Origin of the sequence: Streptomyces sp. NPDC059861 (genome assembly GCF_042731435.1) — a bacterium.
GTDB lineage: Bacteria > Actinomycetota > Actinomycetes > Streptomycetales > Streptomycetaceae > Streptomyces.
In genome coordinates this window covers 1-115,343 of record NZ_JBHWJQ010000026.1, presented here as the reverse complement: position 1 = coordinate 115,343, position 115,343 = coordinate 1, and the positions used below count along the sequence as shown (strand labels likewise).

The following is a 115,343-nucleotide window of genomic DNA, read 5'->3' as shown; positions in this document are numbered from 1 at the left end:
TGAACAACCCGGTCAGGGCGTCGAACATCATGTACACCTTCCACTTCTACGCCGACTCGCACCGCGACGAGTACCTGGCCACCCTCTCCCGTGCCGCTGACGCGCTCCCGGTCTTCGTCACGGAGTTCGGCACCCAGAACTACGCCGGTGAGGGCAACAACGACTTCACCATGTCGCAGCGTTACCTCGACCTGATGGCGAACAAGAAGATCAGCTGGACGAACTGGAACTTCTCCGACGATCACCGCACCGGAGCCGTCTTCAAGACCGGTACCTGCGACAACCCCGGCTCCTGGGTCGGCACCGCGCCTCTGAAGCCCGCCGGCGTATGGATTCGTGAGCGCATCAGGACTCCCGACACCTTCCCGGTCGGCTGACTCCTGACTCCTGACTCCGACTCCCGCTCGGGCGTCGCCCTTCCGAGGACAGGGTGACGCCCGAGCACCTGATGGCGGGCGACGCGGCACACGGCGACGCCTGTGGCACCGATGGCGCCCTGGGACTCCGGTCAGGCCTCTCCCCCCGCCGCCATGCGAAGCCTGATGGTGCGTGCCTCGGGGCGCAGCACGAACTCGGGCGCCACGTCCGGGCCGCAGGCACGTGAGCCGAGCCCGTGCTGGGCCGCGTCGATGATCAGGTGGGTCGTCGCGGAGTCGGGGAGCTCGAAGGGATGCCCCGCGCGGGCGATCTGCTGCGGGGTGTGGCGGCTGAGGGTGAATCCGGGGCGGCGGCCGTGCACGTCGGGGATGGTCACCACCCGCAGCACCTCGGCGGCCGCACTCGTCAGCGTCAGCGACCGTAGCTGGGAGCGGTGCCCGGTCTCCTGGGGACGTGCGTAGTCCACCGAGAGGTCACCGACGGTGGAGGAGAACCGGCCGGTGCGGGCCGCGTGCAGGCTGTCCGGGTAGGACTCCAGGGGGCCCAGACCGAACCACTCCGCGCCGTCCACGGGAGTCGCGCCATCGGGCAGTTGGAAGCCGAGTCCGATCCGGGGCCACACCGTCCGCCAGCCGCTCGAAGGCTCGATCTCCACGCGCAGTTCCAGTTCGCCGTCTTCCAGCGACCAGACGGACTCGACCGTCACCGACAGGGCGGAGTTCGCCGCGGAGACCCTGTCGACGGTACGCAGGGCGCCCGCGGCCTGTTCCACCGAAACGCGCCGGGTGATCAGCCGGTCGAGACCGTCGCGACGCCACAGGTCGGCGTCGGACACCTCGGCCATGCCGGCGTCGCTGTTCTCGACTCCCTCGGAGGGACTCGCGTCGTTGTCGGTCGGCGCGCGGAACAACTGCAGTCGCGGCCCGGTCACGGCACGGCCGGCCAGACGGACCAGCGATCCGCCGGTGAAGTCGGCGATGCCGAGTGTCAGTGTTCCGTCGCCCGGCCGCCAGTCGCTCCGCGGCCGGACCGAGGGCACAACAGAACGTGCTGAGCAGTCCTGTTGGGCGGTCGCGATCACATGCCCTTCCGGTGCCCAGTCACCTGCCTCCGCCAGCACCGCGTCGACCGTGAGCCAGGTCTCGGCGTGCGGGGCCGCCACGATCCGGGGCAGCCGCACCACTGCTGACTCGCCCGCCGTGACGGCGGGCACGTCCAGGTCCCCGGAGTCCACGAGTGTTCCGTCGTGCTCGACGCGCCAGCGGAAGCGCAGGTCGGAGGTGTCGGCCGAGTGCCGCAGGTTCGTGATCGAGAGTTCGTCGGTGTCGAAGCCGAAACGGACCGGCTGCACGACGGCCTTGAACTCGTGCAGGCTGGGCGTCGGGTCGTCGCTGCTCAACAGCATCCCGTCCATGACGAAGTTGCCGTCGTGCACGGCCTCTCCGAAGTCGCCGCCGTAGGCGTAGTACGGCGTGCCGTCGGGGGTCGTGGCCAGGATGCCGTGGTCGCGCCACTCCCAGACGAACCCGCCGTGCAGCCGTGGGTGCGCGTGAACCAGCGCTTCGTACTGGTCGAGCGCTCCCGGGCCGTTGCCCATCGCGTGGGCGTACTCGCACAGCAGGAACGGCTTGGAGCGCTGCCGGGCGCTCTGTGCGGGGGTGCAGTTGAAGAGCACGGAGCGTGCGCCGTCGGTGCCGATCCGCTCGGTCTCCGGTACCGAGGCGTACATGCGTGAGTAGATGTCGGTGTACTCGCCGGTGTAGTCACCCTCGTAGTGCACGGGGCGTTCCGCGTCGCGGGCGTGGACCCAGGCCGACATGGCGGCGAGGTTGCTGCCGGTTCCCGCTTCGTTGCCCAGCGACCAGATGACGATGCTGGGATGGTTCTTGTCGCGTTCGACGGTGCGCTGGATGCGGTCGAGGTATGCCGCGCGCCACGCGGGGTCGTCGCTCGGATTGCCGACCCAGTCGACCTTGTCGAAGCCGTGCGTCTCCAGATCGCATTCGAGGACGACCCAGAATCCGAGTTCGTCGGCGAGGTCCAGCAACCGCGGATGCGGGGGGTAGTGACTGGTGCGGATCGCGTTGACGTTGAACCGCTTCATGCGCGCGAGGTCCTCGCGGGCGTGTTCCTCGTCGAAGACACGGCCGCGCTCGGGATGGGTCTCGTGGCGGTTGACTCCGTGGAACACGACGCGGCGGCCGTTCACCAGGAAGCGATCGCCGCGGATCTCGACCGTACGGAATCCCACCCGCAGGGCGATCCTCTCCGCGGCCGTCGACACGGTGACGTCGTACAGACGCGGCCGCTCGGCCGACCAGGGCTGCACCTCGGCGACGTCCACAGGGGCGACGTCGTCCGCCGTCGCCCAGACCCGCTCGATGCCGAGTTCGGGGATGCGCAGGGTGACGGGGAACGCCGTCGCGTCGGCGGTGACCTCGGGGACGACGCGTCCGCGGCCGTCGTCGAAACCGGTCCGCAGCCAGACGTCCTCGATGCCTCCGGCCGGCCGGGCGAGCAGGGTGACGTCGCGGAAGATGCCCGGCAGCCACCACTGGTCCTGGTCCTCGACGTAACTCGCCGCCGACCACTGGTGCACCCGCACGGCGACGACGTTGTCGCCCGTGCGTACCGCGGACGTGATGTCGAACTCGTGAGCCAGCCGGCTGCCACTGGCACTGCCGATCTCGATCCCGTTGACCCACACCTTGAAGAGTGACTCGACACCGTCGAACCGCAGCACGATGCGCTCGGAGTCCGACCAGTCGGCGGGGATGTCGAAGTGACGGCGGTAGTCGCCGGTGGGGTTCTCGTCCGGGACGTGGGGCGGGTCGATCGGGAACGGGAACTGGATGTTCGTGTAGATCGGCCGGCCGTAGGCCCCGTCGCCCTGGAGCACCCAGTGCGAGGGCACCGCGATGCTGTCCCAGCCGTGGTCGTCGAAGTCCTCGGTCGCGAAGTCCTCCGCCACCGAGGCCACGGGCGAGTGACGAAAGCGCCAAGGCCCGTTCAGGGAACGTGAGGGTGCGTCGGAGTGCAGCCACGAGCGGGCCGGGCGCAGCGCACCACGCGCGGGAGTGGTGTCCGAAACGTACGCGGAAAGCTCGGATGACAAGGAGTCACAACTTTCGTGGTGGCGAGGGGGGGAAGGTCGTTCTGCCGTGGGGAGTGGCTACCGGAGCACGACGGTTCGGATCTCCCAGGGACCGAGGACGAGGTCGAGCCCGTCCCGCATGGACGTCCGGGACAGCGGCCGGCCGAGCAGGTCGACCGTGGTGGCCTCGGTGAACGCGCCGGTCACGCGGACGGTCGACGTGGTGTCGCTCATCGCGGCCATCCGGACCTCGGTGCCGGTCCCGCGCTCGTCGTCGGTGACACGGCGGATGCTGGAGACGAGGACGTCGCTGCCGTCCACCCGCACGCCACTCGCGTCGGGGGGCAACTGACCCGCGGCAGGTGCGGTCCCACGGGTGACCAGCACGTCGTTGCGGAACTCCTCGGCGAGGGCGACCGCGTTGCCACCCTGCCAGCCGCTTGCCGACGGCACGACGGCGAAGCGGTTCTCGATCCGCATGCCGAGATCCTGCGCGCCCGGTGCGAGGATCTCGCTCGCCGCGGGCTCGTCGCGGAGAGGGTGGATGTTGACGCTGATCGATCCGATCGCGCGCAGCATTGTGATGGCGAGTGCGGAGCCCTCGTCGACGAGTTCGTACTCACTGGAGTGGTCGAGCAGGACGTTGGCGGCTCCGGCCGACACGAACGAACTCGCGGGGAAGGTGGGGAGCGGGTACTCGCCCCAGCCGCCCTCGGCGGTGAGCCCGCGCTCGGTGACGGCGAACTGCCCGGCGGAGGCGGACGTGTCGACGGGCTCGGGCAGCGGCACATGGAAGCGCAGCCGGTGGTCGGCGCACTGGTTCAGGAAGGACGTGGTGATCCGGGCGAACGGCTCACCCGCGCGTACCTCCACCAGCATCTCCACCGGCGTCGGCACGGTCCGGTCGCTGCGCAGGTCACGGTCGGAGGAGAGCGCCACGGGCCAGTCGTAGACCCGGGTGACGCGCAGCCGGGAACGCAGCGGGCCGCTCTCCAGGAGTTCGACGGTGACATGCGCCGGCTCCGACACGAGCACGTCCCGTGCCGGGGGAGCGTAGTTGTAGCTGTCGCCGCGGTCACCGCCGTCGACGAGCCGGCCGACTCCCCTCAGGGCGGCGCCGTCGGCCCCGGTCACGTCCAGGGTCCCGTCGGCGGCGACCGCGACCTCGACCAGGCCGTTCGACAGCGTGCCGGCCGTCGCTGTGGCGGGCATGAGAGGCACGGCCGGGGCGGCGGGCCGGTCGGTCGCCTCGACCCGGAAACTCGTCAGCCCGCAGGCGGGGACCTGCACGGGCACCAGGGCGGTGGCGCGGGCCTCCACCAGCGTCCGTACCTGCCATTCACCCGGGTGCGCGGCGGCCGCGGCGGCGACCTCGCGGCGCAGGATCAGCAGATCGAAGGGTCCACTGGACGGCACCTCGGCGAGGTGGAAGACCAGTGCGCCCGCGGTCAGTTCGTAGCGGTCGATCAGCAGGCCGAACAGCTCACGGCGGTGGATGCGACGCAGCACCCGCTCCAGTTGCGACGCGTCCATGCGCTCGTCGCTGAGCACGGTCGGGGCCTGGGAGATCAACTGCACGGGTTGCTCGGAGCCGTCGGAGGCGGTCGCGACCAGCGTGGTCCCCTCCGGCGGGGCGACGACATCCACCTCGACCAGCGCGGTGCGCGCCGAGGGCAGCGGGTTGGCCACCAGGTGGCTGTCGCTCGGTACGAGGGCGGCGGGCTCGGCGAGCGCCGCGTCCCGTACGGCTCGTGCCGCCTGCGCGGCTTCGGCGAGCCGGGCCTCGACCTGGTCGCAGGTCTCGTCGGTGCCCGAGCCGACCACCGAGTCGTGTGCCGTCGATTCGATGATCTTGTGCCATGCCAGCGAGAGGAACGGCGAGTCGTCGCGCCGGGACCACAGGGCGTTGACCCGCTCGGCGTGGTCGACGGTGCGCTCGGCGACGGCCATCCGCTGCTTGAGCCCGAGCCGCACGGACAGCACGCCGGGAAGGATGTTGCCGCGCACATGGCTGCGCAGTTCACCGGTGACGACGGCGGTCACCTCGTCCCGCACGTGCCCCCGGATGTACTCGTCGAGCGTCGCGATGGTGATGGCGCGCTCCTCGCCGGACGCCTGCCGCAGCCAGGCCGCCAGGCGTGGGTCGGGCGCGTTGTGGTCGGTGCCGGCCATGGCCAGCACCGGATCGCCACCCCAGCGCTCGGCCGTCATCTCGGCGTACTCGCCGAGCGCGCGGCCGATCTGGTCCGGGACCAGCAGGACGTCGAGGCCGTTGTCGTAGCCGTCGAAGAGGAACTCGGTCCGCACCACGGAGCCGTCGGGGGCGCGCCAGCGGAAGGCATGGCCGTCGACGGAGCCGGGCACACCGCGCCACAGCGCGGCGTGCTCGATCCCGGCGCGCGCAAGGATCTGCGGCATCTGCGCGACGTGGCCGAACATGTCGGGCAGATAGCCGATGGGCATCGCACCGCCGAGGGCCTCCGCGGCCGCCCAGCCCATCTGGAGGTTGCGCACGATGGTCTCACCGGAGCAGAGGAACTCGTCGAGCAGGATCAGCCACGGTCCGATGGCGAGTCTGCCCTCGCGGACCAGGGCCACGACGCGATCCCGGTTCTCCGGTCGCATCTCCAGATAATCCTCGACCGCGGCCATCTGGCCGTCGACGGTGAACCGGAAGTCCGGGTTCGCCTCGGCCGTCTCCAGCACGGTGTCGAGGGCGGCGACGAGCCGGTGCCGGAACACCTGGAAGGGCTCGTACCACTCACGGTCCCAGTGGAAATGGGGCACGAAGACGGCGGAGTTCTGCATGGCGAGGGCGACCTTCTGTGCTGGCGGGGGAGGGTGAACGTGGAGCGCGGGCGGGACTACTTGAGGGATCCGGCGGCCAGCCCGGTGCGCCAGAACCGCTGGAGGAGGATGAACACGATGATCACGGGCACGATCGACACCAGCGAGCCGGTGATCACCGACTGCTGCAGGAGCGGGGCGCGGGCGGTCTGACCGTTCCACTGGTAGAGGCCGAGCGTGATCGGGAAGAGTGACTCCTTCTGGAGCATCACCATCGGCAGGAAGAAGTTGTTCCAGATGGCGACGAACTGGAACAGGAAGATGGTCACCAGCGCCGGCGTCATCAGCTTGAACGCCACCGAGAAGAACGTACGGAACTCTCCCGCGCCGTCGAGGCGCGCCGACTCGATGAGTTCCTGAGGGACGGCGGCGTTGGCGAAGATACGCGCGAGGTAGACACCGAACGGGCTGACGACGCTGGGCAGGAACACCGCGAGGTAGGTGTTGACGAGCCCGGTCGCCGAGAACAGCAGGAACAGCGGGAGGGCGAGCGCCGTGGTGGGCACCAGCACACCGCCGAGGATGACCGAGAACAGGAACTCGCGGCCCCGGAACCGGAACTTGGCGAGCGCGTAGCCGCACAGCGCGGAGATCAGGGTGCCGACGGCGGCGCCCAGCACCGCGTAGATGACGGTGTTCAGGGCCCACCGCCCGAAGATGCCGTCGCTGCGGGTGAACAGGACCCGCAGATTCTCGAACAGGTTGAAGTCCGAGAACGCCAGCCCGTTGGTGGAGGCGAGGTCACCCTGTGGCTTCGTCGCCGCGACGATCAGGAAGTAGACCGGCAGCAGGAAGTAGATGGCCAGCAGGAACATCAGAGCCATGACGGCCGTGCGGCTGACGCGGCTTTCGCGGATCGCGGGTTGGTTGCTCACAGGCCCGCCTTCTTCGAAGTCAGTCGCATGAAACCGAAGCTCAGGACGAAGGTGATGACGGCGATGACCACCGAGATCGCCGCGGCCTGCTGGTAGTTGTTCCCGGACGCCACCGCGTAGGCGAGCATGTTGGGTGTGAACGTGCTGGAGATGTTGGAGGAGATCTGGCGCAGCACGGCCGGCTCGGCGTAGAGCTGAAGGGTACCGATGATCGAGAACACGGTGGTCAGGACGATCGACGGGGCGATGATCGGAACCTTGACCCGCCAGGCGATCGTCCAGTTGCTCGCGCCGTCGATCTTGGCGGCCTCGTAGAGCTCCTGCGGTATCGACTGCAGCGCCGCGTACATGATCAGCATGTTGTAGCCGGTCCACAGCCACGTGGACACGTTCGCCGCCGACCACAACACGGCACCGGGACCGAGGAAATCGGGCTCGAGACCGATGCCCTTCAACAGGTCGACAACGGGGCTGAGCTGCGGCGAGTAGAGATACGACCACATGATCGCGGCGATGACTCCGGGCACGGCGTACGGCATGAACGCCGTGATCCGGAAGAAGGACTTGAGCCGCAGCAGCGGGGTGTCCAGGAGCAGCGCCATGACCAGCGCGACGAACAGCATGACCGGCACCTGTACGACGCCGAACAGTCCGATGCGCCCGATGCTGGCCCAGAACTCGCTGTTCTGGAAGACCTCCGCGTACTGCTCGAAACCACCGAAGGTCGTGTACGACGTGCCGTACTGGCCTCCGGTACGGCGCACGACGCGGACGCTCTGCCAGAGCGCGTAGCCCACCGGCACCAGGTAGAACAGCACGAACGGGAGGAAGAAGGGGATCAGGAACGCGGCGACGGTGCCCGCCCGGGGGCCGCCGCCGTTGAGACGACGGCGACGGCCCTTGGACGACGCCACCGCGCTGGTCGCGCGGGTTGCGATGTCGGTCATGCTGCGGTCACTTGCCCGCCGTGGCCGGGATCGCCTGGTCCTGCATCGACTTCAGTGCCGCCTCCTGGGCGACAGCGAGCGCGTCGGTGAGCTTGCCGTCACCGGCCGCCGCCTTGGCCATGGCGTCCTGAAGCGCCAGGTTCACCGTCTTCTGTGTGGGCCCCCAGGTGAAGCTGGTGTCGACCTGCTGGGACGACTCGGCGAAGACGTCGAATATCTTCTGGTTGTTGTAGTACGGCACGCCCTTGGACAGCGCCGGAAGCTCCAACCCCGCGGTGGCCGCCGGGTAGAGGCCGCCGAGCTCGTTCTCCAGTGCGAGCGCCTCCGGGTCGGTGTTGAGCCACGTGTTGAACTTGACCGACTCGTACAGGTGCTTGCTGTCCTTCATGAACGCGACGGTCGATCCGCCCCAGTTGCCGGACGTGGCGTTCGCGCCCCAGGTCGGCATCGGGACGATCGTCCACTTGCCGGCCTGCTTGGGCAGGTTGTCGCGGAACATGCTGTAGCCCCAGGCGGCGCCGATGTAGCTGGCGATCTGGTCCTTCTGGTACGCGGCGTACATCTGGGTGGAGCCGTGGGCGAGGTCGGTGCGGACCGCGTCGTCGGAGATCAGGTCCTGCCAGTAGTTCGCGACCTGCTCGCTCTGCTCCGACTCGACCGTGACGTGCCACTTGTCGTCGGCGTAGGCGTACATGTTGGCGTTGTTCTGCCAGAGCAGGCCGTTGAACCACTCGGCGTTGTTCGGGTCGAAGTAGGTGATGGTGAGGTCGGAGTCGGCCTTGTGCAGCTTCTCGGCGGCCGTGGCGTACTCGTCCCAGGTCTTGGGGATCGCGACGTCGTACTTCTCGAAGATGTCGCTGCGCACGAACAGGGCCATCGGGCCGGTGTCCTGCGGGAGGGCGAACACGCCGGTGTCGCCGAAGCTGGACTGCGACCACGTCCAGGGAACGAACTTGGACTTGGCCGCGGTGGCGTCCGCGCAGGCCGACGCGTCGACGAACGCGTCCTGGGTGCGCAGGTTGGGGAGCTGGTCGTAGCCGACCTGTGCGAGGTCAGGTGCCTTGCCCGCCTTGAGCGCGTTGCCGATGGCGCCGTACTGGTCGTTGGAGATGTTCTTCGTCTCGACCTGGATGTTCGGGTTCTTCTTGTTCCACAGGTCGACAACCTTGTCCATGCCCGGAACGGTGTTCCAGTACTGGAGCGTGACCTTGCCCTTCGCGGGCTCGCAGGAGCCCGCGGACGCGTTGTCGGACGAGGGGGATGAGGAACACCCGGCGAGTACGGTGATGCCTGCTGCTGCTGCCGCGGCGACGACGGCGAGGCGGGTGTGTGTGACTGTCCTGCTCATATCTTCCGTTCCAGAGAGCGACTAGCGGCGAGTGCTAGGCGGGTCGACGTTGACACCTGAGGCGGGATGCCTTCTGGTTGGAATCAGGTTCCGTGAGCGGTAACGTGATCGCTCACGGGAGCGGTAACGGCGGGATGACGGGGGAGTTGTTGCGAAGTGATTGGGAGTGTGCGCTTCGGTGCGGCCGGGTGTCAAGGAATCGGCGCACAGGCAACGACAACTAGGCGGAGGTGAGTGATGGCGGCGTCGGGGACGGGCCCTCGCAGGGTGACGATCGACGATGTGGCCCGGTCCGCGGGGGTGTCCCGGCAGACCGTGTCACGGGCGCTCAACGACAAGGACGAGATCGGGGACTCCACCAAGCAGCGCGTCCTCGACGCGGCCCTGGAGCTGGGGTACCGGCCCAGCCGGTTCGCCAGGGGGCTCGTCCGGCAGGACACGATCAGTGTCGGGCTCGTGATCCCCGATCTGCTCAACCCGTTCTTCACGGAGGTCGCCGCCGCCGCGCTGGACGCGGCGCGGGCGCGTGGCTGGCATGTCGTCGTGTACGACACGGGGGACCGCATCGAGGAGGAGCGGGGCACGCTCGAGGTGATCGCCTCGCAGGTGGACGCCGTCGTGGGATACCTGAGCCAGACCGAGGCCGAGATCGACAAGCTGACTCGAGGGCTGCCCGTGGTGCTCATCGACCGCGAGCACGACGCCGAGCGGTTCAGCGCGATCCGGATCGACGGTCAGGAAGGCGTGCACGCGGCGATCAGGTACCTGGTCGAGTCGGGCCACCGGCGCATCGGCATGCTCGATCACGCGGGCCGTTCCGAGCCGAGCATCCGCCACGAGTGGTTCGCGGGCGCCATGGCCGCCTGTGGACTGGACGCCGGGTCGGTGAGCCGCGCGGACCAGAGCGTCGAGGGCGGGGAGCACGCGCTGAAGGAGCTCCTCGCCACCCATCCCGACGTGACCGCCGTGTTCACGTTCAACGACATCATCGCCATAGGAGCGCTGCGCGCCGCACGCCGGCTCGGGCGTACGGTGCCCCAGGACCTCGCCGTGATCGGCTTCGACGGCCTCCAACTCGGAGAACTGGTCGAGCCGCCCCTGTCCACCGTGGCCCTGGACACACGGCAGCTGGGCGCGCTCGCGGTCGAACAGACGGCCCGCCTGCTGACCAGGAGCGGCCCGCTGAGCGGGGACGAACTGGTGGTGAGGGCGGAGCTGCGGCGGCGTGAGTCGGCGTGAGTCGGCGTCCTGCCCGGCTGACCGCCCGTCAAGTCGGTCCCGCGTCCCGCCAAGTCCCTCCGGCACGGCGCCTGTCGGCCGCAGGTCCGGAGGGCTCGGCACCCGTGCGGACGATCGGCGGGCCGCGGCGGCCGTGGGGGAGTGGTGGCGCATAGGGTGATCGCATGTCTGCCTCATTGAGCCCTGCGAGAACCCGCGCCGCACTCCGTGCCTCGGCGCGCATATCGGCGGAGCTGCTGCTGGTCCTCGTGGGGACCGCGGTGGTGCTCTGGCTTCTCGGCCGGATGTGGCCGATCGTCTGGCCCCTTGTGATCGGCTTGCTCCTCACCACGCTGACCTGGCCCGTCGCCCGGTTCCTGCGTCGTCACGGCTGGCCGCCGGCCCTGGCCGCGTCGGTGGTGACCGTGCTGTTCCTCGCGGTCGCCGCCGGTGCCGTGGCGCTCATCGCCGTCCCGGTCGCCTCGCAGTCCGGCGAGCTGACCGACGGAGTGGTCGAGGGCATCCAGCGCGTACGGGAGTGGGCCGCGGGCCCGCCGCTGAACATCGGCGACGATCAGATCACCACCGCCCTGGACAGCGCGACCGACCGTCTCCAGAGCAGTGTCGGCAGCATGGTCACCACCCTCGCCACCGGTGTGGGCACCGTCGTCAACGGGGTGGTGACGGCCGTTCTCGCCCTCTTCCTGATGTTCTTCTTCCTCAAGGACGGGCCGCGCTTCCTGCCCTGGCTCGCCCGCCAGCTGCCCGGGCGCCTCGCGGACGACGTCCCGGCCGTCGCCGAGCGCGGCTGGGACACCCTCGGGGCCTTCGTCCGCTCCCAGGCGGCGGTCGGTCTGCTGGACGCCGTCCTCATCGGCATCGGACTCTGGGTCCTGGACGTGCCGCTGGTCCTCCCGCTGGCCGTGCTCACCTTCGTGTGCGCGTTCGTGCCGATCATCGGCGCCCTCTTCGCGGGTTTCGTCGCGGTGCTCATCGCCCTGGTGTCGAACGGGCTGACGGACGCCCTGATGGTGCTGGCCATCATCGTCGTCGTCCAGCAGTTGGAGGGCAACGTCTTCCAGCCCATGATCCAGAGCCGGGGGCTCGGTCTGCACGCGGCGGTCGTCCTGCTCGCGGTGACCCTGGGCGGCAGCCTGGCGGGCATCGTGGGCAGTCTGCTCGCCGTCCCGGCGGCCGCGCTGATCGCGGTGGTCTGGAACTACGTACGCGAGCAGCTCTCCGAGCCGCCGCGCGACCCGGTGGGTGTCCCGGGCCCCGGACACGGCACCGACCCGGAACCCGCGGCCGCACCGCTCGCCACCTGACGAGCTTCGCCCCGCTCGGAAGGACGAGGGCCCTGCCGTTCCCGGCAGGGCCCTCGTGCGTGCTGAGGCGTACTGTCCGCGGTTCCCCGGACGACGCCACTGGTTCAGTGGCCCCGGCATCCGCGGTGACGATTCCGCGTCAGCGCCCGGGACCTGTCGTCACCGCCTTGGCTGTGGTGTGAGCCGACTGGTCAGCAGGTGGGAGTCCAGCAGCGCGAGGTCGCCCGTGCGGGCGGCCTTCGCGTAGGCCGTGAGCATGCGTTTGGTCAGGACGAGTGCCTCGGGGGAGCGCCGGGCGAGGGGTTTCGTCCAGGCGGTGACGACGTCGTCCAGCTGCTCGACCGGTGCCACCTTGTGGAGCAACCCGAGCTGATGGGCGGTGGCGGCGTCGAACGCGTCGCAGGTGAGCATGAGTTCGCGGATCCTCGCGGCGCCGGCCTCCCAGATCAGGCGGCCCATGGCACCGCCCCAGGCGGGTGCGAGTCCGACACCGACCTCGGGCATGCGGAACTGGGCGGTGTCCGATCCGGCGCGGAGATCGCAGTGCGCGGCGAGTGCGAGGCCGGCGCCGATGACCTTGCCGTGGAGCCGGGCGATGGTGACGGCGTGGGTGTTCTCCAGGGCCTGACACAGACGGTGGGCCTTGTCCGCGATGCGGCGCAGTGCCCCCGCGGTCGGGTCCGTGGCCAACGCCTCCTGGAATTCCCGGCGGTCGGCTCCCAGGCAGAAGTCCTCGCCGGAGGAGGAGAGCACCAGGACGCGTATGTCCGGCCGTTCATGGAGGCTGTCGAGGACATCGGTGAGTTCGTCCAGGACGGCGGCGCCGAGAGTGTCGTCCTGGAGGGAGGGGTTGAGCCGGACGTGGAGGACGGGGCCGGTCTGCGTGACGCCGAGGTGCGCGTGCGCGGACAGGGGTGCGGCGAGGGCGGGGGCGATCGAGGTGTTCATGCGAGGGCGACATCCAAGTTCAGCAGGCGCCTGAACGCCACCCGGGGGGCACGGGCGGGCCGGCGCACCAGGGTGAGCCGGGGCAGGCGGGTGACGGTCCGGCGTAGCAGGGTCTGGGCCTCGAGCCTGGCCAGCGGCGCTCCGAGGCAGTAGTGGATGCCTGCGCTGAAGGCGAGATGGGCGGGCTTGCGGTGGGGGTCGAACAGTTCGGGACGGGCGAAGCGGGCGGGGTCGCGTTGGGCGGCTCCCACCATGAGGTGGACCATCTCGCCCGCGCGGACCTCGACGCCCTCCAGGAGGCAGTCCGAGGCGGCGATCCGGCTGATCACGTGGGTGGGAGGGTCGTAGCGCAGCGCCTCCTCCACGAACGCCGGCACGAGGTCGGGCTGTTCGGTGAGCAGGCGCCCGCGATCGGGGTGTTCGACGAGGAGCAGCGTCATCGTCGACAGGAGGGTCGAGGTCGTCTCCAGGGCCGCCAGCAGGACGAACAGGGTGAGGAAGTAGACCGCTTCATCGGCCTTGTCCTGGTCCGGCTCCATGGCGTCCCATGTGCGTATCCATCGGGACACGGGGTCCTCGCCCGGATGTGCGCGCCGCTCGCGCACCAGGTCGAGGAAGTAGGCGCGCAGTTCCGCCATGGCGATGTCGGAGCGGGCCAACTGGCTGGCCGAGGGAAGCAGCTCCTGGGTGAACACCTGGTCGTGGGTCAGTTCGCGAAGCCGGGGCCAGTCCGCGCTCGGCAGCGCGAGCCAGTCGCCGACGGTGGCGACGGGAAGCTCTTCGCACACCAGGGCGGCGAAGTCCGCCTCCCCTTCGTGCAGGCGCTCCCGCACGTTGTCGAGGAGGCGGTCGACGACCTGGTTCACCCGGTGGCCGATGCGCTCGATGGTGTGGCGGTCGAAGTTGCCCGCCGACCGGCGCACACGAGTGTGCTCAGGGGGGTTGAGCGCGGGCAGGGTGCGGCTGATCTCCCGGGAGGAGGAGGCGCTCCAGCGGGTGCGCTCGCCCTGCTGTTCCCTCCAGCTCGTGTCCGGTTCGAGCCAGGTGCCGCTGCGCAGCACCTGGTCGCACGTGCCGAAAGTGGTGACGAGGAAACCGCCCCATGGGGCGGGGCTGACTCCACCCCGCGCTTGGAGCTCTTCGTAGATCGGGAAGGGATCGGCCTGTCCTTCAGCCGTGCGGAGGCGGGAGAACAGGGAGACGGTGGCCCGACGGTCGGCCGAGCTAGCCGTGGCAGTCCCCACGATGACGGCTCCTTTCTGAGGATCAGCCGCCATACGTACCCGTGAGGTGTTTGATGCATCCAATAACACTGTGGCTTCTTATGGTTACCTACATCACTCGCCCCTCACCCATGCCCGGAAGCGGCTGAACAGCCCACCTTTGTGCTGCGTCGCTTCCTGGGCCGAGCGAAGAGGGGCCGTCTGGGGCGCGGCCGTGGACGGCTGTGCCGGCTGGCCGGGCCGCGCGGCCGTGGTCGCGGAGACGGCCGCCGACGGGACGGCGCGGGGCGTGAACCGGATGGGAACGGCCGTCAGGGAGCGGCTCCACGGCGCAGGCACCCAGACGAGTTCCTTGAAGGGGACGCGCACCTCGATGTCGGGGAGCCGGTTGAGCAGGGACTCGACCGCCGTGGCCGCGATCATGAACGCCGGGTCCTTGGCCGGGCAGGCGTGGGGGCCGGCACCGAAGGCCAGGTGGGCCTTGGCGCTCAGCTGCTCGCGGTGCTCGGTCAGCTTCGGGTCGGTGTTGGCCGCCGCGAACGAGATCAGCACCGGGTCGTTGGCCCGCAGCGTCCTGCCGCCCAGCTCGATGTCCTGGGTGGGGTAGTGCGCCGCGTAGTTGGCGATCGGCGCGTAGTTCCACAGCGTCTTCACGACCGCGTCCTCGATCGGCAGACCGGCCGGCCACGCGTCGCTGAGGTACAGGGCGCTGCTGGTGCCGATCGCGGCGGCCAGGGGCGCCGTTCCACCGGAGAGCAGCGTCACGAGCTGGTGCAGCACCTCCTCGTCGGTCAGCCGGGCGGAGTGCACCATCAGGCGGGTGGTGAGGTCCTCACCCGGCTGGCGGCGCTTGAGGGCGATCAGTTCGGCGAGCGCGCCGCCGAGTACCTCGTCGGCGCCCGGGGTGCCCTGGAAGATGCCGGTGATTCCGGTGATGACACGGTCGCCGAGCTCGGGCGGGCAGCCGAACAGTTCGCCGAAGACCAGAAGCGGCAGCGGCTGGGCGTAGGAGGTCATCAGCTCGGCCTCACCGACGGGGTCGGAGCTGAACCGGCTGATCAGGTAGTCGGCCGACTGCTGGACCAGGCGGACGAGCCGGACCTGGTCGACCGTGGCGAGGCTGTCCGTGACCGCCTGCCGCAGCCGAGCGTGTGCCGCGCCGTCACTGAACAGCGCGTTGGGGCGGTAACCCATCATGGGCAGCGCCGGGCTGTCGGCGGGGACGCGCCCTTCGTTCAGCGCGTTCCAGCGGCGGGAGTCCCGCACGAACACGGCCGGGTTCTGCAGGATGTACAGGCTCGCGTCGTAACTCGTCACGAGCTCGACCTGGACACCCGGCGCGATGTCGACGGGGGCGCTGTGCCCCAGCGAGCGCAGCTTGGCGTACTGGCGCTCGGGGTCGGAGCCGAATTCGGGTCCGTACAGCGGGGTGTTGCCGTGCGCGGGGCAGCCGGCCGGTATGCCGGTCGGGTCGGACTGCTGGTGCATGCCGTGGCTCCTAGCCAAGTATGGACATGAGGTGCTTCACGAGGGTGATGAGGGACTGCGCCGCGGAGTCCTGGCTCCGCACGTCGCAGTGGATGATCGGGGTCTCATCGGAGAGGTTGAGTGCCTCGCGTACCTCGTCGAGCGGGTAGTCGGGGGTTCCGTCGAAGCGGTTGACGCCGATGGCGTAGCCCAGGCCGAACTGCTCGACCAGGTCCAGGATGGGGAAGCTCTCGTGCAGTCGCTCGGGGTCCACCAGCACCAGTGCGCCCAGTGCGCCCCGGGACAGGCCCTCCCACATCTCCTTGAAGCGTTCCTGTCCCGGCGTACCGAAGAGATAGAGGACGAGGGTGTCGCTGAGGGTCAGACGCCCGAAGTCCATGGCCACGGTCGTGGTGGTCTTGTCCGGGGTGCCCGACAGGTCGTCGAAGCCCTCGCTGGCCTCGGTGATCTCCTCCTCGGTCTGGAGGGGTTCGATCTCGGAGATGCTTCCGATGAAAGTGGTCTTCCCGACCCCGAAGTGGCCCATGACGAGGATCTTCACGGAACGGGAGACGGCTGGATCCAGATACACGGCTTACGCTCCGAATCGTGTCTTCAGGCCGTCGAGTACGGCGGTGAGCAGTTCGCGGTCGACACGTTCGGCTCGTGGCGCCGGATTCCTCACGAAGATCAGGCCGTCCTCCGCCATCTGCGCCAGCAGGATGCGCACGATGCCCAGGGGCAGCCGGGTGTAGCCGGACACCTCGGCCACGGACAGGAAGCCGTCGGCGATCAGGTCCATGACCGTGCGGGCTTCCGGGGACAGGGTGCGAGCGGCGGCCGAGGCCCCTTCCTGGGCGGTGACGAGCGTGGTGTGCTCGTACTCGTGCTCCGCGGGCAGGGCACGTCCCTTCGCGATGACGAACAGCGGCACTAACGCCGACGTCAGCTCCAGCTCGCCGTCCGGTTCGTCATGCATCGCCGGCCCTCCCTCCCTGCGACACCTGCCGCGCCACGAGCGCAGGTATCACGTCGCTGAGACGCGTGGTGAACTCCTCGATGTCACAGTCGTGTTCGGCGGCGGCCGCCAGGAACGCGCCGGCGCCGGCCGCGATCAGGAAGATCCAGCCGTGCCGGAACTCGATGACCGTCTGCCGCCACTCGTCGTCCCGCAGGCCGCCAGCGAACGGAGCCGTGGCACGGCTGTAGGCGTGGATCCCCGTCATGGCCGCGGAGATCGTGTCCGCCAGGTCCCTGCCGATCCCCGTGCTCGCGCCGCGGGGCAGACCGTCCGCCCCGAGGAGCAGGGCGTGACGGGCGCCGCGTACGGAGGCGATCACCTCGTCCAGTTCGGCCAGGACGAATCCCGAACCGCTCGCCTCCTCCTGCCGCGCGGCGCCACCACCCGCGGCCCTGGCCGCGTCCGCGGCACTCACCCGCGGCGGGGAGGTGAGGTTGTTGCCGAGCCGGGCGACCAGGCGGTTCATGCGGAAGGAGATCTGCTGCATGTCGACATCGGGCTCGGCGGCGGCGGCCAGGTAGGCCCCCTGGCCGGCCCCGATCAGGAACACCCAGCCGTGCGAGAACTCGACGATCGTCTGATTCCACTGCCGGTCCTGCGAGGGTCCGGCGAAGTGGGCGGTCGCCCGGCTGAGCGACTGCATCCCGGCCATGGCCGCGGAGATGGTCCGCACGTCCTTCTGGTTCAGGCCGTCCGTCGACCCGCGTGGAAGTCCGTCCGCGGACAGCACCACGGCGTGCCGCGCCCGGGGTACGTTGTCCACGATGTCCTGGACCATCCACGACATGTCTGTAGTTGTCATGCGTCTTCGGACCCTTCAGGCGTCGGGGCTTCGAGGTCACGGCCCGACAGTGTGCCGCGCTGAAATGCCCCCAACCCGCCGCCGGAAGGGCGCGATGCCCTCCTGGGCGTCTGCTCACCGCCGGAGGTGTTCCCGTCGGGAACACTGGCGATGGGCGACTTACGCGCTCCACGCTTCGGCAGGCCGTGCATCGTACGCGCGGACTGCTCGCGGCTCTCGCCGCGTCGGATGCTGCTCACCTGCGCCTCGGTGGCCGGCGGGGTGGTCTCCTCCATGGTCCACAACTCCTCGGGCAGCAGGACGACGGCCCGGACGCCGCCGTAACGGGAGACTCCGGTGACGTCGACCTTGAAGCCGTACTGACGAGCGATCAGACCTATGACGGGGAAGCCGAACTTCGGCTGGGTGCCCAGTTGGGACAGCCGGGGAACGGCGTCGCCGGCCAGCAGCGCGGTCGCCTTCTGCCGGTCCTCGTCGCTCATGCTGACGCCGGCGTCGTCGATGACGATGCAGAGGTTCTTCTGCACGCGCTGGAACGTCACCTCGATCGGCGCGTCCGCCTGCGAGAAGCTGGCAGCGTTGTCGAGCAGTTCGGCGACGGCCAGGGCGACCGGAGCGACGGCGGACGACTTCAGAGCGATGCCGCTCGGCTGCATGATCTCGACCCGGTGGAAGTTCCGGATCTGGCTCTGGGCGCTGCGGACGACGTCGTAGACGCTGGCGGGCTGGTTGCGCCGGCCGAGAGGCGCACCGCACATGACCGCGATGCCCTGAGCCTTACGGGCCATCTGCGCGTTGGCGTGAGTGACCTCCATCAGGTCGGAGAGGACGGTGTGCCCGCCGTACTTGCGCTGGATCTCGTCCAGCAGCACGGTCTGCTCGACCGCGAGGCTCTGCAGGAAGCGGGCGGCGCCCTTGAGGACCGCCTTGGTGCTCTCCTCCGCGGCCTGCTCGGCCTCCCGGATCACACCGTCCTGCTCGCTCCGGACCTTCGCCAGTTCGTGCTGCACGCGGGTGAGTTCGGCCTCGGTGTAGTTCAGCCGCTGCCCCAGGGAGGCTTCGGACTCCCTCTTCCTCACCCCCAGGGCTTTGTTGCGAAGTACGAGAGCCACGACTGCGGCAATGGCTGTCACCGCTATCGCAACCAGGCACCAAAGAAGCACGTCTTGAGTCATGGAAACCTTTCTCGGCGCATGGCATGCAGGCGTCGACGGACCTCGCAAAGGCCCGCAACCCGTCACACAAGGACCGCGTTGCTGCTGGTGCGAAGAGCACCTCAGGTCCGGCACTCGAACAAAGTGGATCAAGGTCGCAGACGGCGGAATGCTATCACCGTCAACTCGGCGCGCCGTCCGCACGTATGGCGTCTCCACAGGATCAACAAGGGTGCCCGCAGGGGTGGTTGAGGGAAGGCGCGTCATGTCGCCTCTGCGACATGACGCCAAGACGACAGTCCGATGACCTCGACACGACCACTCGGGGGCACGAATCATTCCTGTTCGGCATTGGCCGATCCGCTTGTTCATGTTCCCCTCATCGAGGAGCTTCCTTGCCTGGCTCACCCCTGCACGGCCGAAGGGTGCTGGCGCTCGGTGTCGCCCTGGCGCTGCTGCCTTCGCTCGGCGCGGTCACGGCTTCCGCCGCTCCGACCGGTACCCCCGCGGCGGGTGCCGTGCTCCCGGCGGGCCTGGCGGCCCACAAGGACACGGGCGTTCCCCGGACCATCACGTTGATCAACGGCGACAAGGTGACCGTGACGGGCGCCGGCAGGACCGCGGTCACGTCACTGGAGGACTCACTGGGCCGCCCGGTGGCGGCGTACACCGTCACGCACGACGGCGAGACCTTCGTGTACCCGCAGGAAGTGCTGCCGTACGTCTCGGCGGGGATCCTCGACGAGGACCTCTTCAACATCACGCGGCTGCTCGCCGACGGATACGACGACGAGCACAGCGACCACGTGCCGCTGATCGTCCGCTACGCCGACGCGGCCCACGCGCGCGGCGCCGCGCCGCTGCCCGAGGGCGCCGAGCGCGTCCGGACGCTCACCAGCGTGCAGGGTGCCGCGGTCGCGGAGAAGCATGACGAGGCCGGCAAGTTCTGGGCCTCGCTCACCGAGGACGTGAACAACTCCGCCCTCCTGCGCAGCAGCACGCTCGACGGTGCCGTGACCGCCGGGCGTGCCGCCGCGCCGCTGCTCGCCGGCGGCATCCAGCGCATCTGGCTGGATGGCAAGGTCAAGGCCGATCTGGCCGAATCGGTCGCGCAGATCGGCGCGCCCGAGGCATGGAAGAGCGGAAGCACCGGCCAGGGCGTGAACGTCGCGGTGCTGGACACCGGCGTCGACGCCGGTCACCCGGACCTGGACGGTCAGGTCGCCGCCGCCACCAGCTTCATCCCCGACGACGACTCGGCCGTCGACCACCACGGGCACGGCACCCACGTCGCGTCGACCATCGCCGGCACCGGCGCCGCGTCCGGAGGCAAGGAGAAGGGCGTCGCCCCCGGCGTCCGGCTGCACGTCGGCAAGGTCCTCGACGACAACGGTTCGGGCCAGGCCTCCTGGATCGTGGCCGGCATGGAGTGGGCCGCACGGGACCAGCACGCCGAGATCGTCAGCATGAGCCTGGGCGGCGACGCGACGGACGGCACCGATCCCCTGAGCGAAGCGGTCAACACCCTCAGCGCCGAGACCGGCACACTGTTCACGATCGCCGCGGGCAACAGCGGCCCGCGTGGCTCGGTCAGTTCACCCGCCGTCGCGGACGCGGCGCTGGCCGTCGGCGCCGTCGACTCGGCCGACCGGCTCGCGTCGTTCTCCAGCCGCGGCCCCCGCGCCGGCGACGGCGCGCTGAAGCCCGAGATCACGGGCCCCGGCGTCGACGTGCTGGCCGCCCGGTCGCAGCACGCGCCGGGTGAGGGCGCCTACACCACCATGAGCGGTACGTCCATGGCGGCCCCGCACGTCGCGGGTGCCGCCGCCCTGGCCGCGGCAGCGCACCCGGACTGGACGGGGCAGCAGATCAAGGACGCTCTGATCAGCACCTCCAAGGCCACGCCCGACCACTCGGCCTTCGACGCGGGCAACGGCCGGGTGGACGCCGCGGCGGCCGCCAAGGCCACCGTGCGCGCCACCGGAGTGGTCAACGCCCTTCAGGAGTGGCCGCCGACGCCGGGGGCACGCGTGGACCGCGAGGTGACGTACACCAACGACGGCGACACCGCGGTCACCTTCGACCTCTCGGTCGAGGCCGCCGACGCCCCCGCCGGCCTGTTCACGCTGTCGGCTCCGACGGTGACGGTGCCCGCGTACGGCACAGCCACGGTCACCGTCTCCGCGCACCCGGACCGCGCCGAGGAGGGCATGCTCTACGACGCCCGCATCGAGGCTTCCGAAGGCGGCTCGGCCGAGCTCGGCACGGCTTTCGGCTACGTGACCATGTTCGAGCTGCACGACCTCACCATCAAGGCCGAGGACCGCTCCGGAAAGCCCGTCACCGGCGAGTACTACGTCATGCTCCAGCAGGGCAAGCGACCCGGGATCACCCTGGGCGGATCCGTTGCCGGTTCCACCACCGTGACCCTGTACTCCGGGCCCTGGTCGGTCGTCGCGGCGATCCCGGTCGAGGGTGCCCACGGTGCCCACTCGCGCGGCCTCGCCATGGTCGCCGACCCGGAGTTCCGGCTCGACGGGGACGCGACGCTCACGTTCGACGCCTCCAGGACTCGCCAGGTCACCGCGGTCACCCCGAAGGAGTCCGTCACCACCGACATGCGGGTGGACTACGTGCGCACGCTCGACGCCTCGGGCACCCACGGTCTGTCCTTCTATCCCTCGTCCACGTACGACAGCTTCTGGACCCTGCCCACCGGTGCGAAGGTCACCGAGGGCGACTTCACCGTCAGGACCCGCTGGCGCAACGAGCAGCCCCCGGTGAAGCTCGCCTCCGTACGGGAGTCCGTCGACGACATCCTCGTCCGCCGCGGCACCACCCCGCTGCGCAAGGGCACGAGCCGTCTCGACGCGGTCTACGCGGGAGCAGGCGCGGCAGCCGACTACAAGGGGCTGCGGGTCCGCGGCAAGGCCGCCGTCGTGGTCCGCAGCGACACGGTGCCCGCGAGCGAGCAGGCGGCCGCGGCGGCGGACGCCGGGGCCGAGCTGCTCATCGTCGCCAACGACGGCGACGGACGGCTGGACCCGCGTACCGAGGTCACCCCGCCGCTGACCGTCGTCACGGTCGGCAAGGACCAGGGTGACCGTCTGATCCGCCTCGCCTCCGCCCGCGGCGGCACCCCCCTGAAGGTGTTCTCCAACCCCACCACCGACTACCTGTACGACCTGGCGAACGCCTGGGACGGAGCGGTGCCGGCGAACACGGTCTACCGGCCCGGCAGCAAGGACCTGGCCCGGATCGACGTCGCGTTCCAGAACTACCGGCAGGCCGACGCGCGCGAGTACCGCTACGACGTCTGGCCCGACGACACCACCGCCCGCTTGGGCACCGAACTCCCGCGCCCGGCGAGGGGAGTTCGCACCGACTGGGTATCCACCGGCTCCGGCGTCCGGTGGGCGCAGGCCGCCACCGTGATCGGAGAGGTCAGGATCCTGGCCCCGCCGCGCGGGTACAAGGGGGGTACCGCCACGAAGGACCAGTGGTTCGCACCCGTCAGCCGACCGCGGCTCAGCGACGCCTTCCCCGGTGCCTTCGCCTTCCGGCAGGACGACTGGGTGGCCGTCGACGTCCCCGCGTGGGGCGACGGCGGCGCCGGCCGTCAGGGATACCCCGTCACGCCGGACGCACAGGCCGAGGCATCGCTCTACCAGGGCGACACACTGCTCGCCACCATGACCGGGTCGTTCGTGATCGCCACCGGGCTCAAACCGGAACGGCAGACGTACCGGTACGTGCTGGAGACCGCCCGTGGCAACTGGGCCAACCCCTACAGCACCAGGACCAGGACGGAGTGGGACTTCACCTCCGTCGCCGGAGCCCGGTACGAGGGTCTGGCCCTGCCGCTGATCCAGCTCGACCACGCGGTCGCCACGGACGGCGACGGCAGGGCGCGGCGCGACGCGAGCCTGACCGTCACCGCGACGCACCCGACGTCGTCCGACCCGGATCAGGTGCTGCCGCCCACGTCGGCGATCGGCAAGGTCGCGGTGGAGCTCTCCTACGACGACGGCAGGACCTGGCACAAGGCCGACGTGACCCGCTCCGGTGACGGCTGGCGTACCACCCTCGACGCGCCGAGGAAGGCCTCCTACGTCACCGTCCGCGCCACGGCAGCCGACGACCGGGGCAACGCCGTGCACCAGACCGTCACGAGGGCCTTCGGCCTGAGGTGACCCACCGTCCGTGTCAGACGGGCCCGGGACGCGTTGCCGTCCCGGGCCCGTCACACATGCGCTGTGCGTGTCATGCGGTGACCGGAAGGCGGTCACGCATCCGTCAGTGGCGGACCACCCCAGGAGCGATGTCCTCGGTGAACCCCTCGTCACCGGAGGCCGCGAACTTGTCGGCCTTGGCGACGGTGGTGCCGCAGAACGCGGCCTCCAGCGTGCCGCCGAGGATGGTGTTCACCGTTCCGTTGTTGGAGGTGTTCGCCATGGACGTCATGCTGCGCTTGCCGTCCGCGGTGGTGAAGGCGTACGTGTAGTAGCCCTGGACGGTGCCCGTGTGGCCGTACACCGTGACGCCGCAGGAGAGCTTGCGGCCGCGCAGTCCGAGCCCGTACGACTGGGTGCCGTCCGCGTTGACCGGAACCATGCTCATCATCTCCTGCAACTGCGCCTGGGGCAGGAGCTCGCCGGAGACGAGGGAGGAGAAGAAGCGGTTCAGGTCGGCCGAGTTGGAGATGACAGCGCCGGCCGACTGCCCCCATGACACGGTCTGCTCGGTGGAGTCGACCAGCGGCAGCGTGGTGTCGTCCTGGCGCAGGTATCCGCGTGCGTAGGAACCGGAGAGGGTGGTCTTCGGGTGCACGTAGGAGGTGTTCTTCAGCCGCAGCGGCCCGAAGATGCGCTCCTGGTAGTGGGTGGCCATCGGCACGCCGGTGACGTGCTCGACGAGCTGGCCCAGCACCACGAAGTTGGTGTTGGAGTAGCTGTAGGCGGCCCCCGGCTCGTTGTTCACCTTGTGGGCCGTCGACAGGTCGATCAGCTCCTGGTAGGTGAACACCTTGTTCCGCACGGACTCGAAGCCCGGAAGGGTGTAGTAGAACATGTCGTTGGTGTAGTCCCACAGCCCACTGCGGTGACTGAGCAGGTGCCGCACGGTGATGCGGTCGTCCGGCAGTGCCTTCGGGAGGTAGCTGTTCGCCGAGGCGTCGAGGTCGACACGCCCCTCGTCGACCAGTTGCATGAGCACCACCGTGGTGAAGCTCTTGCTGACGCTGCCGACCCGGAACCGGCGGTCGGCGTCCATCGCCGTGCGGGCGGCGGTGTCCGCCTGCCCCGACGAGATGCGGTAGCTGGAGTTGCCCGTGTCGATGCGGGTGAGGGCGCCGGGCGCCCCCGCTGAGATCGCCTGCTTCTGCACCTTCAGGACCGAGGTGACGGAAGGGTTGGGAAGGGTGCCGGTGGCTGCGCCGGCCGGGGAGGCGGCCAGTGCGGCCAAGGCGGTGGAACCTGCGAGCACGACGCTCACGTACTTGATGCGCATCCGAGTCTTTCTCTACGAGGTCAGGTCGGCGCCGCCCGGTCCGGGGAGGTCACCGACGACCGTCACTGCCGGCTCCCAGGGCGACGCTGGATGCATCGTAATACTGTGACAAAGTGTTGTGTGCGGGGGGCACCACGAGGTGAGTGATCCACCAGCCGGGTGCTGGGCGCGTTGGTGCGATGCCCAACTCCGGCGGAGAAAGCAGCCCGGCGCGGTCCGGAGGAGTCACACACCGTTTACCACTGTTGAACCACACTGTGAGAGGGGCGGCCCTCATGCTGGCGATGCTCGGGTTGGACGCGGAGGCCCATGCTCTGTACCGGATCCTGCTGATGGATCCCCCTTCGAGCGCGTCCGCGCTGGGTGATCGACTGGGGTGGCCGGAGGAGCGGTTCGCCGGGGTCTTGACCGGTTGCGCGAGCTGGCCCTGGTAAGGCCTTCCTGGTAGGAGCCCGGACCGGCTCAGAGCAGTCACTCCCGAAGTCGGCCTGGAGCTGTTGCTGAGGCGTCAGCAGGCGGAGCCGGCGGCGCATCAACAGCGTGTCGAGGCTTCCCGCGCCGCCGCCGCAGAGCTCATGGCGGAGTTCGCGGATACGCGCTTTCGAGGCGGCGAGACGACTCGACGAACACCTCGTCGACCGGGGCGTCAGGTGCCGTACGGTCCATCTGCACAGCGCGCGCAACTGCCCCCGCACACAGCATCTCAAGGAACGTGTCCAGACCAGTCTGGCTCCGTTCCAGGCGTGTGAAAGGCCTTTCCCGCCGGCCTCAACGGGCCCTGGACCGATCGGGCCCGGCTGAGGCACCGTGGCTCGGAGCAGGGGCTATGTGCCGAACACCGGGAGATCGGCAGGCTCCTGCGGGCCGCTGGAACGGCTCCCGGCAACCGTGTTCAGATGCGACTGCGAGTCGCGCTCGGCCGGCAACGGTCCCGAGACGGTGAAGTAGCGCCGGCCGGCGACGAGCAGCTCCTCCGCGGGGAACTTCGTGATCACCTCGCACCCGTCCGCGGTGACCACCAGTTCCTCCTCGATCCGGGCCGCGCCCCAGCCGTCCTTCGACGGCCAGTACGTCTCCAGCGCGAACACCATGCCCTCCTCGATCACCTCGGGGTGCTCCAGGGAGACCAGCCTGGAGAACACCGGCTTCTCCCAGATCGACAGCCCGACGCCATGGCCGTACTGAAGCGCGAAGGCCGCTTCCTCGTCGGCGAAGCCGAACTCCTGCGCCGTGGGCCAGACCGAGACGATGTCGGCCGTCGTGGCTCCGGGGCGGACGAGGCTGATCGCTTCGTCCATGTACTCACGGCACCGCGTGTAGGCATCGCGCTGGGCCGAGGAAGCACTGCCGACGGCGAACGTGCGGTAGTAGCAGGTGCGATAGCCGTTGTAGCTGTGCAGGATGTCGAAGAACGCGGGGTCTCCGGGCCGCACGATGCGGTCGGAGAAGACGTGGGGGTGCGGTGCGCACCGCTCACCGGAGATGGCGTTGACACCTTCGACGAACTCCGAGCCGAGGTCGTAGAGGGTCTTGGCGACCACACCCACGCACTCGTTCTCGCGCACTCCCGGCCGGAGGAACTCGTAGAGGTTCTCGTAGGCGGCGTCGACCATCGAGCAGGCGTGGGTCAGCAGGTGGATCTCGTCACGTGTCTTGACGCGTCGGGCCTCCAGGAACACCTGCTGGCCGTCGACCACGGTGATGCCCGCGTTCTGAAGGGCCATCAGGACCGGGAGCTCGATGACGTCGACGCCGAGCGGCTCGTCCTGGAGTCCGTAGAGCTCCAGCTCCCGCTTGATCTTCCGGGCGACGGAGTCGGCCATCCCGACCAGAGGGTTGATGGCACCGCGCAAGGTCGAGATGCCGGCGCGGGCGCCGCTCGGGTTGCGGGCATCGGCTCCATGGTGGGCGCCGTGCGGATCGCCGTCCGAGTGGGCCTTCGAGTAGTCCAGCCAGGGGTTGTACAGCTGGTGGTGCCGGGCGGCCGAACCGAAGTCCCAGACGATCGGCTCACCGCCCCTGACCAGCAGGGAGAATCGGATCAGCTTGTCGATTCCCCAGGTGCCGATGTGGGTCGAGGTCATGTAACGGATGTTGGAGAAGTCGAAGGCCAGGACGGCGCCGACCTCGGACTGCTCCAACGACTTGCGGAGGCGGGCCAGCCGCTCCTCGCGGAGCCTGTTCATGTCGACGCGGGTCTCCCAGTCGACCGCGTTCGGCCCGAATGTCGGAAGCGCCATCACAACTCCTTGCCAGAGGGGGACTGCTGCGGGTGGTGGAGCAGCTCGCACGCCGCCTGCACTTGGCGGGACGCGCGAGTGTTTACGTGTCACTTACATGTGGGGGTCACAGCTCTGCGGGGCGTGACTCGGCCCATGAGGCCTGCTTCACGAACGTCACCTGGACGGGACTGCCGGTCCGCGCTGTGCCGGCGCCCGCGACCGAGAGGTCCTGGCACACGCGGAGCCGGCACGGCCGACTGTCCACGTAGCCGATGTAGGACCCAGGTGCGGGGCGCGCGAATTCGGAGGAGATCAAAAGCCGGCCCCGGTCGCCGACGACCGCCGGAAGGGCGAGTGCGGATCCCAGCAGCTCACCGGCCGACTCCACATCGCCCTCGGAGATCAGCCGGCGGATGCGGGTCGACGAGATCGGCTCACCGGCCGAGCCCCTCGTGACCAGCGGGACGATCCGCGTGCTCAGCTCGGGACACCGATCGAACGTACCTGTCGTCCCGGCGCCCCGGGCGCCGAATCGAAAGCCCTGGCCGACACTGACGGCTCGCGCACCGAGCTGTTCGACGACGACACCTTCGACGAACTCCTCGGCCGACACCCGGGACCAGGCCTGGTCGAACGGGACGATCGCCACCCGACGGATCCCCAGGGAGCCGAGCTTGCGGAGTTTCTGGCGGCGATCGCCCAGGAGGCCCGGCGCGTGGCACGGGTCGAGTACCTGCCTCGGGTGAGGGTCGAAGGTGAGTACCGTGTCGCACCCGTCGAGGACCTGACGGTGGCCGAGGTGAACGCCGTCGAACGTCCCGATCGCCACCTTGGCCGACGAGGAGGCGCCACCGGTGCGGCTGCCACCACCCGCGCCCCGCCTTCCGTGGGGCACCTCAAGGCTGAGGACCTCCATCACTCACCTCCTTCACCCTCGGAGCAGGATCGGTGCAGGCCAGTGTGAGCCTCGTACCGTTAGCCAGGGGGAAAGAGCCTCCCCGGCGCGGGCACCACCCGACCGAGGCGCACCGCCCTCTCGTCGGCCCGCACTCACAGCAGGATGCGGAGCGGGTGTTCCAGCACGTCCACGTACGCCTTCATCCACTCGGCAGCGGTGGCCCCGTCCACCGACCGGTGGTCGACGGCGAGGGTCAGACGCAGGACGGACGCGACGGTGACCGCGCCCTCCTCGACGACCGCCTCCTGGCGCACCGCGCCGACGGCCAGGATCGCGGCCTGGGGCGGGTTGATGATCGCCGCGAAGTCCTCGGTGCCGTACATGCCGAGGTTGGTGATCGAGATCGTGCCACCCTCCAGTTCGTCCTGGCGGAGCCGGCGTTCCTTCGCGCGGTCGATCAGGTCCTTCGTCGCCGCCGCGACGCCGCTCATCGACAGGGAGTCCACGCCCCGGATCACCGGGGTGAGCAGCCCCCCGTCGGTGGCGACGGCCACGGCGATGTCGACGTCCGAGAAGTGCCGGACAGAGGTGTTGTTCCACTGCACGTTCATCGCGGGAACGCTGACGTGGGCGGACGCGATCGCCTTGACGAGCAGGTCGTTGATCGACACGCGCACGCCTTGGCCGGCGTTGATCTGTTGCCGCAGTGCGAGCAACGCGTCGACGCGTGCGCCGGCGCGAAGGTAGAAATGCGGCGTGTTCTGCTTGCTCTCCGTGAGCCGGCGGGCGATGGCCCCCCGCATCCGTGTGTTGGGCACGTCCACGAAGCGTGGAGCCACCACGGGAGACCGGGTGCTCTGGATCTCCGCCGGGGCGTCTGCCGACGACGTTTCCTCGGGCTGGGCCGGCCCGGCGAGGACCGCCTCGATGTCAGCCCGCCGTATTCGGCCGCGCGGGCCGGTCCCCACCACCGCGTTCAGGTCGACGCCGGATTCACGCGCGAGACGTCGCGCCAGCGGGCTGGCGAAGAGGCGCTCGCCGCCCCCGTCCCGTGCCGCGTCGGTGGGCGCCGGAGCGACAGCCGCGCCTGCCCGCGTCGCCGGTGCGTCCTGCGCCTGCGCCGGGGTGGTGGAGGCCGTCACCGGCGCCTGTCCGGTACCCAGCGAAGCCACCAGGGCGTCCACCTCGGACGACGACTCGCCCGGCTTCCCCCAGGCGGCGATGGGTTCGCCCACCGCCACGGTCGAGCCCGCGTCCGCCAACAGGCGCAGAAGCACACCGTCGCTCTCGGCCTCCACCTCGACGACGGCCTTCTCGGTCTCCACGGTGACGATCGGATCGCCCACCGCATACGGGGTGTTCACGCCGACGTTCCAGGAAAGAAGCACGGCCTCGGTGGTGTTGGCCGCCACCTCGGGCATCCGCAGCAGCTCAGCCATTGTTCTGCCCCCGCGAGAACTCGCGCAGCCTGGCGACGACTTCCTCAGTGGAGGCGAACGCGGCGCGCTCCAGGACCTTGCTGATGCTCGGCGACGCCTCGCCGCCCGTGACCCGCTCGATCGGGGCGTCGAGCCAGTCGAAGAGCCGGCGCTGGATCTCGTCCGCGAGCCAGCCGCCGTAAGAGGTGCCGACGGCGCCCTGCTCGGCGATGAGCACCTGGTTGGTCTTTCTGACCGACCGGGCGATGGTGTCCCAGTCCAGGCTGGCGCGGTCCAGCCAGCGCAGATCGATGACCTCGGCGTCGACTCCGGTCTCCGCCACGGCGGCCAGCACGGCCGGAGTCATGGCGAGATAGCTCAGCACCGTCAGGGCCGCGCCCTCGCGGCGGACGGCGGCCTTGCCGACGGGCAGGTGGTGATCGTAGCCGTCGGGCAGGCCGGGGCCGGTCGAGTTGTACAGGTCGACGTGTTCGAGCACCACGACCGGGTCGTCACAGGCCAAGGCCGTGTTCATCAGGCCGACGTAGTCGAACGGCGTCGACGGGGCGACGATGCGCCAGCCGGGCGCCGTCGCGAAGATGCCGGCCGGGTCCATCGAGTGTTGTGATCCGTAGCCGGTACCCATGGCGATCTTGCTGCGCAGGACGAACGGCACCGTGCCCGTGCCGCCGAACATGTGGCGGGCCTTGCCGATCTGGTTGAACAACTGGTCTGCCGCGACCCACATGAAGTCGGCGTACATGAACTCGACGACCGGGCGGAACCGGCCGTCCAGCGCCATTCCGCCGCCGAGGCCCGCAAACGCGTTCTCCGAGATGGGAGTCCCGATCACGCGGTCGGGATACGCCTCACTCAGCCCGCGAGTGGCGCCGTTGGTACCGCCGTTGAGCTTGTGCACGTCCTCACCCATCACCACGACGCGAGGATCGGTTTCGAGGCGGCGGCCCAGAACGCCGGCGACGGCCCCGACGAACTTGACGTCGGTCAGGTCGTCGGCGAAGTCCTCGGTGTCGGTGAAGTCGATCCCGGCCAGCTCCGACAGGTCACCACGGATGCCTTCGTCGACGAATGCCGGATCCGGCCACTCCGAGGGCACGATGCGTCGCTCACCCGCCTTGCCGCCCGGCCGCGGTTCGAGGAGGACGTCGCCGAGTTGCGTCATCAGGCCTTTTGCCCGTTCGATCGTCTCCGCCACGGCCTTCTTGGTGAGGATTCTGCGTCGCACCAGGTGCCGCACCACGGTGTCGATCGGGTCGCGGGCGCGCCACTGCGCTTCCTCCTCCTTGGTGCGATACCGGAACGCCGAGCCCGGGAAGGGACCGTTCTGGTGGAAGTAGCGGTACACGTCCGCCTCGATCATCGTCGGACCGTGCCCGCCGCGCATGTGCTCCAGGGCCTTCTGCGTCACGAGGTGCACGGCCAGCGGATCCATGCCGTCGACCTTCCAGCTCCGGATGCCGAAGCCCGGCCCGCGGCCGGACAGCCGGGGCTCGGCGGTGACTTCGGATACGTGGGTGGAGACGGCGTACAGGTTGTTCTCGACGAAGAAGCACACGGGCAGCGACCACGCCGCCGCGAGATTGAGGCTCTCCAGAGTGGATCCGATGTTGATCGCGCCGTCGCCGAAGAACGTGAAGGTCACCGCGTCGGTGCCGGCCTTCTTGTGCGCCCACGCGGATCCGGCCGCGAGCGGCACCCCGCCGCCGACGATCGCGTTGGTCCCGATGGCGCCGGCCTCGTGCCACTGAAGGTGCATGCTGCCGCCGCGGCCGTGACTGAATCCCTGGTCCAGCCCGCAGATCTCGCGCAGCGTGCGCAGGAGCACGGCCCGGACGTCGTCGGGGAACGGCTTCGTCGGGTCGATGCCCTTCGGATGCAGATGGGCGAGCACCTTGGCCAGGAACTGGTGATGGCCACGGTGCGACCCGTTCACGGTGTCGTGCGAGGTCAGGGAGAAGCACGCGCCGACCGCGCCGCCCTCCTGACCGATGCTGGAATGCGCGGGTCCGTGGATCAGCCCGTCGGCGGCAAGTTCGAGGACGTACTCCTCGAAGGTCCGGATCAGCACGAGTTGGCTGAACATCCCCGTCAACAGGTCCGCGGGCGCGGCGTCCCAGTCGTCCCGGGTGGCGACGAACTCCGACCACGCGGCCTTTGCTTCGAGTGTGTGTTCCACGGGCATCGGGAGCCCCCTTCAGTCGATCGAAGTGCCACGACCCTGCCACAGGATTGGATCCAATAACAAGGTATCGCTCGACTTCTGGCTCTGATGACGTCACTATGGGTTCACTTTGGATCCAAAGGAGGTAGATCATGACTCTCCCCGGCCTCAGGCGCCTCGACCACATCGGATTTACGGTGCCGGACCTGGAGCAGGCGCACGACTGGCTCGTGGACGTCCTGGGCTGCGAGTACCTGTACTCGCTCGGCCCCTTCAGCTCGGCGGAGGACTGGATGTCCGAGCACCTGAACGTGGACGCGCGGACCGTGCTGCGTCAACTGCGCTTCTACCGGTGCGGGGAGCAGGCCGTGTTCGAGGTCTTCGCGTACGAGGCGGACCCGCAGCGCGCGGTCGTCCCGCGCAACAGCGACGTCGGCGGCCACCATGTCGCGCTGTACGTCGAGGACCTGGACGACGCCGTGTCGTTCCTGCGGGCGAGGGGTGTACCCGTGCTGGGGGAGCCGACCGTCAGTGCGGGACCGTCCCGGGGTCAGCGGTGGGTCTACTTCCTCTCACCATGGGGAATGCAGTTTGAGCTGGTGTCCTATCCTGACGGCAAGGCCTACGACCGCGACCCGTCGGAGTTTCAGAGGTGACTGCTCTTGAGTCCTGCGCACGCTCGTGATCCGCGCGGGGCGGACAGTGTCAGGAGTCAGCACATCGCCGGCATCCTCCGCGACGAGATCCTCGCCGGGGATCTGACGCCGGGCACGTGGTTGCGTCAGGACGAACTCGCGGCTCGCCTCGGCACCAGCCGGATTCCGGTGCGCGAGGCGCTGCGGATCCTGGAGTCCGAGGGCCTCACCGAGTCGTTCCCCAATCGGGGAGCGCGGGTTCCGGTGCTGAGCGTCGAGGACGTGAACACGTACTACCGGATGCGCGAGCGGCTGGAGCCGCTGACCCTGACCGAGAGCCTTTCCCACCTCGCCGACGACCACCTGGCCCGTCTGGAGCGCATCCAGGACGAGATCGAGAGCCAGAGCGACGTCAATCGGTTCCTGGTTCTGGACCGTGACTTCCACATGACCAGCTATTCGGGTTGCCCCAGTGGTCATCTGCTCGCCATGACCGAGCGGCTCTGGAACTCCACCCAGCACTACCGCCGCGCGTTCATGGTTCTCGCCGACCCCGACCGGGCGGCGATCGTCAACGCCGAACACCGGCTGCTCCTCGACGCCGTGCGACGGCGCGACCCGGAGGACTGCGAGCGGTATCTCGCGGGGCACATCCGCCGCACCAGGGTCGAACTCACCGCGCACCCGGAGCTCTTCATCGACGGCGACGGGCCGCGAAATGGATCCAACTAGGCGCTAGCTGCGGCTCTTGTCATGCAAGAGCACTGGTGCACAGTCGATCCGGTGCTTACGATGGATCCAATTCCCCCTGATTGGTGTTCACGTCACTAGGAGAGCTCCGTGCCCATCGCCACCGTCAACCCCGCAACCGGTGAGCTCGTCGAAGAGTTCGCCGCACTCACCAAGGAACAGCTCGACGAGCGACTGGCGCGAGCGGAGGCCGCGGCCATGACGCTCCGGGCCACCGACTTCGGCACGCGCGCGCGGTGGATGCGGGCGACCGCCGACCTGGTCGAGGCCGAGGCGGCCCATACTGCACGCAGGCTCACGACCGAGATGGGAAAGCCGATCGCGCAGGCCCGCGCAGAGGTCCTCAAGTGCGCGCAGGCGATGCGGTTCTACGCGGAGAACGCCGAAAGCCTGCTCGCCGATCAGCCGCTCGCCGACCCGAGCACCGTCAAGGCCTCGCTTGCCTACACCTCCTACCAGCCTCTCGGTGTCGTTCTGGCCGTCATGCCGTGGAACTACCCGATGTGGCAGGTGATCCGCTTCGCCGCCCCCGCCCTGATGGCGGGCAACGTCGGCCTGCTGAAGCACGCGTCGAACGTGCCGCAGACCGCGATGTACCTCGACACGCTCTTCGAACGAGCGGGCTTCCCCGCCGGGTCGTTCCAGTCCCTGCTCATCGGGGCGGCCGACGTCGAGGAGGTTCTCCGCGACCGGCGCGTCGCCGCAGTGACGCTGACGGGCTCCGAGCCCGCCGGCCGGTCGGTGGCGGCTGTCGCGGGCTCCGAGGTGAAGAAGTTCGTGCTGGAGCTGGGCGGGTCCGACCCCTTCATCGTGTTGCCCTCCGCCGATGTCCGCGCGGCGGCCCGGACCGCCGTGACCGCTCGCACGGTCAACAACGGCCAGTCCTGCATCGCTGCCAAGCGGTTCATCGTCCACACCGAGGTGTACGAGGAGTTCGTCGAGGCCTTCGTCGCGGGTACGAAGGCGCTGACCGTCGGTGACCCGCTCGACGACAAGACCGAGATCGGTCCGATCGCCACGGAGTCCGGTCGGCGCGAGCTCGTCGATCTGGTCGACGACGCCGTCGCCAAGGGAGCCGTTCTGCGGTGCGGCGGGTCGGCGGTCGGTACCGAGGGGTGGTTCTTCGAGCCGGCGGTGCTGGAGGAGGTCACGACCTCGATGCGGGTGTTCCGCGAGGAGGCCTTCGGGCCGCTGGCCGTGGTGTACCGGGTCGACGACATCGAGCAGGCCGTCGCACTCGCCAACGACACGACCTTCGGCCTCAGCTCGTCGGTGTGGACCACCGACCCCGACGAGGAGCGGCTTCTGATCGCCCGCCTCGAAGCGGGTGCCGTGTTCGTCAACGGCATGAGCATCTCCTACCCCGAACTGCCCTTCGGCGGCGTCAAGGACTCCGGCGTCGGCCGCGAACTCGCGGCGGAAGGCATCCGGGAGTTCTGCAACCTCAAGACGGTCTGGAAGAGCTGACGGCAACGGTCGCTCTCGTAGCGGAGCGGTCGCGACGCCCCGGGGCGCCGTCCGATCGCAACCCGACCCTCAGGGGATCGGCTCGTTCGAGATCCCTTGCGTTCGAGATCCCCATCCGTCGAACGACCTCAGGAGATCCCTGTGACCGAAGCACCTCCCTCGGCCGTGCCATCGGCTGTGGCGTCCCCGGAGGCGACCTTCCCCCGGTGGTACCGCTCCATCCCGCGCGAGCACCGGCCCGCGTTCTGGGCCGGGTCCGCCGGATGGGGCCTGGACGCCTTCGACTTCATGACCCTGCCGCTGGCCCTCGGGTCCATCGCCGCGGCGTTCGCGCTGACCTCCACCGAGTCGGGCCTGATCGTGACCGTCACCGTGCTGGCCTCGGCGGTGGGCGGGGCACTGGCGGGTCTGCTCGCGGACCGGGTGGGGCGGGTGCGGGTCCTGATGATCACCATCGCGACCTTCGCGGTCTTCACCGCGCTGTCCGGCCTGTCCCAGAACTACGGTCAGATGCTGCTGTTCAAGGGGCTCCAGGGCCTCGGGTTCGGCGGCGAGTACGCGGCCGGCGCGGTCCTGATCGCCGAGATAGCCCCCGCCCGGCACCGCGGCCGGATCATGGGGTTCGTCGCCAGCTCCTACGCAGTCGGCTGGGCCCTGGCCGTCGTCGCCTACTCCGTCATCTTCAGCCACGCGGGCCCCGACGCCTGGCGCTACCTGTTCGTCCTCGGCATCCTCCCCGCTTTCGCGCTGCTCTTCATCCGGCGCAACGTCAAGGACTCGGACGCCTCGAAGGAGAATCGCCGCCGGGCCAAGGAGGAGAGCGCCGCGTCGATGTGGAGCGGACTCCTCGCACTGTTCCGCCGTGACCTGCGGCGCACCACGCTGCTGACCCTGCTGGTCGGGATCGGGGCGCAAGGCGGGTACTTCGCCATCTTCACCTGGCTGCCGTCCTACCTGCACAAGGAGCGCGGTCTGACGATCGTCGGCACCAGCGGCTACCTCTCGGTCATCATCGTCGGCTGCTTCCTCGGCTACGCCAGTGGTGGGTTCCTGCACGACTGGATCGGCCGCCGGAAGACGTACATCCTCTTCGCGGTCGCTGGTGTGGTGTGTGTGATCGCCTACACCTGGATACCCGAGGGGGCCAACAGCCTGCTGCTGGTGCTGGGCGTGCCGCTGGGGATGGCGGCGTGCGGACTGCTGGCCGGTTCGGGCGTGTTCTTCAGCGAGTTGTTTCCCAGTCGGGTGCGCGGCGTCGGCGTGGGCGTCGCCCACAACTTCGGCCGGGGAGTCGCCGCGTTCTTCCCCGCCCTCGTCGGGGCGCTCTCCTCGGTCTTCGGACTGAAGGCGGCCATGGGTATCGGGGCCCTGGGGTACATCCTGGTGATCGTCGGCGTGCTGGCGCTCCCGGAAACCCGGGGCCGGCAGCTCACGTAGGTCCGGGACCGGGACGAAGGAACAGGCCGACCGGGCCGGCGGCTTGGGTCACGGGGGCGGAAGGCGGCGGGTCGGCGCCATAGGGGTACGGGCGCCGACCCGGCTCGAACGCGCTCACCATGAGGCCGATCCCGTGCATCGACGGGATCGGCTGTGAACGCTGAGGGAGCGTCACACGGCGAGTCGCTCGTGTGACGCTCCATCGGTGTGCGGTCAGTCGGTGACCTCAGGGGCTATGTTCTTGTTGAAGCGGAGCAGGTTGTGAGGGTCCCAGGCGGCCTTGACCGAGCGCAGGCGCCGATGCTTGGCCGCGCCGCCGTGCAAGCCGCGCCGCCACTCTTCGCCCAGGTCGTCGGTGAGGTTGGCGTAGCCGTTCGTCAGTGCGTGCGGCCGCATCGCCTCGGTGAGGTCGGTCGCCCACTCGTCGTACCGCGCGTCGGACTCGGGTGCGTCCCACTTGCAGATGGCCTCCCACAGCCAGGCGGCTCCGGCCCGGGAGAAGGCCATGGCGTCCTCGTCGACATCCTCGGAGATCGCGCCACCCATGAACGAGAGGTTGATCGAGTAGATGTCGCCGGGGTCCGCCTGCACGGTGGCGACATGTTCCAGCAGTACCTCGACGGCGTCGCCGGACAGGGTCGACAGGTACCCACCCCGGAGGTTCATGCGCATGCCGTAGGGGGCGACGGCGTCGAGCATGCTGTTCGCCTGGACCCACGTGGTCTTCGTGACCAGGTTGGCCAGCGGCCGGCCGAGCGCGGCAAGCGGCTCGACGACCTCATGGGCGGTGGCGGTCTCCCCGGTGTGGACCACGACGAGAATCAGCGCAGGCTTCCCGTGCACCTCCTCGGGCAACATCGGCAGGGGCGGAGCAGGAGCGATCGCGACCAGCAGGCCCAGCTCCCGCGGGGCTGCGGCCAGGTGTGCCGAGAGCTTGCCGAGGACGGCGGCGGCCTGGTCGTACGGGAAGATCAGCTGTCCTGCGACGACCTCGGGGCCGACCGGGTGCGCGCGGTACTCGAACGAGGTGACGACCCCGAAGTTGCCGCCTCCGCCGCGCAGTGCCCAGAACAGCTCCGGGTTCTCGGTCACGTCGGCGCGGACCTTGCGGCCGTCCACAGTGACCATGTCGCAGGCCAGCAGATTGTCGACGGTGGCGCCGTAGCGGCGCATCAGGTAGCCGATGCCGCCGCCCAGGGTGAGCCCGGAGACACCGGTGGAGCTGACCGTCCCGGCGGGTACGGCGAGGCCGTGCTGCTGTGCTGCGGCGTCCATCTCGCCGAGCTTGACGCCCGGTTGGGCCCGTACCACCCGGGTGTCCGGGTCGACGGTGACCGCTCGCATCGCCGAGAGATCGATGACCAGTGCCCCACCGGGCATCGCATAGCCGTCCGAGCCGTGGCCACCGCCGCGCACGGCCACCGGGACGGTCCGTGCGGAGGCGTAGCGCAGGACGGCGGCGACGTCCTCCTCGTCGGCGCACTGGGCGATGAGCGCGGGCCCCTCGTCGGCGGCACGGCCTTGATACAGCTCACGTGCCGCGTCGTACTGGTCGTCGCCGGGCCGCAGCACCGCGCCGCGGAACGACGTCGGGAAGTCGGAGTGGGTACGGTGCTCTGTCGACACGCTCATGGGGGGCTCCTGTTCGAAGGATGTACCAGCTGATGGGTAGTCATGGCCGACGGCCGCCGCCTTCGCCGAGGCGTGTGTCAGAGGACCCGGAGGATGTCCTCGACGCGGTCCTTGGCGTCGCCGAAGAGCATCGCGGAGTTCTCGCGGTAGAAGAGCGGGTTCTGGACGCCCGCATAACCGGATGCCATGGAGCGTTTGAAGACGACGACGTTCTCGGCGTCCCAGACCTGCAGGACGGGCATGCCGGCGATGGGTGAGTCCGGGTCCTCGGTGGCGGCGGGGTTGACCGTGTCGTTGGCGCCGATGACGAGGACGACCGCGGTGCGGTCGAAGTCGTCGTTGATCTCGTCCATCTCCAGCACGATGTCGTAGGGGACCTTGGCCTCGGCGAGCAGGACGTTCATGTGGCCCGGCAGCCGGCCCGCGACCGGGTGTATGCCGAAGCGCACGTCGACGTTTCGGCCCCGGAGCTTGCGCGTCAGCTCGGCGACGCCGTACTGGGCCTGGGCCACGGCCATGCCGTAGCCCGGGGTGATGATCACCGAGTCGGCCGTGCTGAGGAGTTCGGCGACGCCCTCGGCGGTGATCTCGCGGTGCTCGCCGTAGTCCTTGTCGCCGGCCGGGCCCGCCTCGATGCCGAATCCGCCGGCGATCACGGAGAGGAAGGACCGGTTCATCGCCTTGCACATGACGGCGGACAGGTAGGCACCCGACGAACCGACCAGGGCACCGGTGATGATCAGCAGGTCGTTCTCCAGCAGGAAGCCCGACGCCGCGGCTGCCCAGCCGGAGTACGAGTTCAGCATCGAGACCACTACCGGCATGTCACCGCCGCCGATCGAGGCGACCAGGTGCCACCCCAGGGCCAGCGCGACGATCGTGACCGCGGCCAGCAGCCACAGCGCCGGGTCGATCACGAACCAGGTGGTCAGTACCGCGAACGCGGCCAGGGCACCGAGGTTGAGGTGGTTCTTGCCGGGCAGCACGAGCGGGGACGACTTGATCCGTGCCGAGAGCTTGAGGAACGCCACGACCGAGCCGGTGAAGGTGACCGCGCCGATGAAGACGCCGATGAAGACCTCGGCGGAATGGATCCCGAGCAGCTGCTGAGCCTCCAGCAGTTCGGCCTCGGCGCTGACCGGGCCGTTCAGGGTGGCCTCGACGTGCAGATAGCCGTTCCAGCCGACCAGTACCGCGGCCAGACCCACGAAGGAGTGCAGCAGGGCGATCAGTTCGGGCATCGCGGTCATCTCCACCACGCGCGCCCGCCACAACCCGAGCGCGGCACCGACCGCCATGGCGCCGATCATCAACGCCAGACCGGCTCCGGAGATGTCGCGGTGGATCGCCAGCGCGATCGTCGCGGCCAGGGCCACCGCCATGCCACCGACACCGAAGGCCTTGCCGGCCTTGGCGGTCTCGTGCCGGGACAGCCCGGCCAGCGCCAGGATGAAGAGAAGGGCCGCGACGATGTAGGCGGCCGCCGCGGTTGACTCGACGGACAGCAGATCAGACATGACGCCCCCTCAGCTTCTCGAGAACATGGAGAGCATCCGGCGGGTCACGGCGAAGCCACCGACGATGTTGACCGAGGCCAGCAGGATCGCGATCGCCGACAGCGCCGTGACCACCTCGCCGTTCGGGGTGTCACCGTGCCCGATCTGCAGCAGGGCGCCGACCACGATGATCCCCGAGATCGCGTTGGTGACGCTCATCAGGGGCGTGTGCAGGGCGTGATGCACCTGCCCGATCACGTAGTAGCCGATCACGATCGCCAGCGCGAACACCGTCAGGTGTCCCAGGAGCGCCGAGGGTGACAGGGCCGCGCACAGGAACAGCACCGCCGCGCCGCACCCGACCCCCGTGAACCGCCGTCGGGTCGACATCGGCAGCTGGGTCTGCGGGGCCTTCGGCCTCGCCTCGGAGGGTGCGGGACCAGCCGGTGGTGCGGCCGCGGAGACCTGCACCGGCGGCGGGGGCCAGGTGAGTTCGCCGTCGCGCACCACGGTCATCGACCGCTGCACCACGTCGTCGAAGTCCAGTGCCAGCCGGCCGTCCTTGTCGGGGGTCATCAGCTTGATGAGGTTGACCAGGTTGGTGCCGTACAACTGGGACGCCTGCGCAGGCAACCGACCGGGGAGGTCGGTGTGGCCGAGGATCGTCACACCGCCCGCCGTGACCACGGCCTGGTCCCTGACGACGCCCTCGACGTTGCCGCCGGTCGCGGCGGCCATGTCCACGATGACACTGCCCGCGCGCATCGACGCCACCATCTCCGCGGTGATCAGCGTGGGCGCCGGCCGCCCCGGGATCTGCGCGGTCGTGATCACGATGTCCATCTCCGCGATCCGCTCGCTGTACAGCTGCGCCGCGCGGGTGTTGTAGTCCTGCGACATCTCCTTGGCGTAGCCCGTCGCCGACACCTGCACCTCGCCGGTGTCGGCGGCCTCGACCGAGAGGTACTCGCCCCCCAGCGATCTGACCTGGTCGGCAACCTCCGGCCGCGGATCGGTCGCGTACACGATGGCACCGAGGCTTCCGGCCGCTCCGATCGCGGCCAGGCCCGCCACCCCGGCGCCGCAGACCAGCACCTTGGCCGGCGGCACCTTGCCCGCGGCAGTCACCTGACCGGTGAAGAACCGGCCGAAGGCGTGAGCGGCCTCCACCACCGCCCGGTAGCCGGCGATGTTCGCCATGGACGACAACACGTCCAACGACTGTGCCCGAGAGATACGCGGCACCGCATCCAGTGCCAGCACTGTGATGGGCCGCTTCGCCAGTTCCTCCACCAGCGCGGGGTCCGACGCCGGACTCATGATGCCCATGACCGTCGCACCCGGCTTCAACTCGTCCAGCCGCGCCGGGTCGAGGGCGTTCACACCCAGCACGATGTCCGCCGCGAGCGGGTCGCCGACTCTCGCGCCCGCCTCGGCATAGGCCCCGTCCGGGAAGCTCGACAACACACCAGCACCCGGCTCCACCACGACGTCGTAGCCCAGTTTCACCAGCTGGACCACCGTGGCGGGAGTCGCGGCGACGCGCGTCTCGCCACTGCGGGTTTCGCTCACGATTCCGATCAGCATGCGCAACACTCCAGGTCGATGTTCCAGAGCACTCGTTGGACGCCCACGCAGGCAAAACCACAAGCGCCGTCCAAGGCGACTACGGGCATTGGACGGCGCTTGCCTGGGGGGCCTTGCGATCAGGCGACGGGCTTCGTCATCCCGCCGTCGACGCGCAGCACCTGACCGGTGACGTAGGAGGCGTCGTCCGACGCCAGGAACGCCGCCGCGGCACCGATCTCGGCGGGGTCGGCCCAGCGGGCGAGGCGAATCCCGAGCCCCTGAGCCATGCCGGCCCGGACCTCCTCGGGGCTCTTGCCCTGCTGCTTGCCCATGGCCTCGGTCTTGGTCAGCCAGCCCTCGGTCTTCGTCATCCCCGGGGAGATCGCGTTGACCCGGATGTTGTCGGCAGCCGCCTCGGTCGCCAGGTAGCTCGTGAGCGCGACGACGCCCGCGTTCACGATGCCCGTGGCACCGGCCTGGGGAATGAGCAGGTGGGCGGTCGCGCCGACGACGTTGACGATGCTGCCGGTGCCGGTCCGGCTCAGGTACGGGAGAGCGGCCTGTGCGACGCGGATGTACCCGATCAGCTTGGTGTCGAAGGCGGACGCGATGTTCTTCTCGTCGACCTTGTCCAGGGGGGACGGCGTGAGCTGCGGTCCCGCGTTGTTCACGACGATGTCGAGGGCGCCGTGCCAGGCGTGCACCTCTGCCAGCGCGCTGTTGACGGAGTCCGCGTCGGTGACGTCGGCGACGACGGGGAGCACGTCCTCCGCGCCGGATCCGGCGGTGAGACGGCCGGCGGCAGCCTTGACCGCCGCCTCGTCCCGGGCCGCGATCGCCACCTTGGCACCACGCCCCAGCAGCGCCTGTGCGATGGCGAAGCCCAGGCCTCGACTACCACCGGTCACGAAAGCCGTACGGCCCTCCAAGTTCCAACCTGCAGCCATGTTCGGCTCCTCCAGTCAGTGGTCCGATCCTTACTGCGGAGAGTCGAACCGAAGCGCCCACGGCACGGCAAGCGCGGTTAACGGAAGGTTCACACGCCCGCCGCCGGGCCATCTCGCACCTTTCCGGCGGCTAACGGTGCGTGTCGCACAGTGTCCCGTGCTCAGCCCGCTCCGAGGGTGAAGGAGGGATGGGTGATGGAGGTCCGGGACCTCGAGGAGACTACCGCTGTCCCGTGGAGCGCGGCGCTGCGCGGTGCCGTCCGGGGCAGGTCACTGCTTCAGACGACCGTGGCCGCCTCGGCAGTCGGGTCGGTGCTGTTCATGGTCAACCTCTACTCGCAGGTCCAGCAGGGCCCGATCACATGGGCGCTCACCTCGCGGATCGCCCTGACCTTCTTCGTGCCGTGGCTCAACGCGACCCTGGGCCTCGCCATCGGCCTGCGGAAATCCGGCAGTCCGGCGCGTCGCCGCACCGAGCCCGCGGACACCGCCGCTCCCTAGGAATCCGCCCGACCCCAGAGCCAGGCAGGACCCGTCGAAAGGAACTCTCATGTCGCTGGTGCCGCTCGTCACGTCCGCGCAGTTCTCACCGGACGACCAGCCCGCTCTCACACAGGCCGTCCAGGCCTACGGCGAAGTGCTCAACACCTGGGCCGGCATCGGGAACAGCCCCGGACTGCTCGCCACCTACCTGCCCTTCCTCAGGCGGCTCAACGGCCCAGGGGCGCTGGAGGTGCGGGTGAAGGACCTGGTCGCCGTACGCGTGGCCGTGCTCAACCACTGCCGCTACACGGCGAGTCACCGCTGCACGTCCGCGCTGGCCGGCGGGGTGGAGGTCGACGAACTCGCAGCCGTGGCCGACGGGGAGCTCGAAGGCTTCAGCGAGCGGGAGCGGCTGGCTCTGCGGTTGGCGGAGGAGATGACGGTCGCCCTCCCGAAGGTCCCCGTGGGGGAGGGCCTCACGGGCGTCTCGACGAGCCTCCGTGACGAGGTGCAGCGGATGTTCAGCCCAGCGGCGCTGGTGGAGCTCGTCATGTGCATCAGCATGTGGAACGCCTTGTCGCGCTTCCACCGTGTCATGGACTTCGAGCTGGACATGCCGAAGCCGCCGGCTCCGGTGGAAGCCCGGCTCTGAGAGCGCGGGGGCCTGCCGCGAGGCGTTCCTGACACCCTCGCCAACGGCATGTCTTCGCGATTAACACCGCACTAACATCTCATGGCTAATCTCAAAGGAATCAGCAGCCGAGCGAGTTCCCGCTTCTGGGCACAACGCGCTCAGTCGAGTGCGGCGCTGAATTCCCGGCTCCCAACGCCTTGAGAGTAAGTCACGAACGGGTCCGCGGCAAATTACCGACGACGACCTGTCGACCGGAATTTGACTGACGGAGTCGAAAAGAAAATTCCCTGCATGAAAGTGCTTGGGTCAAGTGGAGAAGGTGGCATTTGATGCGAACTGGCGACCAGTACTTGGAGTCTCTCAGGGACGGGCGTGTTCTCTGGGTCGGAGGTGACCGGGTCGACGACGTCACGACACACCCGAAGACCAGGGCGCAGGCGAAGCGCATGGCCAAGTTCTACGACCTGCATCACGACGCCGAGCTGCAGGACGTCATGACCTTCGTCGACGACGACGGAGTGCGCCGGTCGATGATGTGGTTCAAGCACACCGACGCCGATGGACTGCGGCGCAAGCGCATCTACCTCGAAACCGTGGTCCGGGAGCTCGACGGCGGATCGACGGGGCGGACCCCGTGCGCGAACAACTACGGCCTGATCACCTACGAGGAGGACCCGCAGCCGTGGAGTGACCAGTCCGTGGGCACCGACGGGCGTGACCTGACCGTGGGCATCCGCGAGTTCCTGGACCTCGCGAAGGAGGGCGACCTCAACTGCGCCTTCGCCTTCATCGACCCTCAGCTCGACCGGTCCAAGGAGTCCTCGGCCAAGAACTCTCCCGCCCTGCGCATCGTGGAGACGCGCGAGGACGGGATCGTCGTCGCCGGCGTGAAGGCGGTGAGCACCGGCACGCCGTTCGCCGACTACATCCACCTCGGCGTCTTCTACCGCCCGGGAATTCAGAGCGAGCAGGTCATCTACGGCGCCGTCCCGGCCAATGCGCCGGGCGTCACGATGGTTTCCCGCGAGGCGACGGTGCGGGACGACTTCGAGAACCACCCCGTGGCTTCGGCCGGTGACGAGCTCGAATGCACCGTCATCTTCGACAACGTGTTCATTCCGTGGAACCGCGTCTTCCACATCGGCAACCCCGAGCACGCTTCGCTGTACCCGCAGCGCATCTTCGACTGGGTGCACTACGAGGCGCTCATCCGGATCATGGTGCGGGCCGAGCTCATGGTCGGGCTCGCGATGCTGATGACCGAGCACATCGGCACGTACCAGCTTCCGCCGGTCCAGGCGCGCCTGGCACGCCTCGTCGAGTTCTACCAGACGATGCGAGCCCACGTGATCGCCTCCGAGACGGAGGGCTTCATCTCGCCGGCGGGGCTCTACAAGCCGAACGTGCTGCTCTTCGACTTCGGCCGGTCGTACTACCTGGAGCGGTACGCGGAGATGAGGAACGAGGTGATCGACCTCGCCGGCCGTGCCTCGCTCCTGTTCCCGACCGAGGAGCAGTGGACCAACCCCGAGCTGCGCGAGTGGCTCGAACCGCTGCAGTCGGGCGCCGTCGGCGAGCCCTACGACCGCATGCGCATCTCACGTGTCATCCGCGACCTCTTCCTCTCGGACTACGGCGACCGGGTGAGCACCTTCGAGCAGTTCAACGGAACCCCGATGCTCACCACCCGGATGCTCACGATGAAGCGGTCGGAGCTGTCGCCCTCCGGGCGGCTCACCGACCTCGCGCGGAAGGTCTGTGGCATCGAGGCGCCCGTCGCCCCCGAGGTGACGGCCTACACGGAGCAGGCCGAGTACGCCCGGCGTCTCGACGGCGCACGGGCCGAGGGCTCGCTGGTCCGCTGAGCCGACCACGCCGCGTGGAGGGGTGGGGGGGGGGGGCGGGGCGCGGCCCCACCCCCCCCCCCCCCCGCCGCCCCCCCGCCCCCGGGGCCGGGGCCAGCGGGCCCCCCGGCCCCCCCCCCCCCGGGGGGGGGGGTGGTTGGGGGCCGGTGCCCCCCCCCCACCACCCGCCCTGCGCGAATCCCCCGGGCAGAGTCCCGATGACCATCAGCAGCAACCAGGGTGAGGGATGCCCCCATGGGCACCTTCGCGTGTGTACGGAGAGGTCGACATGGCTTACTACATCTCGCGGGCGTCGGAGCGGAAGTTCTCCGGCGTCGAAGGCGTCCCGGGTCTTCAGCAGGCACTCCTGGTCGGGCACGAGCACGGCGCGTCCCACCTTGAGGTGAGCTTGTACGAGCTGGCTCCCGGAGCGACGACGGGCTGGACCCGCTGCCCGTTCGAGGAGTCGTGGTTCGTCACGGGCGGATCGGGCGAGGCCGCCTATGCCGGACTGCGCTACGAACTCGGTTCCGGGGACTACGGTGTGGCGCCTGTCGGTGTCGCCCACTCGCTGTCCGCCGGCGACGAGGGACTGACGTGGATCGGGGTGCGCGCCCCGAAGCCGCCCACGTTCGACGGCGCCCGAAGCCGCATCGCCGCCAAGGCCTCACCGGGCGAGAACCTGGGCCGCCCGTCCGAGACGGACCCCCGGCATCGCTACGTCGGCCACTTCGACGACTCCGACATGGCCCCCTACGCGCAGCTGTCGATGCCCGGCTACCACGGCCCCAACATCAAGAACATCAGCCTGAGGATGATGGTCGACCAGCTCCTGGGAGCCCAGCACCACACTGTGTTCGTGTGCGAGATCGCGCCGAAGTCCGGCCCGGGCCGGGCGGCCAAGGTCCACTACCACCCGTTCGAGGAGATCTACTACTTCACTTCTGGCGGGATGCGAGGGACCCTGGACGGCAAGGACGAGGTCATCGAGACAGGTGACCTGGTGTGGGTGGGTACCGACGGCACGCATGGCTTCGTCAACGAACGCGCTGAACCGGCGCGTTGGGTCGAGGTGCAGTCGCCGATCCCGCCCACCTCCGACGCGTTCTTCTTCCCTGACGACTGGCGTAAGCTCCCGGAGGAGCACTGAGGATCGCGGAGGCGCGACGTTCGATGGGCGACTCCACTCCTGGTCGGCCGAGCGACTCCAAGGCGCCAGGTCGACGGCATCGCGCGATCATCCGGCGGAAGCTGGCGATTCCGGAGCCGGCGAAGGACATCGTCGAGCGCGACAGGCTCAGCCGGCGGTTGAGGTCTCTGCTCGACCGTCACACCGTGGTGAACGTCTTCGCGACAGCCGGGGCCGGCAAGACCACGGCGGTGGCACTGGCTGTCCGTGACCTCGACAGGCCCGTCGCCTGGCTGTCGCTCGACGGTACCGAGCAGGCGGCGGGCCGCCTGCTCGTCTACCTCGAAGCGGCCGTCGAGGGCGCCGTGCCGAGCGCCGCCGATGTGGCGTCCGATGCCCTGAGCAGCAGTCTCCACATCGGTGAGGCAGCCGGACTGCTGGCCGAGAGCCTCCAGGGAAGCCGGCTCATCCTCGTGTGCGACAACGTGGAACGCGTCGTGCCGGACGAGACCTGCATCGCGGTCCTGTCGTCGTTCGCTCGCTACCTGCCGTCCGGCGTGAACCTCGTACTGATCTCGCGCGTCGACGTGCGCCTCGACCCGGGCTCGACGAGCGAGCGTGACCGCGTGGGTGAGCTGGTGGAGAGCGACCTCTCCTTCGACGCCCAGGAAGCCGCCGCGGCACTGCGCAACGTCGGTCGCGTCGACGTGCACCCGGCGCAGGCGGTGGCGGCGACGGGGGGCTGGGTCACCGGGGTCCTCTTCGAGGGCTGGCGTCATGCCCAGTCCCGCCAGATGGATCCCGACCTGCTGCGGTCCTATGTCGCGGCGAACGTCTTCAACTCACTCACCCAGACCGAGAGAACGTTCCTCCTCCATACGAGTCTGCTGGCCGAGGTCTCGGCCGAGGGCGCCCGGGCGCTGGGCCAGGAGAACGCGGCCCAGGTCATGGCCGGCCTCCGTGCCCGGCATCTCCCGGTGACCTGGGCGTCCGACGGTTCCCGTATGACGCCGCACCCGGTGTTCCGCGACTTTCTCGTCGAGGCCCTGGGGCGGGAGGACGCAAGGACGCTCGACGAGGTGCGCCGCAGGCACGCCGACGTCCTGATCGCCGGCGGCGCGCACGAGGAGGCGGTCGACGAGTTGCTCCGGCTCGGGGACCTGGAGGCGGCCGGGAGACTGGCTGCCGTAGCCCTCCCCAGCCTGGTGGCGCGGATGGACTTCGCGCCGGCGGCACGGTGGCTCGACGCGCTGGGGGCGTCGGTACGCACGCCCACCCCGGAGATCGGCTCCGTCATCCTGCGCGTCGCCTTCGCACTCGAACAGTGTGATCGCGGTGTGGAACTCGTCGATCGCCATGGATACGACTGGCTTCCGGAGCCGGAGTCCCCCGACTTCGAGGAGGCACACGTCCTGGCCTGCTGGTGCTTGTGGCACCGGGGGCGGATCGAGGAGGCGCGGTCCCTGGCGGACCGGCTGCCACCGGGCCGGAACGGGCGCATCGCGCACACGCTGATCGCGCTGGCCACCGGCGAGGAACCACCACCCTTTCCGGAGTACTCGTCCACGCCGTCCGGCCCGCTCGACGGACTGCTGATGCGGCTGGCCTTCCTGCGCGGCCGCCTCGAAGGACTCGACGACCCGGGGTCGTTCGATCCCTGGCGCACGATACTCGGCGGCCCGTGGGTCGTCGCCGCGCTGCGCGTCACCGGGCGGCTCGACGCCGCGATGTCGATGTTCGAGCCTCGCCGTGGCTCCTCGCAGCCGGTGTGGTTGCACGCCGTCGACGCCGTCGATCTCATGCTCGACCTCGGCCGCGGAGACGAAGCCTGCGCGTCCATCGCGCGGGGGCGAGAGCTCATCGCGGCCACCGGCTCCAAGGTGTACAAGAACCTCAGTCTTCTCGGCGAAGCAAAGCTGTGGCTGCGCCTCGGGGGTGACACCCGGCGTGCCGACCGCGTGCTGGCGGAGTCGGCCGCCTGCGGAGCATCGGAGTACAGCCTCACACGCGAGATGTGGCAGATGTGGTCCGGTCTGTCGATGCTCCTGCAGAACCGGGACACCGAGGGGCACGAGCACCTCGCGGAATGCCTCCGGAGCATGCAGAAGGGAGACCGCCATCTCGATCTCTCGACGGCTGCCGTGTACCTCGCGGAGGCGCAGTGGCGCCTCGGACTCGAGAACGAGTCCGACGCCACGGCCGACCTCGCGATGGTCTCCGCCTCGACGCACGGCACCCAGCATCTGCTGCTGACGGCACTGGCGGACGTGCCGCAGGTCGCGGCCAGAGCCGCGGACACCAGGTCGAGCCGTATGTCGTCCTGGCACGAGATCCTCGCCGCCCTCTCGGGCCAGCATCCGATACGCGTGAACGTGAGTACGCCCCGGCTGGTGCTGGAGGAGTTCGGCGAGCCGGTCCTCACGGTCGACGGACACGTGACCCAGCCCCGGCTGACGAAGAGCCTCGAACTCCTCAGCTACCTGCTCTGGGCACCCGATCGCAGGGCCACCCGCGAGGAACTGCTCGGGGCGCTCTTCGGGGGCCGCAACGACGCCGCCGGCCGCAGCTATCTGAGGCAGGCGCTCTACCGGCTTCGCGAGGCTCTGCCCGAGGGCCTGGGCCCCGCGCAGGACGGCGATGTCTTCCACCTGGTCGGCCCCACCCTCGCCATGGGGTCGGCACAGCGGGCGGTCGACCTCGTGGCCCAGGCCGGCAGACAGGACGGAGAGATCCGCCTCCAGACGCTGTCGCGTGCGCTCAGCAGCGCCGAGCGGGGCCCCTACCTGGCGACGATCTCAGGTGAGTGGGTCGCCGAGCGTCGTGAGGTGCTGGGTGAGACCTTCCTGTCGGCTCGCGTCGACACAGCCAAGCTCGCCTATCGCATGAACCGCTACCGCGAGGCCAAGGGACTGATCGACCGCGTGCTGCGCGAGGATCCGTATCGCGAGCAGGCCTGGCAGCTCGCCATCAGACTGGCGCACGCCAGCGGCAGCGACGACGGCGTGCTGGCGCTCTACCAGCGGTACGTCGCGCGCATGCGCGATCTCGGAGTGCCGCCGTCGGACGAGGTCCGCCGGCTCGTCATGCAGCTGCGCCGGTAACGCCGCCGATTTCGCATCGGTAAACGCGTCGTCCGCCACACTCGAGCCACCTGATCGCAGGAAAGGCTCAGCCATCTCGTTACAGGCAACGGAGGGCATCATGGGTGCATCTACCGCGCAGGACATGCGCGCCACATATCGCGGAGCAATGGCGCGATTCACGACCGGCGTCACGATCGTCACCACCAGGACTCCGAACGGGCCGGCAGGAATGACCGCCAGTGCCGTCGCGTCCGTTTCGCTGGATCCGCTCATGCTGCTGGTGTGTGTCGGCAACACCCTCGCGACGAGGGACGCGATTTCCGACTCCGGAGTCTTCGCGGTCAGCGTCCTCTCCCAAGGACAGGAACGCCACGCGCTGCGGTTCGCGAGCCGGTGCGACGACAAGTTCGCCGGTGTCGGGCTGCGAACCGACCACGACCTCCCCGTCGTCGACGGCGCGGTCGCTCACTTCGCCTGTAACGTGCAGGAGGAGTTCGCCGGGGGCGACCACACCATATTCGTCGGCCAGGTCGTCAGCTGCGGCTACTCCGTCGACTCCAACCCCCTGGTGTACTTCGGTGGGAAGTTCGGCAGTCTCTGCGATCTCAATTCCCACGCGCAGCTGGCCTTCGACTGGCAGCTCGCCGCCTCGATGTAGCGAACCTCGCCACGGCGCCCGGGCCTGTCCCGCGCATCACCTCGTGCCGGAGGCCCGGCCCTCGCCGTCAACACCCCTTGCGCATGGCGCGCACCTCATCCCCAGGAGATGAACGTGGACGTATCCGTGCTGGGTCTCGGTCAGATGGGATCCGCAATCGCCGAACGACTCATCGGCGCGGGCCACAAGGTCAGCGTCTGGAACCGGTCGAAGGGGAAGGCCGACGGCCTGCTGGAGAGGGGCGCGTTCGAACTGGACGAGCCCTCCGAGGCCTGGGTCCGGTCGGACGTCTGTATCACGATGGTCGCGGACTCCCACGCCTTGGCCGACATCGCGCTCGCACCCCACGGCGGGCTCGTGCACGCCGCGGCCGCCAGGGGAAAGACGCTCATCGACATGAGCACCGTCTCGGCGGAGGTCTCCGCTCAGGTGGCCGCCGCGGCCGCGGCCGGCGGTGTGGACTACCTACGCGCTCCGGTGAGCGGAAACCCGGGTGTCGTGCGTGCCGGGAACCTCACGGTCATCGCCTCGGGCGAGGAGCACGTCTTCACGTCCGTCGACGCTCTCCTTCGCGACATCGGCCCTCACCTGTTCCACGTCGGCGAGGGGGAGGCCGCCCGTGTCATCAAGCTGGCTCTCAACCTCATGGTCGCCGGGACGGCCGAGCTGCTGGCCGAGTGCGTCGCGTTGGCCGAGGCCCACGACGTACGACGGGACCGGCTTCTGGAGGTCGTCGGAGCCTCGGCGGTCGCGTCGCCGTTGGTGAAGTACAAGATCGGGCCCCTCCTGGCGGACGACTACACGTCGACGTTCAGCTCGCGGCTCATGCGCAAGGACCTGGACCTCGCTCTCGACGCGGCGGCAGCCGGCGGCGTCCCGCTGCCGGTCACCGGCGTCGTGCAGCAACTGCTCCAGGCGTGCGTCTCGACCGGTCTGGGCGAGCTGGACTTCATGGCCCTGCTCGTCCGGCTGCAGCGGGAGGCCGGTCAGACTCCCTCTGCCTGACGGGCCCGGCCGCCGGTCGGCTCCGCGAGGGCGCCTATTTCTTGCGCGCGGTGAGCAGAGCGAAGGAGAGGAATTCCCCGCCGTCCGCGAGGAGCATGTCGATGACGGGCTGGTTCACGCGTCGGCCGTCCGGCCGGTGCTCGGCTCCCGCCCGGGCCCACAGCAGCCAGTCACGCCAGGCGTCCTGCTGCAGCCGCGCTGAGGTGACGTCCACCAACTCGGTGATCTGCCACTGGAAGCGCCACCACTCCGCCGTGTGCCAGGCGATCGCCTCCCAGCCGACCACCTTCTTGATGTGCGGCGGTATCGCTCCGAGCTCGCGGACCTCGCGTGTCATGGCGGGTGTGGCCATACCCAGTTGTCCGCCGGGACGGAGAAATCGCACCAGGTGGGGCAGATAGCTGTCCGCCGTACCGAAGTACTCGAACGCGTCCACGCTGACGACGGCGTCGAAGCTGTCCTCCTCGAACGGCAGGGCGTGCGCCTCCGCCCGCACGGCCTGCACGAGGTCGCCGACACCCGCCTCGGCGAAGACGGCTGCCGCGTCCTCGGGCGCGATCCACCAGTCCGCCGCGACGACCTCGGCGCCGTACTCGCGGGCCAGGAACACCGATGTGGCGCCCTTGCCGGAGCCGAGGTCGAGAACCCGCATGCCGGGGCGCAGGTCGAGGTCTCGGGCGAGGTCCTCCAGCAGCCACAACGGGTTCGGCCCCATGTCGAGGTCGAGCAGCCAGGCGGGGTCATAGCGGGAGGAGCGCGGATAGCGGTCCGGACGTACGAGGTTGCTCAGGGCGGTCACGAGCACGTACCCAAGTCGAACCGCCCGCCTCGGCACAACTGGATATCGCCTCACTCCGGCGACGCGAGCGACCGGGTCGTAACTAGCCGTGTTTGTACAACCTCATGCAGTCATCATCGCTGTGCGGGGCCGTCCGATTTGCCCCGTGGGCGCGCTGGGGTGAACCTGCTTGCACGGACGGAAGGCACAACGGTGACACAGCAGACAACGCCCACGCGCGAAGCATGGCCGCGGCTCCTGGTGGCCGACTGGGCCGACACGCGAGACACCTTGCACATGTGGACCCAGATCGTCGGCAAGGTGCGTCTGGCGCACGCACCGCTGATCAATCACTGGTGGCAGGTCACGCTGTACGTGAGTCCACGCGGGCTGACCACGTCCGCCATCCCGTACGGGTCCGGAGCCTTCGACATCGAGTTCGACTTCATCGACCACCAACTGTGCATCCGCAGCAGCGAGGGCGCCGTCCGTAACGTGGCGCTGGCGCCCAAGTCGGTGGCCCAGTTCCACAGCGAGACGATGCGCGCCCTGGACGAACTGGGAATCCAGGTGCCGATCCAGGCCCGGCCGAACGAAGTGGAGCCGGCGATCCCGTTCGCCGAGGATCACCACCACTCCTCCTACGACGCCGGCGCGGCCCATCTCTTCTGGCGCCAACTGCTGCAGGCGCAGCGCGTCATGGGCGCCTTCCGCTCGCGGTTCGGTGGCAAGGTCAGTCCGGTGCACTACTTCTGGGGAGCCATGGACCTGGCCTGCACGAGGTTCTCCGGCCGCAGCGCCCCGCAACACCCGGGGGGCGCACCCAACTGCGGTGACTGGGTCATGGTGGAGGGCTACTCCCGCGAGCTGAGCAGTTGCGGCTTCTGGCCCGGCGGCGGGGAGGAGGGCGCCTTCTACGCCTATGCCTACCCGGAGCCCGACGGCTTCGCCGACCACCCGGTCACCCCGGCTGACGCCTTCTACAGCAGCGAGAACGGCCAGTTCCTGCTGCCGTACGAGGACGTGCGCTCCGCCGGCGACCCGGATGAAGCGCTCCTCGGATTCCTGCAGACCACTTACGAGGCGGCGGCGGAACGCGGACGGTGGGACCGCGCCATGCTCGAATGCGACCCGGACCGCTGGCAGGACTTCCAATGACCCCCTGGCTCCTGGGGCGCGGTGCGATGAGATGGCTCACAGAAAAAGTGGGGCCTCCGAGTGCAACTGTCTGTGTTCATGCCATTTATTCGTAGGATGTGGCGCCTGTTCCGTCAGGGGCGTGACAAGCGCCCCGGGGCCTTGATCGTGCGGGTCGTACGATCTCGTGGGCGTCGCGCCGCGTGACCACTCCGTCGGCGCGACCCCGATCCACTTTGCCACCGTCCGACCAGGGGTTCCCTCGTGAAGTTTCGCTGTGTCCTCGCGACCGCCGTCGCCGCTGCCGTGACCGCCCCGGTCGTCGTCCTGTCGGCCGCGCCCGCCTTCGCCGACGAGAAGCCGGCCGCGCGGACGCAGAAGGCGAAGCCGACGATCGAGGAGCTCAAGCAGGCCGTCGCCGTCGCGCAGAACGAGTACGACGCCGCCGTCATCGCGGTGAACGACGCGATCAAGGTCCTCACCGAGGACATGGAGGCGGACACCTACCCGGCGAAGGCCGCGATGATCGAGGCCAAGCAGGCCGCCGAAGCCGCCGCTCAGGTCAAGGCCGACGCCGACCAGGCCGTCGTGGACGCCCAGGCCGAGCTGGACGCCGCCACCACCGACGAGGACAGGGCCGCGGCGCAGACGGCGCTGGACGAGGCCACGAAGGCCGCCCAGGAGGCCGCCGAGGCCAAGACGGCCGCCGACACCGAGGCCACCGAGGCGCAGACCGCCTATGACGATGCCCGTGTCGCCCAGGGCCGGAAGATCTACCTCCTCCAGAAGACGAGGGACGAGGCCAGGACCAAGCTGGACGACGCGAGGAAGGCGCTGGCCGACGCCGAGGCCGAGGAGGGCGAGGAGCCGGGCGGCGAGTGCGTCGCCGAGCCCAAGCTCACCGCCGTCGTCAGCGGGCTGCCGAACAAGGTCGTCGGCGGCACCACGGCGACCTTCACCCTGCGCGTCACCAACGGCACCGGAAAGACGACGGACGAGGTGTACCCGTACGCCGCCGTCCACGCCTTCGACGCCAAGGGCATCAAGCCGCTCGACTACTACCTCGACCTGGAGTGGTCCACCGCCGCGAACCCCACGTGGCGCGACGCCGACCTGCTGCAGGGGCTGTCCGTCGGCTCCCTGAAGGCCAGGTCCTCGGTCGACGTGAAGCTGCGGCTGAAGGTCGACGCCGACGTTCCGGCCGGCCAGGGCGCCGCCTTCGTTTCCGCCGACTACGTCAACGAGGACGAGTCCTGCGGCGGTTTCCCGGGCCTGGACCAGTACGAGTTCCAGATCCTGGCCAAGGGCAGCGACCCGGGCAAGGTCGAGGACGCCGAGGGCAAGCCCGGTGACACCAGCGACACCACCGAGCAGGGCGGCACCTCCACCACCCCGGTGAACAACGGTTCCGGCGGCAACGGCCCGCTCGCCGAGACGGGTTCGAGTGACGCGCTGCCGCAGGTCGCCCTCGCGGCCGGCGCGGCGCTCGTGCTCGGCGCCGGCACGGTGGTCGTCGCCCGCCGCCGAAAGGCGGGCACAAACGCCTGACCGGCAGACCGTACGAGACCGGGCCCGCACCTCTGAGAAGGGGAGCGGGCCCGGACTCGTCTCCCGGTGGTCGCGGTGCGGTGGCGCGGCTTGACGGCAGGACGGGCCTCACCGGTCCCGCCACGGACCAGCTCGCCCGCGGGCCCGAGGGCCGAAGCCCCGGGCCCGCGGGCACCCCCGGCTACCGGTACCGGATGTGCAGGTGGTTGTCGTGGTTCGGGTAGCTCGTGGTCAGGCCTTCCGAGATGAGCTGCGGGTCGTTGAAGAAGATCAGCTCGACATGACCGGGGGCCTTCGCCCTGATCTCCTGGACCAGCCGGCGGGTGGCGGCGCGGTCGTAGGTCGACGACTGCCAGGTGATGCGTCCGGCGGTGCACTGTGCCGAGTCGGTGCGGATCGGCCACACGTCGATGTCCATCCCGACCTCGTGGCTGGCGTGGCCGGGTATGTCCCCGCCGTGCTCGAACCCCGCGTCGCCGACCGGCAGTCGGCCGTTGCCAGTGCCGGCGAACGTGGCGGCCGCGGCTTCGAGCTGGCCGACGGCCCCCGCGGTCGCCCAGTGGGCGCCGGCGTTGCCGTCCGGGCTCTGTGCGCACATCGAGCCCGCGCCGAAGTCGATGTTCTCGTAGTGCCAGAGCAGGTTCTTCCACGTGGTCGGTCCGACCACGCCGTCCACGCCGATTCCCGCGTGGGACTGGAAGGTGCGGACCGCGGTCTGAGTGGCGGGCCCGAAAGCTCCGTCCGCCGCGAGCCCGGCACCCCGCTTGGCGTTGAGCAGCGACTGGACCGCCCGCACCGCGGGCCCGTTGTCGCCCTGCCGTACGGTGACGGCGAGCGCGCCCCAGGTGGCGGGCCCGACGACGCCGTCCGCGGTCAGGCCCTTGGACTGCTGGAAGCCGACGACGGCGCTGCGCGTGCCGGAGCCGAAGACGCCGTCCGCGGTGACCGTTCGGCCGTGCGCGGTCAGCAGATGCTGGAGCGCGACGACGTCGGTGCCCCGGCTGCCGTTGCTCGTCAGCGGGAACGCGGCCTGGGGGAAGGCCTGCGCGGGGATGCCCGCTCCGAGGAGCAGACCTGCCACCGCGGCGAACAGCGCGATGATGCGTGCGAGTTGTCTCATGACCCCTGGGTCACCTTCCTGACTGGAGTGCGCCCCAGGTGCCGGGGCCGACGATGCCGTCGACGCCCAGTCCGCGCGAGGACTGGTAGTCGCGTACGGCCTGTGCGGTGCCCGAGCCGAAGATGCCGTCGATGCCCACCGTCCTGCCGAGCGCCGCGGTCAGGGCACGCTGCAGACGGGAGACGGCCTCGCCCGTCGAGCCGTTCTGGACGGTCGGGGTGGATCCGCGGGACAGCAGCGCGGTCCAGGTCCTCGGGCCGACCGCGCCGTCCGCCGTGAGTCCCTTGCTGGACTGGAAGTTCCGGGCGGCGGTGGTGGTGGCGGGGCCGAAGATCCCGTCCGGGGTGCCCGGGTCGTGTCCGGCGGCCTTCAGCAGGCACTGGGCCGCCTTGACCAGGTTGCCGGTCGAGCCGCTCTGCACGGTGGTGTACGCGGTGAAGTCGAGGTTCGCTCCGGTGCAGCACGGCTGTGGCGGGGTGCCGCTGCCCACGTCGAGGTAGTCGCGGTCGATGTTGATCGAGTAGCCGCCGTAGGACTCGGTGACCTCGCCCGCGTACTGGTGGATGCGCTGGTGGCCCGACCAGTGGGTGGACGGCACGTAGGAACCGGTGTTGGTGTCGGCGGCGCCGTTCCACCACGCGTAGAAGATGTGGTCGACCCGCGTGTAGGCGCCGTTGTTGTACTCGCTCGCCGCGTCCCTGATGCCGGAGGCGGCACTGGAGTAGAAGCCGGACAGGTAGCCGCTGCTGTGCAGCCGCTCGGTCCAGCCGGACAGGTACGACAGCACGGCCGCCTTGCAGGACGCCGTCGAGGTGTACGCCTCGATGTCGCTGTAGAGGGCGCTGCCCGCCGGGATGCCGAGGCCGGACGCGGCGGAGACGGCGCCCGCGGCCGCGGTGACGCCCTGGGACCTGGCCGTGGCCGGGTCGGAGGACATCTTCAGCGAGTAGCTGGTGCACGGCGCCTGACGGCCGACGTCGATGGGGATCAGGCGCCATCCGTTGCCGGTCTGGTTGGTCACCCAGCTCGCGGTCAGATTCGGCTGGGCGCAGCCGCGGAAGGAACCGCTGATGTAGACGCCGACCGCGCTGTACGGCGAGCTGGACTGCCAGGCGTTCATGGCGGCCTGCGACGGCGCGGTGCAGGCGTCGAAGCCCTTGCCCAGGTAGGAGCCCGGTTGTGGGCCGGCCGCGGCCAGGGGAGCGGCTGCGGACCGTTTCCCTGCGCGCGGCAGCTCGGTGCGCTCGGCGCCCGCGGTGAGCTCGGCCGAGGCGAGGGCCCCGCGCACCAGACTCTCGGTCCCGGGGGTGTGCGCGGCGGTGACGAGGACCCCGGCGTCCTCCACCGCGACCTGGATGGTCCCGTTGCTGGAGGTGGCGGTCGGGGCGGTGGCCTTGCCCCGTGGCGTCCGCGCGGTCGCCGCCGTCGACCGGTCGGCGGAGCGGGCGGTGATGGGCTCGACGACGATGCCCGCCGTACGGCCGACGACTCGGGCGGGGCAGTCGTTCTGCTCGGCGGGCTCGCCCACGTAGACGGCGGGTCTGTCGAAGCGGAGGCAGGCTCGCGGGTTCTCGGCCAGATCGACCACCTGCCAGTCGGCGGGCACCTCGATGCGGTAGCCGTGGTAGGTGACGGTCTGCCGGGTCTCGGGCGGGGAATCCGCGAGGGCGGGACCGGGGACCGAGAACGCTCCGATACCGGCGAGCAGCGCCAGCACGGCCGTTCCGGCGCGGACGCGCCAGAAGTTGCGGGACGACATCAGGGCACTCCAACTCGGTGCGGGGGAGAGTGAGGGAGTACGGCACGGCGGCTCCGCGCCGCGCCGGGACGAGTGGAGTGCGTCCCGGCACGGCGGCCGGCTCCGTGCCGGGTGGGGCGGTGCGTGTGGGATGCGCCGGTCAGATGCCGCAACTGGGCGCGGACCAGGAGCGGCTGGTACGTCCGTCCAGGTGGGTGTGGTCGTTGTGGCCGGGGTAGCCGGGGCCGAAGATGCCGCCGAAGCCGTGGTAGCGGCCGCGCTGCGCGAGCTGGCAGAACGACGGGTTGCCGACCACGTCGGCCGCGTCGCCGTACAGGTGCCGGCTGTTCGAGGCGCCGCCCACCGCGTTGTTGCAGGCGTGCGAGCGGAAGCCGCTGGTCACCACGATCGGGACGTCACCCATCGCGCGCCGCATGGCCTCCAGCTTCCACATCGTGCGCAGGCCGTTGGACTTGGCCGTCGCCGCGCTGACCGCTCCGCCGGACCAGTCGGAGTTGCACTTGTTCAACTCGGCGTAGGTGAAGTGGATCGGCGTGCAGTCCGGGTCCTGGAGCGCGTAGATCTTGCTGAAGGTCTGGGAACCCGCGACCCCGTCCGCCCCCAGCCCGTACGCCTGCTGGAACTTGATGACCGCGGCCTTGGTGCGAGGCCCGAAGTTGCCGTCGACGGAGAGGATCTCGCCGAAGTCGACATGTCCGGCGACCCGGATCTGCAACTGGGTGACGTCGGCGCCCGTCATGCCCTCCGACAGGGTGCGGTTCCAGGTGTAGCACTCGTCGGCCTGGGCCGGGCCGGCCGTGGCCAGCATGCCACCCATGGTTGCGGCCATGACCATGACAACCGAGAGAAGTAGTCGGACCGTACGTCTCAGCATCGTGTCTCCGTCCTGAGTCCTGATGAGCCACAGGGAACTGAGCCGAGTTTGGCGCCGGAGCCCTGGCATGTCCACACTGCCACCATCTGCCACAGGACCAGACCTCCGGCACAACTCGAAGGTGGGCGAGGGTGGTTGTGTCATCCGGTAAGAGGCAGGTGTCCGTCGGGCGAAGCTAGCGTTGCACCACGAGAGCGGCAGTGGCGATCAGCGCGGAGCTCAGGACGGTCACACCGCTCAGCCGTCGTGCGAGCCGGTCGTCCCAGTGCTCCCCGTCGCCGGAGACCCTGCGCAGAGCCGGGGTGAGAGCCCGGCCCGCGCCGAAGCCGAGTCCGGCGGCCAGGGCGGGTGCGTAGGAGCCCCCCGACAGCAGCACCGCGACCGCGATCGCGTACGGCGCGCTCGCCGAGACGTAGGTACGCACGCCCGTACCGAGCTCGAAGCCGAACTGCAGGGCCCCGCGCGCCAGATGGCGGCGCAGTACGTCCTGCGGTACCTGCCGGGCGTTCTGCGGCAGCCGTAGCGGCAGCTTGCCTGCGTCGCGCAGTGCGGCAAGCAGGGCGGCGGCCACGATCAGCCCTTGCCGCCAGCCGGCCGGAAGCGGCGTGAACAGCCCGGACAGGAGCCACAGCACAGCGGCCGTCAGCGTTCCGCCGACGAGCAGGCCGAGGGTGAACACGCCGAGGACCACTGCCTGGCGGTACGTCGCTCGCCAACCTGGCGAGGCCAGCGCGAACGCGCTGTTACGCGTTCAAACGGAGCCGGAGAGCGAGTAGCCGGCCAACCCGCCGGTGATCGCCCAGGTCAGCACCGGCGCTTGGAGGACTGCGGCGACGGCCGCGGCCCCCAGGACGGCGACCGGCACGGCGGGCTCGGTGAGCCACACCCGTACGGCCCGGATGCCGTACGGGCGGGTGGCGCGAGCCCCGGACCCCCTCATCTAGACCGTCCCGGTCAGTGTGCGCCAGGTGTTCTGGCCGACCACACCGTCGGCGGTCAGGCCATGCAGGGACTGGAACGCGACGACCGCCTGCCGCGTGAGCGTGCCGAAGTTGCCGTCGACGTTCAGCGCGTGGCCGTGCTTGTTGAGCTGCCGCTGGGCGCCGCGGACGGCGTCGTTGACGTCTCCCTGGCGCACGGTGGAGACCAGGAGGGGCCAGGTGGCCGGGCCGACGCTGCCCGTGGGGCTCAGCCCGTTCGCCCTCTGGAACTCCTCGACGCGCGCTTCGGTGTCCGGCCCGAACAGGCCGTCCACACCGGTCGGGTGGCCCTGGAAGGTGAGCAGGTGCTGGACGGTGTGGACGTCGGGCCCGGTGGCCCCGCGGCCCGTGGTGGGCCAGTTGACGGAGCCGGGGCAGCCGCAGTCGGTGGTCCAGCGGCAGATGGACTTCACCCAGCCGGAGCCGGTGTTGCGGTACCCGTCGTGGCAGCGCCGCTCGATACCGCAGCCGCAGTTGCCGCAGGCCGCGCTGTACGCCCACAGCCAGCCGTCGTAGGTCCCGGCGTAGCACTGGTTGGGCCGCAGTGTCCAGGTCACGCCGTCCGACCGGTGGAAGCCGGTGTTCGTCCCCGACGTCACGCAGGCGTCGGCGTAGACGGTGCTGGGCCCGCAGCCCGGGGAGCAGTTGTGGTCCGCGGCGTAGCTCGGGCACGCGCCCGTCCAGATGTCGTAGCCGTCGGCATAGGCCTGCCGGGCGGCGGAGAACACCCCCAGCGCGGCGAAGCCCACGGCGGTCGCCGCCTGCAGGACCGTGCGTCTGCGCGGTGCGAAGGACGGCACGTCCGCGCGCCAGGATCGGGTGAGGCCGCCGCTCCCGGACCGGCGCAGCGTGGGTACGTCGTCCAGTGACGTCATGGCAGGCTCCTCGGCGTCGCGGGGTGGAGGTCGTCGAGCAGCCGCAGCAGCGCGGTGGCCGAACCGAGCGGCTCCGAACGCGTGATGCGGCCCGCCGCGTCCACGGCCACCGCATAGGGGGTGGCGGGGATGTCGTACGCCGTGAACAGCTCCGGGCGCTCGCTCAGGACCGGTACGGCGCTTTCGGCGTCCTGCGGTGCGGGGCCCGCGTAGAGCCCGAGCACCTGTGGGGCGGCGTCGCCCTGGCGGACGGTCCAGGCGCGGGCCTCGGCGAGCACCTGGCCGCAGGTGCCGCAGTCGGCGTCCAGGAACAACAGCAGCGAGGCGCGGTCCGTCGGCAGCAGGCCGTCGAGACCGGGGGTGGTCAGCCCCGGCGCCGATGCGCCGGATGCGAGCCCCACACGCCCGGGAAGGTGCGGCTGTGCGCGCGACAGCTGGTGCACCTGTCTGACCAGTCCCGAGACGACCAGCGCGAGCAGCGCGATCGCCGCCCACGAGACGATCACCGCGCTGGTGGTGAAGTCCATCGCGTCGACACTCCTTCGGCGGTTCGGTGCACGCTCGCCTCGGTCGGCGCGTGAACGGTGGTCGGGGCCGGCCGATGCGCGGCGGCCGCGGTCGGCAGGTGAACGGTGGCGGTGGCCCGTCGGTGGACGGTGGCCGTGGCCGGTCGGTCGGCGGAGGTCTCGGCGGGCTCGTGCATGGCGGCCGGCAGGGACCACAGCAGTACGGTGCCGGCGAGAGCGGCGAGCAGGAGCGTGAGCAGCTCAGCCGCTGACAGCCGTACCGGTCCTGCCCCGGCGAGCACCGCACCGGCCAGTGCGAGGGCGGCGAGGGCCGCGGCCCGCCGGGTCACCCAGCGGCTCAGGGGAACGTCCCGGCGCGAACAACCGCAGGGACCCCCGCGGCCGAGGCCGAGAACGTGCCGCGTGTAACCGGCGTAGAGCACGAAGAGACCGGTCGCCACGGCGAGTACGGCTTGCAGCCCCCGCACATGGCCCGCCACCAGCGCGGCAGCACCGGCCGCCCCCAAGGCGCCTTCGGCGAACGGCAGGACGACGGCCGCGAAGCGCCGAAGTCGCGGCCCCAGCACCCCGTGCACCCGCAGCGCCTCGCCCAGGGCGGCAGGGCGGCCGGCGTGGGAGCCCGCACCCGTGAGTAGGGTCAGCGTCACGATCAAGGCGGTCAGCCCGCCGCAGAATCCGATCATCGCCGGATCACCCGGTGCGCCGCAGCGCGAGACGCCCGACGAGCTCGGGCACCCGCTCGACGGAGGTCGACGCCAACGGCACGAGTGTGGCCCAGAGTTCGGCGGAGGCGAGCACGAAGAACGGGCTGCCGTCGGAGAGTGTGTCGCGGAACAGCTCACCGGAGGCGACCGCCACCCCCTTCCAGGGGGGAAGCTGTGCGGTGTGCTCCTTCGTCCGCCGGGACAGCTCCAGCAACCCGAGGCCGGGCACTTCCTTGATCACTGTCGCGGGCCGCGCGAAGGCACTTCCTGCCGACGGATCGGGCTGGAGGGTCAGTCCGTGCTCGCTCTCGGCGATGCGTACCGACCTGAGCAGTCCGAGCACTTCGGCCGTGCCGAGGCCGTAGAGCCGGGTCACGAGCGAATGCCGCTCCCCACGCCACACGATGAGCGACGGGCGCTCCACGAGCCCTGAGCGCGCTTCGCGCTCGACCGACTGGTGGATGTGCAACGTGCCCTTCTGGAAAGTGATTTCGGACTCAGGTGCGCCGATGCCGAGGGAGTCGGCGACGTCGGATCCCAGAGTGGCGGGCCCTGCGGTGAACTCGACCAGCCGTCCACCGGCCACCATCTCGACGGCGGAGGTGCACGGCGCCTGGAGGTCGAGTTCGCCCTCCATGCGATAGGTCGCGCCGTCGAGGGCGCGGTGAGTGACGAACGGTGCGACCATGTTCATCCTCCTGGGGGTGCGGGTCTGAGCGACGCCGCGACCGCAGAGGAACCTAGGCAAGACACATGAACCTGTCAATCAGCTGGGCGGGATGTACGAGGTCGGACAAGTAGGTTCTCGGGGCAACAGGACAGGGAGCAGCCGTACGACAAGGAGCGTCCATGGGTACCGCCGTCCACGTCCCGCAGACCCGGGACATGATCGGGGACGAACTCTCCGGAGACGAGGCGTTCGCCGCCCTGCGCCACTACGGGGGACTGCGGCTGTTGACCGACTCCTTCGCACGGTTCCGTTACGCGGACGGCTTCACCAACGCCCGGGCCCTCGCCTTCCAGGTGGTGCTCGGGCTGGTCCCGTGCACCGTGGCGCTGGTCGGGCTGGCCACCTCGGTGCACACGGAGGGCCTGGGCCGGATCATCGAGCTCACGCTCGGCCGGATCGTGCCGGGCGCCAGCGCGGCGATCGTCGAGGACGCCTTCGAAGGGACGCGGCGCACCGCGCACGGCGACGTCTGGAGCACGCTCGCCCTGTGGCTCGGCCTGGGCTTCGCGCTGCTGAACCTCGCCTCGGCCATGGGCCAGATCGAGCGCGGCGCCAACCGCATCTACGGCATCGAGCGTGACCGTCCCTTCCCGCGCAAGTACGGGCGGGGGATCGTGCTGGCACTCGCCGCCGGTCTGCCGCTCGTGCTGGGGTTCGTCGTACTCGTGGCGGGCGAGGCCGTGGGTGACGCGGTGGCGGACTCCGCCGGCTGGGAGGACGGCGGGCCGCAGTGGTGGGGCGTGCTCGACATCCCTGTGGGGCTCGCGCTGGCCTGGGTGGCCTCCGCCGTGATCTTCCGTTGGTCGCCCCGCCGCGTCCAGCCCGGCTACACCTGGCTCGCCTTCGGCTCGGCCGTGCACCTCCTGCTGTGGGTGTGCGCCACCTGGCTGCTCGCGCTCTACGTCGAGGAGAGCGGTGCCTTCGGCGCCGTGTACGGGCCGCTCACCGCCTTCATCGCCCTGCTGCTGTGGGCCAACCTCACCGCGGTCGCGCTCTTCCTCGGCATCGCGTTCGCCGCCCAACTGGAGGCGGCCCGCGCCGGCATCGAGTCAGCGGTCCGGCCGGATCCCGGACCGGGTGCGTGAGGCGCGCGAGCGCGGATGCCGGGGTCGCGTGTGAGGTGGGGCGGCACCGGGGGGAGGCGGACGCGAGCGGATGTCGGCGGGTGTCCGGGTCCTTGATCAGATGGCGTCCGCGGCTACGCCGGCGCCGAGCGGGGGCGGCGTCAGAGATCGGCACGCGGAGCGCAGAAGTCTTCGAGGTCGCGAAGGTATGTCAGGCCCGGGCGACCAGAGAGCTGCGTCTCGCCGGTGACGGTGAACCCCGCACGGGCCAGCACGGCTCGGGACGCCGCGTTGTCGAGCGTGGTGGCGGCCCGCAGGGTGGTCAATCCATACCTGCCGGCAGCAAGGCCGCATACCTCCCGCACAGCCGCCGTGGCGATCCCCCGACCCGCGGCCCGCTCTGCGATGCGATACCCGAGTTCGTGGCTGCCGTCCGACACGTCCACCAGGTTGACCCGCCCCAGCACCTCGCCCGCGGCGCCTGTCAGCACGTGGAAGTAGCAGACCCCGGCCTCCTGCTCGGCCAGCAGGTCGAGGTGCCGCTTGTCGAACCGGGCGAAGTACTCCTCACCTCGGTCAGGGATGGACGCAGCGAAATAGGCCCGATTCTCTCGTTCGAAGGCGAGGAGTCCGGGGGCGTGATCCGGACGGAGCAGCTGTAGCTGAGGCATAGGGCGGACGATATGGGGCTTGCCCTTCGTCCCACCACATGGTCACAGCCGGAGACAGCCTCTGGCGGCTTCAGCATCCGACACCGACGAGGGTTCCGCCGCCCGACGGGGCCGCGCTTCTGTCGAAGGTGGACGGCAGCTGAGGCCGCCGTCACGTCAGCGGCCCGCCGCGGCGGTCACGGTCGCGGGGTCCACCCCGGTCAGTTCGACGATGCGGTGCGGTGGCACGCCGGCGGCCAGCGCGCGTCCGATCAGGCCGTCCCGGCCGTCCGCGTAGTCGCGGTAGGTGAGCAGCTCCTCCTCGACCCGGGCGGGCGACTCCGGTGCCATCCGGTGGCGGACCAGGTTCAATTCCTCGTCGCTCAGCCGGAGGGGCAGCCGTTCCGCTCCCTTGGGCACGGCCGCCCTCTCCTCCGGCGGCAGCAGACGCAGGTGCGGGGAGGTCACCGTGCTTCCCTGAGCGGCCAGCCACGCGCGTACCGCGGGCGTCTCCAGGGACGGGAGATCACCGACGGCGGCCGGGGCCACACCGAGCGGCGCGGACGCGTCGTCAAGCAGGAACAAATAGGCGTCGTCGGTCATCCTGGGCTCCTCCTCGACGGGGCTGATCGACGTCCCATTACCCCGCCGCGCCCGGATTACCGCCGACTCATCGGCCGAGCCGTACTGGTGCGCTCACCACCGCGTCCGAGGGGCCGGTGCGGTGCGGATCCGGCGACTGTCGACCACCGTCACCGCGTCGTGGGTCAGACCGTCTCCTGACCCACGACGGGGATGTCCAGACGGGCGGCCAGAGTGGTGAGGGCCGTTCCCAGGGGGAGCGCGGCCCGAGCGAGGGCGTGCCGGTCGCCTCGGGTCGGGTCCCGGTTGATGATCAGCACCGGCTTCCCGGCCTCCGCCGCCTGGCGGACGAAGCGGAGCCCGGACATGACCGTCAGCGAGGAGCCCAGGACCAGCAGCGAGGTCGCCTCCGCGACCAGCTCACGGCAGCGCTCGACACGCTGCGGCGGAACATTCTCCCCGAAGAACACCACGTCCGGTTTGAGGATGCCGCCGCAGATCGTGCAGGGCACCACGTGGAAGTCCCCGACCTGGTCGTCGTCGAGGTCGGCGTCACCGTCCGGGTTGATTCCGGCGGCCACCGGCGCGAAGCCCACGTTGGCCTCCTCCAGCCGCCGGGCGAGCTCGTGGCGCGAGCTGAAGGCGCCGCAGGTGAGGCAGACGACCCGGGCCAGGCTCCCGTGGAGCTCCACGACATCCTCGCTGCCCGCGGCGTGGTGCAGCCGGTCGACGTTCTGGGTGATCACACCCGACAGCAGACCGTGCCGCCCGAACGCGGCCACGGCCCGGTGCCCGGCGTTGGGGCGGGCGCGGCCGAAGGTGCGCCAGCCGAGGTGGCTGCGCGCCCAGTACCGGCGCCGGGCCTGGGCGCCGGCGGTGAAGTCCTGGTACGTCATGGGGGTGTGCCGGCTCAGGCTCCCGCCCTCGCCCCGGTAGTCGGGGATCCCGGACTCCGTGGAGATCCCTGCCCCGCTGAGCACCAGCACCCCGCCGGCGCTCAGCGCGTCGGCGACCGGCTCCAGGTCCGTCGTACCCGGCGGCAGGTCGCCGGGAGGGGTCCAGCTCAAGGTGGGGCGCATGCGCATGCCGCAAGGGTACGGAACACCGCCGTCGAGCGTTCCCCGGTACGACGCCCGTCACGTGCCGTCGCCGGCCGACGTCGTACCCGGCGGCAAGGGGAGTTCCGCCCAGACGCACTTGCCCGTCGGTGTCCCACGGGAGCCGTGGCGTGACGACAGCGCGGCGATGATCGCCAGGCCGCGTCCGCCCTCGTCGTCCGGTCCGGCGCTGACCGTCCGCACCACGTTGAGACTGCTGTCGAAGACCTCGCACACCAGCGACTGATCGCGGATCAGTCGCAGTCGCAACGGCCCCACCGCATGGAGCACGGCGTTGGCCAGCAGCTCGCCGATGATCTGCTCGGCGACGGGCACCAGCCGTTCCAGACCCCACTCCACCAGTGCCCGCACGGCCGTGGCGCGGACGTCTGCGACGGCGGACGGGTCGGCGTCCAGTTGCCATTCCACGACCTGGTCCGGACCGAGGGATCGGGTACGGGCCAGGAGCACCACGACATCGTCGGCCTGCTCGCCGGGGGGAATCGTGCCCACGACCGCCGAGCGCAGGTCCTGGAGCGGGGCTCCCGGCCGCTGGGTCAGGGCGTGGCGCAGACGGTCCAGTCCGAAGTCGATGTCACGGTCACGGGTTTCCACGAGACCGTCGGTGTACAGGACGAGCGTGCTGCCTTCGCTCAGCTCCAGTGTCACGTCCTCGTACGTCTGCCCGCCCACACCCAGTGGCGTCCCGGCGGGGATGTCGAGAAGCGTGACGTCGCCGGAGGGGTCGACGAGCGCGGGCGGTGGGTGGCCCGCCCGCGCGGAGCAGCACCGCCGGGTGACGGGGTCGTAGATGATGTAGAGGCAGGTGGCCCCGCTGATGGTGGTGGGCATCGCCTTCGATTCGAAGTCCTCGGCCGCCAGGCGGGCCAGCAGGTCGTCCAGGTGGGCCAGCACCTCCGCGGGGGACAGGTCCAGAGCGGCGAGTGTGAGCATCGCTGCGCGGATCCGTCCCATCCCCGCCGCGGCACTGATGCCGTGGCCGACGACATCGCCGACCACCAGGGCGATCCGGGCGCCGGACAGCTCGATCACGTCGAACCAGTCGCCGCCGACGCCACCGCGCCGGTCGGACGGCAGATAGCGCCACACCACGTCCAAGGCGTTCCCGCCGTTCGGATTGCGTGGCAGCAGGTCCCGTTGCAGCGCCAGGGCGGCCGTGTGCTCGCGGGTGTAGCGGCGTGCGTTGTCCAGGCTCAGAGCCGCGCGACTGACCACTTCCTCGGCGACCATGCGGTCGTTCTCGTCGAACGGCACGAGGGTTTCCGTGCGGACCAGCACGGCGACGCCCAGAATCTCGCCGCGGGCGTGCATGGGTATGACCAGCAAGCTGTGCATACCGAGCGAGATGATCTTGTCGAGCCGCCCCGGGTCGTGGTCCAGCCACGATCCTGGCGAGGTGTCCAGGAAGGGCTCCAGATAGGAGCGTCCGGTGGACAGGACCTCCAGGAAGGGCGAGCGCGGGGGGACGTAGACCGGATCGCCACGCGCCCAGAGCGATTCCGGGACGCCCTCGCGGATCGACGCCATGCCCGCGCGGTGAAAGGCCGGGACCGCGCCGGAGCCGGTCGTGCCGAGCCGGGCGAGGGGCTCGCCGCCGAATTCGGCCGCGTCCGCGAGGTCGACCGTCACGTAGTCCGCCATCGCGGGCACCAGGACGTCGGCCAGGTCCTGGGCGGTCTGCATGATGTCCAGGGTGGTGCCGATGTGGGTGCCCGCCCGGCTCAGCAGCGTGACCCGGTCCCGGGCCCGCCGTGAGGTGGTGACGTCGACGTTCGTGGAGCACACCCCGGGCTCGCCGTCCCGTGCGTTCTCCACCGGGTACACCGACAGCGCGTAGGTGTGGCGCCAGCGACGGTCCCGCTGGTCGAGTTCGCGGTCGATCACCGGTACACCGGTCTCCAGGACCTGCCGGAACAGCGCCGTGACCTGGTCGGTGTCCGCGTACAGCGGCGACTCCTCCAACGGCAGGCCCAGCCGTCGTGGCCAGGAGGGCCCGTACGTGCGTGCCAGGGCCGCGTTCAGCCACACCATGCGCAGTTCGGAGTCCCAGACCGCGGTGGGGAAGGGGCTGTTCTCCGCGACCGAGACCGCGGGCGTCGATTCCGCCGCTCCGAGCACCGAGACCAGCCAGTCCACCGTCCCGTCCGGTCCTGGAAGCGCGGACACCCGCAGACTCACCCGCATGGTCCGCCCGTCACGACGGCGCAGGAGCGTACGTCCCGACCACTCCCGGCCGAACCAGCTCGCGGCCTCACCGGGGGAGGCCGCCAGCCGCTCGGCCGGTCGACCCAGGATCTCCTCGGCCCGATGGCCGAGGAGGTGCTCCGCGGCGTCCGTCCACCGGGTCACCACACCGCTGCGACCGACGACCGCCAGCGCCGCGCCGGTGCTGCCGTACGCCGAACCGGCACCGGATACGGCGTCGAATTGGGGCACTTTCCTAAGCTAGTTCTGCCGTCTTGCGCCTGCAAAGCGACGTCCGGGCCGCCTCGGGCAGCGCCGCGAGGCGCCGCGGACCTGGGCGACAACCGGTAGTCGGGCGGTGACACCACGATCTCCGGTCTTTGCGCCGGCAGCTCCGCAGGCGCGGCCGCCGAGCGCGTTGGGCTCCGGCAGGAAAGAATGAGGGTTTCGGCGCCCGGAGAGGTGGTGGTGATGCCCGCTTGGCATCTGCGCGACTATCACGACGAGGATCTGGACCAGGCGATCCAGGTCTGGGACCAGAGCCGCCAGGCAGGTCAGGACAGCCGTGACCCGGTGTTCCCGGTCTCGGAGGTGATCGCCGCCGCGAAGGCGGGGCAGCCCGCTGTGGTCGCCGTCGTCGGTGACGAACTGGTCGGTATGGCCATGGCGCAGGCGCACGGCAAGCGAGGCTGGGTTCTCCTGATCGCCCTCGCCGCCCGGTGGCGTGAGCGCGGGATCGGCAGCGCTCTCCTGACCGAGCTGGAGCGGCGCCTGCGTGCCCTGGGCGTACGGCACGTCAGCGCGCTGCTGCCCGCGGGTGCCGCCGGGACCAAGGCCCTGGAGAACTCCGGCTACCGGTTCCGCGACGACCTGACCTTCTACGAGAAGGTCGAACCGCCCGGATCCGCCAACGCGGACGTCCTGGCGGCTCTGGGCGGGCGCGTACTGCCCGACGGCCTCTGGGACGCCATGGCCGGCATGAACCGGGAGAAACAGGTGATCGAACGCCGTGTCGTGCTGCCGTTGCAGGAGCCGTCCCTGGCCGACCGCTACGGTGTCGTCCCGCCCAAGGCGACCATCCTGTTCGGTCCGCCCGGCACCGGGAAGACGAGTTTCGCCAAGGCGGTGGCGTCCCGGCTCGACTGGCCGTTCGTGGAACTCTTTCCGTCGCGGCTGGCGGCCGACACGAGCGAGGGGTTGGCCACGGCGCTGCGCGAGGCTTTCGCGGAACTGGCCGAACTCGACTCGGTGCTGCTTTTCATCGACGAGGTGGAGGAGATCGCCGGTGCGCGTTCGGGCAAGGCGGTCGATCCCGGGCACGGGGTGACCAACGAGCTGCTCAAGCTCATCCCCGTCTTCCGCGAGCAGGACTCGCGGCTGCTGGTCTGCGCCACCAACTCGGTCCGCTCCCTCGACGCGGCCTTCCTGCGACCGGGCCGGTTCGACTACGTCATCCCCATCGGGCCGCCGGACCCTACCGCCCGCTCAGCTATCTGGGTGCGCTACCTCAGGGCTGCCACCGAGTCGATCGACGTCGCCCGACTGGTCGCGGCCAGTGAGTTGTTCACCCCGGCCGACATCGAGTTCGCGGCCCGCAAAGGTGCGCAGGCGGCCTTCGAGCGTGAGGTCACGGACCGCCAGGGCCTGCCGGCCACCACGGACGACTACATGACCGCCATCGCGGACACCCGGTCCACGCTGACGCCACGGCTGATCGAGGAGTTCACGCAGGACATAGAGAAATACAGCCGCCTCTGAACAGTCACCGTTCACCCGAAAGGAAATCCGCTAGCGGGCCTGGCGCAGCGTGAGAATGTACGTCGCGGTCAGCGCCACGGCACGGTCTTCGTCGTGCGACAGATCTGCGAGGGCACGAGTCGCCGTGCCGCCCGGGATGTCCGCGAGCGCCTGCGTCAGCCGACCACGCGCGGGCGCATCGACGGTGCCGAGGCCGAGGCAGTCGACGAGCATCGTGGCGATCTCGTCCGCCAACTCGGGATCACTCGCCAGCACGCCCAGCGCATCCGCCGCATCGACGTCGTTCACCTCCTCGACGATCATGTCGATGAGCGTCGGGACCGCGTCGGCCACCCCACGTGCCCCGAGCGCCGGTGCCGCACTCCTGCGGACCACGACGTCGGAGTGCGTGAGGGCGTCGTGCAGCACTGCGGTCGTCGCCTCGCGGTTCGGCATCTCGGCGATGGCCTGGACGGCACGCTTGCGCACCTCGGCCACCGGTGAGGTCAGGCCTTCCGCCAGCAGTGCCAGCCCGCCGTCGCCCGACTGCGCCAGAGCCCATCGAAGGGCTCCCGCCACGTTCGGGTCCGATTCGCTCAGCGCCGCCTCGGCCAGGGCTTCCACCTGCACCGGAACCCCTTCGACCGAGGACAGCGCCGCGCGCTGACGCTTCCCCGCGCTCTCCGACCCGAGGCCCTGCAGGAGTGCGACGGTCTTGAGGACGTCCTCCCAGCCGGCGGGGCCCGCGGCACCGATCCGGCTGAGTCGTGTGAGCAACTCCGTCTCGCTCGCGATGCGTTCCCGCGTCCGGCGGATCAGGTCGTCGACGAGCGCCGAGGGCTCGAAACCGGGATCGTCCAGCGCCCGCGCCACCTCACGCAGAGACAGTCCCAAGGACCTCAGGCTCTCGATGTGGAAGATCCGCCGGATGTCCTCGCCGGCGTACTCCCGGTAGCCGGCCTCGGTGCGCCCCGTCGGCCGCAGCAGGCCGAGCGACTCGTAGTGCCTGAGCATGCGCGCGCTGACCCCGGACCGTCGTGCCATCTCACCGATCAGCACTCCCTGTCACCCCTCCTGGTTGCTCGTGCCCAGGACCACGATGCGCTTCGCCTCCTCGATCGCGAATTCGAACCCGGCATCAGGGTCGCGCAACAGCCGTTCCGTCGCGATCGCATGCTGACGCACGTGGGGCACCGCATCCGTCATCGCGGCGCGCAGGGTCGGCACGACCACCTCGCCGAGCCCGATCAGTGCCCGGCTGAGACTCAACTGCGTCTCACGCCCGCCGCGCCCGAGTTGTGTCACCAGCACGCGGGCCAACCCGGCCTCCTCACCTTCGGGCACGAGCGCGACCGCCGCGCGCCAGGCGCTTCGCGCGACCTCGTCGTCGGCGTCGGTCAGAAGCGCCCGTGTGATCGCCGGCCACGCCTGCCGATCCCCGACCTTGGACAACGTGTGCAAGGCCTGACTTCGTGCCTGCGCGCGCTGCGAGCGGAGTTCCTGGACGAGCTTCGGGACCGTCAGTGCGGACGAGTGGCGGGTCAGTGCCCACGTGAGCATTTCGCGCACGTGGAACTCAGGCTCTAGCGCGCATCGTTCGACGAGCTTGTCGATGGACCGGGAGTCCGGTCTCGTACCGACCGCCAGTGCCGCCCGCAGCCGCACCGACGAGCTGTGGTTCTCCAGCCCGTGGAGAGCTCGCGTCGTGTACGTGTCCTCTTGCGGCATGGTCATCGGGACCACCTCCCGGGCCCCAGTGAAGGCCTTGTCACAGTGTCAAGGTCAAGCCGAAGCCTTCACTTCTGGCGGACCGCCCCGGCGTCCCTGACCGAAACCGATCCCTTCGCCTTCCTGGGAACCGCCCGGCCCAGCATCACCCCCTTGCCCGCTGACCTGCACGCCCCTGGCCGGCGGGACGGGGCTTCCTCCAGCAGTTCGCCGCCCGATCAGGCGCCCTCATGCCTTTGGGATCGGGCGGACGGCCCACGGGCGGCTGGGGCGTCCTGTTCGACGCGGATCACATGCCACCGCCCGACGTGCGCGTCCTGATGCGCACGCTCGCCTCCCTCGCCGGGCAGGCACTCGAACGTATCCGGCTTCAGCAGTCGCGACTGGATCTGGCTCGTGCTCTGCAGAACAGCATGCTTCCGCCCCCCACACCCTCGATAGCCGGCGTGGAGACCGCCGCACGATATGTCCCCGCACAGCGCGGCCTGGATGTCGGCGGCGACTGGTACGACTCCTTTCCGCTGGGCGACGGCTCGGTGGCGCTGGTCATCGGTGACGTGCAGGGACACGACGTCGACGCCGCCGCCGTCAGGGGGCAGGTCCGCACCTCGATCCGCGCGTTCGCGTCGCTGGAGGCGGACCCGGGCACCGTGCTGGCCCGCACCAACGGTCTCCTGGTGCAGATGGGGGTGTGCCCGCCTTCGTCAGTTGCGGCTTCCTGCGATACAGCCCTCAGAAGGGCCGTATCGACGCGGCGCGCGCAGGTCACATTCCCTTCGTGTGGGCACGCACCGACGGCTCCCATGGTGTGCGGGAGATAGACGGGGGTACCGTCCTCGGTGTCGTACCGGACGCGGAGTACCCCACCGTCGAGTTCACGCTGCCACGGAACGGCCTTCTCGTGCCGCTCACCGACGGCCTGGTGGAAGGGCCGACCCGCCCCATCGACGACGGCCTGGCCCACGTGGGAGTCCTGGCGGCTCAAGCTCTCCGAAGCCGCCTGGGCGTGGAGGAGACAGCCGACAGACTCATCACGTCCGCCCACACGGTGGGGCACAGTGATGATGCGGCTCTTCTCATTCTGCGGTGCCGCTGAGGCGGGGCGGGTCATCAAGTTGATGGTCGGCCCGGGCATGGCTTTCGGGCAGCAAGTCGGTGACGAGGACCGTTCCCGAGGCGGTCACCTTCGCCCACGGCGGCGATCGTGTCCAACTCGTGGACGCCTGGGCGGCTGCCGCGCCGATGAAAACCAACTCGGCGCAGGGCGTCCCGTGACCCTGGCCGACGTGGTGGGCCTGGGCCGTCATCTTCTCCGCCTTCGTCCCGCCCCCGCTGACGGGTCAGCCCCGCAGCGGACCGCACATCAGGTTGCCGGGATCGGCGGGGTCGGTGCTGGTCCAGAACTGCGTCCACAGTACGGCGAACTGAGCCCGCTCGAGGTAGCCGTCACCGTCGGCGTCGAGGTGGTCGAAGACGTCTGCGGTGTCGATGCTCCGGCCGTGCCAGGTGTCGATCAGCTTCCGGTGCTCCTTCTGGGAGATGTGTCCGTCGCCGTTCTCGTCCACGGCGTCGAAGATCGTGTCGGCGGTGGCCATGACGGCCTCCCGCATCGACGGCAACCGGTCCACGACGGTCATCAACTCGTCCATGTCGATCTTGGCGTCATCCGGAGTGTCCGAGGTGGCCGCCAGGCTCTCCCACCATCCCATCATCACACTCTCGACCCGCGCGGCCAGCTCTCCGCCCGCCCGCCGCACCGCGGGCAACCCACGCCAGCGGGCGGCGAGCGCCCGGAAGTCGCTCTCCTCCAGATAGCCGTTGCCGTCCGCGTCGAAGGCGTCGAACATCGCCTGGACTTTGATGCGTTGGAACTCACTGGCCACAAGCGCACCTCTCTCTGTTCTCGAAGCGCCGAGAAGAGACTGTCCGCGAGGGCCGTGCGACGAACGGCGCTCAGGTGCACGACGGCTCATGCACCGGCGTGCACCTTCGGTCGAGTGCATCGAGCGCTGGTTCACCCCGGCCCGACACGGTTGGCCGTACGCCTCGGCGTCACTTCGTGTCCCGCTCCGGCAGGGGTGAGTAGCGGGTGGGTCCTGGTGTGTGACCCTGTGGCGGGTAGTCGCAGTCCAGGCCGGCGATCTCGTAGTCGTCGCCTTGGTTCTGTTCCTGGTCGACGACAACTGCCCCGGTGCAGACCCGGCCGTGCTCGTCGGTGAACGTGACGATCTCGCTGTAGTCGGTCGGGGTGCCGCATCCGGTGAGCAGCAGCGCCGCCGCTCCGGCGCTCACCGCCACGCCAAGCCGGTAGTGCCGTTTCATCTCTTCCCCCATGCCTGCTTCGCCGTCCGACTTCGGTTGTCGCGTCTCATAACGTAGCCGTCCGGCGACGGTGAGGTCACCGGGCCTGACACAAGCCACCGCATGCCCTGCATCCGAGCCGCAGTGGGAACGGTTCGGCGTCCGCCGGCGTCGTCCCTCTCCGGGGCACGGTGCCTGCTGTGCCCCGGAGAGGGGAGACCGGGTGCATACCGCAGACTTCGCCAAGTGGACACGGCGGTTCGAGGACGAGCGCGAGCACAGACGGGCGCAGGGTGACCCGGAGTGGGGGCAGGGTACGACGCTGCATCCGGCGGTGTGGGCCAGCGTTCAGCGCTTCCAGGTCGGCGAGGACGGTGACGGCGACAACCTCGTCACCAAGGCGGACGAGGCCGGCGACCGCGACTACGCCCAGGCGGTCCGGCTCTTCGTCGCCGAGGAGCAGAACCACGCCCGTCTGCTCGCCGGGCTGCTGGCCGCGGGTGGTGTACCGACGTTGACCGGTCACTGGAGCGACACGGTCTTCGTCAAGCTGCGGCGCCTCATGGGCCTGCGCATGGAACTGCTGGTGCTGATGATCGCGGAAGTGGTGGCACTGCGTTACTACCGTGCCCTGCGCGACGGTACCGACGACTCACTCACCTCGGATGTGGCGGGCCGGATCCTCGCCGACGAGCAACGCCACGTCCCCTTCCACTGTGAGCGGCTGCACGCCTCCCTGGCGGAACTGCCCCGTCCCACGCGCCGCCCGGTGATGGCCCTGTGGCGATTCCTGCTGCTCGCGGTTTCCCTCGTCGTCGCCGCCGACCACGGTCCGGCGCTGCGACGACTCGGCGTCGGACGCCTGCGATTCGTGACGGATGTCGTGGCCTCGTCCCGCGCGGTCGTGTCCGCGGTGGTGGCCCCTCGCCCGGATGCCTGGGCGAGCGCGGACTGAGGCCGGGCGGCAGTTCAGGTGACCAGCGCTGAGCGACCTCGGCCCTTTCCCTCGGGGTCCGGGACGAGCGGCAGGCGAAACCCACAGGGTTGGGTGGCTCGTGCGGCCGGGTCGTGCGACATTACGATCGCGCGCATGCCAAGGCGCGAGACGAGCGGGGGAACCGGGGGCGGGACCGCCGCCGCATGGAGCGCCGACGTGGTGGACCACCGGCGCACGGTGGGGCAGTCGCCCTTCACATCGACCTGGTGCCCGAAGGACCCGCTGGCGCGCCGGGACGACCTACGGATCGTCGGTGGCGTCGGGTCGGTCAGCCGCGTCGACTCCACCGGGCGCACCCGCTGGACGCACCGGTGCGGCGGACGGCCCAATGCCGCCCATCTGTCCGGCGACCGCGTGCTCGTCACCACGGACTCCCTGGAGTACACGCCTGGGGGCCACCTCGGCCCGGCGCTGCTCCTCGACCTCGCGGACGGGCGGCTCGTCGCCGAGTTGCGCGGGCGGACTGCCGCGGCACGGGGAGACGGCCGCTTCGTGCTCGGACTGGAGGGCTATGACGTCTTCGACACCTGGGAGTACGACCGGGACGGCAGCGAGACCGACGCCTGGCGCTCCTACGGCCACTACGTCGTCGGCACCGGTCTGCGCGTCGTCGAGGCCGACCGCCAGCTGCCGACCGACGGTCGGGTCGTCCGGCTGCTGTCCGGCGGTGTCGTGGAACGCGGCCCGCGCCTGACCGATCCGCAGCCGCCCGAGCCACTGGTTCTGCGCGACGGTACGATCCTGGTCCTCGACGGCGCGGCGGTCCGCGCGGTGGGCCGCGGGCTCGACAGCACGGTCCTCGCCGAACTCACCGGGGCCACGGCGGACGTGGGTGGGCCGACGAGCCGGAAGCTGCGGTGGGACGGCGACCGGGTCGCCGCGGTCGTCTCCGTACCGCACGCGGACGAGCCGAGCCTCCACACGGTGGACACCTGGACACTCGCCCTCCATCACCGCACCTGAACCCGGCAGCGGTCCCGGCGTGCCGGTACGCGACCCCGACGCGGGAGCGTGTTGAGATCAGCGTCCGCTGCCGTGCGGGAGTGGTGCTCGTCGGTCACTGAGTCAGGCTTGTGGTGGTGAGGCGTCCTCGGTCCGCAATTCCCGTTCGCCTGCGGACGAGGTGACGGAGCCGGGCCGGCTCTTGTGGTGCCCCAGGTGGGCCAGTCGCTTACCGGGGTCGGGAAAGGTGGGGATGAGGTGTCGACCCCACGTGCCGTTGATCAGACCTGCGAACGACGCGTACCAAGCAATCGCGGCGGTGATGAAGCCGAAACTGCCGGCCACCTGAAAGAGCTCCTCGGACTGCGCGAAGTTCGCGGCAGTGAACAGAGTGAAGGTAATCGTCGCACTTGTGAACGCCGCCAGCAGGACGCCCGTGATGCGGAGCGTCGCAATCGTCAAGTAGAACGTGAGAACAGCCCACGGCAGGTTGAACAGCCCGTTGGCTATGTGAATTTGGTCGGGGGGCAGGTCGGGAAGGACGGCCATCCCGTATATCGCGAAGGCGACCCAGAAGGCGCCGTAGGAGCTGAATGCCGTGGCGCCGAACGTGCTGCCCTGTCTGAACTCGACAAGGCCCGCAATGAGCTGGATCAGGCCACCGAAGAAGAGCGCGACAGGAAATATCGCCGGAGTCAGTGAGGGGTCGACACCGACGTAGAAGAAGCTCAGCATGAACGTGGTGGTCCCGAATCCGGCCAGACCCAGCGGGGCGGCATCCGGCCTCGACACAGGACGAGTAGGCGCAGGCATGACAGTCTCCCGCCGTGAAGGTGTCCGGCCTGTCAGGCAACTCCGGGCAGCGCAGAAGACACCGCTCTCAACAAGAGCATGCGTTCGCGGGCCGCGACCGGCAACCGGAGAGCCCCGGTTCCGGCAACACCAGCCGGAACCGGGGCGGGGTGTCACGCGTGCAGCGTGACGGCCCGGCTGTTGTAGGCCTCCACCCGCAGCGCCGGATGCCGCGAGTCGAGTGCCCGGGACGGCCAGGACAGCTGGACGGTCCTCGACTCGCCGGGCAGCAGCCACAGATAGTTGTCGCTGTACAGCGTCGGCAGCACCCGGCGCCCGTCCGCCTCGTCGTCCAGCAGGGACAGCCGCACCATGGCTGCCACGGCCGGACCCTGGTTGCGTACGGTCGCCGTCAGCTCATGCCGGCTCTCCGAGCGGGAAACCCGCGTGATCGCTCCGGACAGTTTCACCTGCCGCGCCTCGTTCAGGGCACGCATCGCCGCCGGTTCGCGGTAGCGCCAGTAGGTGTTGCGGGACACCTCCCTGCCGCTCGCGTCCCGCAGGGTCAGCCGCATCAGGTGCAGGTCGGGCAGGTCGTCGGTCCAGCCGGCGTGGAAGGCCCGGGTCGTGGTGGCGCGTGCCACGTCCACCCGAGCCGTGCGGCTCCTGCCGAGCTCCCGGCCGGACAGGTCGTACAGGCGCGCGGTGACGGTGGCGTCCTTCAGATCCGCCGCCGTGTGATTGACCGCGATGACCCGCCAGTCCAGCGGATCGGCCTGGACGTGAAGCGGCTCGCAGGCCGAACGGGCGCCGTAGTAGGTGCCGTTGACGTCGAAGTCGTAGTCGTACGTCTGCCAGACGGTGCTGTGCCAGGCCGGGTGGGACATCCACAGCATCAGGCCGGTCGCGTTGTCCCAGAGGTTCGCGTTCCATGCCTCGAACATGGCTCGCGTGTTCTCGTAGTTGACGAACTGGGCCTTGCGGGCGAAGTCGTCGAGGTTCTCGACCTCGCCCAGGCGGCTCTCCACGGCGGCCTGGTAGGTCCGCGGCGCCTGGTTCCCGCGTTCGCTCCAGTCGTGGTAGTACCACGCTCCGCGAATGGGCCACTCCGGCTCGTCGCCCACCATGTTGCGCATGCTGGCCGCTGTGGAGACGACCGGCATCCCGATCTCGGTGTGGAAACCGAAGTCCTTGCTGCCGTACGTCATCGGGTCGAAGTACTTCTCCGGCTCCACCCAGCCGTAGGGTCCGCCGCCGGTGACGATCCCGCCGGCCGAGTTGTTCTGGTAGAGCAGACCGGGGACCTGATCCTCGACGGCTTCGCGCATCCCCTTGTCGATCTCGGCCGGGGGGTTGCCCTCGTTCGCTCCGCACCAGACGGCCACGCACGGATGGATCCGGTAGCGCAGTACGGTGTCGCGGGCGAGGGAGTTGAACGCCTCACGGTCCGGCGGATCCATGGCCCAGGCGTTGGGGAAGTCGTTCCACACCAGGATGCCGTGCCGGTCGCAGGCCGCGAAGAAGTCCTCCCGGTTGCTGGTGCCGACCCAGTTGCGGATCATGGTGAAGTTCATGTCGCGGTGCATCCGCACCGCCGCGTCCATGCGCTCCGGCGGCATTCTGCGCAGCAGCTCGTCCCAGCCCCAGTTGCCGCCGCGGGCCAGCACGCGCACGCCGTTGACGCTGATCTTCAGCGGGTCGGGGGTGTTCGAGACCGACTTGACGTCCGTCCACGTGTCGCCGTCTTCGGACACCTGGATCACGTACGTCTTCGGGTAGGCCGGCTCCCAGACGATCGCCACCCGGTCGACATGGTGCACGGCGCCCAGGTCCACCTGGATCCACTGGTTGTCCTCGTACTGCGACGACCACCGGGTGCCCGTGTCGCCGTCCGTGGCGTGCGCGGCCGGGTGGTCGGTCTCCTGCGTCGAAGCCGTCGCCGTCTTGTGCAGGGCGAGGTCGGTGCCGGGGTCGGTGCGGTCGACGACCGCCAGGGACCACAGCGAGTTGCCCCAGCTGGTGTTGCGCAGTCCGCAACTGATGCGGACGTAGCGGGCGCTGTGCCGGTCGAAGTCCTCGACCTGCAGGCTGGCGTTGCCGTTGTTGAACGGCAGCGGCACCGCGCCGTTGTCGACCGACATCACGTCGGTCCACTCGGAGCCGTCCGCGGACACCTGCACCACGAACGACTTGGCGTAGGCGCGCTCCCACGCGAGGTCGACCCGGTCGAAGGACTGAATGGAGCCCAGGTCGACGCTGATCCACTGGTCGTCCTCGTAGGCCGAGGACCACCGGGTGCCGGGGTCGCCGTCGGTGACGTTGGCCGGGCCGTGACCGTCCTCGTCGGCGCTGGAGGCGTCGGCCGGAGCGTGCAGGGCGAGGTCGGTGGTGGGCAGGGTGGCGTCGAACACCGACAGACCCCACAGGGAGCTGCCCCAGGAGGTGGCCCGGGTCAGGCACTTGATGCGGACGTGCCGCGCCCGCTGCCGCTCGAAGGTCAGGGACTGCGTGGAGGAGTTCTCGGACGCGGAGAACGGCAGCGGCACGTGGTACTCGTAGCCGAACTGGCGGATGCCGAAGCGGGTGGTGCGCCGGTCGCTCTCCTCGCCGTCGACCGCCACGGTGAGCGTCAGATCGTGCAGGTCGGGCTCGCCCAGGCCGTTGGGCCACCACAGCCTGGGCTTGTGCAGCCGCAGTTGCCGGAAGGCGTCGGGGGCGAAGACGACGTCGAGGCTCCGGCCGGCGGGCACGGTGACGACCCGCGACACCCGGACGCCGCCGAAGACCGCGGTGACCGTCGCCCTGTGGTCGGTGGAGTCGGCGTTGCGCACGGGGACGACCACCGTCAGCTCGGCGACCGACACGTCCGGCAGATCGGGCAGCAGGGTGTCGACACGGGGGTCGCCGATCACGACGTGCCCCGTGGACCTCAGCCGGACATGGTTCCAGATGCCCGCCGCGCGGTCCCGGACGGCCGGCATCCAGTCCCAGCCGGAAGACGCCAGATAGGTGGGGGAGTTGAGGTTCATCTGGGGGGCGCCCGCGTCCACCCAGGCCTCACCCAGCGGGCCCTTGTCGCCCGGGCTGCCGGGCACGGGCATCGGCGAGATCTTCACCGCGAGCGCGTTGGCGCCGTCTTCGGAGATCAGTCCGGTCACGTCGTACGAGGCACGGGCGAAGGGGTACGTCAGGTCCCCGACACGGCTGCCGTTGAGCCACACGTCCGCCTGGTGGTTGACGCCGTCGAACTCCAGCCAGATCCGTCGGCCGGATCCGGTACGCAGCCCCCTCGGCAGCTCGAAGTCCCGCTTGTACCACCAGGAATGACGCGACAGGGCTTCGGGGATGTGCAGGTTGTTGAGCCCTGTCACGGGATCGGGCAGCTTGCCCTGCTCCACCAGTGAGCCCAGGACCGTGCCCGGCACCGTGGCGGGCAGCCACCGGCTCGTGTCGACGGACGGCTCGGACAGCCCGGCGCCGTCCTGGCCGGCCCAGTCGTCAAGGGTGAGCCGCCAGCCCGACTCCACCGGTACCGTGCCGTCGTCGGACACGGTCAGCCGGGGTGCCTTCCCGTGCTGGGTGCCCCACTCGGTCCAGCCCGACGCCGAGGGGCGCCTTCCCTTGGCGGTGCCGTACACCTCGAAGCCGTTGAGCCCCAGCGGCAGGGGACTGGAGCGCTTGAGCGAGGTCATGCGGATCCAGCGCGCCGACACCCGGCGGGGAAGCTGGACGTCGACCTCGCCTCCGGTGCCGGCGGTGGTGCGATACACGCTCGTCCACGACTCACGGTCCAGCGAGGTCTCCAGTACGAAGTGCAGCGCGTAGGCGGACTGGATCTCCTTGCCCGTGGTGCCGCTGTGCGGGTTTCCGCTGGTGGGCGGAGTGAACACCGGGTCGGAGGCGTCCGCCTCGAAGATGAGGCGAATACGGTCGACCTCGCACACGGCCTGGAGGTCGACGGCGATCCACTGCGGGTCGCCGTCCTCGGCGCGCCAGCCGCTGCCTCGGACGCCACGGGCGCTGAGCCGGTCCACCACGAAGGAGCCGGGCGTGGGGGCGTAGGCCGTCGAGGAGACGGAAACGGGCCGGTGAAGGGCGAGTTCGGCCGGTGAAGCCGGTGCGCCCGGTGCGGCGACGGGAGCTGCCGCGGCGGGCGTGGTGGTGAACGCGGCTCCAGGGCCCAGCCAGGCCAGCAGAGCGGATCCCGTGGTGACGATGGACCGCCGCGAAGGATGACGCGGCGTACCCGACTGATCTGTCATGAACTTGAAGTCCCATCGAAAAAAAGAACCGCCGGCAGCGCGACCGGACATGCCCCCCGCGCCCCCTGCCCCGAACGGCATGACAACGTTGCCAAAGGTTCTGGTGGGTTACGCCTCCGTGTCAAGGGCCGTGCTGAGATTGCTGTTGGGGGTGGGGCGGCTGACGTGGCTGTCGTTCAGACGCTTCGCCCGGCGGGCGAGCGGGCCGCGTCATACCGCGTAGCATCCGGCGGGCGGTGCGGCGCACGCCTGCGCCACGGCGGGCCATCGGCACCGGGAGCGCGACGGGCGACAACTGGAAGCGACCCAGGATGACGGGTGGCCGCTGATGAAATGCGTTCGGGTGGTACCGCTCGACGACCTCTGTGGTTTCGAACTCGACCCACGGCCCCGCGGGGACGTCCTTCGCGAATTCGCCGAGCGGCTCCCGGCCGGGCCCGGGATCGGGCGACGGACGGATCGCATGACGACTCTTCGTCGAGCTGGACCTCGGCCGGGCAAAAGGAAACTCGACGAGGGGCTTACTGCGGGTGCTGCCGCATGGGGTTGGCGTCAGCCATGATATCGCGCTCACCCGGGGATCGGTTCTCGTTGTCGAGGGGTGATCTGATCGCGCGACGGTGCGTGAGCTGACGGGAACTCGCTGACCGAGTCCCCCGAGGCGGATGAGGCGGCGTTCGACCGAGTGGCGTTGGCGGTGGATTTACCAGTCGCCTCAGGGATTCCCCCACCGTATCGGCCTGGATTGTGCCGGTGCCGGTGCCCTGTTCGGCCGGGCGGGGGACCTCTCCGCTCCAGAGGTACCCCGCCCGGCCGGGGCGCGCGCCGACCTCCGTCCCCACGGTGCGGCGCGAGCAGGCCGGTCGTCCCGTCGCCCGTCGGACGGCGCGGCCTGGTCTTGAGGTGAGTCCTGGCTGGTCAGGCCGGGACTGTCGGATCCATTCGCACTGCGGAGATGTCGATGATCAGCGACATCCTGTCGTCGACGAGTGCGAGTCCTGGTCCGGTCGGCGCATTCCAGGTGAGCCCCCAGTCGGACTGGCTCAGGGTGGCTTTGCCTCTGAACCCGACCCGGTACTTCCCCCGCCCGTCTTGCGCGGCCCCGCCGAACTCCAGGTGGACAGGGACCGGTAGTTCGACGTCTCTAATCCTGAGGTTTCCGTCGAGGCGGAAGCCTTCGTCACCTGCGCCGGTGATTCCGATCGACTGGAACGTCATCAAGGGGTACGTGGAGGAGTCGAAGAATGCGGGGCCCTTGAGGTGCGCGTTCCTCTCTCGATCACGTGTGTCGAGGCTTTCGGTCTGGATGCTCATGTACGCCGCGCTACGGAAAAGGTGCGTTCCGCCGAGCTTGAGGATCCCTTCGAAGGAGTTGAACCTCCCGCGGACGTCGAAGAAGACGGCATGCCGGACGGAGAACCCGATCACACTGTGTACCGGGTCGATGATGTAGACACCTTTCGGCGCGTTGAACGGGCTCGCGAGGGAGAGCCTGTTCCGGCTGCGGTCTTTGAGCATGTCGGGTGCTTCTTTCGGTCTGTAACTCTCCGAATTCCCCTCTTCGACCTGCACGAGGGGGATCCTCCCGGAGACGTGCTTGGAGCATCCTTCAACGTCGTCTTCACCAAGAGAGACCAGGCAGCGACCAAACTTGTGACACGCGGCCGGATGGAATGTCGAGCTGTGACCTTCGGCCAGGTCGGTGACTCCCATGAGATGCCCATGTCACAGATCCACCGCGTGTCCGGTCATCACTGAGAGGTGACAGGTCCAGGTCCGGCCAGGGTAGGCCTCCCGTGGGCGAAGAAGCCGGGCGGTGGAGCGGTGGAGCGCTGTGGAGCAAGTGGAGTGAGGTGATTGACCATGAACGAAGAGAGCGTGCTGCATCCGGGTCTGATCGTCCCGGTCGGGCACGTCGAGCCCGTGGCGAGGCGCATTCGGGGGGAGATCGACGGCCGCGTCGTCTTCGACACCCGGCGTGCGCTGTACGTATGGGAGTGGCCCGCGTATCCCCAGTTCAGCATCCCGGCCGAGGATCTGGTCGGGGGCGTGCTCACCGACGACGACCATGCCGAGGAGCGCGGCGCCTGGCCCGCCCGGCGGCACTCCCTGCACGTCGGATCCCAGGTCCGCGGCGGTGCTGCGTGGGTCTGGGACGACGGCGCTCCGGAGCCCCTGCGCGGTACGGTCCGTTTCGAGTGGGACGCGCTGGACGCCTGGTTCGAGGAGGACGAGCCGGTCTTCGTGCACCCCAGGAGCCCGTACTCCCGGGTGGACGCGCTGCGTTCCTCCAGCAGTGTCCGTGTGGAGGTGGACGGGGTCGTACTGGCGGACGCGCCGTACTGCGTGAAGCTGTTCGAGACCGGCCTGCCGACCCGCTACTACCTTGACCGACTGCACGTCGACCTGACCCGGCTGCGCCCGACGGAAACGGTGACCAGCTGCCCGTACAAGGGGACGACGAGCGGTTACTGGTCGTTCGACAGTGAGGTCGCCACCCACGAGGACATCGCCTGGGCCTACGACTTCCCGACGGCTCACGCCCAACGGATCGCGGGCATGATCGCGTTCTACAACGAGCACGTCGACCTGTACGTGGACGGCACGCTGCTGCCGCGCTCCACCGAGCCACCGCCGGCAGGAGCGAGCGGTCCTGCGCGTTGACCGTGCGACATCACCTGCACGCCCCTGGAAGGGCACCCGGCCACCTCTTCGTGCCACCGGCTTGACCGAAAGGGTGAATGTGCCGGTGGCACGGCGTGTCGCTGCCGCGTCGCCCGCACGCTTCGTTCGGGAACGGGAGCGGGGTTCTGGCAACCCCGGAACCGGTACGAGGGCGACAGCAGGGGGCGGATGTGGTGGGGCGGCAGCGACCTGCTTCGTTGCGGGACAGGGCGCGCTATCTCTTCGACAGGACTCTGGCGCGCAGCACGGGCGCGCTGATGGGCTGGCTGGCCGCGTGCTGCCTTGCCGTCGTCCTGCCGGTGAGCGCGCTGATGGTGTGGACCGACCCCGCGGCACCGCGGACCCTGGCCGGACGGCTCACCGCCGTGTGGCGCACCAGCGCGGAGACCCTGCGTCTGGGCGGTGTCACGGGCGCGCCGCTGCGGATGCTGCTGGCGGGGCTGCTCGGGCTCATCGCGCTGCTGTGCGTGTCCACGCTGATCGGCGTCATCACCACCGGGCTCGGCGACCGACTCGCGGAGTTGCGCCGCGGCCGCTCCACGGTGCTGGAACAGGATCACGCGGTGGTACTCGGCTGGTCCGACCAGGCGTTCACGGTCATCGCCGAGACGGTCGCGGCCGCGGCGGGCCGCCGGCGGGGCGTGGTCGCCGTGCTGGCCGAGCATGACACCGCCGAGATGGAGGCGGCCCTCACCGCCGTCCTCGGCGTCGTCGGCAAGGCCCGGCTGGTCTGCCGCACCGGCTCACCGGCGGACCCCCAGGCGCTGGCGCTCGTCACACCTGCCGCGGCCCGTTCGGTGCTGGTGCTGCCGTCCGAGGACGCCGGCGCCGACGTGGAGGTCGTCCGCGTCCTGATGGCTCTGCGGGCCCTGCTCGGAGCGCAGACGGGGCCGCCGGTGGTCGCGGCGGTGCGCGACGACCGGTTCCTGCCGGCCGCGCGGCTGGCGGCCGGGCCACGGGGCACGGTGCTGGAGACGGACCTGACCACCGCGCGTCTGCTGGTGCAGTCGGCGCGGCGCCCCGGGCTGTCCGCGGCGCTGGGTGACCTCCTCGACTTCGCCGGTGCTGAGTTCCACGTCGTGGACGTCCCGGAACTGACGGGAGGCTCGTACGCCGACATCGCACTGCGCTTCGAGGCGTGCTGCGTCGTCGGGTTCCTGCGGGCGGGCGGCCGGTCCGCCGTCACTCCCGCACCGGGCACCCTCCTCGAGGCCGGAGACCGGCTCGTGGTCGTGGCGTGCGACGAGCGGGCGGACCCGCCGGTCGACTGCCGCGAGCACGTCGACGCTTCGCTCGTGGTGGCCCCCGCGTCATCGGCCGCCGGCCCCGACGCGGGTGCTGCTGCTCGGCTGGAACCGCCGAGCACCTCTGCTCATCGACATCCTGCGCCGAACCTCACCGCCGGGATCCGTCGTGGACGTCGTCACCGACCCGGACTGCGGACCGACCGCGGGCCCGGCGGAAGACCTGGAGGACGCGGAGTCGCCCCGGAGCGGTCCCGCCTCCGAACGGTTGACGGTGAACCGTCACACAGGGGACCTGGCACGCCCCGAGTTCCTGCGCGTCCTGGACGTGTTCGGCTACGACAGTGTCGTCGTCCTCGGCCCCGACGAGGGCACGGGTACGGAGCGGCCCGACGACCGGACCCTGCTGACGCTTCTGATGCTGCGGGCCTGGGAGGAGGAATCGGGCCGTGCCCTGCCCGTCGTGGCGGAGCTGCGCGACCCCCGCAGCCGGGCGCTGGCCCCGCTCGGCCCGGCGTCCGACGCCGTAATCCGCGGCGAACTGACCGCACTGCTGATGGCGCAGATCTCCCACAGCCCGGAGCTGGCGGCGGTGTTCGACGAGATCTTTGCCGCCAGGGGAGGCGCACTGGCTCTTCGCCCGGCGCCGCACTACGTCAGGCCCGGTGCGGAGACGCCCTTCGCGACGGTCGTCGCGGCAGCCCTGGAGCGCGGGGAGTGCGCCCTCGGATACCGCGCCCCCGCACAGCCCGGCTCGCCGTCGCACGGTCTGCGTCTTTGTCCCGGCAAGTCGCAACGGCGGGTGTGGGACAGCCAGGACGAGATCTTGGTGCTGACGTCCGGCTCCGCCGCGGCCGGCGTCACGGAGGACGGACCCGGACTGCCCGGCATGCGAGGGGAAGCCGCCGGTTCCGGAAAGCCGGGCACGAAGGGGCGGGCCGTACAGGAATCCGACCCACGTGAGCCCCGATCGCGCGATCCCAGGGATCGCCGGGGCGCGGACCCCGACCGTGAAGGGGGCGGATCACCGACTGCCGCCCCGCAGACCTGACGGGCTCCGCGCGGCCGCGCGTCCGGCGCACCGGCGCGGCACTGCACACCTGGCCTTCCCGGCGACCGGCGGGCCCTAGGGAAGGCGACCGCCCGCTCGGGCGCCGTCGTCCTCGGCCGGCGGCCAGGAGCGCGGCATGGCGCTGGCCCCCGCGTCCGTCCTGACTGTCGACGACGTGTGGCACGTGGCGGGATGCGCGGCACGGGCAGCAAGGTGACGGTGGCGGAAGAGGTCCCCTGGCGGGCCGGCAGGGCGGGATTCACGCCGGCGCCCACTACTAGGCCGCCAAGGCCGGCGTCCTGGTGCTCACCAAGGTGTTCGCCAGGGAGCCGGCGGCGCACGGCGTGACGGTCAACGCCGTCGCACCGGCCGCCGTCCTCACGCCTGTGGCGGACGAACTGGGCGCGGTGGCGAAGTCGGGGGTGGCCCTGGCTGTCCCCGTCGGACGGATGGGCAGACCGACGGAGGTCACCGCCCTCGTGGAGTTCCCGGTGAGCGAGGAGGGCGGCTACGCCACGGGCGCCACCTTCGACATCGACGGCGGTACCCACATGCGCTGATCGCGGGGCGGATCCACCGGGCCGCTCGCGCCGGTCCCGGTCCTCGGCGAGCACGAGACCTCAGGCCACCCCGTCTCCCGACGCCAGACCTCCGGCCGCCGCCGGGGGCGTGCTCGCTTCCTCGCGGGCGCGGATGACCCTGATCACGGTGTCCGTGGTGCGCTCCAAGTGGCTGCGGCGGTCGGGCAGTCGGGCCTTCGAGCTGATGTAACTGAGCGGTCCGACGTGGGTGGCCGGGTCGAGACGGTGCACGGTGACCTTCCCGGCGCGCAGGGCCCGGTTCCAGCTGCTGTAACGGCACAACGGCCAGCGTTGCGGGAAGATCCAGGTGCCGGCCCGCTCGATCCGGTCGTTCGCGCTGGTGAGCCGATACAGGTGCTCTGCGCGGGTGATGTCGTTGGCGCCGTTGTGGAATCCGCCGATCGTGAGCAGCAGGAGCGGGGCGCGCAACGTGGTGTGCAGTTCGTCGACGGCACCGGTGGCGACCTGGGCGCCGCCGCTGTAGCTGAGCAGCACCACCGGGACGCCGCTGCGCGGCTGGTAGCCGGCGAGCCGGAGCTGTGTGGCGATCTGACCGCCGACGGCGCGGTTGTACAGGGGCCGATACCGGCGGTCCGCGGCGACGAAGATCTGCATCACGTTGTGCAGGAACAACAGCAGGCCGGCGTGGCGGCGCAGCCACGCCCACACCGGCCGGTCGGCGAGCGGGTGCGCCAACGGCGAGTACGGCTGCACCTGTCCCAGGACCCGCAGCTCCGGCGCCTTGGTGAGCAGGGCCCTGACCAGTTCGCCGCCGTCCCGGCTGTCGCGGATGCGGCGTTTGCCGATGCCGTCCAGGTAGACCAGGTACGCGGCCGGAGGGGCGTCGGGGGACGCGCCCCGCGCGTAGGGGGTGCCGTCCGGGAGTTCGGCGGTCGGCGTCCGCCAGCCGGCGCCGTACACCAGCACCTCGTAGCGGGCGAGCAGCGCCTCGGCGATCAGGGCGACACCGATTCCACCGCCGGCCCAGAGCAGCAGTTCGTTCACGCGACCGCCTCCGGCGTCCGGGGCGCGCTGAGCCGTGCGACCAGCCGCCGGACGGCTTCCACGGCGAGTCCGAGTCCGACTCCGGCGACGGCCAGGCACTCGGCGGCTCTCCACCAGTCGAGGCCGGTCGCCGCGGCGAAGGGTCCTGTCAGCGTCACCGCGACCCCTACGAGGAGCAGCAGGTGGAACAACGGTCCGAGCAAGGGGAACGCGAGTACGGCAGCGAAGAGGAGCGGCGCAACCAGGCCGGGGGTCCACAACAGGCCGTCGACCGGCGCCGGAGCGGGCAGCATGAGGTCGGCCAGGGTCCACGCGGTCAGCGGCCACAGCGCGAACACGACCGCCTCGACGACGCCACCCGTCATCAGCAGGCTGATCAAATGGGTCCGCGACACGCCAGGGCGGCGTACCGCCAGGGGCACGAGGCGCCCGGCGGCCTCCGAGACTCCGGCGAGCAGCAGCAGGATGACGACGACGGGTGACATCACTCGGCCCCGCTGTGACGGATCAAGGGCAGCCGTAGCCGGAGCCGGCGGCCGACCGGGCCGGACACCCGCAGATGGCGCTCGAGTTCGTCGGCGGCACGCCGGTAGCCGCCCGCGTCGTGCTGGGCCGTCCGCAAGGTGGCCGCGGCCGCCCGGAACCGGGGTTCGTCGAGCAGACGCCGGGCGAGGGCGCGTACGGAGTCCTCGGTGACGTCGTGGTTGCGGAGCGACAGACCGGCGCCGAGCTCGGCCACGCGACGGGCCACCAGCGGTTGGTCGGCGCCTTGGGGAACCACCAGCATCGGTACCCCGGCGTAAAGGGCCTCGTTGACGCTGTTCATGCCGCCGTGTGTGACGAACAGGGCCGCCCGGTCCAGCACCTGGAGCTGCGGCACGGAGCGACGGGCGATCACATGGGTGGGCAACGGGCCGAGCGCGGCGGGATCGGTGTGCCCGGTGGAGACGATCACGGTGCCGCCCAGCGGGGCGAGCGCGGTGGCGAAAGCGCGCAGCGTCCTAGGACCGGCGTCGAACAACGTGCCGAGCGACGCGTACAGCACGGGGTCGCGCAGGTGCTGGAGGGGGAAGGACGGGTCGGTCGGCCGGGCGCCGATGCTGGGTCCGACGAAGTGGTAGGAGGCGTCGATGTCCTCGGTGCCGGGCTGGAACGCTCGCGAGGTGTAGACCAGGTTGAGGGCCTGACGGAGGTTTCCCAGGTCCAGCGGGGGCAGTGTCCTGGTGTCGTAGCGGCGGCGTAGCTCCAGACGTGCGCGAAGGTAGCCCCGCACGTTGCGGGTGTGCGCCGCCGCGGAGGCCAGCAGCGCCCACGAGGCGCTGGTGGGGCTGGGCACACTCCGGTTGTACGCGAACGTCGTGAACGACGACGCGGCCGGCACGCCGAGCTCGCGGGCGGCGATCGCTCCCCACGGACAGGCGTTGTCGTGGACGATCAGGTCGGGCCGGATGCCGCGCAGGTCGGTCAGAACGGTGGGGAGCAACTGGACGGTCGTCCGGGCGAGCGCCTCCATCAGCGTGACCGGCATCGGCGGGTCGGGCATCGCCTGGGCGCCCCCGGGACAGAGGTACACCGCCGCGCCGGCGGCCTCCATCTCCGCTTGGAATGCGGGCCAGGTGTGGTAGGTGACGCGGTGGCCGCGCCGGACGAGTTCGGCGACGATCGGCAACGTCGGGTTGATGTGGCCGTGCATGCCGATGTTGAGGAAGGCGAGGGTGCTCACTGACCGCCTCCCCGGACGAAGGGGGGCGGCGGCTCGCCGGGGCCGACTGGAGGCCCGGCTGGACCGTTCCGTGCACCGCCCGGGCTGGTGGGTGCCGCGGGCGGGTGGGTCGATGTCGGGCCCGGATGGTTCGATGCCGCGCCTGGGTGGGGCGCTCCCGCCGCGCCCGGGTCGATGAATACCGCCCCGCCCGGGCCGGCCGATGCTGTGACGGGGGCGTCGACCCGGTACAGGCCCGGCCCGTCGATGCGGAGACCGTCCAGGAAGTGCCCCGCCGTCCGCGCCGCGGTGCTGATCAGCCGCTGGGTATGGCCGAAATCCCAGGGGGACGGCCACGTCTCGATGCCGGTCGGCAGCAGCACGGTCGGGATGTGCCGGGACACCTCGTGCAGGTCGCGCTGGATCTGATGGTGCAACAGCAGCAGGCCGGCCCGGGCCGCGATGGCGCTCGCACGCCGACGCGGGATGTCCGGGCTCAAGGGCGAGCTCTCCGGCCCGGCGGACAGCACCACGACGCTGGCCGCCCCGGCCTGCAGGGCCGCAAGGACCGGAACGTAGGCGATCACGCCGCCGTCGACGAGGGTGCGGCCCTCGCGGTCCACCGGGGGCAGCATCCCGGGGATCGCCGTGCTGGCCAGCAGCGCGGACTGGAGGTCCCCGTGGTCGAGCAACGCCGGAGCGCCGGTGGCGAGGTCCATGGCCACCGCGGTGAACGGGACCGCCAGGTCCTCGATCCGGGAGGGCAGCCCGGACCCGGCGATCAGCCGACGCAGGCCCCGGTCGTTGAAGAGGCTCACCCGTGACGACGCGTAGCCGAACGGGTACACGTCGCGGCGACGCAACTGCGACCACACGTTGTCGAGCCACGGAGCGGCCTTGTCGGGGTGCGCCGCCGCGATGGCGCCGTTGAGGGCACCCACCGAGGTGCCCACGATCATGTCCGGGGCGAAGCCGCGCTGCTCCAGCGCGTACCCGACACCCACATGCGCCGCCCCGAGGACGCCACCGGCGGCCACCACCGCCGCCACGGGCCGCGGCAGGCCGCTCAGGCCCACCGGCACCGAGTCCGTGTCGGTGGGGTGTTCCGAATCCGGAGGCGTCCCTTGGTCGCCGCTCTCCGTGTCACCGGCACCGAGAGTGTGGTGTACCCATGGTGCCGGTCTCTGGTCACGTGGAAGCCTCATGTCACTTCACGCACCTATTGGATTCGTGCACCAGCCAGAAGCCGGGCGGAGCCCTGATCGCCGGACGCGAATTTCTCCGCCCCGTATCCCTACAAAAGGGTATTCCCCGATTCGGTGACCGCGCTCGCCCGGGCCGCTCGTCACGGCGCGGGCGAGTTCCTCGGTGCGCCTGGCCCTTACGCAAGGCGGCTGCGCATGCCGAGTGCGTGCTTGTCGCCTGACCAGCGGCGGGATAGCGTGCTCGCGGCGTCTCCTGCGCGCCCGACCCCTGGACCGAGTGCTCACGCCACCCGGCGCTGCGGGGGCAAAGGTGATCTTCGTGTCGTCGTAGGTGTGGCTTCCTTCGTTGTGTGTCTTCCCTTCCGGGTGACGGTGACGGTCTGCGTGAGGGCTCGTGCCGGCCACCCCGAGAGGATGGGCAGTGACGGAGCAGCGAGGGTTCAAGAAGCTGGTGCGTGAGCGGATGGCTCGCACCGGGGAGTCGTACACCACGGCCCGCCGTCATGCGCTGGCCAAGGCGGCCAGGGCGCAGGTGTCCGTGAGGGGCGACGGACTGGTGTATGCCGAGTTCGGTACCGACCAGCATCACGAGGCGTCCCTGATCCGGCATGCGCTCGGCAGCGTCCACGACGAGGCGCTGGTCGCCGGTCTGGCCGGAGGCGTCGGCTTCATGTACTTCGTCTTCGAGTACCAGAACCTGCCGCCGCTGCTGACGATCGTGGCCCAGCACCATCCGGAGCCGTGGGTCCAGACGGCCCTCGACCGGCTGCGCGTGCCGTACGACGTCCAGCACAGCGGCAAGCCCCAGTGGGCCAAGCTGCGCAAGGCCCTGGACGCGGGCCGTCCGGTGTTCTGCGCCGTGGACAAGTCACGGCTGCCCTGGCACGGGATGGAGCCGGGGTTCGGCTCCGACGCCTACACGGTCGTCGTCGCCGGTCACGACGGCGACACCTTCTGCGTCGACGACGAGGCCGCTGCCCCGCATGCCATCGCAGCCGAGGAGTTCGGCGCCGCCTGGTCCGCCTACAAGAAGGGGCGCCACCAGATGATCGTGCCGACCGGGCCGGCCACCGGGGTTCCCGATGTCGACGGTGCGATCGCCGCCACCGTCGGGCATCTCGCTGGGCCGGTCCTCGGCAACAAGTTCGACGTCAACTTCGGATTCTCCGGGATGGGGAAGCTCGCGGCCCAGCTGCGCGACACGAGGACGAAGACGGGGTGGGAGCGGCGCTTCGGGGGGCCGGTGCCCTTCTTCCACGGGGTGCGCAGGCTGTATGAGTGCCTGGAGATGGAGTACACGGCGCCGGGGGCGACTCGGCCGCTGTATGCCGACTTCCTGGACCTTTTCGGCCGGTCCGATGCCGCGGCCCTGTTCCGTGAGTCGGCCCGCGGCTGGGAGCGCGTGGCTTCCCTCGCGCTGGAGACCGTGTCCGGCCTGGGCGCGTACACGGAGATCTGCGAGCGGCGGATGCAGGTGATCATGGCCCGTGGCGAGGAAGCCAGGGAAGAGATCCGGGCTCTCGGCGCGCGTGCCGACGCGCTTGCCGAGGAGTACGGGGCGCCCGACGCCGAACAGCGCAGGGACCTGTTCGACGAGCTCGCCGGCATCGTCGAGGCCAGTACGGCACTCGAACGACAAGCCGTCGAACTGCTCTGACTCCGGGCACCCTCCGGTGCGGATGGCCCCGGCACGGTGGCGGGGGCGGCCGCGCCTCGCGAGACCGCATGGCGTCAGCTGATGCCGAGGAGTGCTACCTGGTGCCATGCGGTTGCGGTTCGGCTCATTCCGGTGCCATGGAGGTGCCACGTGGCGCCATCCGCCGTCATTTTGCGCATCTCAAGGTGGGAGAGCGCGCTTGGCGCCATGGTGGCGCGGATCGCATCCCTCACGTTTCCGCAGGTGAGAGCCGCTGCCGTGACGCGAATCCGTAGCAGGCGCCGTTCAGGCTTGCGCGTGATGCCACGGTGGTGCCATCATGGCGTCATGGACTTGACCCCGTATGTCGACACCCTTCGCCGTGAGCTTGCGGTGGCCGCCGAGGCCGGTGGGGAGGACGCCCGCGAACTGGCCGAGAGACTGACCGCTCCTCTGGAGTCGGCGACGCGTCTGGTCATGCTGCACGTGCTTTCCGCCGCGATGGACGAGATCACCCGCGAGCTGGCCCCCGGCTCGGTGGATGTGCGGCTGCGCGGGCTGGATCCCGACTTCGTGGTGACGCCGCCGCCCACCGGCAGCGGCGCGCCCGCGGAGCCGGCCATGTCGGTGGAGGCGTTCAAGGCCTCGCCCCCGGCCGACGGCGACGAGGGCGGCACCGCACGCATCAATCTGCGTCTGCCGGGCCACCTCAAGGCGCGCGCCGAGGAGGCCGCAGCCCGCGAGGGCCTGTCGGTCAACGCGTGGCTCGTGCGAGCCGTGTCGGCCGCGGTCGAGGGTGGCGCTCGGCCCCCCGCGCCGCAGAAGGCCCAGACCATCGGGCAGAGCTTCACGGGCTGGGTGCGCTGACCCCACACCCGCCCGCACCACTTCACCGCCCGCACTTCAACCCGGGCACCTCATCTCACCACTTCACCTCACCACTTCACCCACACCACGTCCCACCAGCCGGGACGGCCCAAGGACTCAAGAGGACGGGACAGCCATGCCTACTTTCGACACTCCCGAACCGGTCGCGGCCACGGCGCATGTGGAAGCCGGTTCCATCCAGTTCATCGCAGGCGACCGCCATGACACCGTCGTCGACGTGCAGCCCCGCGACCCGAAGAAGGACCTGGACGTGCGGGCGGCCGGCCAGACCGAGGTCACGTACGCGAGTGGTGCACTGACCGTCAGGACACCCAAGTCCAACCTGTTCGGCCGCACCGGCACCGTCGACGTGACGGTCGAACTGCCCACGGGCTCACGTGTCGACATGACCGGCGCCTGGGCACAGGTGCTCGGCGAGGGCCGGCTCGGCGAGGTCCGTGTGAAGACCTCCTCCGGCGACGTCCGCCTTGATGCGACCGGCCCGCTGAAGCTGACCGCGTCGCACGGCTCGATCACGGTGGACCGCGTCGAGGGCATGGCCGAGATCGTCACCAGCTCCGGCAGCCTGCGCGTCGGGCACGTCGACGGTCCGGCCGTACTGAAGAACTCGCACGGCACCACGACCGTCGGCGCCGCGACCGGCGAACTCCGTGTGAGCGGCGCGAACGGCGACATCGACATCGCGCGCGCCGAGGACTCGGTCACCGCGAAAACCGCCCACGGCACCCTGCGGGTGGGCGAAGTGACCCGTGGAACCGTCCAATTGGAGACCTCCTACGGCTCCATCGAGGTCGGCATCCGCGAGGGTACGGCCGCTTGGCTCGACGTCAACTCGGGGTCGGGCCAGGTGCGTAACACGCTCACCGCGTCGGAGACGCCGCAGGAGAGCGAGGACACCGTCGAGGTCCGCGCGCGCACCCGGCACGGCAACATCGACATCCGCCGCGCCAAGGCCTGACCCGCTCCACCTCCTCACAGCCCAGGCCATTTCACGCTCACCACCCCTTCGAACGGGAGGGCTCCATGCCTTCTTCTGTCATGCCCACGTCCAGACGAGGCGACGGTCACCCGTCCCCGGTCGCTGTCTCCGCCGTCGGTCTGCGCAAGTCGTACGGCGACAAGACCGTCCTCGACGGCATCGACCTGCGCATCCCGGCCGGTTCCGTGTTCGCGCTGCTCGGCCCGAACGGCGCCGGCAAGACCACCGCCGTGAAGATCCTCTCCACCCTCGTCACCGCCGACGGCGGACAGGCACAGGTCGCGGGCCACGACCTCGCCACCGAGCCCCAGGCCGTGCGGGCGGCGATCGGCGTCACCGGGCAGTTCTCCGCCGTCGACGGACTGATCACCGGCGAGGAGAACATGCTCCTGATGGCCGACCTGCACCATCTCTCCAAGCGCGAAGGGCGGCGCGTGGCCGCCGAGTTGCTGGAGCGGTTCGACCTCACCGAGGCCGCGAGGAAGCCGGCCTCCACCTACTCCGGCGGCATGAAGCGCCGCCTCGACATCGCCATGACGCTGGTCGGCGACCCGCGGATCATCTTCCTCGACGAACCGACCACCGGACTGGACCCACGCTCCCGCCACAACATGTGGGGCATCATTCGCGAACTCGTCACGGGCGGCGTCACCGTCCTCCTCACCACCCAGTACCTGGAGGAGGCCGACGAGCTCGCCGACCGGATCGCCGTCCTCGACGACGGGAAGATCGCGGCCGAAGGGAGCGCCGAGGAGCTGAAGAGGCTCATTCCCGGCGGACACGTCCGGCTCCGGTTCACCGACCCGGCCGCCTACCGGTCCGCCGCTTCCGCGCTGCGCGAGGTCACCCGGGACGACGAGTCCCTCACCCTGCAGATCCCCAGCGACGGCAGCCAGCGCGAGCTGCGCTCCCTGCTCGACTGGCTGGACGCCGCCGGCGTCGAGGCGGACGAGCTGACCGTGCACACCCCCGACCTCGACGACGTGTTCTTCGCCCTCACCGGCGGCGGCAACGTGCCGAGCCGGCCCGACAAGCCCAAGGAGGAAGCCCGATGAGCTCCCTTGCCCTCGCCGTGCGCGACTCGTCCACCATGCTGCGCCGCAACCTCCTGCACGCGCGCCGCTATCCGTCCCTCACCCTGAACCTTCTGCTCACCCCGGTCATGCTGCTCCTGCTCTTCGTCTACATCTTCGGCGACGTGATGAGCGCCGGCATCGAGGGTGGCGGCGCTGATCGGTCCGAGTACCTCGCGTACCTCGTGCCGGGCATCCTGCTGCTGACCATCGGTGGCACCACGATCGGCAGCGCGGTGTCCGTCTCCACGGACATGACCGAGGGCATCATCGCCCGCTTCAGGACGATGGCGATCCATCGAGGGTCGGTGCTCATCGGGCATGTCGTCGGCAGTGTGCTGCAGTGCGTGATGAGCGTGGTCCTCGTCGGGGCCGTCGCCGTGGCCATCGGATTCCGGTCCCACGACGCCACCGCTCTGGAATGGATCCTGGCCCTCGGACTGCTGACGCTCGTCTCCCTGGCACTCACCTGGATCGCGGTCGGTATGGGCTTGTCCAGTCCCAACGCCGAAGCCGCCAGCAACAACGCCTTGCCGCTGATGATCCTGCCGCTCCTGTCCAGTGCCTTCGTACCGGTCGACGCGATGCCGGGCTGGTTCCAGCCGATCGCCGAGTACCAGCCGTTCACGTCGGCCATCGAGACCCTGCGCGGCCTCCTGCTCGGCAGCGAGATCGGCAACAACGGATGGCTGACGGTGCTCTGGTGCGCGGGACTGGCCGTGCTCGGCTACGCCTGGTCCAAGTCACTGTTCGACCGCGACCCGAAGTAGCGGTCGGCATCCCTCGGGACCGAGGCCGGCGGCCCGCCCCCGGGCTGCGTACTCCGGCGGACACCGCGTCGGCGTACGCGGCCCGGCCGGCGTTCGCCGGGTCGCGCGGTTGCAGAGCCATTCCCGGGCTGGTGGCGCCGCGCCACGCGGGAAGTGGTGCCGCTGCCCGACCGCGCTCGCCGTCGACTGGAGGAGGGCGAGCGCCGAGACCGGCGGGGCCCGGTACGCGACGCGCGAGATCGGCCGGCGGCCTGGGCACCGGACGTAGCCGCAGCGGGTGCCGCCAGGCCCAGGCGTGTGCCGCAGGATGGTCGCGCAGTTCGCCGAGTGCGGCGGGTTTTGGAGCGGGGGTGCCGAGGGGGCAGCCGCCGGGTCCTGTGGGTCCATGAGGTGGTGTGACGCCGTGAAGCGGGCGGCCGCCGGATCGTGGCCCGTGCCGCGGGCGTCGGCATCCTCGAGGACGCCCACCCTGAGCCCGTGCACCGAGCGTGACGCTTCTCGCAGCCGGGCGCGAGCCACGTACAGCGGCCGCACATCCCCAGCGGCCCTGGACCGAAGGTCCGACAGACCGCGTCGCAGCGCTCGCCGCCTCCGTCGGCCGGTCTTACAGTGAGCTACATCGCGCCAGCGTGGCTGATTCCCTCACCCTGCCGCACGGCCTGGAGGGCGCATGACCCATATCAAGGTGCACGTCGACGGCACGACCTACGAGGACGACGTGGAGCCCCGTCTCCTCCTCGCCCACTACCTGCGCGACCGCCTCGGCCTCACCGGCACCCCGATCGGCTGCGACACCTCGAACTGCGGCACCTGCACCGTCGACCTGGACGGAGCAACCGTCAAGAGCTGCTCGGTGCTGGCCGTGCAGGCGGACGGCGGCGAGGTGACCACGATCCAGGGGCTGGCGAAGGACGGCGAGTGGACGGCGCTGCAACAGGCCTTCCACGAGCACCACGGACTGCAGTGCGGGTACTGCACGCCCGGGATGATCATGGCGGCGCGGGACCTGCTGCGCGAGAACCCGCTCCCCACCCCGAGCGACGTACGGCAGGCACTGGAGGGCAACCTGTGCCGCTGCACCGGCTACCAGAACATCGTCCGCGCGGTGCTCGCCGCGGCCGGACAGGAGGCCACTTCCGGACAACAGACCCTCTCAGGGCATGAGGCCACCTCCGCAGCGCAGGGCACCTCCGGAGGGCAGCTCACCAAGGAGGCCCCGGCATGACCGATCAGGCCGTGGAACGCGAACAGCGCGAGGTCGGCCGCTCCCGCCTGCGCAAGGAGGACGCCCGGCTGATCACCGGCCAGACCAACTGGACCGACAACATCCAGGTGGCGGGCATGCTGCACCTGGCCGTCCTGCGCAGCCCCATGGCCCACGCCCGCATCACCCGCGTCGACGTCGCCCCCGCACTCGAACGGCCCGGTGTCGTGGCCGTCTTCAGCGGTGCGGACCTCGCCGACGGCCTGGGCTCACTGCCCTGTGCCTGGCCGGTGACCGAGGACATCGTGCTTCCCGACCATCCGCCCATCGCGGTCGACGAGGTCCGCCACGCCGGGGACCCGGTGGCGGTCGTCGTCGCCCGCGACCGGTACGCGGCCGCCGACGCGCTGGAGGCCGTCGAGGTCGACTACGAGCCGCTGCCCCCGGTACTGGACCTGGAGGACGCGCTCGCGGAAGGCACCCCCCTGGTGCACGCGGACAAGGGCACCAACCGTTGCTACACCTGGCCGCTCGCCACCGGAGAGAGCTTCGACGCGGTGCGGGAGCGCGCCGAGGTGACCCTCAAGCGCCGCTACCACCAGCAGCGGCTGATCCCCAACGCGATGGAACCCCGCGCTGTGGTCGTCACGCCGCTGGCCGCCTCGGGCGAGTACACGGTCTACTCGGCGACCCAGGTCCCGCACATCCTGCGGATCATGCTCGCGACCGTCACCGGCGTCCCCGAGCACAAGCTGCGGGTCGTCGCCCCGGACGTGGGCGGCGGCTTCGGTTCCAAGCTCCAGGTGTACGGCGAGGAGGCGCTCGCCCTCGCGGTGGCACGCCGGCTCGGCCGCCCGGTGAAGTGGACCGAGTCCCGCTCCGAGGGCTACCTCGCCACCCACCACGGCCGCGGCATGATCCAGGACATCGAGATCGCCGCCACCCGCGAGGGGAAACTGCTCGGCCTGAAGGTGGACCTGCTGGCCGACATGGGCGCCTACCTGATGCTCGTCACCCCGGGCATCCCGATCCTCGGCGCCTTCATGTACCCGGGGATCTACAAGATGGACGCCTACGACTTCACCTGCACGGGCGTCTTCACCACCCGCACCCCGACCGACGCCTATCGCGGCGCCGGCCGCCCCGAGGCCACGTACGCCATCGAACGCATCATGGACGAGCTGGCCGTCGAACTCGGCCTGGACCCGATCGAGGTGCGGCGCCGGAACTGGATCCGGCACGAGGAGTTCCCGTACACCACGATCGCCGGACTCACCTACGACAGCGGCGACTACGAGGCGGCGACCGAGAAGGCGCTCGCCCTGTTCGGTTACGACGACCTGCGCGCCGAGCAGCGCGCGCGCAACGCACGCGGCGACACCGTACGCCTCGGCATCGGCGTGTCGACGTTCACGGAGATGTGCGGTCTCGCGCCGAGCCGGGTGCTGCGTGACCTCAGGTACGCCGCCGGCGGCTGGGAGGCGGCCAGCATCCGCATGCTGCCCACCGGCAAGGTCGAGGTCGTCACCGGCACCAGCCCGCACGGGCAGGGCCACGAGACCTGCTGGAGCCAGATCGCGGCGGACGTGCTGGGTGTGCCCTTCGAGGACATCGAGGTGCTGCACGGCGACACCAAGACGGCGCCCCAGGGCATGGACACCTACGGCTCCCGGTCACTGGCCGTCGGCGGTGAGGCCGTGCACCGGGCCGCCGTCAAGGTGGTCGACAAGGCGCGCAAGGTCGCCGCGCACCTGCTGGAGGCGAGCGAGCAGGACCTGGAGTTCAACGCCGGCGTGTTCTCCGTCAAGGGCTCCCCGGAAGCGCGCAGGAGCATCCAGGAGATCGCCTTCGAGGCGTTCACCTCGCACGATCTGCCGGACGGGGTCGAGCCGTCCATCAACGCCGAGACGGTGGTCGATCCGGAGAACTTCTCCTTCCCGCACGGCACCCACCTGTGCGCGGTCGAGGTCGACACGGAGACCGGCAGGACGCAGATTCGCAGCTACGTCTGTGTCGACGACATCGGCACGGTCGTCAACCCGATGATCGTCGAAGGCCAGGTGCACGGCGGGCTCGCCCAGGGCATCGCGCAGGCCCTGTTCGAGGAAGCCGTCTACGACGACGAGGGCAACCTCGTCTCCGGCACCATGGCGGACTACCTCGTCCCCTCGGCGGCGGACCTGCCGGACTTCATCACCGACCGGACCCAGACCCCGGCCGTGGACAACTCCATGGGCGTCAAGGGCGTCGGCGAGGCCGGGACGATCGCGTCGACGCCCGCCGTCGTGAACGCCGTGGTCGACGCGTTGCGGCCGCTGGGTGTGCCGGACGTACGGATGCCCTGTTCGCCGCACCGCGTGTGGCAGGCCATCCAGGCGGCGCGGTCCGGCGACGCCGGCGCGGCCGAGCCGGCGGTCACGGGCCCCGCGCAGTCCGGCCAGTCCGGGCAGGCGGCCCGGTCCGGCGACATCGGTCAGTACGGCGACATCGGTGCGTCCGGCCCGTCGGGTGAGGAAGGTCCGCGATGATTCCTCCTGTGTTCGACTACGCCCGTCCCGGCAGCGTGGACGAAGCGGTGCGCACGCTCACCGACGCCGGCGAGGACGGCAAGGTGCTGGCCGGCGGGCAGAGCCTGCTGCCGCTGCTGCGGATGCGGCTGGCCTTCCCCGAACTCGTCGTGGACGTCGGCCGGATCCCGGAGCTGCGCGGCGTCCGGGAGGACGGCGACACGCTCGTCATCGGCGCCATGACCACCCACCACGAGGTGCTCCACGACCCGCTGGTACGTCGCCACGCCGGTCTGCTGGCTCAGGTGACGGCCACGGTGGCCGATCCGGCCGTGCGGCACCGGGGCACCTTCGGCGGCTCCCTCGCGCACGCCGACCCGGCCGCGGACCTGCCCGCCCTGGCCCTGGCCCTGGACGCCGACCTGGTCGTGGCAGGCCCTCGCGGTCGGCGCACGGTGGCGGCCCGGGACTTCTTCGTCGACTACCTCCAGACGGCACTGGAACCCGACGAGCTCCTGGTGGAGGTGCGGATCCCGAAGACGGACGGCTGGGCCTTCCACTACGAGAAGTTCCATCCGGTCGCCCAGTCCTGGCCCATCGTCGGTGTCGCGGCGCTGGTGCGGTGCGACGACGGGCACATCACCCAGGCGCGCGTCGGTCTGGCCAACATGGGCTCGACCCCGCTGCGGGCCACGACCGCCGAGGAGACGCTGACCGGGGCCAACGGACCCGAAGCCGTCGCCAGGGCGGCCGAGGCGGCGGCCGAGGGCACCCGGCCCTCGCAGGACCTGGCGGCCGGGCCCGAGTACAGGCGGCACCTCGCGCGGGTGCTGACCCGCCGGGCGGTGCTGACCGCCACCGGTTGGGAGTGAGCGCCGATCACCGGCATGGACGACCCGGAGAAGGTGCGGGCCCGCTTGGAGGAGACCGGGTACCTCGTCGACGAAGGGCTGGCCGTCACGTGTTTCCTGGCCCTGAAGATGCACCGGCCGCTGTTCTGCGAAGGTGACGCGGGCGTCGGCAAGACGGCGCTCGCGACCGCCCTCGCCAAGGCGCTCGACGCGCCGCTCATCCGCCTCCAGTGCCATGAGGGCATCGACGCCTCCCAGGCCCTGTACGACTGGGACTTCCCACGCCAACTGCTGCACCTGCGGGTCGCGGAGGCGTCGGGCGTCACCGATGCCGACCGCCTCGAGAGCGAGCTGTACGACCGGCGTTTCCTCATCGCCCGGCCGCTGCTGCACGCCCTGCAGACGCACCCCTCGGTGCTGCTGGTCGACGAGATCGACCGGGCCGACGACGAGTTCGAGGCGTTCCTGCTGGAACTGCTGTCCGAGTACTCGGTCACCATCCCGGAACTCGGCACCCTGAGGGCAAAGGAGCCGCCGGTCGTCGTCCTCACCTCGAACCGGACCCGGGAGGTGCACGACGCGCTGAAGCGGCGGTGCCTCTACCACTGGTTCGAGCACCCCTCCTTCGACCGCGAACTGGCCATAGTGCGGCGCCGGCTCCCCGACGTGTCGGCGCGGCTGGCCGAACAGGTCACCGCATTGGTGCAGGCGCTGCGGGGCGCGGACCTCATCAAACCTCCCGGGGTTGCCGAGACGATCGACTGGGCCCAGGCCCTGGCCGCACTGGGAGCGGACGAGGTGGACGCGGAACTCGCCGTGACCACGTTGGGATCGGTCCTGAAGTACCGGGAGGACACGGACCGGGCCCGCAACCTCGATCTCGCGGCCGCTCTGGCGGCCCGGGGAGTGTGACGTCGATGCGCGCGGAGGTGGGTGGCGCGGGGACATCGTCGGCTGGGACGGATGCCGCACAGTCCGGGGCGCGGACGGTCGCCGCACCCACATCGGATGCCGCATCGCCCGGATCAGGTGCCCCGTCGCCCGGGGCGGATGCCGTGCTGCTCGGTTTCGTACGGGCGCTGAGGGCGGCCGGGCTCGATGCCGGTAGCGAAAGGCTGTACGCGTTCCTGCGTGCCGTGGACGTGCTGCGGCCCGGGATGAGGGCGGACGTGTACTGGGCGGGCCGGGCGACGCTGTGCGGCGGGCACGACGACCTGGAGCGGTACGACCGTGTCTTCGCCGCCTACTTCGACGCACGCGTCGCATCCGGCCGCCGCCCGGCACGAACCGCCCTCCCGCCCCGGCCTCGACTCGCCACGCGGCAGACGACCACCGCACCGCGCACCACGCGGGACGACAGGCCCTCCGGCCCGCCCACGGCGACGCTCGCCAGCTCCGCCGAGGTGCTGCGGCATCGCGACATCGCCGAACTGAACGCGGCCGAACGCGCCCAGCTGCGGCGCCTGCTCGCCGCTCTCGCGCTGCACGGGCAGACGCGGCGCTCGGCCCGGCGGCGGCCCGCACGGCGCGGCGACATCGACCCGCGCCGCACGGTACGGCAGTGGCTGCGACGCGGCGGTGAACCGGCCCCGCTGCAACGGAACGCACGCGTGGAGCGGCCCCGCCGGGTCGTGCTGCTCGTCGATGTGAGCGGCTCGATGGCGCCGTACGCCGACGCCCTGCTGCGGTTCGCCCACGCGGCGGTGCGCGGTGGCCGTACCGAGGTGTTCACCGTCGGTACCCGCCTGACGCGGACGACCCGCGAACTGTCGCACCGCGACCCGGACCTCGCGATGGCGGCCCTTGCCGAGGCCGTGCCGGACTGGCGCGGCGGCACCCGGCTGGGCGAGATGCTGCGCGAGTTCCTCAACCGCTGGGGGCAGCGGGGCATGGCACGCGGAGCGGTCGTCGTACTCCTGTCGGACGGCTGGGAGCGCGGTGATCCGGAACTGCTCGGTGCGCAGATGCGCCGCCTGCACGCGCTGGCCCATCAGGTGGTCTGGGCGAACCCGCGCAAGGCCCGCCCCGGTTACGCCCCCCTGGCCGCCGGGATGGCCGCGGCCCTGCCCAGCGTCGACGCCTTCGTCGAGGGACACAGCCTCGCGGCACTGCAACACCTCGCGGCGGTGGTCCGCGGAGCGTCGGACGGCACGGCAGCCGCGAAGGGAGCGCAGCATGCGTGAGCGCCTCCCGGAGACCGAGTTCGCCCCCATCCCGGCCGAACCGTCCCGACCGCGCCCATCCACCCCGCCGCCCTCCGAGCCGAGGAGCACGTCATGGAACTGCAGCACGAGTTCACCGTCCCCGTCCCGGTCGACGAGGCCTGGCGGGCGCTCCTAGACATCGAACGAGTGGCGCCGTGTCTGCCCGGCGCGACGGTGGAGGAGTACGACGGCACGACCGTGACCGGCTCGGTGAAGGTCAAGGTCGGCCCCATCACCGTGACGTACCGCGGCACCGCGGTGTTCGAGGAGCAGGATGAGCCGGCGCACCGGATGGTACTGGTCGCGAGCGGCAGGGAGACCCGCGGCCAGGGCACGGCCAGGGCGACACTCACCGGCGTACTGAGCGCACGCGACGACGGCACGGCCGTGTCGGTGCGGACCGATCTGACGGTGACGGGGCGCCCGGCGCAGTTCGGCCGCGGTGTGCTGGCGGAGGTGGGCGACCGGCTGGTCGGACAGTTCGCCGCGTGCCTGGCCGACCGGCTGGCCGAACCTGCCGCGGCCACAGAGCGGGAACAGGCCCGGCCGGACGAGGCGGCACCACTCGTCCGGCCCGAACCCGAGCCGCTCGACCTGTTGCGCACGGCCGGGCTACCCGTGGTCAAACGAGCGGCCGCCGCGGCGGCGGCACTCGCTGCCCTCGCACTGATCGCCACGCGGCTCCGACGCCGCGGGCGAGGAAGGCGCCGCCGCCCACGCCGGTGACGCCGGAGCGCCCGGTGCCGCCGGGATTCGTTCAGGCGCCGACGGCGGCGCGTCCGGCGGCGTAGATACGGGCCTGCTCGGCGATGCGGCGGCCGAGGTGCTCGGCGGTCGCTATGTCCGCCTTGTGGACTTCATCGGGGGCGTGGTCGGTGTGGGTCTGGGCGCCCGCGCCCAGGTAGAAGCCGAGGCGGTTGAGATCGTCCTCGGAGGCGGTGGTGCTGTTCCAGCCGGGGTGCAGGCCGAGGTTGACCCAGGTCATGCCGTGCTGGGCGGCCAGGATGCTGAAGTACTGGAGGGTGTGCAGCTTGTCGCCGCTCTTGGCACCGGAGTTGCTGAATCCGGCGGCGAGCTTGTCCTTCCACGAGTGGACGGCCCAGCGCTTGGAGGTGGTCTCCGCGAACTGGTGGAAGGCACCGGAAGCCGTGCCCATGTAGGTCGGCGAACCGAAGACGATCGCGTCCGACGCGTCGAGCAGCTCCCACTGCTCGTCGGTGATCTCGTCGACCTTGATCACGTGGGCTACGGCGCCGGCCTCCACGGCGCCTTCGCGCACGGCCTCGGCGAGGACGGTGGTGTGGCCGTAGCCGGAGTGGTAGGCGATCGCGACGATAGGGGTGCTCATGAACGTCTTCTCCTGGCAATGGGTTGACCGGCTCCCGCTGGGAGCCCGGAGGCCGACGGTCACCAGGCCTGGTGGCCTGAGGTCGACCCGTACCCAGTAGGACCGGACAGCCTCCGTATCCGTGACACGGAGAGTCCGGTGTCCGCGCCCGCGTCGGCTCAGGCGGGGAAGGTGAAGAGGCGGTACTCGGACACCGTGGTGAAGCCGAAGCGCCGGTACAGCAGTTCGCCCGCGGGGCTCGCCACCAGCGCCGCGGACCGCATCCCGCGTTCCCCTCCCACCCGGAGCGCCGCGGCGGTCAGCGCCGCGCCGATGCCGCGCCGGCGATACGCCTCGGTCACGTGCACGAGGAAGATCCCCGCTGTCTGGTGCGCCGCGATCACCACCGTGGACCCGACCATCCGGCCGTCGAGCACCGCTGCCAGGCGGACGATGTCCGCGTTGTCCCCGTGTCGGGACTCGATGCGCACCATGCGGGCCTCCAGGCCGGGCACGATGCCCATCGACGTCCGGTACGTCCGGACGAGATGCGCCAGCCGGTCCCCGTCCTGGACCGTCTCGACCCGCAGGCCGGCCGGCGCAGTAGGTGTCGGAACCCACCGACATCACATGGGCGCCACTGCTCCTGCCGTGCGGATCCGTCACCGACCTGACGGACTGGGCGTCGCCTTCCACGGCCACGGTGACCTTGCCGCCAGGTTGCGGGCGTTGCGCGGACCGGGCCCACGAGGCGAGCGGCAGCACGGTAGGACGGCCGGGGACGGCTGGAGCCGGGCCTGACCCCGGCCACGGGAAGCGGGCGCGCCGGAACCCGGCGGCAGGTGGCGACGCGACAGGAGGGGCCCAGCCCCAGCACCACCTCGGTCACCTGCACCGCACCCCCTCTTGTTTGACGAGCCAAGCTTTTTGGGTGAGTATTTGCTGCGTCAAGCAATAGACTGTCCGCACGAGACCGGACGTCCCGGGAGCCAGTAGGAGGAGTCCATGACGGCCACAGCGTTCGAACTGGGGCTGAACTCGTTCGGAGAGGTCGCCACGGACGGCGAGGGCCGCCCCCTGAGCGACGCCGAGACCGTTCGCCTGCTGATCGAGGAGGCCAAGCTCGCGGAATCGGTGGGGATCGACGTGTTCAGCGTCGGCGAGCACTACCGCGCGGGCCACAACGACAGCGCCACGCCCGTCCTGCTCGCCGCGATCGCGACCGCGACGGAACGCATCCGGCTCGGCACCTCGGTGACCGTCCTGAGCACCAACGACCCCGTGCGGCTCTACCACGAGTTCTCCACGCTGGACGCCGCCTCGAACGGCCGCGCCCAGCTCGTGCTGGGGCGGGCATCGGCCACCGAGTCGTTCCCGCTGTTCGGCCACGACCTCGCCGACTACGAGGAACTGTTCGAGGAGAAGCTCGACCTGTTCATGCGTCTTCAGAGGGAGGAGACGGTGACCTGGTCGGGAAAGTTCCGGCCGCCGCTCGTCGAGCAGCGACTGCGTCCCCGCATGCCGCCCGGTGGCGTCCCCACCTGGATCGGCGTGGGCGGCAGCCCGAACTCCGTGGTCCGCGCGGCCCGCTATGGCCTCCCCCTCATGCTGGCCGTCATCGGTGGCCGCCCCCAGCGCTTCGCCGGCCACGTGGAGCTCTACCACCGCACGCTCGAACAGCTCGGGCACACCAGGCAACCCGTAGCCCAGCACTCCCTGGGGCTCGTCGCCGACACCGACGAGGAGGCGATCGAGACCTGGTGGCAGTACTGGCAGCCGGTCGTCGCCGCCCTCGCGGAGGAGCGCGGCTTCTACAGGCCGACCCGTGAGCGGTACCTGGCGGAAGTAGGCAAGGGCGCGCTGTTCGTCGGCTCCCCCGAGACCGTCGCACGCAAGATCGCCACGATGGCCCGCGATCTGCGTCTCAGCCGTTTCGACCTCAAGTACGACGTCATGAACCTCCCCCGCGAAGCCCGCGCCCGCACGATCGAGCTGCTGGGCAGCGAAGTCGCCCCGCGGGTGCGGCAGCTGCTCACGAAGGAACCCAGCCATGTCTGATCTCGTATTCGGTCTCGACACGTTCGGCGATGTGCCGGTGGACGACTCAGGGACCCCGGTGTCCGACGCGCGGGCCATCCGGCAGGTCCTCGACGAGGCCGTTCTCGCGGAGGAGACCGGCGTCGACGTCCTCGCGCTCGGTGAACACCACCGCCCGGAGTTCGCGATCTCCTCTCCGGAAACCGTGCTCGCCGGCATCGCCACACGCACCAGCCGTATCCGGCTCTCGTCCGGTGTGACCGTGCTGAGTTCGGACGATCCGGTCCGTGTGTTCCAGCGGTTCTCGACGTTGGACGCGCTCTCGAACGGCCGGGCCGAGGTCATCCTCGGGCGCGGCTCCTTCACCGAGTCGTTCCCCCTCTTCGGATACGACCTGAGCGACTACGACGTGCTGTTCGAGGAGAAGATCGAGCTCTTCGCCAAGCTGCTGGAGGAGAAGCCCGTCACCTGGAGCGGCACCAAGCGGGCTCCGCTCGAGAACGCGGACGTCTTCCCCAAGACCGAATCCGGGCGCCTGAGCACCTGGGTCGGTGTCGGCGGCTCACCTCAGTCGGTCATCCGCACCGCGCGCTACGGCTTCCCGCTCATGATCGCCGTCATCGGCGGCAGCCCGGAGCGTTTCGCGCCCTACATCGACCTCTACCAGCGAGCCACCGAGAAGTTCGGCACCACCGCCCACCCGGTCGCCATGCACTCGCCCGGCTTCATCGCCGACACGGACGAGGAGGCCCGCGAGTTGCACTGGCCGCACTACAAGGTCATCCGTGACCGCATCGGCGCGCTGCGGGGCTGGCCGCCGATCCGCAAGGAGGAGTACGAGGCCGAGATCGAGCACGGTTCGCTCTACCTCGGTTCGCCCGAGACCGTCGCCCGCAAGATGGCCCGTGCGATCAAGTCGCTCGGCGTCGGCCGTTTCGACCTCATCTACACCACCGGAGCCCAGTCGATCAGCGCCCGTCGGCGCACGGTCGAGTTGTACGGCACCAAGGTGCTCCCGATGGTCCGCGACATCCTCGCGGGCTGACACCAAGCCCCAGGAACGGAGAACACATGGACGACACCACCACCGACGCCGCCGTGCGCACGGTCGGCATCCTGGGCGCCGGGAAGGTCGGCACCGTGCTGGCACGACTGGCCCTGGCAGCCGGCTACCGCGTGCTCATCGCCGGATCAGGTGACCCGGCCAAGATCGAGCTCACCGTCGAAGTCCTCACCCCCGGCGCCGTCCCGGTCACCGCGGCGGCCGCGGCGCAGGCGGATGCCGTCATCCTGGCGCTCCCGCTCGGCAAGTACCGCACCGTTCCGGCCGAGGAACTGCGGGGCAAGCTCGTCATCGACGCCATGAACTACTGGTGGGAGGTCGACGGCATCCGCGACGACCTCACCGACCCGCTCACCTCGTCGAGCGAGATCGTGCAGGCGTATCTGTCCGGAGCCCGCGTGGTCAAGGCGTTCAACCACATGGGCTACCACGATCTCGAGGACGGCGCCCAGTCCGCGGGTACGCCGGGGCGCAAGGCGATCGCCATCGCCGGCGACGATCCGTTCGACCTCGCCACCGTCGCGGACCTCGTGACCGCCCTCGGCTTCGACCCCGTCATGGCGGGTCCCCTCGCCGAAGGAGTACGGCTTGAACCGGGAACCGAGCCTTTCGGCGCGTACGTCGGTGCCGGGGAACTGCGCGCGATGCTCAGCCGCTTCCCGGAATCGGAGCGCGGACGGGCGGTGATCAGCGCGAGGGCTGCCGCGTCGGCACCGGGCGACCGAGCGGCCTGACCCCGCGAGTGCTGTGCCTGGTAACTCGCGCCCTGAGGGCATCGGGCCGGGCTGCGCGGGGCCGCGCCGCAGGCGCGTGATGTCGGGAAGGTGCGCCTCTCCTTCGGCGGCACAGGACGCCGCCGTGGTGCGCCCGAGGCTCGGCCCGGACAAGCACCCCGACTTCCTCTCGCCGGCGGACTCCACCGTGGAGAAGACGAGCGAGGCCGACGACCCCGAGGTCCACGCGCGTCCGCGGGCCCTCAAGACGGCGTACGACCCGGAGAAACAGGCTGCGGGTGAACCACAACATCCCGCCCCTGCGGGCCGCCTGGATCCAGGCGGCCCGAGCCCGTGCGATCGCCCGGACACCGGTGCCGCGATTCCGGCTGGACCCCGTAAGTGGCCCGGTTCACATGGCGTGAGAGCGGTGTCGCCGACACGATGGGTGGGCCCTGTCCGGCAGGCTGAAGGGATCAAGGATGTTCCGCAAGGTGCTGGTTGCCAACCGTGGCGAGATCGCGATTCGTGCGTTCCGCGCGGGATACGAGCTGGGCGCGCGCACCGTCGCCGTCTTCCCGCACGAGGACCGCAACTCTTTGCACCGGCTCAAGGCCGACGAGGCGTACGAGATCGGACAGCCAGGGCATCCGGTGCGGGCCTATCTCTCCGTGGAGGAGATCGTCCGCGCGGCGCGCCGTGCGGGAGCGGACGCCGTGTACCCGGGCTACGGATTCCTGTCCGAGAACCCGGATCTGGCCCGGGCGTGCGAAGAGGCCGGCATCACGTTCGTCGGACCGAGCGCGGACATCCTGGAGCTGACCGGGAACAAGGCGCGCGCGGTGGCTGCCGCGCGGGAGGCCGGCGTACCGGTGCTGGGTTCCTCGGAGCCGTCCACCGACGTGGACGCACTCGTCCGCGCCGCCGAGGACGTCGGCTTCCCCGTGTTCGTCAAGGCGGTCGCGGGCGGCGGCGGGCGCGGTATGCGCCGCGTCGAGGAACCCGCGCAGCTGCGCGAGGCCATCGAGGCGGCGTCCCGCGAGGCCGCGTCCGCGTTCGGCGACTCCACGGTCTTCCTGGAGAAGGCCGTCGTCGAGCCCCGCCACATCGAGGTGCAGATCCTCGCCGACGGGCAGGGCAACGTCATTCACCTGTTCGAACGGGACTGCTCCGTACAGCGTCGCCACCAGAAGGTGATCGAGCTGGCGCCCGCGCCGAACCTCGACCCGGAACTGCGCGACCGGATCTGTGCCGACGCCGTGCGCTTCGCCCGGCAGATCGGCTACCGCAACGCCGGCACCGTGGAGTTCCTGCTCGACCGCGACGGCAACCACGTCTTCATCGAGATGAACCCACGCATCCAGGTCGAGCACACGGTGACCGAGGAGGTCACGGACGTCGACCTGGTGCAGGCGCAGCTGCGCATCGCCGCCGGCGAGACCCTCGCCGACCTCGACCTCGACCAGGACACCGTCACCCTGCGCGGCGCCGCGCTGCAGTGCCGGATCACCACCGAGGACCCGGCCAACGGCTTCCGCCCGGACACCGGACAGATCAGCGCCTACCGCTCGCCGGGCGGCTCGGGCATCCGTCTCGACGGTGGTACCACCCACGCCGGTACGGAGATCAGCGCGCACTTCGACTCGATGCTGGTGAAACTCACCTGCCGTGGGCGGGACTTCAGCACCGCGGTGGGACGTGCCCGGCGCGCCGTGGCCGAGTTCCGCATCCGCGGTGTGGCCACCAACATCCCCTTCCTGCAGGCCGTGCTCGACGACCCCGACTTCCAGGCCGGCCGGGTCACCACGTCGTTCATCGAACAGCGCCCGCATCTGCTCACCGCCCGGCACTCCGCCGACCGTGGCACGAAGCTGCTGACCTACCTCGCCGACGTCACGGTCAACAAGCCGCACGGCGAACGGCCCGACCTGATCGACCCGTTGACCAAGCTGCCCGCGCTCCCGCCCGGCGAACCGCCGGCCGGGTCCCGGCAGCGGCTCGCCGAACTCGGCCCCGAGGGCTTCGCCGGCTGGCTGCGCGCGTCACCGACCATCGGCGTCACCGACACCACGTTCCGCGACGCCCATCAGTCGCTGCTCGCCACCCGGGTACGCACCAAGGACCTGCTCGCCGTCGCCCCGGTGGTGGCACGCACGATGCCCCAGTTGCTCTCCCTGGAATGCTGGGGCGGCGCGACCTACGACGTCGCCCTGCGCTTCCTCGCCGAGGACCCGTGGGAGCGCCTGGCGGCCCTGCGGGAGGCCGCCCCGAACATCTGCCTCCAGATGCTGCTGCGCGGCCGCAACACCGTGGGCTACACGCCGTATCCCACCGAGGTGACCGACGCGTTCGTGCAGGAGGCGGCCGCCACCGGCATCGACATCTTCCGCATCTTCGACGCCCTCAACGACGTCGGCCAGATGCGGCCCGCCATCGACGCCGTACGGGAGACCGGGACGGCCGTCGCGGAGGTGGCCCTGTGCTACACCTCCGACCTGTCCGACCCCGCCGAGCGGCTCTACACCCTGGACTACTACCTGCGCCTGGCCGAGCAGATCGTGAACGCGGGTGCCCACGTGCTGGCCGTCAAGGACATGGCCGGTCTGCTGCGGGCGCCGGCCGCGGCGAAGCTGGTGTCCGCCCTGCGCCGCGAGTTCGACCTGCCGGTCCACCTGCACACCCACGACACCGCGGGCGGCCAGCTCGCCACCTACCTCGCCGCCGTCCAGGCCGGTGCCGACGCGGTGGACGGGGCGGTGGCGTCCATGGCCGGTACGACATCGCAGCCGTCGCTGTCCGCGATCGTGGCCGCGACGGACCACTCGGAGCGACCGACGGGCCTGGACCTCCAGGCCGTCGGCGACCTGGAGCCGTACTGGGAGAGCGTCCGCAAGGTCTACGCCCCCTTCGAGGCGGGTCTGGCCTCGCCGACCGGCCGCGTCTACCACCACGAGATTCCCGGCGGGCAGCTCTCCAACCTGCGCACCCAGGCGGTCGCGCTGGGCCTGGGCGACCGCTTCGAGGACATCGAGGCGATGTACGCCGCCGCGGACCGGATGCTCGGCCGCCTGGTCAAGGTCACACCTTCGTCGAAGGTGGTCGGTGACCTGGCGCTTCACCTGGTGGGCGCGGGTGTGTCCCCGGACCACTTCGAGGCGGAGCCCGACAGGTTCGACATCCCCGACTCCGTCATCGGCTTCCTGCGCGGCGAGCTGGGCACTCCGCCCGGCGGCTGGCCCGAGCCGTTCCGCACCAGGGCCCTGCGGGGGCGTGCCGAGGCCAAGCCGGTGGGGGAGCTGAGCGCCGACGACCGGGACGGACTGGCGAAGGACCGGCGGGCGACCCTCAACCGGCTGCTGTTCCCGGGACCGACCCGGGAGTTCGAGGCGCACCGCGACTCCTACGGTGACACCAGCGTGCTGGACAGCAAGGCCTTCTTCTACGGACTGCGCCCGGGCAAGGAGTACGCCGTCGACCTGGAGCGGGGTGTGCGGCTGCTGATCGAGTTGCAGGCCGTCGGTGACGCGGACGAGCGGGGGATGCGCACCGTGATGTCGTCCCTGAACGGCCAGCTGCGGCCGATCCAGGTGCGCGACAGGGCGGCCGCCTCGGACGTCCCCGCCACCGAGAAGGCCGACCGGATGAACCCCGGCCACGTCGCGGCTCCGTTCGCCGGCGTGGTGACCCTCACCGTCGCCGAAGGAGACGAGGTGGAGTCCGGGGCCACGGTGGCCACCATCGAGGCGATGAAGATGGAAGCGGCGATCACCGCCGCGAAGTCCGGACGGGTGGCGCGACTGGCCATCAATCGCATCCAGCAGGTCGAGGGCGGCGATCTGCTCGTCGAACTCGCCTGAGCCGACAGCCGACAGCGGGTGCGCCGTCACCGCATGCCGTCCCGCCCCGCGCAGAAAGCCACTTGCGCGGGGCGGACGGGGGGCGGGTGCGTGGGCCACTCCATGGTCCCGCCTGCCCCGGTCACCCGCCGTTCTGTGACCCTTCTCCACCGCTGCGAGGCCGAGGCCGTCCATCTGCTGCCGGTCGGGTGCGCTGCCGCTCGTGGCGGAGCGCGGCGCCCGTGGCCACCGCGCCGATCCCCTCCCACACGCCCACGCCGAGGAAGCCGGCCGGGGCGCGGCCGCCGATCACCGCGAGCGTGAAGACCGTGCAGGTCAGCAGGCGAAAGGGCACGGTCCAGCGGAAGAACGGCTTCCAGTCGGAGAGCGCGGCGAGGACGTAGTACGCGCCCATGTTGAGCGCTGCCATGGAGGAGGCGGTCACGAAGACCAGCGTGTGATCTTCCTGCGCGCGGGAGCCCGCCACGGGCGTGAATCCCATGATCTTCAGGAGGGAATCCGGGGCGATGAGCCCCACTGCACCCATGACGGCGGCGAGGACACCGAACACGGCCATGGTCCAGCCGGACGGGGAGCGGGGCAGGAGTCGCACGAAGTCCTCCGAAGGACAGGGGAGTTGGGTCTCGGACACCACCTGCATACCGTGCGCTGCCGGTGCGCGGACAGTCCAGGGTGTGCGGGGGAGGTGAGGCCGTGGCTCATCTGGCCCACCCGCCGGAATAGCCGCATCCACTCCGGCGTTGCGCGCGAGAGTACGAGCGGTCGAACCCGGAAGGTCCTGTCATGAGAATCGGCATCATCGGCGCCGGCAACATCGGCGGCAACCTCACCCGAAGCCTCACCGCCCTCGGTCACGACGTCTTCGTGGCCAACTCACGCGGCCCCCACACCCTGAAGGAACTGGCCGAGGAGACCGGTGCCACCCCTGTCCCGGCGGAGGAGGCAGCCCTTGACGCCGAGATCGTCGTCGTCACGGTCCCGATGAAGGCCGTCCCGGCTCTCGCGCCCGGCATCCTCGACGGAGCGGCCGAAGGCGTCGCGGTCATCGACACCGGCAACTACTACCCCAAGCAGCGTGACGGCCGGATCGCCGCGATCGAGGACGAGGGCCTGACCGAGAGCCGCTGGACCGAACGCCGGATCGGGCACCCCGTGATCAAGGCCTTCAACGGCACCTTCGCCCAGGACATCCTGGAGCGCGCCCTCCCCGCGGGCGCTCCCGACCGTATGGCGCTGCCGGTGGCCGGCGACGACGAGGCGGCCAAGCGCAAGGTGATGGCCCTGATCGACGAGATCGGCTTCGACACGGTCGATGCCGGCGGGCTCGATGATTCCTGGCGCCAGCAGCCCGGCACCCCGGTCTACGGCCTGCGCGCCGGCGTCGCGGAGGTCACCAAGGCCCTGGCGGCCGCCGCACCGGGGCGCACGCCGGAGTTCCGCGCCGAACAGGGCGCCGAGTAGACGTGAGAGCGGACCCTGACCGTATGGACGGGTCAGGATCCGCTCAACTGCACGATGGGCAGCCCTGCTGACTTCCGCTCAGCGGCGGGTCAGAGCCTCGCGGAGCACGTCGTACACGTACGTGTTGGCGTGCTTGCCGGTGAAGCGGTCGGACAGAGGTCCGGCCGCGGTCACGGGAACGTCCACACCGGTGTGGCCGGAGGTGGTCCAGTCGATGGAGAAGTTCTTCTGGCTGCCGCGGATGGTGAAGGGGCCGTCCTCGGCGGAGATGCCCTCGCCGGACTCGTCGCCGGCGTCCGTCTCCTCGACGGCCAGACCGCCGGTCTCGTGGTCGCCGGTGACGACCAGCAGGGTGTCGGGGTGGGTGGCGACGTAGGCACGGGCGACGGCCACCGCCTTCTCCAGCTCCTGCATGGACTGCAGGACGCGGGCGCCGTTGTTGGAGTGCGCGAACTCGTCGGTGGCCTCCTCCTCGACCATGAGGAAGAAGCCCTTCTTGTTCTTCTCCAGCGTGCTCAGGGCCTTGCCGGTCATGGTGGATAGACCGACCACGGGGCTGTAGACATCGCCCTGACCCTCGGCACGCTGCTGGAACATCTCCTCGTTGGCGAACAGACCGAGGAGCTTGCCGCCCTTGGCGCGGCTGAGCTGGTCGCCGTCGGAGACGTAGGAGTAACCGGCCTTCTGGGCCTTCTTGATCAGGTTGCCCTTGGTGCCCTTGCTCGCCTCGGAGGGGTCCTCGGCGGGCTGGTCCTTGAAGGCGCCGGGGCTGCCCGCGGGCAGCCACCAGTCCTCGCCGCCGCCCAGGATGACGTCGGGCTTGCTGACCTCGATGTACTGACGGGCGATCTCGTCCTGCGCCGAACGGTTGGCGGTGTTCGCGAAGAACGCCGCCGGCGACGCGTCGGTCACCTGCGCGGTGGTGACCAGGCCGGTGGCCTTGCCGGCGGCCTTGGCCTGCCGGCCGAGGGCGGCCAGCGGGTTGCCGTCCACATCGACGCTGATCGCGCCGTTGTAGGTCTTCTCACCCGTGGCCCACGCGGACGCCGCGGCGGCCGAGTCGGTGACGACGGCCTTCGGGTCGTCCGGCTCGGTGGTCAGCTGGCCCGAGGCGGGCAGCTTGTCCATCGCGAGCTGGCCGTTGAGGCCGGTCAGGTGGAGACGGGCCGCCTGGCGCATGGCGGCGCCCATGCCGTCGCCGTTGATGAAGATGACGTTCTTGACGGTGGGCGACTTCGACTTGGCCGCGGCGTGCGGAGCCGAAGCCGACGCGCCCAGCGTCGGGTTGACCACCATCGTCACCACGGCAGCGGCGATGGCGGTGGCCGCAGGAGCGGCGAACCGCCGCGCTCCACGAGCGTCCAGGGACACAAGATCCTCCATTGATGTCTTTTCTTGGTGCTTGACAGCGAACGTAAGGATCTTTGATGGGAGATCGACCAAGAACGGATGGCCGGTGCACGAAGAGTCCTTCAGGGACAGGTAAAGACCAGCGGCCAACTTGTCCGGACAGGATGAGTGAGGAAGGCCCCCTTTTCCCGCCTTCTCTCTGCGCGCGCAGGCTGGATGCGAAGCGCCTCCACACCGTCGTCGTCACAGGTCATCGACCCGGTGCCCGGCATGCCGTCGTCAGATCGAGGACTTGAGGGGGCCGGTGGGCGGCGCAGGTCGGCTTCCTTCAGTGCGCGCTGCCACGCCGACCGGGATCCTGCGGATGCCCAGCCGACGGATCACTCGACGGTCACAGGCCCCTCACGTTGGCGTTCGCCGTGACGTCGTAGACCAGGGTGACGGTGCGCCGGCCTCCCGGAGGCAGCGGGACGTTCCAGCGGACGATGCCGTCCGCGTCGACCTCGTCGGGTGCGGGGGAACAGGCCTTGCCACGCAGGCTCACCTCCACCGCCGAGGTCTCCGGGACGGGGACGCGCTCGCGGACGACCACCACGTGTTCGTCGTGCTCGGCGGGTGCCGAGAAGCGGGAGAGGTGGAGCCGGACGGTGCGGGTGAGGACGGTCCGCTGGGCGAGGCCCGCCGTGTCACGGGTCTCCTCGGTCTCCCGCAGGACCCGGTGGTCGTCACGGCTGCCGAAGGCAAGCTCGACGGGGGCGCCGGGGGCGGTGAAGTCCAGAGTGCCGCGACCGCTGAACCCGCTGCCGCTGACGAAGTCCACGGGCCCGGCGAGCAGTGCGTGTCCGGAGCGGTTGTCGAACCGCACGATCTGAGCGACCAGCGGGGACAGCTCGGGCGAACAGGTGTACTGGCTGCTGGCGGCGGTCGTGAAGGACGAGAGCGGCACGCGGTGGGCCCGTCCGTCCGACGGCACGGAGACCGGGGCGCCGCACTGCAGGACGCGGACCTCACCGCCGTCGTCGACCCCGGGCGGTCCCTGCACGGGGGAGGGGCCGAGATCCGTGATCTCTTCCTCGCGCAGCTCGACGTGGACGGTGCGGCGCTCGGCGGGGGAGCGGTCCTGGAGTGTCAGCCTGTCCTCTTCGAGCCGGGGAGGCTGGGTGGCCCGCGCGGAGCGGGCCGTCGACAGGGTCAGGCGTACGTTCGACCAGTCCTCGCCGGTGCGCTGCCAGACCACCGCGTCCGTGTCCAGCGTGAGCGAGTCACCGTCGCGTACGGCACGGTAGGCGGGCCGCCACAGGGCGCAGGGGACGAGGTGGGTCAGACGGAGCCTGGCCGGGCCGGCACCGTCCGCCCGGACGGTCAGTTCGATGTGGCCGACCAGCTCTGCGGGTTCCGTCTCGGCGAGCCGCAGGGCTCGCTGGGTGTCGGAGAGTTCGGCGGCCAGCTCGGTCAGCCGGGCGTTCACCGCGCGTAGCTGCTCGCCGCAGGTGTCGCGTTCGCCGTCGACTCGGTCCAGTTCGCGGTTCCAGCGGGCCTGCTCGGCTTCTCCGCGGCCGGCACCCTGGCCGATCTCGCGCAGCAGATCGGTGGCGAGCCGGCCGAGGAGGTCGACGCGGGCGTGCAGGCGCTCGCGTCGCTGTTCCAGCGCACGCTGTTCCTCTTCGAGGGCGCTCACGCGGTGGCGCAGGGCGGAGTCGTCGGCGGCGGGGCCCGGTCCCCGCGGTGTCCATGCGCGTACGACCCTCGCGTCGAGCACGGCCGCCGGGTGATCGGCGGCGAGCTCGGCGTGCAGGCTGCGGTCGACGGCCAGGGCGCTGACCGGCCCGAGACGCAGCCGCTGGGTGCCGGCTTCCAGGTCGAGCACGACGGTGCGCTCGACCTGTGCCCGGTCCTCCAGGCAGGTGACGGCGGTGACGGGGACGGGGATCGGTTCGGGGCTCGTGGACATCAGGGGTCAGCTCCTGCGGTTGCCGCCGGTCAGGGCCTTGCCGGCCGGGATGCGGATGACGTAACCGCCGTCGAGGGCGGCGGTGGCGCGGGCCGGCAGCTCGATCCGCCACAGGCGGGTGCCCGGCGTGTGCCGCTCGGCCGCCGCGCCGCCCTCCGCCGGGGCCGTCCAGTCGGCCTTCTCCTCGATCCGCACGTCCGCGTCGGAGCTGACCGGTACCCGTTCGCGCACTTCCACGGTGACGCCGACCGTGAGCCGGTTGGCCAGCTCCACGTGGACGTGGTGGTCGAGCACGGTCACGTTGTTGCGCAGGCCCGAGGTCGACTCGTGCAGGCTCGCTCGGCGAGTGACCTTGATGGCCTCCTCGGGGCCGAGGCCCACCCGGCACACACCGCCGGGAGCGAGGGTGGGCAGTGAGGTGGTCACCAGGAAGTCCCCGTCCGCCGCGACCTCCAGCGGTCCGGCCAGCAGTGCCTGATCGGTGTCGTTGGCGAGCACCAGGGTCGCGTGGACGGCCTCCTCCACCGACGGGACGCACAGGTACTCGGTACGCAGACCGACCGGCACCTCGCCGACGGTGACGGTGTGCCACGTGCCGTCCGAGGGGATGTCGGCGCGGGCGGCGGCGTCGTAGCGGTGGTCGAAGGAACCGGCCGACTCGCGGGGACGTACGGCGTTCGCCGGCAGGGGCAGCGCGGCCGTCCTCTCGGCACGTCGGCGGTGCTCGGAGGTCACCGGGTCGAAGGCCGCGTCCGGGAACAGCCGTCCCCGGCGCTCCTCCTGCGCGTCGGGTCCGCACAGGACCAGTGCCGCGTAGTCGAGGTCGGCACCGCTCGGCCGCGGAGTCCCTGCCGGGGGAGCCGCGGGCGCGGGGGGTGCGAGCTGAGGGGCGGGCGGCGGTGGCGGCGCCGCCCGGCCGGGGGCCGCCGGGGCCATCGCGGGGGCTGCCGGGGCGGTGCCCGGGGC

General features: G+C 70.4%; 93 protein-coding genes and 3 pseudogenes (1 of these 96 running past the window's edge). 42 read left to right on the top strand and 54 right to left on the bottom strand.

The window, feature by feature from the left end; genetic code table 11:
• Positions 1 to 377, top strand: the end of a protein-coding gene (locus ACFV6X_RS22895) for a glycoside hydrolase family 5 protein (RefSeq protein ID WP_385386210.1). It extends 772 nt beyond the left edge of the window; 377 of the gene's 1,149 nt are visible here — the last part of the coding sequence; the start codon falls outside the window, past its left edge; it ends in the stop codon at positions 375 to 377.
• A 131-nt stretch (positions 378 to 508) separates the two neighbouring features.
• Here ACFV6X_RS22895 and ACFV6X_RS22890 read toward each other — a convergent pair whose 3' ends face one another.
• The 5 genes from ACFV6X_RS22890 to ACFV6X_RS22870 are packed head-to-tail and all read right to left on the bottom strand — an operon-like array spanning position 509 to position 9,489.
• A complete protein-coding gene (locus ACFV6X_RS22890; RefSeq protein WP_385386208.1) occupies positions 509 to 3,493 on the bottom strand; it encodes a glycoside hydrolase family 2 TIM barrel-domain containing protein in 2,985 nt (994 codons plus the stop codon).
• 57 nt (positions 3,494 to 3,550) lie between these two features.
• Positions 3,551 to 6,280 carry a glycosyl hydrolase-related protein gene (locus tag ACFV6X_RS22885; RefSeq protein WP_385386206.1) on the bottom strand — a complete coding sequence of 910 codons (2,730 nt, stop codon included), beginning with the start codon at positions 6,278 to 6,280 and terminating at the stop codon, positions 3,551 to 3,553.
• Between the two features lie 56 nt (positions 6,281 to 6,336).
• Positions 6,337 to 7,143, bottom strand: a complete 807-nt coding sequence (locus ACFV6X_RS22880; RefSeq protein ID WP_385386224.1) for a carbohydrate ABC transporter permease — start codon at positions 7,141 to 7,143, stop codon at positions 6,337 to 6,339.
• A 47-nt stretch (positions 7,144 to 7,190) separates the two neighbouring features.
• Positions 7,191 to 8,141 (bottom strand): carbohydrate ABC transporter permease, encoded by a 951-nt coding sequence (locus tag ACFV6X_RS22875; RefSeq protein ID WP_385386204.1) that lies wholly within the window; start codon positions 8,139 to 8,141, stop codon positions 7,191 to 7,193.
• A gap of 7 nt (positions 8,142 to 8,148) precedes the next feature.
• The gene (locus tag ACFV6X_RS22870; protein ID WP_385386202.1) at positions 8,149 to 9,489 is read right to left on the bottom strand and encodes an ABC transporter substrate-binding protein; all 1,341 of its coding nucleotides are present in this window, start codon (positions 9,487 to 9,489) and stop codon (positions 8,149 to 8,151) included.
• Between the two features lie 237 nt (positions 9,490 to 9,726).
• Here ACFV6X_RS22870 and ACFV6X_RS22865 point away from each other — a divergent pair, with 237 nt between their 5' ends.
• Positions 9,727 to 10,728 (top strand): LacI family DNA-binding transcriptional regulator, encoded by a 1,002-nt coding sequence (locus ACFV6X_RS22865; protein ID WP_385386200.1) that lies wholly within the window; start codon positions 9,727 to 9,729, stop codon positions 10,726 to 10,728.
• 164 nt (positions 10,729 to 10,892) lie between these two features.
• Positions 10,893 to 12,032, top strand: a complete 1,140-nt coding sequence (locus ACFV6X_RS22860) for an AI-2E family transporter (RefSeq protein ID WP_385386198.1) — start codon at positions 10,893 to 10,895, stop codon at positions 12,030 to 12,032.
• Positions 12,033 to 12,191: 159 nt separating this feature from the next.
• On the opposite strand, the gene ACFV6X_RS22855 is transcribed toward ACFV6X_RS22860, so the two are convergent.
• Genes ACFV6X_RS22855 through ACFV6X_RS22825 form a run of 7 tightly spaced genes read right to left on the bottom strand, consistent with a single transcriptional unit; the run spans position 12,192 to position 18,668 of the window.
• On the bottom strand, positions 12,192 to 12,980 hold the full coding sequence (locus tag ACFV6X_RS22855) for an enoyl-CoA hydratase/isomerase family protein (RefSeq protein WP_385386196.1): 789 nt from the start codon (positions 12,978 to 12,980) through the stop codon (positions 12,192 to 12,194).
• Positions 12,977 to 14,257, bottom strand: a complete 1,281-nt coding sequence (locus ACFV6X_RS22850) for a cytochrome P450 (protein ID WP_385386194.1) — start codon at positions 14,255 to 14,257, stop codon at positions 12,977 to 12,979. The genes ACFV6X_RS22855 and ACFV6X_RS22850 overlap by 4 nt, the downstream gene beginning before the upstream one ends.
• 60 nt (positions 14,258 to 14,317) lie before the next feature.
• Entirely contained in the window at positions 14,318 to 15,691 is a 1,374-nt protein-coding gene (locus tag ACFV6X_RS22845; protein ID WP_385386193.1) for a cytochrome P450, read from the bottom strand.
• Between the two features lie 10 nt (positions 15,692 to 15,701).
• Entirely contained in the window at positions 15,702 to 16,262 is a 561-nt protein-coding gene (locus tag ACFV6X_RS22840) for an ATP/GTP-binding protein (protein ID WP_385386191.1), read from the bottom strand.
• A gap of 3 nt (positions 16,263 to 16,265) precedes the next feature.
• Positions 16,266 to 16,649 carry a DUF742 domain-containing protein gene (locus tag ACFV6X_RS22835; RefSeq protein WP_385386189.1) on the bottom strand — a complete coding sequence of 128 codons (384 nt, stop codon included), beginning with the start codon at positions 16,647 to 16,649 and terminating at the stop codon, positions 16,266 to 16,268.
• Positions 16,642 to 17,469, bottom strand: coding sequence for a roadblock/LC7 domain-containing protein (locus ACFV6X_RS22830; protein WP_385386222.1), 828 nt, complete (start codon positions 17,467 to 17,469; stop codon positions 16,642 to 16,644). Before ACFV6X_RS22830 ends, ACFV6X_RS22835 begins: the two co-directional genes overlap by 8 nt.
• A gap of 20 nt (positions 17,470 to 17,489) precedes the next feature.
• Entirely contained in the window at positions 17,490 to 18,668 is a 1,179-nt protein-coding gene (locus ACFV6X_RS22825; RefSeq protein ID WP_385386187.1) for an ATP-binding protein, read from the bottom strand.
• Between the two features lie 374 nt (positions 18,669 to 19,042).
• Here ACFV6X_RS22825 and ACFV6X_RS22820 point away from each other — a divergent pair, with 374 nt between their 5' ends.
• On the top strand, positions 19,043 to 22,840 hold the full coding sequence (locus ACFV6X_RS22820) for a S8 family serine peptidase (RefSeq protein ID WP_385386186.1): 3,798 nt from the start codon (positions 19,043 to 19,045) through the stop codon (positions 22,838 to 22,840).
• 103 nt (positions 22,841 to 22,943) lie between these two features.
• Here ACFV6X_RS22820 and ACFV6X_RS22815 read toward each other — a convergent pair whose 3' ends face one another.
• From ACFV6X_RS22815 to ACFV6X_RS22795, 5 genes are all read right to left on the bottom strand, one after another.
• Positions 22,944 to 24,155, bottom strand: a complete 1,212-nt coding sequence (locus tag ACFV6X_RS22815) for a serine hydrolase domain-containing protein (protein WP_385386184.1) — start codon at positions 24,153 to 24,155, stop codon at positions 22,944 to 22,946.
• An 824-nt stretch (positions 24,156 to 24,979) separates the two neighbouring features.
• On the bottom strand, positions 24,980 to 26,395 hold the full coding sequence (locus ACFV6X_RS22810) for a M24 family metallopeptidase (RefSeq protein WP_385386182.1): 1,416 nt from the start codon (positions 26,393 to 26,395) through the stop codon (positions 24,980 to 24,982).
• Between the two features lie 106 nt (positions 26,396 to 26,501).
• Positions 26,502 to 27,293 (bottom strand): hypothetical protein, encoded by a 792-nt coding sequence (locus tag ACFV6X_RS22805; RefSeq protein ID WP_385386180.1) that lies wholly within the window; start codon positions 27,291 to 27,293, stop codon positions 26,502 to 26,504.
• A gap of 134 nt (positions 27,294 to 27,427) precedes the next feature.
• Complete coding sequence (locus ACFV6X_RS22800) at positions 27,428 to 28,714, bottom strand: dihydrolipoamide acetyltransferase family protein (protein ID WP_385386178.1); 1,287 nt, start codon at positions 28,712 to 28,714, stop codon at positions 27,428 to 27,430.
• Positions 28,707 to 30,896, bottom strand: coding sequence for a thiamine pyrophosphate-dependent enzyme (locus ACFV6X_RS22795; protein ID WP_385386176.1), 2,190 nt, complete (start codon positions 30,894 to 30,896; stop codon positions 28,707 to 28,709). The genes ACFV6X_RS22800 and ACFV6X_RS22795 overlap by 8 nt, the downstream gene beginning before the upstream one ends.
• A 131-nt stretch (positions 30,897 to 31,027) precedes the next feature.
• Between ACFV6X_RS22795 and ACFV6X_RS22790 the strand changes: the two genes are divergently transcribed.
• The 4 genes from ACFV6X_RS22790 to ACFV6X_RS22775 all read left to right on the top strand — a co-directional run bounded on the left by ACFV6X_RS22790 (position 31,028) and on the right by ACFV6X_RS22775 (position 35,164).
• Positions 31,028 to 31,531, top strand: a complete 504-nt coding sequence (locus ACFV6X_RS22790; protein WP_365447838.1) for a VOC family protein — start codon at positions 31,028 to 31,030, stop codon at positions 31,529 to 31,531.
• 6 nt (positions 31,532 to 31,537) lie between these two features.
• Complete coding sequence (locus ACFV6X_RS22785; protein ID WP_385386174.1) at positions 31,538 to 32,242, top strand: GntR family transcriptional regulator; 705 nt, start codon at positions 31,538 to 31,540, stop codon at positions 32,240 to 32,242.
• A gap of 108 nt (positions 32,243 to 32,350) precedes the next feature.
• The gene (locus ACFV6X_RS22780) at positions 32,351 to 33,727 is read left to right on the top strand and encodes an NADP-dependent succinic semialdehyde dehydrogenase (protein ID WP_385386173.1); all 1,377 of its coding nucleotides are present in this window, start codon (positions 32,351 to 32,353) and stop codon (positions 33,725 to 33,727) included.
• A 141-nt stretch (positions 33,728 to 33,868) separates the two neighbouring features.
• Positions 33,869 to 35,164 carry an MFS transporter gene (locus ACFV6X_RS22775; RefSeq protein ID WP_385386171.1) on the top strand — a complete coding sequence of 432 codons (1,296 nt, stop codon included), beginning with the start codon at positions 33,869 to 33,871 and terminating at the stop codon, positions 35,162 to 35,164.
• A 213-nt stretch (positions 35,165 to 35,377) separates the two neighbouring features.
• On the opposite strand, the gene ACFV6X_RS22770 is transcribed toward ACFV6X_RS22775, so the two are convergent.
• The 4 genes from ACFV6X_RS22770 to ACFV6X_RS22755 all read right to left on the bottom strand — a co-directional run bounded on the left by ACFV6X_RS22770 (position 35,378) and on the right by ACFV6X_RS22755 (position 40,808).
• A complete protein-coding gene (locus tag ACFV6X_RS22770; RefSeq protein ID WP_385386169.1) occupies positions 35,378 to 36,796 on the bottom strand; it encodes an FAD-binding oxidoreductase in 1,419 nt (472 codons plus the stop codon).
• A 77-nt stretch (positions 36,797 to 36,873) separates the two neighbouring features.
• Entirely contained in the window at positions 36,874 to 38,313 is a 1,440-nt protein-coding gene (gene pntB, locus ACFV6X_RS22765; protein WP_385386167.1) for a Re/Si-specific NAD(P)(+) transhydrogenase subunit beta, read from the bottom strand.
• Positions 38,314 to 38,322: 9 nt separating this feature from the next.
• Positions 38,323 to 39,879: a Re/Si-specific NAD(P)(+) transhydrogenase subunit alpha gene (locus ACFV6X_RS22760; protein WP_385386166.1), complete on the bottom strand. Its 1,557-nt coding sequence runs from the start codon at positions 39,877 to 39,879 to the stop codon at positions 38,323 to 38,325.
• Positions 39,880 to 39,998: 119 nt separating this feature from the next.
• A complete protein-coding gene (locus ACFV6X_RS22755; RefSeq protein WP_385386164.1) occupies positions 39,999 to 40,808 on the bottom strand; it encodes an SDR family NAD(P)-dependent oxidoreductase in 810 nt (269 codons plus the stop codon).
• Between the two features lie 195 nt (positions 40,809 to 41,003).
• Between ACFV6X_RS22755 and ACFV6X_RS22750 the strand changes: the two genes are divergently transcribed.
• The 7 genes from ACFV6X_RS22750 to ACFV6X_RS22720 all read left to right on the top strand — a co-directional run bounded on the left by ACFV6X_RS22750 (position 41,004) and on the right by ACFV6X_RS22720 (position 49,644).
• Complete coding sequence (locus tag ACFV6X_RS22750; RefSeq protein ID WP_385386162.1) at positions 41,004 to 41,309, top strand: hypothetical protein; 306 nt, start codon at positions 41,004 to 41,006, stop codon at positions 41,307 to 41,309.
• A gap of 49 nt (positions 41,310 to 41,358) precedes the next feature.
• On the top strand, positions 41,359 to 41,943 hold the full coding sequence (locus ACFV6X_RS22745; RefSeq protein WP_385386160.1) for a carboxymuconolactone decarboxylase family protein: 585 nt from the start codon (positions 41,359 to 41,361) through the stop codon (positions 41,941 to 41,943).
• Between the two features lie 311 nt (positions 41,944 to 42,254).
• Entirely contained in the window at positions 42,255 to 43,790 is a 1,536-nt protein-coding gene (locus tag ACFV6X_RS22740) for a 4-hydroxyphenylacetate 3-hydroxylase N-terminal domain-containing protein (RefSeq protein WP_385386158.1), read from the top strand.
• A gap of 268 nt (positions 43,791 to 44,058) precedes the next feature.
• Complete coding sequence (locus ACFV6X_RS22735; protein ID WP_385386156.1) at positions 44,059 to 44,919, top strand: cupin domain-containing protein; 861 nt, start codon at positions 44,059 to 44,061, stop codon at positions 44,917 to 44,919.
• A 23-nt stretch (positions 44,920 to 44,942) separates the two neighbouring features.
• Complete coding sequence (locus ACFV6X_RS22730) at positions 44,943 to 47,999, top strand: BTAD domain-containing putative transcriptional regulator (RefSeq protein WP_385386154.1); 3,057 nt, start codon at positions 44,943 to 44,945, stop codon at positions 47,997 to 47,999.
• 148 nt (positions 48,000 to 48,147) lie between these two features.
• Positions 48,148 to 48,639 carry a flavin reductase family protein gene (locus ACFV6X_RS22725; protein ID WP_385386152.1) on the top strand — a complete coding sequence of 164 codons (492 nt, stop codon included), beginning with the start codon at positions 48,148 to 48,150 and terminating at the stop codon, positions 48,637 to 48,639.
• Positions 48,640 to 48,753: 114 nt separating this feature from the next.
• Entirely contained in the window at positions 48,754 to 49,644 is an 891-nt protein-coding gene (locus ACFV6X_RS22720) for an NAD(P)-dependent oxidoreductase (RefSeq protein ID WP_385386150.1), read from the top strand.
• Positions 49,645 to 49,678: 34 nt separating this feature from the next.
• Here the strand turns inward: ACFV6X_RS22720 and ACFV6X_RS22715 are convergent, their stop codons facing one another.
• Positions 49,679 to 50,443, bottom strand: coding sequence for an SAM-dependent methyltransferase (locus ACFV6X_RS22715; protein WP_385386220.1), 765 nt, complete (start codon positions 50,441 to 50,443; stop codon positions 49,679 to 49,681).
• A gap of 192 nt (positions 50,444 to 50,635) precedes the next feature.
• Here ACFV6X_RS22715 and ACFV6X_RS22710 point away from each other — a divergent pair, with 192 nt between their 5' ends.
• Both ACFV6X_RS22710 and ACFV6X_RS22705 read left to right on the top strand, forming a co-directional pair.
• A complete protein-coding gene (locus tag ACFV6X_RS22710) occupies positions 50,636 to 51,580 on the top strand; it encodes a DUF5996 family protein (protein ID WP_385386149.1) in 945 nt (314 codons plus the stop codon).
• Positions 51,581 to 51,823: 243 nt separating this feature from the next.
• A complete protein-coding gene (locus ACFV6X_RS22705) occupies positions 51,824 to 53,107 on the top strand; it encodes a peptidase (RefSeq protein ID WP_385386147.1) in 1,284 nt (427 codons plus the stop codon).
• Positions 53,108 to 53,288: 181 nt separating this feature from the next.
• Here ACFV6X_RS22705 and ACFV6X_RS22700 read toward each other — a convergent pair whose 3' ends face one another.
• The 9 genes from ACFV6X_RS22700 to ACFV6X_RS22660 form a co-directional block, all read right to left on the bottom strand.
• Complete coding sequence (locus ACFV6X_RS22700) at positions 53,289 to 54,227, bottom strand: penicillin-insensitive murein endopeptidase (protein ID WP_385386145.1); 939 nt, start codon at positions 54,225 to 54,227, stop codon at positions 53,289 to 53,291.
• A gap of 10 nt (positions 54,228 to 54,237) precedes the next feature.
• Positions 54,238 to 55,986: a glycoside hydrolase domain-containing protein gene (locus tag ACFV6X_RS22695; RefSeq protein ID WP_385386143.1), complete on the bottom strand. Its 1,749-nt coding sequence runs from the start codon at positions 55,984 to 55,986 to the stop codon at positions 54,238 to 54,240.
• 139 nt (positions 55,987 to 56,125) lie between these two features.
• Positions 56,126 to 56,860: a D-Ala-D-Ala carboxypeptidase family metallohydrolase gene (locus ACFV6X_RS22690; protein WP_385386141.1), complete on the bottom strand. Its 735-nt coding sequence runs from the start codon at positions 56,858 to 56,860 to the stop codon at positions 56,126 to 56,128.
• A gap of 175 nt (positions 56,861 to 57,035) precedes the next feature.
• The gene (locus ACFV6X_RS22685) at positions 57,036 to 57,551 is read right to left on the bottom strand and encodes a hypothetical protein (protein ID WP_385386139.1); all 516 of its coding nucleotides are present in this window, start codon (positions 57,549 to 57,551) and stop codon (positions 57,036 to 57,038) included.
• Between the two features lie 60 nt (positions 57,552 to 57,611).
• Positions 57,612 to 57,800: a hypothetical protein gene (locus ACFV6X_RS22680; protein WP_385386138.1), complete on the bottom strand. Its 189-nt coding sequence runs from the start codon at positions 57,798 to 57,800 to the stop codon at positions 57,612 to 57,614.
• Entirely contained in the window at positions 57,801 to 58,715 is a 915-nt protein-coding gene (locus ACFV6X_RS22675) for a peptidoglycan-binding protein (protein WP_385386136.1), read from the bottom strand.
• Complete coding sequence (locus ACFV6X_RS22670; RefSeq protein ID WP_385386134.1) at positions 58,712 to 59,242, bottom strand: hypothetical protein; 531 nt, start codon at positions 59,240 to 59,242, stop codon at positions 58,712 to 58,714. Before ACFV6X_RS22670 ends, ACFV6X_RS22675 begins: the two co-directional genes overlap by 4 nt.
• Positions 59,218 to 59,925: a MauE/DoxX family redox-associated membrane protein gene (locus ACFV6X_RS22665; protein ID WP_385386132.1), complete on the bottom strand. Its 708-nt coding sequence runs from the start codon at positions 59,923 to 59,925 to the stop codon at positions 59,218 to 59,220. The genes ACFV6X_RS22670 and ACFV6X_RS22665 overlap by 25 nt, the downstream gene beginning before the upstream one ends.
• A 7-nt stretch (positions 59,926 to 59,932) precedes the next feature.
• Positions 59,933 to 60,634, bottom strand: a complete 702-nt coding sequence (locus tag ACFV6X_RS22660) for a hypothetical protein (RefSeq protein ID WP_385386131.1) — start codon at positions 60,632 to 60,634, stop codon at positions 59,933 to 59,935.
• 161 nt (positions 60,635 to 60,795) lie between these two features.
• Here ACFV6X_RS22660 and ACFV6X_RS22655 point away from each other — a divergent pair, with 161 nt between their 5' ends.
• Entirely contained in the window at positions 60,796 to 61,761 is a 966-nt protein-coding gene (locus tag ACFV6X_RS22655; RefSeq protein ID WP_385386129.1) for a YihY/virulence factor BrkB family protein, read from the top strand.
• A gap of 140 nt (positions 61,762 to 61,901) precedes the next feature.
• Here the strand turns inward: ACFV6X_RS22655 and ACFV6X_RS22650 are convergent, their stop codons facing one another.
• The 4 genes from ACFV6X_RS22650 to ACFV6X_RS22635 form a co-directional block, all read right to left on the bottom strand.
• Complete coding sequence (locus tag ACFV6X_RS22650; RefSeq protein WP_385386127.1) at positions 61,902 to 62,411, bottom strand: GNAT family N-acetyltransferase; 510 nt, start codon at positions 62,409 to 62,411, stop codon at positions 61,902 to 61,904.
• 156 nt (positions 62,412 to 62,567) lie between these two features.
• Positions 62,568 to 62,993, bottom strand: a complete 426-nt coding sequence (locus ACFV6X_RS22645; protein WP_385386125.1) for a DUF6003 family protein — start codon at positions 62,991 to 62,993, stop codon at positions 62,568 to 62,570.
• A 164-nt stretch (positions 62,994 to 63,157) separates the two neighbouring features.
• Complete coding sequence (locus tag ACFV6X_RS22640) at positions 63,158 to 64,057, bottom strand: NAD-dependent protein deacetylase (RefSeq protein WP_385386123.1); 900 nt, start codon at positions 64,055 to 64,057, stop codon at positions 63,158 to 63,160.
• 51 nt (positions 64,058 to 64,108) lie between these two features.
• Positions 64,109 to 66,526: a SpoIIE family protein phosphatase gene (locus ACFV6X_RS22635; protein ID WP_385386121.1), complete on the bottom strand. Its 2,418-nt coding sequence runs from the start codon at positions 66,524 to 66,526 to the stop codon at positions 64,109 to 64,111.
• 117 nt (positions 66,527 to 66,643) lie between these two features.
• On the opposite strand from ACFV6X_RS22635, the gene ACFV6X_RS22630 reads away from it, so the two are divergent.
• Positions 66,644 to 68,032: an ATP-binding protein gene (locus ACFV6X_RS22630; RefSeq protein ID WP_385386218.1), complete on the top strand. Its 1,389-nt coding sequence runs from the start codon at positions 66,644 to 66,646 to the stop codon at positions 68,030 to 68,032.
• Positions 68,033 to 68,062: 30 nt separating this feature from the next.
• On the opposite strand, the gene ACFV6X_RS22625 is transcribed toward ACFV6X_RS22630, so the two are convergent.
• Together ACFV6X_RS22625 and ACFV6X_RS22620 are read right to left on the bottom strand one after the other, a co-directional pair.
• Positions 68,063 to 69,070 carry a MerR family transcriptional regulator gene (locus ACFV6X_RS22625; protein ID WP_385386119.1) on the bottom strand — a complete coding sequence of 336 codons (1,008 nt, stop codon included), beginning with the start codon at positions 69,068 to 69,070 and terminating at the stop codon, positions 68,063 to 68,065.
• Positions 69,071 to 69,076: 6 nt separating this feature from the next.
• Positions 69,077 to 69,745: a HEAT repeat domain-containing protein gene (locus ACFV6X_RS22620; protein WP_385386117.1), complete on the bottom strand. Its 669-nt coding sequence runs from the start codon at positions 69,743 to 69,745 to the stop codon at positions 69,077 to 69,079.
• A gap of 224 nt (positions 69,746 to 69,969) precedes the next feature.
• Between ACFV6X_RS22620 and ACFV6X_RS22615 the strand changes: the two are divergent.
• Positions 69,970 to 70,835 (top strand): annotated as a pseudogene (locus tag ACFV6X_RS22615) (PP2C family protein-serine/threonine phosphatase).
• Here the strand turns inward: ACFV6X_RS22615 and ACFV6X_RS22610 are convergent.
• From ACFV6X_RS22610 to ACFV6X_RS22600, 3 genes are all read right to left on the bottom strand, one after another.
• On the bottom strand, positions 70,816 to 71,046 hold the full coding sequence (locus tag ACFV6X_RS22610; RefSeq protein WP_385386230.1) for a hypothetical protein: 231 nt from the start codon (positions 71,044 to 71,046) through the stop codon (positions 70,816 to 70,818). The pseudogene ACFV6X_RS22615 and the gene ACFV6X_RS22610 overlap by 20 nt on opposite strands.
• A 33-nt stretch (positions 71,047 to 71,079) precedes the next feature.
• A complete protein-coding gene (locus tag ACFV6X_RS22605; RefSeq protein ID WP_385386116.1) occupies positions 71,080 to 71,622 on the bottom strand; it encodes an EF-hand domain-containing protein in 543 nt (180 codons plus the stop codon).
• A 169-nt stretch (positions 71,623 to 71,791) separates the two neighbouring features.
• On the bottom strand, positions 71,792 to 72,073 hold the full coding sequence (locus ACFV6X_RS22600) for a hypothetical protein (RefSeq protein ID WP_385386114.1): 282 nt from the start codon (positions 72,071 to 72,073) through the stop codon (positions 71,792 to 71,794).
• Between the two features lie 190 nt (positions 72,074 to 72,263).
• Here ACFV6X_RS22600 and ACFV6X_RS22595 point away from each other — a divergent pair, with 190 nt between their 5' ends.
• Together ACFV6X_RS22595 and ACFV6X_RS22590 are read left to right on the top strand one after the other, a co-directional pair.
• Entirely contained in the window at positions 72,264 to 72,995 is a 732-nt protein-coding gene (locus ACFV6X_RS22595; RefSeq protein ID WP_385386112.1) for a ferritin-like domain-containing protein, read from the top strand.
• A 135-nt stretch (positions 72,996 to 73,130) separates the two neighbouring features.
• Positions 73,131 to 74,000 (top strand): hypothetical protein, encoded by an 870-nt coding sequence (locus ACFV6X_RS22590; protein ID WP_385386111.1) that lies wholly within the window; start codon positions 73,131 to 73,133, stop codon positions 73,998 to 74,000.
• A gap of 102 nt (positions 74,001 to 74,102) precedes the next feature.
• On the opposite strand, the gene ACFV6X_RS22585 is transcribed toward ACFV6X_RS22590, so the two are convergent.
• The 3 genes from ACFV6X_RS22585 to ACFV6X_RS22575 form a co-directional block, all read right to left on the bottom strand.
• A complete protein-coding gene (locus ACFV6X_RS22585) occupies positions 74,103 to 74,792 on the bottom strand; it encodes an acetate uptake transporter (protein WP_385386109.1) in 690 nt (229 codons plus the stop codon).
• A 152-nt stretch (positions 74,793 to 74,944) separates the two neighbouring features.
• Positions 74,945 to 79,033, bottom strand: a complete 4,089-nt coding sequence (locus tag ACFV6X_RS22580) for a discoidin domain-containing protein (RefSeq protein WP_385386107.1) — start codon at positions 79,031 to 79,033, stop codon at positions 74,945 to 74,947.
• Positions 79,034 to 79,951: 918 nt separating this feature from the next.
• Positions 79,952 to 80,746: a YceI family protein gene (locus tag ACFV6X_RS22575; RefSeq protein WP_385386105.1), complete on the bottom strand. Its 795-nt coding sequence runs from the start codon at positions 80,744 to 80,746 to the stop codon at positions 79,952 to 79,954.
• Positions 80,747 to 80,896: 150 nt separating this feature from the next.
• Between ACFV6X_RS22575 and ACFV6X_RS22570 the strand changes: the two genes are divergently transcribed.
• Positions 80,897 to 81,697, top strand: coding sequence for a DUF427 domain-containing protein (locus ACFV6X_RS22570; protein ID WP_385386103.1), 801 nt, complete (start codon positions 80,897 to 80,899; stop codon positions 81,695 to 81,697).
• A gap of 235 nt (positions 81,698 to 81,932) precedes the next feature.
• Here ACFV6X_RS22570 and ACFV6X_RS22565 read toward each other — a convergent pair whose 3' ends face one another.
• On the bottom strand, positions 81,933 to 82,208 hold the full coding sequence (locus tag ACFV6X_RS22565; RefSeq protein ID WP_385386228.1) for a hypothetical protein: 276 nt from the start codon (positions 82,206 to 82,208) through the stop codon (positions 81,933 to 81,935).
• Here ACFV6X_RS22565 and ACFV6X_RS22560 point away from each other — a divergent pair.
• From ACFV6X_RS22560 to ACFV6X_RS22550, 3 genes and pseudogenes are all read left to right on the top strand, one after another.
• Positions 82,144 to 82,917 (top strand): annotated as a pseudogene (locus ACFV6X_RS22560) (NAD-binding lipoprotein); the annotation flags it as partial. The gene ACFV6X_RS22565 and the pseudogene ACFV6X_RS22560 sit on opposite strands and share 65 nt — an antisense overlap.
• Positions 82,918 to 83,131: 214 nt before the next feature.
• A complete protein-coding gene (locus ACFV6X_RS22555; protein ID WP_385386226.1) occupies positions 83,132 to 84,013 on the top strand; it encodes a hypothetical protein in 882 nt (293 codons plus the stop codon).
• A gap of 293 nt (positions 84,014 to 84,306) precedes the next feature.
• Positions 84,307 to 84,573: pseudogene (locus ACFV6X_RS22550) on the top strand (SDR family oxidoreductase); the annotation flags it as partial.
• A 60-nt stretch (positions 84,574 to 84,633) separates the two neighbouring features.
• Here the strand turns inward: ACFV6X_RS22550 and ACFV6X_RS22545 are convergent.
• Genes ACFV6X_RS22545 through ACFV6X_RS22530 form a run of 4 tightly spaced genes read right to left on the bottom strand, consistent with a single transcriptional unit; the run spans position 84,634 to position 88,383 of the window.
• Positions 84,634 to 85,599: a hypothetical protein gene (locus tag ACFV6X_RS22545; RefSeq protein WP_385386101.1), complete on the bottom strand. Its 966-nt coding sequence runs from the start codon at positions 85,597 to 85,599 to the stop codon at positions 84,634 to 84,636.
• Positions 85,596 to 86,084 carry a hypothetical protein gene (locus tag ACFV6X_RS22540; protein ID WP_385386099.1) on the bottom strand — a complete coding sequence of 163 codons (489 nt, stop codon included), beginning with the start codon at positions 86,082 to 86,084 and terminating at the stop codon, positions 85,596 to 85,598. Before ACFV6X_RS22540 ends, ACFV6X_RS22545 begins: the two co-directional genes overlap by 4 nt.
• On the bottom strand, positions 86,084 to 87,322 hold the full coding sequence (locus tag ACFV6X_RS22535) for a macrolide family glycosyltransferase (protein ID WP_385386096.1): 1,239 nt from the start codon (positions 87,320 to 87,322) through the stop codon (positions 86,084 to 86,086). Before ACFV6X_RS22535 ends, ACFV6X_RS22540 begins: the two co-directional genes overlap by 1 nt.
• Positions 87,319 to 88,383 carry a patatin-like phospholipase family protein gene (locus tag ACFV6X_RS22530; RefSeq protein WP_385386094.1) on the bottom strand — a complete coding sequence of 355 codons (1,065 nt, stop codon included), beginning with the start codon at positions 88,381 to 88,383 and terminating at the stop codon, positions 87,319 to 87,321. Before ACFV6X_RS22530 ends, ACFV6X_RS22535 begins: the two co-directional genes overlap by 4 nt.
• Positions 88,384 to 88,927: 544 nt before the next feature.
• Here ACFV6X_RS22530 and ACFV6X_RS22525 point away from each other — a divergent pair.
• The 11 genes from ACFV6X_RS22525 to ACFV6X_RS22475 all read left to right on the top strand — a co-directional run bounded on the left by ACFV6X_RS22525 (position 88,928) and on the right by ACFV6X_RS22475 (position 101,344).
• Positions 88,928 to 90,163 carry a BtrH N-terminal domain-containing protein gene (locus tag ACFV6X_RS22525; protein ID WP_385386092.1) on the top strand — a complete coding sequence of 412 codons (1,236 nt, stop codon included), beginning with the start codon at positions 88,928 to 88,930 and terminating at the stop codon, positions 90,161 to 90,163.
• A 327-nt stretch (positions 90,164 to 90,490) separates the two neighbouring features.
• A complete protein-coding gene (locus ACFV6X_RS22520) occupies positions 90,491 to 91,009 on the top strand; it encodes a toxin-antitoxin system HicB family antitoxin (RefSeq protein WP_385386091.1) in 519 nt (172 codons plus the stop codon).
• A 136-nt stretch (positions 91,010 to 91,145) separates the two neighbouring features.
• Positions 91,146 to 91,988, top strand: coding sequence for a DUF4097 domain-containing protein (locus ACFV6X_RS22515; RefSeq protein ID WP_385386089.1), 843 nt, complete (start codon positions 91,146 to 91,148; stop codon positions 91,986 to 91,988).
• Positions 91,989 to 92,053: 65 nt separating this feature from the next.
• Complete coding sequence (locus ACFV6X_RS22510) at positions 92,054 to 93,064, top strand: ATP-binding cassette domain-containing protein (protein ID WP_385386088.1); 1,011 nt, start codon at positions 92,054 to 92,056, stop codon at positions 93,062 to 93,064.
• A complete protein-coding gene (locus tag ACFV6X_RS22505; protein ID WP_385386086.1) occupies positions 93,061 to 93,852 on the top strand; it encodes an ABC transporter permease in 792 nt (263 codons plus the stop codon). The genes ACFV6X_RS22510 and ACFV6X_RS22505 overlap by 4 nt, the downstream gene beginning before the upstream one ends.
• A 670-nt stretch (positions 93,853 to 94,522) precedes the next feature.
• On the top strand, positions 94,523 to 95,077 hold the full coding sequence (locus tag ACFV6X_RS22500) for a (2Fe-2S)-binding protein (RefSeq protein ID WP_385386084.1): 555 nt from the start codon (positions 94,523 to 94,525) through the stop codon (positions 95,075 to 95,077).
• Complete coding sequence (locus tag ACFV6X_RS22495; RefSeq protein ID WP_385386083.1) at positions 95,074 to 97,584, top strand: xanthine dehydrogenase family protein molybdopterin-binding subunit; 2,511 nt, start codon at positions 95,074 to 95,076, stop codon at positions 97,582 to 97,584. Before ACFV6X_RS22500 ends, ACFV6X_RS22495 begins: the two co-directional genes overlap by 4 nt.
• Positions 97,581 to 98,435, top strand: coding sequence for an FAD binding domain-containing protein (locus ACFV6X_RS22490; protein ID WP_385386081.1), 855 nt, complete (start codon positions 97,581 to 97,583; stop codon positions 98,433 to 98,435). Before ACFV6X_RS22495 ends, ACFV6X_RS22490 begins: the two co-directional genes overlap by 4 nt.
• Before the next feature lie 15 nt (positions 98,436 to 98,450).
• Positions 98,451 to 99,326, top strand: coding sequence for an AAA family ATPase (locus ACFV6X_RS22485; RefSeq protein ID WP_385386079.1), 876 nt, complete (start codon positions 98,451 to 98,453; stop codon positions 99,324 to 99,326).
• Between the two features lie 143 nt (positions 99,327 to 99,469).
• Positions 99,470 to 100,597: a VWA domain-containing protein gene (locus ACFV6X_RS22480; RefSeq protein WP_385386078.1), complete on the top strand. Its 1,128-nt coding sequence runs from the start codon at positions 99,470 to 99,472 to the stop codon at positions 100,595 to 100,597.
• A gap of 93 nt (positions 100,598 to 100,690) precedes the next feature.
• Positions 100,691 to 101,344: an SRPBCC family protein gene (locus tag ACFV6X_RS22475; RefSeq protein WP_385386076.1), complete on the top strand. Its 654-nt coding sequence runs from the start codon at positions 100,691 to 100,693 to the stop codon at positions 101,342 to 101,344.
• 31 nt (positions 101,345 to 101,375) lie between these two features.
• Here ACFV6X_RS22475 and ACFV6X_RS22470 read toward each other — a convergent pair whose 3' ends face one another.
• Positions 101,376 to 101,966 carry a flavodoxin family protein gene (locus ACFV6X_RS22470; RefSeq protein ID WP_385386074.1) on the bottom strand — a complete coding sequence of 197 codons (591 nt, stop codon included), beginning with the start codon at positions 101,964 to 101,966 and terminating at the stop codon, positions 101,376 to 101,378.
• 158 nt (positions 101,967 to 102,124) lie between these two features.
• Positions 102,125 to 102,535 carry a GNAT family N-acetyltransferase gene (locus ACFV6X_RS22465; protein ID WP_385386216.1) on the bottom strand — a complete coding sequence of 137 codons (411 nt, stop codon included), beginning with the start codon at positions 102,533 to 102,535 and terminating at the stop codon, positions 102,125 to 102,127.
• Between the two features lie 415 nt (positions 102,536 to 102,950).
• Between ACFV6X_RS22465 and ACFV6X_RS22460 the strand changes: the two genes are divergently transcribed.
• From ACFV6X_RS22460 to ACFV6X_RS22445, 4 genes are all read left to right on the top strand, one after another.
• The gene (locus ACFV6X_RS22460) at positions 102,951 to 104,003 is read left to right on the top strand and encodes an LLM class flavin-dependent oxidoreductase (RefSeq protein ID WP_385386073.1); all 1,053 of its coding nucleotides are present in this window, start codon (positions 102,951 to 102,953) and stop codon (positions 104,001 to 104,003) included.
• A complete protein-coding gene (locus tag ACFV6X_RS22455; RefSeq protein WP_385386071.1) occupies positions 103,996 to 105,027 on the top strand; it encodes an LLM class flavin-dependent oxidoreductase in 1,032 nt (343 codons plus the stop codon). The genes ACFV6X_RS22460 and ACFV6X_RS22455 overlap by 8 nt, the downstream gene beginning before the upstream one ends.
• A 26-nt stretch (positions 105,028 to 105,053) precedes the next feature.
• Complete coding sequence (locus tag ACFV6X_RS22450) at positions 105,054 to 105,779, top strand: NADPH-dependent F420 reductase (protein WP_385386069.1); 726 nt, start codon at positions 105,054 to 105,056, stop codon at positions 105,777 to 105,779.
• A gap of 461 nt (positions 105,780 to 106,240) precedes the next feature.
• Positions 106,241 to 109,615 carry a pyruvate carboxylase gene (locus ACFV6X_RS22445; protein ID WP_385386068.1) on the top strand — a complete coding sequence of 1,125 codons (3,375 nt, stop codon included), beginning with the start codon at positions 106,241 to 106,243 and terminating at the stop codon, positions 109,613 to 109,615.
• A gap of 121 nt (positions 109,616 to 109,736) precedes the next feature.
• Here ACFV6X_RS22445 and ACFV6X_RS22440 read toward each other — a convergent pair whose 3' ends face one another.
• Positions 109,737 to 110,171: a hypothetical protein gene (locus ACFV6X_RS22440; protein ID WP_385386214.1), complete on the bottom strand. Its 435-nt coding sequence runs from the start codon at positions 110,169 to 110,171 to the stop codon at positions 109,737 to 109,739.
• A 227-nt stretch (positions 110,172 to 110,398) separates the two neighbouring features.
• Between ACFV6X_RS22440 and ACFV6X_RS22435 the strand changes: the two genes are divergently transcribed.
• Positions 110,399 to 111,076 (top strand): NADPH-dependent F420 reductase, encoded by a 678-nt coding sequence (locus ACFV6X_RS22435; protein WP_385386066.1) that lies wholly within the window; start codon positions 110,399 to 110,401, stop codon positions 111,074 to 111,076.
• Positions 111,077 to 111,154: 78 nt separating this feature from the next.
• Here the strand turns inward: ACFV6X_RS22435 and ACFV6X_RS22430 are convergent, their stop codons facing one another.
• The 3 genes from ACFV6X_RS22430 to ACFV6X_RS22420 all read right to left on the bottom strand — a co-directional run.
• Complete coding sequence (locus ACFV6X_RS22430) at positions 111,155 to 112,459, bottom strand: alkaline phosphatase (RefSeq protein WP_385386064.1); 1,305 nt, start codon at positions 112,457 to 112,459, stop codon at positions 111,155 to 111,157.
• 358 nt (positions 112,460 to 112,817) lie between these two features.
• Positions 112,818 to 114,377 carry a mucoidy inhibitor MuiA family protein gene (locus tag ACFV6X_RS22425; protein ID WP_385386062.1) on the bottom strand — a complete coding sequence of 520 codons (1,560 nt, stop codon included), beginning with the start codon at positions 114,375 to 114,377 and terminating at the stop codon, positions 112,818 to 112,820.
• Between the two features lie 6 nt (positions 114,378 to 114,383).
• Positions 114,384 to 115,343, bottom strand: a 960-nt coding sequence (locus ACFV6X_RS22420) for a DUF4139 domain-containing protein (protein WP_385386060.1), incomplete at its 5' end; no start/stop codon positions are given.

Coding starts and splice junctions, on each gene's coding strand:
- ACFV6X_RS22885 (WP_385386206.1), bottom strand. CDS start 6,280: ATGCAGAACTCCGCCGTCTTCGTGCCCCATTTCCACTGGGACCGTGAG.
- ACFV6X_RS22880 (WP_385386224.1), bottom strand. CDS start 7,143: ATGGCTCTGATGTTCCTGCTGGCCATCTACTTCCTGCTGCCGGTCTAC.
- ACFV6X_RS22875 (WP_385386204.1), bottom strand. CDS start 8,141: ATGACCGACATCGCAACCCGCGCGACCAGCGCGGTGGCGTCGTCCAAG.
- ACFV6X_RS22870 (WP_385386202.1), bottom strand. CDS start 9,489: ATGAGCAGGACAGTCACACACACCCGCCTCGCCGTCGTCGCCGCGGCA.
- ACFV6X_RS22865 (WP_385386200.1), top strand. CDS start 9,727: ATGGCGGCGTCGGGGACGGGCCCTCGCAGGGTGACGATCGACGATGTG.
- ACFV6X_RS22860 (WP_385386198.1), top strand. CDS start 10,893: ATGTCTGCCTCATTGAGCCCTGCGAGAACCCGCGCCGCACTCCGTGCC.
- ACFV6X_RS22855 (WP_385386196.1), bottom strand. CDS start 12,980: ATGAACACCTCGATCGCCCCCGCCCTCGCCGCACCCCTGTCCGCGCAC.
- ACFV6X_RS22850 (WP_385386194.1), bottom strand. CDS start 14,257: ATGGCGGCTGATCCTCAGAAAGGAGCCGTCATCGTGGGGACTGCCACG.
- ACFV6X_RS22845 (WP_385386193.1), bottom strand. CDS start 15,691: ATGCACCAGCAGTCCGACCCGACCGGCATACCGGCCGGCTGCCCCGCG.
- ACFV6X_RS22835 (WP_385386189.1), bottom strand. CDS start 16,649: ATGCATGACGAACCGGACGGCGAGCTGGAGCTGACGTCGGCGTTAGTG.
- ACFV6X_RS22830 (WP_385386222.1), bottom strand. CDS start 17,469: ATGGTCCAGGACATCGTGGACAACGTACCCCGGGCGCGGCACGCCGTG.
- ACFV6X_RS22825 (WP_385386187.1), bottom strand. CDS start 18,668: ATGACTCAAGACGTGCTTCTTTGGTGCCTGGTTGCGATAGCGGTGACA.
- ACFV6X_RS22815 (WP_385386184.1), bottom strand. CDS start 24,155: ATGCGCATCAAGTACGTGAGCGTCGTGCTCGCAGGTTCCACCGCCTTG.
- ACFV6X_RS22810 (WP_385386182.1), bottom strand. CDS start 26,395: ATGGCGCTTCCGACATTCGGGCCGAACGCGGTCGACTGGGAGACCCGC.
- ACFV6X_RS22805 (WP_385386180.1), bottom strand. CDS start 27,293: ATGGAGGTCCTCAGCCTTGAGGTGCCCCACGGAAGGCGGGGCGCGGGT.
- ACFV6X_RS22800 (WP_385386178.1), bottom strand. CDS start 28,714: ATGGCTGAGCTGCTGCGGATGCCCGAGGTGGCGGCCAACACCACCGAG.
- ACFV6X_RS22795 (WP_385386176.1), bottom strand. CDS start 30,896: ATGCCCGTGGAACACACACTCGAAGCAAAGGCCGCGTGGTCGGAGTTC.
- ACFV6X_RS22790 (WP_365447838.1), top strand. CDS start 31,028: ATGACTCTCCCCGGCCTCAGGCGCCTCGACCACATCGGATTTACGGTG.
- ACFV6X_RS22770 (WP_385386169.1), bottom strand. CDS start 36,796: ATGAGCGTGTCGACAGAGCACCGTACCCACTCCGACTTCCCGACGTCG.
- pntB (WP_385386167.1), bottom strand. CDS start 38,313: ATGTCTGATCTGCTGTCCGTCGAGTCAACCGCGGCGGCCGCCTACATC.
- ACFV6X_RS22760 (WP_385386166.1), bottom strand. CDS start 39,879: ATGCTGATCGGAATCGTGAGCGAAACCCGCAGTGGCGAGACGCGCGTC.
- ACFV6X_RS22755 (WP_385386164.1), bottom strand. CDS start 40,808: ATGGCTGCAGGTTGGAACTTGGAGGGCCGTACGGCTTTCGTGACCGGT.
- ACFV6X_RS22750 (WP_385386162.1), top strand. CDS start 41,004: ATGGAGGTCCGGGACCTCGAGGAGACTACCGCTGTCCCGTGGAGCGCG.
- ACFV6X_RS22745 (WP_385386160.1), top strand. CDS start 41,359: ATGTCGCTGGTGCCGCTCGTCACGTCCGCGCAGTTCTCACCGGACGAC.
- ACFV6X_RS22740 (WP_385386158.1), top strand. CDS start 42,255: ATGCGAACTGGCGACCAGTACTTGGAGTCTCTCAGGGACGGGCGTGTT.
- ACFV6X_RS22735 (WP_385386156.1), top strand. CDS start 44,059: ATGGCTTACTACATCTCGCGGGCGTCGGAGCGGAAGTTCTCCGGCGTC.
- ACFV6X_RS22730 (WP_385386154.1), top strand. CDS start 44,943: ATGGGCGACTCCACTCCTGGTCGGCCGAGCGACTCCAAGGCGCCAGGT.
- ACFV6X_RS22725 (WP_385386152.1), top strand. CDS start 48,148: ATGGCGCGATTCACGACCGGCGTCACGATCGTCACCACCAGGACTCCG.
- ACFV6X_RS22700 (WP_385386145.1), bottom strand. CDS start 54,227: ATGAGACAACTCGCACGCATCATCGCGCTGTTCGCCGCGGTGGCAGGT.
- ACFV6X_RS22695 (WP_385386143.1), bottom strand. CDS start 55,986: ATGTCGTCCCGCAACTTCTGGCGCGTCCGCGCCGGAACGGCCGTGCTG.
- ACFV6X_RS22690 (WP_385386141.1), bottom strand. CDS start 56,860: ATGCTGAGACGTACGGTCCGACTACTTCTCTCGGTTGTCATGGTCATG.
- ACFV6X_RS22680 (WP_385386138.1), bottom strand. CDS start 57,800: ATGAGGGGGTCCGGGGCTCGCGCCACCCGCCCGTACGGCATCCGGGCC.
- ACFV6X_RS22675 (WP_385386136.1), bottom strand. CDS start 58,715: ATGACGTCACTGGACGACGTACCCACGCTGCGCCGGTCCGGGAGCGGC.
- ACFV6X_RS22670 (WP_385386134.1), bottom strand. CDS start 59,242: ATGGACTTCACCACCAGCGCGGTGATCGTCTCGTGGGCGGCGATCGCG.
- ACFV6X_RS22665 (WP_385386132.1), bottom strand. CDS start 59,925: ATGATCGGATTCTGCGGCGGGCTGACCGCCTTGATCGTGACGCTGACC.
- ACFV6X_RS22660 (WP_385386131.1), bottom strand. CDS start 60,634: ATGGTCGCACCGTTCGTCACTCACCGCGCCCTCGACGGCGCGACCTAT.
- ACFV6X_RS22655 (WP_385386129.1), top strand. CDS start 60,796: ATGGGTACCGCCGTCCACGTCCCGCAGACCCGGGACATGATCGGGGAC.
- ACFV6X_RS22650 (WP_385386127.1), bottom strand. CDS start 62,411: ATGCCTCAGCTACAGCTGCTCCGTCCGGATCACGCCCCCGGACTCCTC.
- ACFV6X_RS22645 (WP_385386125.1), bottom strand. CDS start 62,993: ATGACCGACGACGCCTATTTGTTCCTGCTTGACGACGCGTCCGCGCCG.
- ACFV6X_RS22640 (WP_385386123.1), bottom strand. CDS start 64,057: ATGCGCATGCGCCCCACCTTGAGCTGGACCCCTCCCGGCGACCTGCCG.
- ACFV6X_RS22620 (WP_385386117.1), bottom strand. CDS start 69,745: ATGACCATGCCGCAAGAGGACACGTACACGACGCGAGCTCTCCACGGG.
- ACFV6X_RS22610 (WP_385386230.1), bottom strand. CDS start 71,046: ATGACGGCCCAGGCCCACCACGTCGGCCAGGGTCACGGGACGCCCTGC.
- ACFV6X_RS22600 (WP_385386114.1), bottom strand. CDS start 72,073: ATGGGGGAAGAGATGAAACGGCACTACCGGCTTGGCGTGGCGGTGAGC.
- ACFV6X_RS22590 (WP_385386111.1), top strand. CDS start 73,131: ATGCCAAGGCGCGAGACGAGCGGGGGAACCGGGGGCGGGACCGCCGCC.
- ACFV6X_RS22585 (WP_385386109.1), bottom strand. CDS start 74,792: ATGCCTGCGCCTACTCGTCCTGTGTCGAGGCCGGATGCCGCCCCGCTG.
- ACFV6X_RS22580 (WP_385386107.1), bottom strand. CDS start 79,033: ATGACAGATCAGTCGGGTACGCCGCGTCATCCTTCGCGGCGGTCCATC.
- ACFV6X_RS22575 (WP_385386105.1), bottom strand. CDS start 80,746: ATGGGAGTCACCGACCTGGCCGAAGGTCACAGCTCGACATTCCATCCG.
- ACFV6X_RS22570 (WP_385386103.1), top strand. CDS start 80,897: ATGAACGAAGAGAGCGTGCTGCATCCGGGTCTGATCGTCCCGGTCGGG.
- ACFV6X_RS22565 (WP_385386228.1), bottom strand. CDS start 82,208: ATGACGCCGATCAGCGTGGACACGCACAGCAGCGCGATGAGCCCGAGC.
- ACFV6X_RS22540 (WP_385386099.1), bottom strand. CDS start 86,084: ATGTCACCCGTCGTCGTCATCCTGCTGCTGCTCGCCGGAGTCTCGGAG.
- ACFV6X_RS22520 (WP_385386091.1), top strand. CDS start 90,491: ATGGACTTGACCCCGTATGTCGACACCCTTCGCCGTGAGCTTGCGGTG.
- ACFV6X_RS22515 (WP_385386089.1), top strand. CDS start 91,146: ATGCCTACTTTCGACACTCCCGAACCGGTCGCGGCCACGGCGCATGTG.
- ACFV6X_RS22510 (WP_385386088.1), top strand. CDS start 92,054: ATGCCTTCTTCTGTCATGCCCACGTCCAGACGAGGCGACGGTCACCCG.
- ACFV6X_RS22505 (WP_385386086.1), top strand. CDS start 93,061: ATGAGCTCCCTTGCCCTCGCCGTGCGCGACTCGTCCACCATGCTGCGC.
- ACFV6X_RS22500 (WP_385386084.1), top strand. CDS start 94,523: ATGACCCATATCAAGGTGCACGTCGACGGCACGACCTACGAGGACGAC.
- ACFV6X_RS22495 (WP_385386083.1), top strand. CDS start 95,074: ATGACCGATCAGGCCGTGGAACGCGAACAGCGCGAGGTCGGCCGCTCC.
- ACFV6X_RS22490 (WP_385386081.1), top strand. CDS start 97,581: ATGATTCCTCCTGTGTTCGACTACGCCCGTCCCGGCAGCGTGGACGAA.
- ACFV6X_RS22485 (WP_385386079.1), top strand. CDS start 98,451: ATGGACGACCCGGAGAAGGTGCGGGCCCGCTTGGAGGAGACCGGGTAC.
- ACFV6X_RS22475 (WP_385386076.1), top strand. CDS start 100,691: ATGGAACTGCAGCACGAGTTCACCGTCCCCGTCCCGGTCGACGAGGCC.
- ACFV6X_RS22470 (WP_385386074.1), bottom strand. CDS start 101,966: ATGAGCACCCCTATCGTCGCGATCGCCTACCACTCCGGCTACGGCCAC.
- ACFV6X_RS22460 (WP_385386073.1), top strand. CDS start 102,951: ATGACGGCCACAGCGTTCGAACTGGGGCTGAACTCGTTCGGAGAGGTC.
- ACFV6X_RS22455 (WP_385386071.1), top strand. CDS start 103,996: ATGTCTGATCTCGTATTCGGTCTCGACACGTTCGGCGATGTGCCGGTG.
- ACFV6X_RS22450 (WP_385386069.1), top strand. CDS start 105,054: ATGGACGACACCACCACCGACGCCGCCGTGCGCACGGTCGGCATCCTG.
- ACFV6X_RS22445 (WP_385386068.1), top strand. CDS start 106,241: ATGTTCCGCAAGGTGCTGGTTGCCAACCGTGGCGAGATCGCGATTCGT.
- ACFV6X_RS22440 (WP_385386214.1), bottom strand. CDS start 110,171: ATGGCCGTGTTCGGTGTCCTCGCCGCCGTCATGGGTGCAGTGGGGCTC.
- ACFV6X_RS22435 (WP_385386066.1), top strand. CDS start 110,399: ATGAGAATCGGCATCATCGGCGCCGGCAACATCGGCGGCAACCTCACC.
- ACFV6X_RS22430 (WP_385386064.1), bottom strand. CDS start 112,459: ATGGAGGATCTTGTGTCCCTGGACGCTCGTGGAGCGCGGCGGTTCGCC.
- ACFV6X_RS22425 (WP_385386062.1), bottom strand. CDS start 114,377: ATGTCCACGAGCCCCGAACCGATCCCCGTCCCCGTCACCGCCGTCACC.